Here is a 100,410-nt window from a genome sequence, read left to right on the forward strand (position 1 = left end):
AAGGTACTACGGGGCAGCGCCGAGCAGCTGTTGAGTTGGAAATGGACGCAGCTTAAATTACCCGGCAAAGTGTCTTGACTGATGGGTCCACTTTAATCAGCAAACCAATTCCAGTTGCAGATGAAATCGCTAGTAGGTGACTCAATGCAAACGTCAAGAAGAATCCGCATGCCGTCGAGTTGGTCACTAGTTGCCGCCTTGATCAATCCAGTCAAGAAACCCTCGAACAACTGCGCAAAATGTCCCGACTTCCACGTTCATGCTTTCTAAAGCATCATCATCGCCTGTCTTAAAAAGCAATCGTACACTGTCCCCGTCTCGAACTATGAAGGATTTCGAATTGTCGAACGACTCACCGCCGTTGGTCAGAAAGTCGTATCGGAAAAAGCGCTTTGAATCCGCGACAATTTCTTCTGTAGAGCGGTCATCGTCAAGGTATAGCGCATTGTCGATGATGTCCCATGCGAGCGCATCGCTCTGCCCCTGGAAAATGGCACCATCCATCTGTGGAATACGCTCCAGGATTGCCTGAAGGTGGCTCGCAGTCACGTTCAGCATGCAGGCCGGTTCGTCAAAATCGCCTAGTACCTTATCGCCTGCGCGAATACACATTCTGCCAAACACGTGGTGTGGCTCACTTCCAAACGGATCATGAGCGCAAACAATGGCGAATTGCGCCAAGTCCCCAAAGTGCCTATAAATCGAAACTTCTGAAGTCATTCGTTCGTCGTATTTTAAAAACTCGGAAACCAGATGCGAGCGGCGGCTGATGGCCGATTGTACTCGGCCACATGACTGGAGTTTACATTTGGTGAATCCATTCGACTTCACGACTCAGAAGCAGCACCCATACGCGCACGTCAGGAGTAAAGTGGACCCATCAGTCAAGACACTTTGCCGCTTAGTTTAAGCTGTGCCCATTTCCAACTCCACAGCTGCACGGCGCTGCCCCGTCATTCCAGCATTTTTCTGCTCGCCGTCATCGTCGCCAAATTTATCGATGATCAGTGCGCCGCCACCGATCCCCGACCTGTAGACGCGATCCGGCGTTTCATAACCCAGTGCCTGATGCGGGCGCTCTGCGTTGTAGAACGCAAAATACTGCGCCAGTCCCACCATCAGCTCTGCCATGTTGGCATACCCTTTCAAGTACACGTCCTCGTACTTCACATTGCGCCACAGGCGCTCCACGAAGATGTTGTCCAGTGCCCGCCCGCGGCCGTCCATGCTGATCGCTACGCCTTCGCGTTTCAGCACAGCAGTAAAGGCCGTGCTGGTAAATTGCGAGCCCTGGTCGCTGTTAAACACTTCCGGCCTGCCATGGTGGCGCAGCGCATCCTCCAGGCAGTCCACGCAGAACGACGCGTCCATGCTATTGCTGATGCGCCAGGACAGCACCTTGCGGCTATACCAGTCAATCACCGCCACCAGGTAGGCGAAGCCCCGCGCCAGCCTGATATACGTCAGGTCTGTGCTCCACACCTGGTTTGGCCGCGTGACCGCCACACCCCGCAGCAGATACGGGTAGACCTTGTGCTCTGGGTGCGGCTTGCTCGTCGCCGGCCCCGGCGCCATGCCTGCCAAACCCATCTCGCGCATCAGGCGCTGAACACGCTTGCGATTGATGCAGTAACCACGCCTTCGTAGGAACACCACCATGCGCCGGCTGCCATAGAACGGCCGATTCGTGTACTCCTCGTCGATGAGCGCGCGCAGTTGGCAATCCTCTTCGGTCAGACATTGCTCACGCACCGCAGCTTCCATCCGTCGATAGACCGAAGAGCGCGGAATGCTTGCCAGCTCGCACTGCATCGTCAGCGGCATATCGTCGTCCCGCTCGATCCACCGTGCTCGCTCCGCCGGACTCATTCCCCTAGCTTTTTTTTAAGCCAATCCACCTGCATCTTCAGCTTGCCGATCTCGCTATACAGCTTATCCTCGGGGCTGCTTTCATCGACCGGTTTGGGGCCGCGCTTGACGTCGAACAGGGTGCCGGCATTCTCCAAGATCTCTTTCTTCCACTGACCGACAAGCACCGGATGCACACCGTACTCCTGCGCGATTTCCGTGACCGTCTTCACCCCGCGCACAGCCTCCAGAGCCACCTTGGCCTTGAATTCTGCCGTATGCACCCTGCGTTTTTTGCCTTCACTCATTTGCTATCATCCTTTCGCGGACGACAGCTTAAACCACCGTCTCAATTTCGGGGGCCACTATAGAGGGTCGACTGTGGCCACAGACGGGTCGCTTGTCTCTGGAATGGAAAAAACTGCCTCCCATCGTGCATTTTCTTTTCTTTGAATTCGTCCAGGTCGTGTATGTGCAATGGTACGCGACGACAAATAGTCTTCAGCAATCCTCAAGCACTCTTCTTCCGTCATTTTCATCCTCAAGTGATTGCGTAGGTCGGCTTTTGGCCGTCGACGGCCAACGCATCATCGCAGCTCAAGGGTATTCGGGATGCTCATATTTCGTGCAGTCGACCACGGTACTTGTAACGTTTCGGCATTTCGGCCGCAAGTTTACCAAATCAGGGTTAGCGTTGATGAATTTTGAAACCGATGGAATACTAATTGTGGTGGCTCCATAGCAGCCATTTTCGCCCCTCTTGGTGCATGCATAGGTGATCGATATGGCTACATCAGATACCTTGTGATTGTACGAGGCGACGACTGTCTTAAATCGGTTATCGGAAATCCAGTTAGTAGACTCTGCGATCACTTCTCCAGCGGAGTCTTTCACGACAATTTCGGTAATATAAGGCGCTAAAGCGAATTGGCCGGCGCGCACATTTTCAGGGAAGTGCAAATCGATCGTCGAATTGACCTCGCCCTTCCGAATTTTATATTTGAAACCAAGTTCCCTCAATTCCGCCCTTGTGGGCTCTTTGAGATCAGGCGGAACGGACGCGAATGCATGCAGCGCTGCAAAGTGCGTCAGGGCAAACAACAAGAGATACTTGGGACATTGGTGCATGCAAATCTACCCTCAACAATTTTGTGTCTCTACCTGCAGCTGGCTAATGACTGCTCGTGGCCGCTCACTGACGATTGTACTCGACGGTCAACTGCCACCTGCAGAACAGATCGCTGTCTCCCTAAGCCGACCTCCCATACATGGCCTCAAACTCGCGAACATAGTGTTCGGTTGGAAGAGCGGTTCCTGCTTCCTTGATCTCACCAGTCAACTTGCTCACCATGATTGGCGCATTGCCTCCTAACGCGTAGATGTAGTCACCTGTCGCGAGGAATTCCGGCGTGTTATAGAAATAAGCGAAAGTGGCTGATGTCTCAAATGGAGAAGGCAGCAGCACTGACTCTTCTCCCCACTGTTGGGCTAACCGAAGCAGATACTCCTCGGCAAGTGTACGGCACTCTACAGCGCTAAGCATTTTGGGGCTCCTTCGGGACGACTGCTATTGGCCGTTTGCGTACTCGGCCAGAATCCAAAAAAAAAGTTGGGCTGGCATAAGATTCAAAGTGGAGAATCTGTCGTGCCCGGTAGACATAGTTCCTCCAAATTAATGCCGAACTGCTGGAACAGTGTGGTCTCTAAGTCATCAATGGTATTGCATGTGCTCCAGACCTGTTCAAGAAGGAAATGGTCCCAATCATCTTCGCAGGCTTCCCATCCTGGGCGCAACGAGCAACGTCGAATCCTGTATTCTCGAATCACATCCTCATTGGCAACTCTTCGCACCAATTGCGGTTCGGCTCCCGGTCCTGCCATTTGAAGAGTGCCACGGTCCTCATCAACGATGGGCCTCACCTCAATAAAAGTCCTAACTCCAATGCAATCATTGTGAAGCTCAGCCTCCACATTTCTTCCGAGTTTCAATCGCTCGATGACTTGCGTTCGGTTCACTAAAATATCGTCCTGATAACTTATAAGAGAAATGACTTTTTCGGAATGTCTGCTGCTGGCCGATTTCAGTCCATTCTTCCGACAGCCAAGCGCCATACGCCAAGCACCAGCACATTTGCGCTAATTGAATAGATCATGCAGGAAAATCAAGTTTTCTGGATTCAGAGGTGTTGAGAGGCCATGTTTTACGTAGTGAAGTTCGAAGGAACCCTTGTCGCCACAGTCCTCCACCGCACGCACCCCGTCTATCACACACAGTAACCCAAAAATTGCGCTGTCCACGCCCTCTTCAACGAGTTTAAGAACCTGCTCTCTGTCATGATGGCTTAGAGACTTCAGCCATTGAGCGCGAGCTTTCGCCTCGGTGGTAACGCCACGTCCTGGGGGATTCTCAGCCATCGACAAAACGCCTTCCGCCGCGCCATCCCGGACAACCAGTTTTACCGCTTCAATAAAATCTTGTGCATTCATCTCTATTCTCGGTTTCCGCTATTGGCCGCCAATAGCCGATCATTGTACTCGACCGATGGCTTATTACGTCCATCTCCGAGTATCCGCCGCGAGAAGTTCTCGCTGGCCGGCGCCCATTGAACACAGGAAGTCTGTAGCGCGCCGTCGGCCGCGCTGATCGAGAACCCTGGCTATTACGGCAAGCGGTACATGGGCTCTGCTCATATAGAAGGCAGCTTGCCTACGCGGCATGAGAAGTGCCAATTCAATGGCGGCTGATGTGGCGAAATCTGGTCGATCACTCATGGCGTCCTCCTGATCCAACAATTTCATTGAATCGCCAAGTGCGTGTTGATTCAGCTCAGCTACGACTGAAAAATAATCACCGATGTGCCGTAAGCGCGCAAATGAAAAAAGCCGACCTAGAGGCCGGCTTAATCATTCACTATATTGGAAAATTCCGCATTGCCTTGGAAATTTCACTTCGTGAAATAAATCAATCTCCGTAAGATTTTGATTTACTTGGAATTTTTGGGGTGGCTGATGGGGCTCGAACCCACGACAACAGGAATCACAATCCTGGACTCTACCAACTGAGCTACAGCCACCACTGAAACTGCTTTCTATCGCCCCGTAGCGCGACAGAGCCGAGATTATATAGGGACTCCGATAATCTGGCAAATATATTTCAAACGACCACGGATTTGACCTCGGGATGCAGGCCGAGCAGATTGGCAAACTGCTGCTGCAAGGCTGCCGCGTTGCCGCTGGTGTAGCCGTGCAGGTGGGCTGGCGTGCCACCGGGGCGCAGCAGGCCGGCGCCTTCCAGCAGGCGTGCCAGTTGGCGGGCCACGGCGTCGCCGGTGTCGATCAGGGTGACCGGCGTGGCATCGCCGCGCTCCGCAACCATCTGCGCGATGGCTTCCCGCACAAACGGGTAGTGGGTGCAGCCGAGGACCAGCGTATCCGCGCCTTGTTCCAGCAGCGGCTCCACATAGCCCTTCAGCATAGCCGCCGTTTCTGCGCCGGTCAGGTCGCCCTGTTCGATGCGTTCCACCAGGCCGACGCATGGCTGCAGCAGGAAGCGCGTGCCGTTGGTGCCGGAGATCTGCTCGCGCAGCGCCAGGAACTTCTCGCCGCGCAGCGTGCTTGCCGTTGCCAGCACGGCGACGGTGCCATTACGGGTAGCCGCAGCGCCAGGCTTCAGGCCCGGTTCCACGCCAACCACCGGCAGGGAAGGGTAGGCGGTGCGCACTGCCTTGATGGCAGCCACGGTCGCGGTATTGCAGGCCACCACCAGCGCCTTCGCGCCCTGATCGAGCAGGAAGGCCGTCACCGCAATCGCGCGCTGCACCAGCCATTCGTCCGTCTTTGCACCGTAGGGCGCAAAGGCGGAGTCGGCGAAGTACATCACGTGCTCGTGCGGCAGCTGCGCGTGGATATGGCGCAGCACGGAGAGCCCTCCGACGCCGGAATCAAAAACGCCGATCGGCGCGTCGGCGGAGGAGGGGATCGGATGGACCATTTATGCCGGCTGCGCCGCTTTCAGGGACTCGATCTTCACCTGCCACTCTTTCGGGCCGGTGTTGTGAACGGAAGTGCCGGTGGAATCGACCGCAACGGTGACAGGCATGTCGACCACGTCGAATTCATAGATCGCTTCCATGCCCAGGTCTTCAAAGCCGACTACCTTGGCGCCCTTGATCGCTTTCGACACCAGGTAAGCAGCGCCGCCAACGGCCATCAGGTAAGCCGACTTGTGCTTCTGGATCGATTCGATCGCGGTCGGGCCGCGTTCAGCCTTGCCGACCATGGAGATCAGGCCGGTTTTTTCCAGCATCATGTCGGTGAACTTGTCCATGCGGGTCGCGGTGGTCGGGCCGGCTGGGCCGACGACTTCTTCGCCGACCGGGTCGACCGGGCCGACGTAGTAAATCACGCGGTTGGTAAAGTCCACCGGCAGTTGCTCGCCCTTGGCCAGCATGTCCTGGATGCGCTTGTGGGCGGCATCGCGGCCGGTCAGCATCTTGCCGTTCAGGAGCAGGGTTTGGCCCGGCTTCCAGGACGCCACTTCTTCCTTGGTCAGGGTGTTCAGGTCGACGCGCTTGGATTTCTCGGTGTCGGCAGCCCAGGTGACATCGGGCCAGTCGGACAGCTTCGGCGGCTCGATGTAGGATGGGCCGGAACCATCCAGCACGAAGTGGGCGTGGCGGGTGGCCGCGCAGTTCGGGATCATGGCGACCGGCTTGGATGCGGCGTGGGTCGGGTACATATTGATCTTCACGTCCAGCACAGTAGTCAGGCCGCCCAGGCCTTGCGCGCCGATGCCCAGGGCATTGATCTTGTCGCACAGTTCAATACGCAGTTCTTCCAGCTTGTTCTGCGGACCGCGCTTCTTCAACTCGAACATGTCGATGTCTTCCATCAGCGACTCTTTGGCCAGCAGCATGGCTTTCTCGGCGGAGCCGCCGATACCGATGCCCAGCATGCCAGGCGGGCACCAGCCGGCGCCCATCAGCGGCACGGTCTTCAGCACCCAGTCAACCAGCGAGTCGGATGGATTCAGCATCACGAACTTGGTCTTGTTCTCAGAGCCGCCGCCTTTGGCTGCCACGGCTACTTCCACGGTGTTGCCTTCCACAAGTTCCATGTGGACCACGGCCGGGGTGTTGTCCTTGGTGTTCTTGCGCTCGAAGTGCGGGTCGGCCACGATGGAGGCGCGCAGCTTGTTGTCGGCGAAGTTGTACGCGCGGCGCACGCCTTCGTTGACGGCGTCGGTCACGGTGCCCTTGAAGCCTTCAAAGCGCACGCCCATGCCGATCTTCAGGAAGACGTTCACCATGCCGGTGTCCTGGCAGATCGGACGCTTGCCTTCCGCGCACATGCGGGAGTTGGTCAGGATCTGGGCGATCGCATCTTTCGCGGCCGGGCTTTGCTCGGCTTCGTACGCGCGTGCCAGGTGCTGGATGTAGTCGGCTGGGTGGTAGTAGCTGATGTACTGCAGCGCGGCGGCAACAGATTCGATCAGGTCGTCTTGCTTGATGATGGTCATGATTGGCTCGTTGGCTAATTAGTGTTGCTTGGAATCGTGGTGCGTCAGGGTGGTGATGCGATCGGTGTAGGCAATCGCGATCGCCGACATCAGGAATACACAATGGATCAGGGTTTGCGCGATCAGGGTTTTTTCGTCGTACAGCTGCGCGTTGATAAATGTCTTCAACAGGTGGATCGACGAAATGCCGATGATGGCGGTGGCCAGTTTGGTCTTCAACACGGAAGCGTTCACGTGCGACAGCCACTCCGGCTGGTCCGGATGGCCTTCCAGGTGCATACGCGAGACAAAGGTCTCGTAGCCGCCGACGATCACCATGATCAGCAGGTTGGAAATCATGACCACGTCGATCAGGCCCAGGACCACCAGCATGATGGTGGTTTCGGTCAGCTTCTTCGGCGCTTCGGCGCCCGGCACCGTGATCGCCTGCAGGATGTGCTGCAGCGACGCTTCGTTACCCAGCGCGGCGCCGATCAGGTCTTTCAGTTCGACCCAGAAATGGAACACATAGACGCACTGCGCCAGGATCAGGCCCAGGTACAGCGGAAGCTGTAGCCAGCGGGACATGAAGATGAAGGCGGGAATAGGGCTAAGGCGTTTGCCGTTGGAGTTCAGTGGTTCAGTCATCTTCGGTTATCGATCAAGCGTTTGAAAAACAGCCGATATTCTACACGCGCAAGGGCACCACTGTAGCGACCGGGCTGTGCTACATTGCCAGTTTGTCTAATTTGTTTAAAGAATATGAAGCTCGATTGGGTGCAGGGCCTGCGCGGGATCGCCGTGCTGCTGGTGGTCCTGACACATGGCCGGTTTTTCCTGGACGGCACGCCGGATGAAGGCTTGGCCACAGCGTTGTTCCTGCCAGGGGCGATGGGCGTGGACCTGTTCTTCCTGGTCAGCGGCTTTATCATGGTGTACACCACTCGCGACGCTGGCGGGCCGCGCGATGCGGCGCTGTTCGCGGTCAAGCGCTTTGCGCGCATCTGGCCTGCCTACGTCGTGGTGACGCTGGCGTGGATCTTCATCAAGCGCGACGGCCTGTGGTTCTTCGACGATCCCGAGCGCCTGCAGGCGCTGTTCCGTTCCCTGACCATGCGCCCGGTGACGCTGCAGGATGCACCGTTCTTTGGCCTGGTGTTCCCGCTGGCGTGGACGCTGGCATTCGAGATGTACTTCTACCTGGTGTTCGGCATCAGCATGCTTGCTGGCCGCTTGCGCTGGCTGGTGTTGGCGAGCTGGCTGGCGGTGACGCTTGTCGTGCTTCCGATGACGGCGGGCGGGCCAACGCTGGACGTGCGCCAGTACCTGATGTTCGATACGCCTTACCTGCACCTGATGACCAACCCGATCATCTGGGAATTCGTGGCCGGCATGGCGATCGGGCTGCTTTACCTGAACCCGAGCATCCGCTTTCCCAATGCGGCGCTGGCCTGGCAGGCAGTGTTTTGCAGTACAGGCTTCGTGCTGTGGTGGGGCTGGTCCGGCGCGGGCGGCTTCCACGGGCCGGCAGGGTGGGGCTGGCCGTTGGCGCTGATGTTGCTGGCGCTGGCCATCGCCAGCAAAACGGTCAAGCTGCGCATGCCGCATTCGCTGCAATGGGTCGGCAACGTTTCCTACTCGATGTACCTCACACATTTTCTTGGCCAAGTGGTCTTGACCCGCTGGCTGGATCAGCACTACCTGCACACGCGAAGCTGGAATGAGGTCTATCTCGCGCTGTTGCTGGCGATCCCGCTTGCATCGGCTTCGCATTGGCTGCTGGAGCGCGGCCTGGGAGGATGGACGCGCCGCAAACTGGTATTGCTGGTCGACCGCGTGCTGCCCGCCCCGCCTGTACCAGAGGGCCAGGAAGTGATTAAAATGGCAAAAGTAGCGCCTTGAATAATGTAAGGGCGCAGTAAGCGACAAGCTCTATTGTTGCAAGCAAACCATCACTAACCGGAGACAAGCATGACCAACCAGGGCGCCGACCAACAGGGACCAATGGAATCGCGGATTTTTGCGCCGCCAGCCGCATTCGTCGAAAATGCCGCAGTATCGGGCATGGCCGCCTACAAAGCACTGTGCGACGAAGCGGAACGCGACTATGAAGGCTTCTGGGCACGCCTGGCGCGCGAGCACGTGGAATGGCAAACTCCCTTCACCCGCACGCTGAACGAAGACAATGCGCCGTTCTACAAATGGTTCGAAGACGGCAAGCTGAACGTCTCCTACAACTGCCTGGACCGCAATATCAAGAACGGCCTGGGCGACAAGACCGCGATCATCTTCGAAGCCGACGACGGCCAGGTGACCCGCGTCAGCTACCAGCAACTGCACGACAAGACCTGCAAGATCGCCAACGGCCTGAAGGCGCGCGGCATCAAGAAGGGCGACCGCGTCGTCATCTACATGTCGATGTCCGTTGAAGGCGTGGCCGCCATGCAGGCCTGCGCCCGTATCGGCGCCACCCACTCCGTGGTGTTCGGCGGCTTCTCTGCCAAGTCGCTGCAGGAGCGCATCATCGACGCCGGCGCTGTCGCCGTGCTGACCTGCGACGAGCAACTGCGCGGCGGCAAGCAACTGCCGCTGAAAGCCATCGTCGACGAAGCCCTGGCCATGGGCGGCTGCGACACCATCAAGAACGTGGTGGTGTACAAGCGCACCGGCGGCAATGTCGCCTGGACCGAAGGCCGCGACATCTGGCTGCACGACCTGGTCGAAGGCCAGGCCGCGACTTGCGAGCCTGAATGGGTGGACGCGGAGCACCCGCTGTTCATCCTCTACACCTCGGGATCCACCGGCACCCCGAAAGGCGTGCAGCATTCAACCGGGGGATACCTGCTGTGGGCTGCGCTGACCATGAAGTGGTCCTTCGACCTCAAGCCGGAAGACGTGTACTGGTGTACCGCCGATATCGGCTGGGTCACCGGCCATACCTATATCGCATACGGCCCGACCGCCGCCGGTGCGACCCAGGTAGTATTCGAAGGCATCCCGACCTTCCCGCACGCCGGCCGCTTCTGGGAAACCATCGCCAAGCACAAGGTCAATATTTTCTACACCGCACCGACCGCGATCCGCTCGCTGATCAAGGCATCCGACGTGGACCCGAAAGCCCACCCGAAGAACTTCGACACCTCCTCGTTGCGCCTGCTGGGCACCGTAGGTGAGCCGATCAATCCGGAAGCCTGGATGTGGTACTACAAGAACGTCGGCGGCGAGAAGTGCCCGATCGTCGACACCTTCTGGCAGACCGAAACCGGCGGCCACATGATCACCCCGCTGCCAGGCGCCACCCCGATGGTTCCAGGCTCCTGCACCTTGCCGCTGCCAGGCATCATGGCCGCCATCGTGGACGAAGCAGGGCATGACGTACCGAACGGCAGCGGCGGCATCCTGGTCGTCAAGCGCCCATGGCCTTCGATGATCCGCACCATCTGGGGCAATCCGGACCGCTTCAAGTCCGGCTACTTCCCGGAAGAACTGGGCGGCAAATACTACCTGGCCGGCGACGGCGCGATCCGCAACGCCGAAACCGGCTACTTCACCATCACCGGCCGTATCGACGACGTGCTGAACGTGTCCGGCCACCGCATGGGCACGATGGAAATCGAATCCGCGCTGGTCGCCAACCCGCTGGTGGCGGAAGCTGCCGTTGTCGGCAAGCCGGACGAAACCACCGGCGAATCGATCTGCGCCTTCGTGGTGCTGAAACGCGCTCGCCCGACCGGCGACGAAGCCAAGCAGATCGCCGCCGAACTGCGCAACTGGGTAGGCAAGGAGATCGGCCCGATCGCCAAGCCGAAAGAGATCCGCTTCGGCGACAACCTGCCGAAGACCCGCTCCGGCAAGATCATGCGCCGCCTGTTGCGAGTCTTGGCCAAAGGCGAAACGATCACCCAGGACGTCTCCACCTTGGAAAATCCAGCCATCCTCGAGCAACTGAAAGAAACCTCGTAACTATGAGTAGACGGTGCCTGACCCGGCGGGTCAGGCGGGCGGCCATCCGACCGGTTTACCGGTCGTGCGGTTTTAATCAGAAAGTCTTTGCACTCCCCGCGAACCCTGCTATAATTCGGGCCTCTCGCGATGAGTGAGAGCTTGGAGAGGTGGATGAGTGGTTGAAGTCGCACGCCTGGAAAGCGTGTATAGGTTCATAGCCTATCGGGGGTTCGAATCCCCCTCTCTCCGCCAAGAATTCAAAGAAGCGCCCCAGTTATGGGGCGTTTTTTTTTGCGGTTATATTTCGATCCTCTCGATCCTGCGTCCTGTAGACTTCTGAAGTTTTGTGGAGTTGGAAATTGTCCGAAAAAAGACTACATTTTTCGGACGGCGCAAGAGTTGGTCTGTCCGGAAAATGTATATAATTATCGGACAGGAGGCCCGAATGTCCGAGCTCAAATCTGCGATATTCGCTTTGATAAGCAAAGCAAGCCCAGGTCACGTCTGGGTGCCAAACGATTTCGCTCATCTTGGCGGCCGTGATGCCATCGACAAGACCTTGCAACGGATGGTGCAAGCAGGGGATCTGCGGCGGATTGATAGGGGCTTATACGACCGCCCTAAAGTCAACCGCTTGACCAAGCGATTGGCGTCTCCTGACTACCGTGCGGTTGCAGAAGCTATCGCACGGCAAAACCAAGCTCGTCTCCTTGTAGACGGTATGACTGCTGCTAACGACCTTGGCTTGACTGATGCCGTACCAGCGCGCGTGACCATCCACACGGATTCACGCCGTCGATCCATTCAATTGGAAAAGTTGGTCATCGAATTTAAACTAACGGCGCCTAGCCGTCTTTATTGGGCGGGACGGCCTGCCATGCGCGTCGTACAGGCGCTGCACTGGCTGAAGGACATGCTCCCCACCGAACGGCAAAAGATCCTTGCGAAGCTCGGCAAGATTTTGAAAGATCCAGCTCATGGCGATGCAATCCGTCACGATTTGCACGAAGGATTTAGCGTGTTGCCAGGCTGGATGCAAAATCTGCTTCGCGAAATCCCAGAGTTCGATTCGCATATTGCGGCAACTGGAAGCCGGCCTGCCAGTGATAAGCAGGGAGAGGCAATTTGAACTCGGCGTTCAATGAGGTTATCACTGCGAGCGATAACGATCGGCGAGAATTGTTTCTTGGAGCGGCTGCGCGACTTGGCACAGCCGTACAAAATGTCGAAAAGGACTTCTGGGTTTCCTGGACATTGGACGCGCTTTTCAACGGCCTCAGTAAGGAGGGGCCACGCCTGTTATTCAAAGGCGGAACCTCACTTTCGAAAGCGTTCGGCTTGATATCGCGATTTTCCGAGGATATCGACATCACGGTGTTTCGTGACGACTTGGGGCAGCCTGCCTAAGTCGCAGACCTCGATGCTTTAAGTGGAAAGCAGCGCCGCATGCGCCTTGCCGCAATTAGGCAAGCGTGCCAGGCATTCATTGCGGGGCCGATGGCGGAGCAACTCAACCAAATTGCTGCGAACGTAATGCCGCAAGATCGCTTCCAGGTCGAGCTTGACCAGGACGACCCTGACGGACAGACTTTATTATTATGGTATCCGCCTGTTGCAAACGATGGTGGGGACTATATTCGTTCCGCCGTAAAAATTGAGGCAGGTGCAAAGTCAGCACTTGATCCTCATACCGCAGCTACGGTAACTCCATATGTGAACGAAGATCTTTCCGATATCGAGCTAGCCGTATCGAAGGTCATTACTGTAAAGCCTGAACGAACCTTCTGGGATAAAGTAATGATCCTTCATGGCTTGCGGCAGTGGCACGACCGACGCGGGGAACTCAGGCAAGGAGGCCAGCGCGTATCGCGACACTACTACGATGTGCATCAACTAATGCAGGCCAACTTGAAAGATGACTGGCAGGCCGATCATGCGTTGGCGGCTGATTGTGCATCGCATGCAAGGCTCTTCTTCGGAAGTGCGGATCTTGGATTGGATAGCGCCGCGCCAGGCACGTTTACCTTGGTCCCAAGTGCAGCGATGCGAGATGAATTGCACCGCGATTATGCCGCTATGGCAGGAATGATATTTGGGGCAGTTCCGTCGTTTGCTGACGTGCTACAAAGTGCGGAGCAATTTGAGCGGATCGTAAATGCAGGGAACTCCCTCGCATCTACCTGATCAGTCCTCCCGGACCAAACATTCGCCATGTTCAATCTATTCAAGAAAAAGCCGCCGATAACGACTCTTCGGCTTTACGCGCTTCAAAAGCAGGGCGACGACTACATCCAACGCCCGCAACTGCTCAAAGGTGTCTTTGCCGCTTGGAAAAGCGTGACAGGAACTTTGCCCGAAGACTTCGATATTGATGGCCCTTACGGAATAGCGAAAGGTCGCACTGTAGGCCTGAAGTCCTTTCTATCGAAACTCCAAAAAAAGGGGCATTCGGCATACCACGGTTATACCGGAGTCCACGAGGACCATGGCGGATTGCACGTGAGCTTTTTTGAGGCCCCACCGTATAGCGCTGCCTTTGTCGAGATTGTGCTGTGGTTGTATGAGCCGAACGCTGTGGATGCTGCTGTTGAAATGGTTAGGCAGCTATTGGCGATGCACAAAATTGATTACGGTTACCTAATCGAACTTCCGCATGACCATGACCCAGTTAGCGAGCCGCGAATCAAACGTGGCATCTTGGGCACGAGCATATCTGTGGGGAACAATTCGCTGAACAAGTGGCATCGACAAGTGCAGACACTGCAAGACGGACTCGTACGAGATATATATTCGCTCAACTTCCTGAATGCCAAACAGGTCGAGCAAATAACTCACCTCTAAATCCTGGATTCGGTGGACATTGCTGGTGATCTGGTCGTTCTGAGGTTTGATGACCCGTTAGAAAGACGCAGAGTTAGGGAATTGCAGTCCTGCTCGATCGCAAACTGATTACGGCGCGAACTGCCTGACGTCAAGGCCCCCGTTCCGTGGGCTTATTTGTGGGCTAAAGTATGGGAAGTAAGGGGAATATCCAGGGGGGGGCGAATCCCCCTCTCTCCGCCACAGATGTTATAAGGGCCGCGTTCGAGCGGCCCTTTTCATTTGTATTATTCCCGTACCTGCGCCAGCAAGTTTAACCACGCGGTATATTGGCGAGTCGATCGCACTGGGCCAGCATCCCGGAGAGAATGCTATCTGCAACGTCTCCTGGGTACCCTGGAGGGAGCATGTCCCAAACTGCTTCAGCAACTACGGGCGCGTGGACCAAGACCTCCTCAATGAGCTCCTCAGCGACGCGGGCGCCAAGCCCCACCTGTCGGGCCATAGCGGACCAGTGGCGACGCATGATTCGATCAATGAAGTAGTAATTCTCACTGCCGCGGATTGCCATTGCGAGCTTGGCTTCTTGGCGCGCGAGGGAGAGCAGAAGTTGGGATGCTGTATCCGCCAAAGGATTTTACAAAGGCCGCTTTCAAGCGGCATATTTCATTTACACTATCCCGGCCATTCAAGCTTCCCGAATGTTCGGGCCCAGGCATTTCTGTTGTCGACGCCAATAAATAGCAGCGGGGCCTGCGCAATTAATAAACCAACATGAACAGCGAATACCAAGCGATCATCACGTTCCTTCTCGCGGGAGCTGCGCTAATTCACCTGGTAACGAAACGCTCTGGAAGCGGTAAATCGAACATGGGCTGGATTGCCTTCTTTGTTCTTGGCGTACCGATTGTGGGTATGGGTGTGGCGAGTATCACGGGAAGCGAGAGGCTTGTTTGGATCTTTGGCCTGTTGCTCATGCTCGCGGCACCGTTGTGGTTCTTCATTGCCATCATTGCCAAGATTGTCCGCCACCTGAAAAAATAACATTCGACCTTCTGGTTGAACCCCTTTCTCTCTGCCGGAAACGTTGCACGATGAAGGTAGGCCGCCCGACGGAAGGCCTTTTCCTTCTTACACCAGGTTGATGGTCACATCGATATTCCCGCGCGACATTTTCGAGTACGGGCAAATCTGGTGCGCAGTCTCAATCAGCTCTTGCGCGACTTCTCGGGCCAGGCCGGGCAGGCATACATTGAGGCGCGCTTGCAATTGGAAGCCGCCCTCATTGGTGCCCAGGTCGACCTCGGCGTCGACAGCTATATCGGCGGGCAACAGCACGCGCTTGTCTTTTGCCGCGCGCCCCAGGGCGCCGATAAAGCAGGCCGACCAGCCGGCTGCGAACAACTGTTCCGGATTGGTGCCAAGCCCGTTGGAGCCAGGTGGCGACAGTTTGATGTCGAGGCGGCCATCGTCGCTGCGGGCAGCGCCATCGCGGCCGCCGGTGGTGCGGGTCTTGCCGGTATAGAGGACGTTTTCAACTTTGCTCATGGTGCATTCCTTTCGGTTGGTTGGGTAGGAATCAAAGGTGGTCGACTGCGATCACGGCGTCGGCAAAGGCGCGCGGCGCTTCCTGCGGCAGGTTGTGGCCGACGCCGCCCGAGATCAGTTGGTGTTTGTACTTGCCGGTGAATCGCTTCGCATAGCTCGCTGGATCAGGATGCGGGGCGCCGTTGGCGTCGCCTTCCATGGTGATGGTCGGCACTGTGATGGCTGGAAAGGTTGCGAGGCGCGCTTCCAGGCCCTCATACTGTGCTTCGCCCTGGGCCAGGCCGAGGCGCCAGCGGTAGTTGTGGACGGTGATTGCAGCATGGTCCGGGTTTTCCAGCGCGGCGGCACTGCGGTCGAAAGTCTTGTCATCGAAGCGCCATTGTGGCGACGCGGTCTGCCAGATCAATTTGGCGAAATCGCGGTGGTTCTTTTCGTAGCCGATGCGGCCGCGCTCCGTGGCGAAGTAGAACTGGTACCACCATTGCTGTTCTGCGTTCGGGGGAAGGGGATTCTTGCCTGCTTCCTGGCTGCCGATCAAATATCCGCTAACCGAGACCAGGCCTTTCACGCGCTGCGGCCACAATGCGGCGACGATGTCGGCGGTACGCGCGCCCCAGTCATAGCCGGCCAGGATGGCTTTGTCGATCTTCAGCGCGTCCATCAGTGCCACGGTATCGGCGGCCAGCGCGGCAGGTTCGCCATTGCGCACGGCGTTCGGATCGCGGAAGCGCGTCGAGCCATAACCGCGCAGGTGCGGAACGATCACGCGGTAGCCGGCTTTGGTCAGCATCGGCACGACATCGACGTAGCTGTGGATGTCGTAGGGCCAGCCGTGCAGCAGGATCACGACCGGGCCAGTGGCAGGGCCTTCATCGACGTAGCCGACATTTAACGGGCCGGCGTCAATTTGCTTGATCGACTGGAAGGTAGCGAGTTCCGCTTCTGCTGCATGGGACTGGGCTGCAAAGGCAAACACGAGGGCGGCGAGGATCAGTTTTTTCATTTAGTGCTCCAATTTGGTTATCGAGATAATGATTTGCGAGGTAACTATATCCCGGTCCACGCCGCTTTTCAAGTACGATAATAATTATTTTGATAATTAATTTCGGTGAGGATGTCAGATGAGCAATAAAACCGACGCGCGCAGGGCCCGCCTTGGCGACTTCATGTGCTTTGCTATTTACTCGACCAACCTGGCCTATTCGCGTGTGTACAAGCCCGTGCTGGAGCAGCTCGGGCTGACCTACCCGCAATACGTCACCATCATCTGCCTGTGGGAGGAAGACCAGCAGACGGTGAAGGGCTTGAGCGAAAAGCTGTTCCTGGAACCGAGCACCATGACCCCCATGCTGAAGCGCCTGGAAGCGATGGGCTATGTGACCCGGGAACGGGACAGCGAAGATGAGCGCAGTGTGCGCGTGTCGTTGACCGATGCCGGCCGCGATCTGCGTGAAAAGGCCTTCGCTTATCGCGAGATTACCGCCAAGGCGGCCGGGCTGTCGCCGGAGGAGTTTGGCGTGCTGCAAAAAGCGATCGTCAACCTGCGCACCAATTTGATAAACGCTTCCGCTTAACGCTGCACAACGGCGGGTTGTCTGTGGCGTGCCCGGTTCGCCGATTCTTGTATGATGGCCCGAGCTACCGTTCCTTACCGGGCCAAGTTCCATGGTGGAGTTAAACGAAGCATTGGTGGAGTTGATTCCTTGCGCTGCGCTGCTGTACTCCAGCGCGGGAAAGATTCTTTCCGCCAACCAGATGTTTTGCGAACTGGTCGGCTATACGCCGAATGAGCTGGCAGACCGCCAGATTGCCGATCTGGCAGCCGGCGACGAGCGGCAGATCGAGACTGCCGTCTGGCTCACCGAACTTGCCACCAAAAGCGGCGCAACCGTCCAGTGCGAGGTGGCGCGCAAATGCCTGAACGGCGAACGGGCAGAGCAATGCCTGGCGCTAATGCGCAAGTTCAATCCGCACAGCGATAGCGAACTGATCCTTCATGCAATCGATGAAGGCTTCGTTCTGCTCGACCGCAACTTCCGCATCCTGCGCATCAACGATGAAGCGCTGCGTATCGATGGCAGGCCGCGTGGTGAACTCATCGGAAGAATGCATTGGGAAGCCTGGCCGGGTTCGGAGCAACTGCCGATTGCCGAAGCTTACCGAAAGGCGATGCGCGAACGCAGCACGGCAACGGTCGAACAACTGGTCCATCGCGATGGATCGGACATATGGATTGAAGCGCGGGTATTTCCGGTGGAGGATGGACTCGCTGTGTTCTTTCGCGATATCACGGTGCGCAAGCTGGCCGAGCGAACGGTACGCGATAGTGAAGAGCGTTTCCGTTCGATCGCAGATGCGATTCCACAGATCGTGTGGTCGGCACGCCCGGATGGATTTCTTGACTATTTCAACCACCAGTTGACCGACTACGTAGGCTTGGACCAGGACCAGTTCCGGGGCGATGCCTGGGTTACCTTGCTGCATCCGGATGACGTGCCTGGAATGACTGCAAGCTGGCAGCAAAGCCTGGCAACGGGGGAACCTTACCAGGCCGAGTATCGCCTGCGCCATCGCTCCGGCGAGTATCGCTGGACGCTTGCACGTGCCCGGCCGGTGCGCGATGAGAAGGGCAATGTCGTGCGCTGGATGGGCACGTCCACCGACATCAACGACAGCATGGGCATGCGGGTAGCGTTGCGCGACACCCAGTCCCGTCTTGAAGCCGCGCTGACCGCTGCCGAAATCGGCACCTGGACCTGGGACATCCAGCCCGACCGCGTGCACGCGGATGCGAACCTGGCGGCCATGATCGGCGTCACGCCGGAGATTGCGGATGGCGGGCCGATCGATGCCTACTATGCGGTTGTGCATCCCGAGGATGTTGACGCGGTGCGGGCTGGGATCGATCGGTCCGTGGCCACCAGCCTGCCGTATGACGAGAGCTTCCGCGTCCGCACCCCTGGTGGCGAGGTTCGTTTCATGCATGCCAGGGGCGTGGTGACAACTGACGAAGAAGGCAAGCCGCGGCGCATGTCGGGCGCGGTGGTGGATGTCACGCGCCAGCAGGTTGCGGAAGAGGCGTTGCGATCCAGCGAGCTGACTTTCCGCACGCTGGCCGACAATATCTCGCAACTGGCCTGGATGGCTGATAGCGACGGCTACATCTTCTGGTACAACAATCGATGGTTCGACTACACCGGAACCACGCTGGACGAGATGAAGGGCTGGGGATGGTCGAAAGTACATCATCCGGACCATGTGGAACGCGTCGTTGACTATTTCCGCAAGCGGATCGTGGAGCAGCAGGAAGACTGGGAGGATACCTTTCCTTTGCGTGGCGCCGATGGCCAGTACCGCTGGTTCCTTTCGCGCGCGCTGCCGATCCGGGATGAACATGGCCATGTGGTGCGCTGGCTGGGCACCAACACCGATATCACCTTGCAGCGCGAGGCCGACCAGCGCAAGGACGATTTCCTTGCATTGCTGGCGCACGAGTTGCGCAGTCCGTTGGCGCCTATCAGTACGGCGGCGCAGCTGTTGAAGATGGGCGGGCGCAATCCGGAATACGTCCAGCGCTCCACCGCAATCATCGATCGCCAGGTCAAGCATATGTCGGAGCTGGTCGACGATTTGATGGACGTGTCACGCGTGACGCGCGGACTGGTGTCGATCGAGAAGGAAGAGGTGGCGGTGTCGGACGTGGTCGCCAGGGCGGTGGAGCAATCGCGTCCACTGATCGAGTCGCGCAAGCAGCAGTTGGTGCTGGACGCTCCTGACGATGGCACGTGCGTGCTGGGCGACGATACGCGTCTGGTGCAAGTGCTGGCCAACCTGTTGAACAATTCGGCCAAATACACGCAGCAGGGCGGACGCATCGTGCTGAGGGTGGAGACGCGCGACGGGCACGTCATCATCAGCGTTGCCGACAACGGCATGGGCATGGATGCCGACTTGCTGCCGCGCGTTTTCGACCTGTTTGCGCAGGCGGAGCTCACGCCTGACCGCCGCGGCGGCGGGCTGGGACTCGGGCTGGCGCTGGTAAAAAGTATCGTGGCGCTGCACGGCGGACAGATGAATGCTCTCAGTGCTGGGCGCGGCAAGGGAAGTACCTTCACTGTCACCTTGCCGCTGCCGCATACCGTCAGCGTGGCACGGCCTTTGAACATCCTGCTCGTGGACCGCACGGACGATGGCGATGAGGCACTGCCAGCTGCACTGGAGGCGGAAGGCCATATGGTTGCCTTGTGCCCGGACGAGGCATCAGCCCTGGCCGCTGCGCGCGACTTGCATCCGGACGCGGTCCTGATCAGGACCGATCTGCCAGGTGTCGAGGGGTATGACCTGGCGCGGCAGCTGCGTGCGATGCACCCCGACGAGCAGGCTACCTACGTCGCCTTGAGCGACTCGGACCAGTCGCACGACAAGGTGATCGCGCGCGGCGCCGGTTTCGACCATCTGCTGGAACGTCCTGTCGCCATTGGTTTGCTGCGCAAGATCCTGCCGATGGCAAACAACTAGGCGGCAAGGCGATCGACGCTGCGCCCGGCATTTTCCTGTAGCCGCACCTGTGCGCCGGTACGGGCGGCCGCCTCGCGTAGGGCGGGAGTGTCGTCCTTGACGAGGATGTCGACGTTCAGCGCGGCGGCCTGCGCCAGCACGTTCGTCAGATCGGCGGCAGTGGCGCCGTGCAGGCTGGCGATGCGCACCGAATCTACGCGGGCGTGGCCGAAAACGGACGGCAGCTGGAGTGCGGTGGCGACTTTCACCGAGATCCGGAAGCCGTTGCGGCGGTAGTTGTCAGCCACGTAGTTCAGCATCCAGTTCTGGCGCGCGTTTACTGCGGGAAGTTGCAACACGATCCGGTCGAGCGGCAGGCCAAGCGAGTCGAGGATGCGGCGGAAGGCCATGCCGTGATTGCTGCTGACGGCGCTAAGCAGGCGGTCGTGCACGTTCAGGTGCAGGGTGTGGGCACCCTGGCCAGCGTTGCGGAAGAAGTTGATGGCGTGCAGCGTGCGGCACAGGCGGTCCAGCGCCACGGATTCGTCGTCGCTGGCCGCGCCATCGAGGTACGTCCAGATGGGCAAGCCGCGGTCTTCTTCCGCCACGCCGCGCACCCGGCCCGCATAGCCGCTGATTTCACCGCTGCCAAGCTCGCGGATCGGGTGGAAGGCGCTACCCAGCCAGCAGTTGAAGATGTGGCCCTGCACTTCGCCATCGCCGCTTAGGCGCAGGCTGCTGGAAGGCGCCTCGCCGGTCGCAAGACGCTCCAGGTAGGCATTCAAGGCTGGGTAGCTCATTTCGGGCTCCTCGGAGTGACGTGGGAGGCCAGTCTACGCCGCGGCGAGTGTCGAAGTGAACGAAGCTTTCGACATATCCAATTGCGTAATACTCAGATGGCCGCGGAAGCCGCCGCTGCTGTGCGCAGTGCCGTTTGCTTCGATGTCCAGGGCGAAGCGCACTGCCGGGTCTTGCGCCAGCTTGCGCATATAGCGCGCCAGGTTGGGATAGCCTTCTTCCAGCGTCAACACTTTGTGATACTCGGCCCAGCGGCCAATTGCGAACAGGTAGGCATCCGCGACGGTCGGCCTGGTACCGCCCAGCAGCCAATTGCGGCCATCGAGCAACTGGTCGAGGTAGGCATATTCCGCGCGCACGCTGTCCTCGCCGTATTTGCGCAGTACCGGCTTGACCGCGGGATCGTCAATGCCGGCGTCATACAGTTTCCACAGGGGCGCGAAGGCTGCAAACAAGTCGGTCACCAGGTAGGACAGCATCGACGCGAGGCGGTCGGCATCGGGCGTGCCGGGGGCGAAGCCAAGTCCCGTCGCCGCGCCGCGCTGGCCGATGTGCTGCAGGATCGCCAGGCTTTCGGTCAGGCTGTCGCCATGCGCGGTCAGCATGGCCGGGGTTTTCATGCGTGGGTTCACCTGTGCGAATTGCTGCGGCCATTTGTCCATCATTTCGATGCGGACCAGGTGGTAAGGCTGGCCAAGCCATTCCGATGCGATGACCGATGCCAGGGAGCAGCCACTCGGTACGCCGTAAAAAATGATTGGTTCCATTCGTTTTCTCCATGTGATTGATTGGTAGGGAAAATATACGGGCGTGAACGATGGTGGAAAAGATGGTCTAATGTGGATTCAAAGTCTCCATTTGTGGACGGTTCATGCGGAACTTGAACGATTATTATTTTTTTGTGCAGGTGGTGGAGCAGGGCGGCTTTGCCCAGGCGGCGCGCCACACGGGAGCTCCCAAATCAACCTTGGCCAAGCGCGTGGCGGCCCTGGAAGCGGAGCTGGGCGTGAGGCTGATCCAGCGCACTTCCCGCCGCTTCATGGTGACGGAGCTGGGGCAGCAGTTTTACCGGCACGCGGCTGCCATGCTGATTGAGGCAGATGCGGCTGAAGACGTGGTGAAGGGGCGGCTGGCCGAGCCTAGCGGCACGGTAAGGATTACCGCTTCGGTGCCGACGGCGCAGACCATACTGGCCAAGGCGCTGGTCGACCTTGCCGCGGCGTACCCGAAGATCCATGTGTCGCTGCACGTGACTGACCGCTTTGTCGACATGGTGCAGGAAGGCTTTGATATCGCGGTGCGCGACCATTTCGCTCCATTGCCGGATTCAGGGCTGGTGCAGCGGCGCGTCGCATGCGAGCCGGTTTGTCTTGTCGCATCGCCGGCATACCTGGCTGCGCGCGGCACGCCGCAATTGCCGCAAGAGCTGGAGCAGCACGCGGGGCTGATGAGCAGCATGGCCGGCGGCTCGTGGCGCTTGGAGAACGATCAAGGTGCATCGGTGGAAGTGACTTTGGTAGCGCGCATGCACGCGGATGAATCCACCGTGCTGCTGCGCGCGGCGCAGGAGGGACTGGGTATCGCTTGCCTGCCACTTCGGATGTGCGCGGAGGCGCTTGCCGCAGGCTTGGTGCAGCGCGTATTGCCGGAGTGGCGGGCCGGCACCGTGACCACCACGCTGCTGATGCCGCACCGTCGCGGTCAACTGCCTTCGGTGCGGCTGGTGGCGGATGCGATCGCGCAGCCGGGCGAGGATTTGGGTAGGGCCATGCATGTGGGACAATAGCGCCTGCAATGAAACAGAATCCCCTGACAGAAATCTATCGCGATGAATGCCTGCTGGCGGTGCACAAGCCGGCCGGCCTGCTGGTGCACCGCAGCCCGATCGATCCGCATGAAACCGAATTCGCCTTGCAGTATGCGCGCGAGATGAATGGCGGCGAGTATGTGTATGCCGTGCATAGGCTGGATCGGCCGACCTCCGGCCTGTTGGTCTTTGCGCGCGACCAGCAGACGGCAAGTGTGCTCGGCAAGGCCTTCATGGCCGGCGAAGTGAATAAGCGCTACCTGGCCATGGTGCGGGGATGGGCGCCGGAGGAAGGGTTTATCGACCATCCGCTGCGCGAAGAGCCTGAAGACCGCCGTTGCAAGGATGAAGAAGCGCCGATACGTGAGGCGGTGACGCGCTACCGCCGGCTGGCGGTGACCGAGATCCCGGTCGCCATCGAAGGCTATAGCAGCAGCCGTTATAGCCTGGTGGAGCTATTTCCGGAAACCGGCCGCCGCCACCAGTTGCGGCGCCATATGAAGCACATCAGCCATCCGATCATCGGCGATGCGAATCACGGGCGCGGGCGCCATAACCGGTATTTCGCGGAACGCTTCGGCTCTGGGCGGCTCATGCTGGCCGCTGTAGGCATGTCGTTCAGGCATCCGGTGACAGGCGCGCTGCTTGAGCTCAGCGCCGCTCCGGAAGCCAGTTTCCGGCAGGTGCTGTCAATTTTCCCCCGCGATAGCGGCATTCGCGATGCCGTAGGGGACGTGCCCGGTTGGGACGAACTCGCGCGCTGAATCGCAATGCATGGTCTGGTCGTCGAAAAAGATATCGGCGCCAAAGGCTTTGAGGAAAGCGCCTTTCGGCATCCCGCCGAGGAATAGCGCTTCGTCGATGCGGATGTCCCAGGCGCGCAGGGTGCGGATCACGCGTTCGTGCGCCGGTGCCGAACGGGCGGTGACTAAGGCGGTGCGGATCGGTGCATCATCGGTGTCGTGCGCTGCCTGGATCGCGTGCAGCGCGCCAAGGAAATTCTTGAACGGGCCTCCCGGCATTGGGTCGCGTGCGGCTTGCCTTTCATTACGGGCAAAGGCGTCCAGGCCAAGCTGCTTGTAAATGCGTTCGGAATCGTCGGAAAACAGCACTGCATCGCCGTCGAAGGCAATGCGCAACTGGCCACTGTCGTCTTCACGGTGGGAAGGCAGGATGGTTGCCGCCGCATAGCCTTGGGCCAGGGATCCGCGTACGTCGTCCGGATTGGTGGACAGGAATAGCTGCGCACCGAAGGCTTCGACATAGCGGTGGGTGCTGGCGCCGGAGCTGAAGGCGGCGCGCTTGATGTCGAGCTGGTAGTGCTCGATGGAGTTGAAAATGCGGATGCCGGTGTCGGCGCTGTTGCGCGACAGGAGCACCACCTCCACCAGCGGCGAGGCGGGCGCGCCCTTGTTCAGCGCCAGAAGCTTGCGCACCAGGTTGAAGGCGGGGCCGGGCTCCAACAGCACATGTTCGTTTTCGCGCTGGTGGGCACAATACGCTGCCACACCCTGCGATTCGAAGACGGCGTGGCTCTCGTCCAGCTGGAACAGGGCCCGCGATGAAATTGCGACGACTAGCTTCATGTTTCCTCCTTGTGTCTATTGTCTCAGACGCTGCGACAGATTGTGTCGCACGGCCTGCGACATATGCTGTCGCAACGGTGGCCAATACTGCTGCATCTTCAGCATGTACAGGAGGCACGGTTTGGGCGAAGGAAAATTCACATTGAACGAAATCGCTGGAGCCATCGATTTCGTGCGCGGGCTGAATGCGGCGCGCGGCGGCTTGCTGGCTTGCCCGGTGTCGCGCTTGCAGGTTCAATACCGGCTAGGCTACCGGCGCGCCTGTGAACTGGCCGGGCGGCTGGAGGAGCTGGACGTGTGGGAGATTGTCGTCACGCCAAGCGGATTGCGGGGCGCACGCATTAAATAATTGCTACAATGAAATTTTTGATAACTTGGCATTAATCGGATGGCTTCCAAAGATTCGATGTTCCGACAGTGGAATATGCTGCGGCTGGTGCCGCGCGCGCCACTCAGCATTACGGCTGCGGAGATTACCGAGCGCCTGGCCCAGGCCGAATACCCGATCGACAAGCGCACGGTCGAACGCGACCTGAAGGCGCTGGAATCGGTGTTTCCCTTGATGGTCGATGAATCGGTCAAGCCATTCAAGTGGAGCTGGCGGCGCGATGGCGCGGTATTCAGCCTGCCCGGCATGTCGGTGCCGGAAGCGTTGACGCTGACGATGGCGGAGCAACAGCTGAAACGGCAGCTGCCGCCTTCGACCCTGGACGCGTTGCAGCCGCACTTTTCCGCTGCGGCCCAGACGCTGGCCGCCGTCGACGACCGTACGCAGACCAAGGCGTGGCTCGGCAAGGTGCGCAGCATTCCGTCCGCGCAACCCTTGCTGCCGGCCGAGGTGGACGAACCATGCCAGCGCACGGTTTATGATGCGCTGATGAAGGACCGCCAGCTCAAGCTGCATTACCAGAAGCGCGATGGTGCGCTGACCGTCTATGAATCGGTCCACCCGCTGGCCATCGTGCAGAAGGCGGGCACGGTCTACCTGGTCTGCCTGTTTTCCGACTATGAGGATGCGCGCACCATTGCGCTGCATCGTGTGAAGCAGGCGGAAATGCTTTATCTGGAAGCGCGCCGCAAAGAGGGCTTCGACATCGATGCCTTTATCGCAGAGGGGCAGTTCGGCATTGCGGACGGTGGCGAGATCCGGCTGCAGGCAGTGTTCGCCCGCGCGGCCGCCGAACACCTGGCTGAAACGCCGTTGAGCAAGGACCAGGTCCTGTACAGCGAGTCGGCAGATCACCTGCGGCTGATCGCCACGGTACCGCGCACCCGCGCCTTGACCTGGTGGCTGCTGGGCTTCGGCGATGGCGTGGTGGTCCACGAACCGGCCGAGCTGCGGGAAGAAATCAGGCAGACGGCCCAACGCATGGCAGCCGCATACCAGGATAAGTCATGAGCGGCGGTGGGGGCGCTTGCCTCGCAGCCGCCGCCACAGGCCGATCAGCCATTCGATGAAGGCGGCCATCGGCTTGCGCAGGAAAGGAACGTCGTAGGAAAGTAACAACAGGCCAAAGGGTATATCCTCCACACCCACGACCGGCAGATATGGGGCCACGATCCCCACTGCGATCAGCGTCAGCGCCAGGGGAATCCTGACCCAGCGCGCGCGGTCGGAGCGCGCCCACTCTATGAAGCGCTTGGCCTTGCCCGGCACTTCATGTTCAAGATCGTCGACCGCATGGTCGAGCTGACGTTTTCCATCCTTAGCCATGGGCCCATATTACTGCGGCTCGGCATTGCGGCGCGCCCGGCTCAAGGTATATCGTTTTGATCTAGAAATTGCGAAAGAATATATAGGTTCCGCATTTCGTTTTCCCTAGAATAGTTTTGGCTTCATTAATGATTGCTACGAAACCATGACATCTATTGCGAGGAAATGGAAGGCAGTGGCCGCGGCGATGTTCGCCGCGTTGTGCTTTCCGGCCGCGCAGGCAATCGAAGTCAGACAATCCATCATTGGCCCGGGTTGGGCCAATAATTCGGTCAATGTAACCGTCTTCCGCAAGAATTCCCTCGCCACGCATGAAGGCGTGCAATACGCCGCCTATTACGACGCCGAGCGTTATGTGGTGCTCGCCAAGCGCCGTGTGGGCAGCGGCGAGTGGACTGTCCAGCGTAGCCGGTACCAGGGCAGGGCGGAGGACGCGCATAACGGCATCAGCATCATGGTTGATGGAGCGGGCTACCTGCACGTGGCGTGGGACCACCACGACAGCTTGTTGCGCTATGCCCGCGGCACGGCGCCGGGCGGGCTGGCGCTAGGCGTGCAGCAGGCGATGGTGGGACGCGATGAAAAAGCGGTGAGCTATCCCGAATTCTATCGCCTGCCCGATGGCGACCTGCTGTTCCTGTATCGCGATGGCGCATCGGGGCGCGGCAACCTGGTGATGAACCGCTATCGCCACGCCAGCGCAAAGTGGGAACGCCTGCAGGACAAACTGATCGACGGCGAGGGACAGCGCAATGCTTATTGGCAGGCCCATGCCGATAGCCGTGGCGTGTTGCACCTGTCCTGGGTGTGGCGCGAGTCGCCGGACGTGGCGAGCAATCATGACCTGGCCTATGCCCGTTCGAGCGACAGCGGCAAGACCTGGGAACATGCAGATGGCACGCCCTACCAACTGCCCATTACCGCGGCCAGCGCGGAGTATGCATTCCGCATTCCGCAGCGCAGTGAGTTGATCAACCAGACTTCGATGGCCGCCGATAGCGAGGGCCATCCTTATATCGCAACGTACTGGCGTGACCAGGACGGCACGGTCCCTCAGTATCGCGTGGTCTTCCATACCGGGCAGCGTTGGGAAGCGCGCCCCTTGCCGCTGCACAGGACGGCATTCAGCCTGTCGGGTGGCGGTACCAAACACATTCCTTTGGCGCGGCCGCAACTACTGCTGACCGATAAGGGCGGCCTGCTGGTGTTTCGCGACGCGGAGCGCGGCAGCAAGGTGTCGGTCGCCGTCATCAAGGATTTCCAATCTTTCCAGTGGTCGGTGCATGACCTGTCTGAAGCCTCGGTCGGCGATTGGGAGCCGACCTTTGACAGCGAATTGTGGAAATCGCGCGGCATCCTGAGCTTGTTCGTCCAGAAGGTGGCGCAGGTGGATGCGGAGGGTATTGCGCAGCGGCCGGCCGAGCCGGTGCGTGTGCTGGACTGGGAGGTGTCAAGGCAGTTTCGTTAAATAAGAAGTTAAAACGGGAGACATATAACATGAGGAAGAAAGAACTGGCATCGCTGCTGCCGTTGGCATTGGCTGCCGCATATGGCCCAGGGGCCATGGCGCAGGAGGCTGCGGAGGCTGCGAACCTGGATCCGGCAAATACCGTGGTGGTGACGGGTTTCCGTTCCAGCCTGCAGAAAGCCCTGAACCTGAAGGCCCAGGCGATCGGCGTGCGCGATTCGATCGTGGCGGAAGACATCGGTAAGTTCCCCGAGTCGAACGTGGCGGAATCGCTGCAGCGTGTGCCTGGCATCATCCTGAACCGCGACGAAAGCTCGGCTGAGGGCCAGCGTATTTCGATCCGCGGCTTGCCGACCGAGTATTCCGTCACCACGCTGAATGGCGCGCCGGTGAATACCACCAGTACCGGTTCCATCGGCAACGCGGCGCGCGGCTTCAACTACGACGTGTTTGCGTCCGAACTGTTTGGCCGCGTGGATTTCTTCAAGTCCCCGCTGGCCGAGCTGCCGGAAGGGGGCATGGGTGGCGTAGTGGACCTGCAGTCTCCGCGTCCGTTCGACAATCCGAAAGGCGCGGTGCGCTATTCGGTGACTGCTGCCTACAACACCATGTCCGAAAAGAGCGACCCCGCCGCCTTTGGGCTGTTCTCAAAGACCTGGGGCAACTGGGGCTTCCTGATCGGCGGTGCGCATTCGAAAGCGATGAACAACCGTTCCGGCTTCGAGGCGACCGGCGGGTATAACAGTTCGGCACGCGGCAGTAAGACGCCGGTCCAGGGCAACTTCGCGATGCAGCTCGATTACGATGATCCGCGCGCCAACCTGTCCGGCTACACGCGCGACCAGGTGGATAATGCGTTCTTGCCGCGCATTTACCGCTTCTACGGTTCTTCCAATGACCGCAGCCGCGACGGCATGGTCTCTTCCTTGCAGTACAAGGACAGCACGCTGAACATCAGCCTGGATACCATGTACTCCAAGCTGAAAAACTCGCGCGACGAGCTGTATTACGGCATCCTGATCCGCAACAGCAAAACCACCAATCCGGGCGCGCCGCCGGGCACCGCCGGCCACAATGGGCTGGTGCCGATCAACGTCCACATCGATCCTGGATCGAACCTGTTGACCGGCACCTTCGGCAATACTTCGTACAGCAGCGGCGTCACCTATAGCGAGGACGAGACGAAGTTCAGTTACGCCTCCCTGAACGCGAACTGGAAGGCTTCCGACAGGCTGGCGCTGACCGCCCAGTTGAGCACCAACAGCAGCAAGGCGCAAAGCTACCAGGACACCTTGTCCGGCCAGATCTTCGGCATCACCTCGACCATCGATTACGGCAGCGACCACGTTTATCCATCGTTGTCTTCGACCAGCGACTACCTGAATCCGGCAAATTATTCCGGTTTCGGCATCGGCACCGGCCTGACGCGCGAAACCGACCGTGGCCGGCAGGGCCGTGTCATCGCGGATTGGGACTACAACTTGTGGGGCGATTGGACCGGCCACCTGAAAACAGGCCTGGTCTATGTGGAAACCGAAAAGGGTGTCCACAAGCGCAATGCCACTTCCGACATGACGACCAAGCTGAATGGCATGGGCAACGCCGGCCTGCGCCAGGGCATGGTATTCGACCTGCCGATCGGTAAGCTGGACATGGGCGACGGCTGGCCGCACCAATTCGGCACCTTCACGCGCGATTACACTTACTCGACCTTCGATCCGCTGGCTTACAACACCGGGTCGACCTTTACGCCAGCGCAAAGCTTCACCGCCACCGAGAAGGTGACGTCGGGCTTTGTGCAATCCGACTTCAAGGGTGAAGTGCTGGGTCATGGGCTGCGCTTGAACGCCGGCGTGCGCTATTCGCGTACCGAGCTGGATATCGACAATTTCAAGAAGACCGGCGCAGGCGGTGCTTACGAGCCTAACCAGGAGAGCGGCTCTTACAGTAATGTGCTGCCGGCCGTCAGCGCTGCGTTTGACGTGACGGAAGACCTGATGTGGCGCGCTTCCTTCGGCAAGACCATCTCGCGTGCTTCGCTGTCGATTATCGCCGCGCAGACCGTGGTGCCGAACCCGTTCGACAACTCGGCCACGGCGGGCAACCCGAACCTGCGTCCGCAGCAGTCGAAGAATATGGACACCAGCCTGGAATGGTACTTCCGCAAAGGCAGCCTGTTGTCGGCTGCCTACTTCCGCAAGGTGCTGACCGATGCGACCGTGTCGAGCACGACCCAGACCACGTTCGGCACATTGGGCTTGCCGGATACCGCGATGGGCGCGATCTTCTATGGCCCGGATGGCCGCGTGGATCCGAACCTGCCGATGACACTGCGGACCTACAGCAACGCCGGCCGCCAGGTACTGAAGGGCTACGAGCTGTCGTACCAGCAGGACTTTGATTTCCTGCCCGCGCCATACAAGGGCTTCGGCATGCTGGCCAGCTTTACGCATATCGACCCGTTCAACAGCCAGAAGTGGATTACCAATGCGGGCAAGGAGATCGAGGTCAACTCGGTGCCGAAGTACGCCTACAGCACCACCGCCTATTACGAGAACGGGCCGCTGGCGATTCGTTTCTCCTACAACTACAAGGGACGCAGCCTGCACGGCGACAATCCGAAGAATAACGGCGATGACCTGATCCGCTGGCGCGCGGCACGCGGCTACCTGGACGGCAATATCAGCTACAAGATCAACGACAACCTGGAACTGCGACTGGACGCTCTGAACCTGTCGAACACGCTGTCGTATGACTATTTCGAGGATGCCACCGGCCAGTACGGCAGCGGCAAGAAGACGCGCATGGACTACGCGAAGTACGATGGCCGGACCATCAAGATCGGCCTGCGCGGCAAGCTGTAACGGAGTCCAGGACATGAAGCTTATATTGATTCTCCTTTTGGCTGCGCTGGGAGGCTGCGCTTCCACGCCTCCTGCGCCGCAGCGGCAGGAGGTCGTCGCCGTCATCGACAAGGTCAACACCTACTGGCAAGCCACTACGCCGGCCAGGGAATGGGCGTTCTGGAACGTGGCGGCCTACCATACCGGCAATATGGAGGCGTACCGCATTACGGGCAGCCAGGCCTACCTGCAGTATTCGCTCGACTGGGCGAAGCATAACCAGTGGCAGGGCGCGAAATCGACCGACAAGAGCCAGTGGAAGCTGGCTTATGGCGAAACCGACGATCATGTGTTGTTCGGCGACTGGCAGATCTGCTTCCAGACGTACGCGGATCTTTATCAACTCGACAAGGATCCGGCCCGCATTGCCCGCGCCCGCGAGGTGATGGAGTACCAGATGTCCACCGCGCGCAACGATTACTGGTGGTGGGCGGACGGGCTGTACATGGTGATGCCGGCGATGGCCAAGTTGTACAACATTACCGGCAATCCGCAGTACTTGGAAAAGCTGCATGAGTATTTCCAGTACTCGAACAGCATCATGTACGACCGGGAGGAAAAGCTGTACTACCGCGACGCGCGCTACGTGTACCCGGGGCACAAGAGCGTCAATGGCCGCAAGGACTTCTGGGCGCGCGGGGATGGTTGGGTGTTTGCCGGGCTGGCGAAGGTGCTGCACGAATTGCCGAAGGATGCGCCGCATCGCGAGGAATACCTGCGCAAATTCCAGGGCATGGCGGCGGCGCTGAAAAAAGCCCAGCAGGATGAGGGCTACTGGACGCGCAGCCTGCTCGATCCGCAGCACGCGCCGGGGCCGGAGACCAGCGGGACTGCGTTCTTCACCTACGGCTACCTGTGGGGCATCAATCACGGCTTGCTGGACCGGGCCGAGTATGCGCCGGTCGCGTTGAAGGGCTGGAGCTACCTGACCCGCACAGCCCTGCAGCCGGACGGCAAGATCGGCTATGTGCAGCCGATTGGCGATCGTGCCATTCCAGGTCAGGTGGTGGACAGGAATTCGACCTCGCATTTCGGCGTGGGGGCGTACCTGTTGGCTGCGGCCGAGATGGTGCGCTACATTGATAACAGCAAATAGAGGGGGCGGGACGATGGAGCGAAGGAATTTCATGCGCGGTGTGCTGGCGGGAGGCGCGGCTGCTGCCGGTACTGTGCCTGCGGTAGCGTTGGCCGCAGGTGCGGTTGCGGCGACGCCGGGCGGCGACCGGGCCTATATGGTCGGCTTGCTGCAAAAGATGGCTGACCCGGTGCTGGCCAATATGGCAAAAGGCGAGTTGAAAAAGAAGTTCGCACTCGAGCTGAGTCCAACCTGGGATGGCCGCGATCCGGGCGTGGCTTATCTCGAATGCTTCGGGCGCCTGATCGCCGGCCTGGCGCCCTGGCTGGCCCTATCCGATGACGCCAGCGCCGAAGGCCGCACGCGCAAGCGCCTGCGCGAACAGGCACTGCAAAGCTACACCAACTCGGTCGATCCGAAGTCGCCGGACTACCTGCTATGGAAAGGCCCGGGCCAGACGCTGGTGGACTCCGCCTATTTCACCAATGCCCTGATGCGTGCGCCCAAAGCGCTGTGGGAGCCGCTGGACGCCGCCACCAAGCAGCGCATCATCGACGAAATCAAGAGCCTGCGCCGCATCGAACCACCCTACATTAACTGGATGCTGTTCGCGGCCATGAATGAAGCCTTCCTGCTTTCCATCGGCGAGCAGTACGACCCGATGCGCATGAACGTCGCGATCCGCAAGGTCAACGAGTGGTATGTGGGCGATGGATGGATCAAGGACGGCGAGGCTTTTCACTTCGACTACTACAATTCCTTCGTGATGTACCCGATGCTGGTCGAGATACTGGAAGTCCTGGCCAAAGCCAATGGCCCGTTCTGGAATGGCAAGCCGGCTGACCTGCTGGCGCAGGCGCAGAAGCGCATGCAGCGCTACGGCGAGCACCTGGAACGCTTCATCTCGCCGCAGGGCACCTTTCCGCCGATCGGCCGTTCGCTCACCTATCGCACCGCGGCATTCCAGCCGCTGGCATTGCTGGCCTGGCGCAAGCAATTGCCGGCGAGCCTGCCGGAAGGACAGGTGCGCGCCGCGCTGGCGAGCGTGCACAAGGCCATCTGGTCGGAGCCGGGCAATTTCACCAAGGATGGCTACCTGACCATCGGCTTTGCAGGCCATCAGCCGGAGCTGGGAGACTGGTATTCGAACAATGGCAGCATGTATATCGCCGCGTCGAGCTTCCTGGCGCTAGGGCTGCCTGCTGACGATTCCTATTGGACTGCACCGGCACAGGACTGGACGCAGAAGAAGGCCTTCAGCGGCAGGAAATTCCCGAAGGACTACCACGTCAGTTATTGAGGAAGGCAGCTTAACGCCGGTAGCGTGCCTGTGCCGCATCGCGCAGCGCTACCAGCATGGCTTCCGCGCCCGGCGACAGGCGATGGCGCTTGCGGGTGACGATGCCGTACATGTCCATGCGCAGGCCCAGGTCCCAGGGCAGCACGGCCAGCAGGCCGGCATCGAGGTAAGGGCGCACGGTTTCTTCCGGCATGGCCGCGATCATGCGGCTGCCCGGCAGCAGGTTGACCACCACCGGCATGGCCAGCGTTTCCACCACTTCGGTCGGCGGTTCCAGGCCCTGTGACAGGAACATCGATGTCAGGCGGTCGCGCAGGATGCTGCCGGCCGGCGGCAGTACCCAGGGTTCGCGTGCCAGCTCGGCCAATTGCAGCTCCTGGCGGCCCACAAAAGGATGGTCGGCGGCGGCGATCAGGCTGTGCGGCTCGTCGGTAAGCGGTTCGAAATTGAATTCGGCGGCGACGTTGGAGTCGAGCAGGCGTCCGATCACGAGGTCGAATTCGCCGGCGCGCATGCGCTCCACCAGGATCTTGGAAGTGTCCACCGTGATCGACACCTGCACCTTGGCGGTGCGGTGTTTCAGCAGTTTGACGGCGTCGGTGACCAGGCCCGCGGAAGGCGTCAGCACGGTGCCGATGGAAACGCGGCCTGAAAGGCCCGACACCAGCTCCATCACCTCCTGGTGCGCGGCATCCATCTCGGCCAGTGCCGTGCCGGCGCGCCGTATCATCACTTCGCCGTACCACGTTGGGACCACGCCGCGCGGCAGGCGTTCAAACAACTGGACGTTCAGTGCGTGTTCGATCTCGCCCAGCAGCTTCGATGCCGCGGGCTGGGTGAGGTTTGCCGCCTGTGCCGCATGCAGGATCGAGCGGTGCCGGCCCAATTCGACCAATAACACCAGGTGGCGCGTTTTCAGGTGGGACCTTACGAATCGGTCCGAGCGTGGATCTGACATGCGGACAATAATAGGGCCGCTCCCCTGCAGCGTCAATCAGCGGCGTCGTCAAACAGGGCTGGGGCCAAGCCCTGCACGCCGGGTATCTCCATCGTGTGCAAGCCGCCATCAAGGGCGCCTGCAGCCAGTTGTTCCAGATGCGCTCCGCCGAAGGCCGGCCGCGACGGTTGCACCGCCGACAACGGCAGGTCGCGCACCAGCGAGCCGCCAGCCGCAAACTGCGCCAGGCGGCCGCGCCTTCCTTCTTCGCGCAGCGCGATCCATAGATTGCCGCCGGCATCCGCCGTGAGGCCGCCAATCCGTGCGTTTCCAAAGCCGGCGAACCGTTTGATTCTACCCACTTCAGCGCGGCCCGGGTCGTAAGTAGTTTCCAGTAGTTCGCGGCCGTCGCTGCTGGCGAAGTACAGCGTGCCGCCATCGGCGCTGAAGCCAATGCCGTGGGCGGCGGCGACTGTCGGCAATGCCAGGCGGCGCAAGCCGAAACGTTGCGAGAATTGGTAAAAGCTGCCGATGGGCGGCGAGCCGGGACTCAGGTTGGCGGTGCCAAGGACGAAATTGCCGTGGCGGTCGGCACAGCCATCGCTGATGCGGGTGCGCGCTTCGGCGGGATCGACGGCGGCGATGGCGAGCGGCAGGCGGCGCGCAAGTTTCAGCGCCCCCGGCGGAGTGCGTTCGGCCAGGTATAGCCATTTGTCGAGGCCGAGCAGCAGCTTGCCGCTACGGCAGACGGCGAATGCCGCAAGATGTTCGGGCAAGCGGCTGCTCTCCGGCAGGCCCTTGCCGCGCCAGGCCTTCAAGGCCGGTGCGGCGGTGTCGCTCCACCACCAGCAACCGTCATGCCAGAGCAGGGCGCCCATCTGGGCACCGGGGAGCATCGTTTCAGGCTGGACTTGCTGTTCCATCCTGCCTCCAGGCGGTGACGAAGGCGCGCGCGCGCTCGGCGACGGCGGCGGCGTCCAGGCCCGGCTGGTAGAGCGCCGAGCCGAGGCCAAAGCCGGTCGCACCGGCGGCGCGCCAGGTGGCCATGCTGCCAGGGGTGACGCCGCCGACCGGCAGCAACGGCAAGGCCGGCGGCAGCACCGCGCGCATGGCACGCATGACGGTTGGCGTCACCAGTTCGGCCGGGAACAGCTTGAGCGCATCGGCACCGGCATGGGCGGCGGCAAAGGCTTCCGTCGGGGTGGCGGCACCAGGCACGCAGGCCATGCCGGCAGCCCTGGCGGCACGGATGACGGCGCTGTCGGAATGCGGCATCACAACCAGCGCGCCGCCGGCGTCGCGCACCTGCTGCACTGCTGCGGTGCTCAGGACCGTGCCGGCGCCCAGCACGGCGTCGGCCGGCAGGCTGCGCGCCAGGCACGAGATGGAATCGAACGGCAGCGGGGAATTGAGCGGAACTTCGATCAAGCGGAAGCCGGCTTCGTACAAAGCGGCGCCGATGGCCTCCACCTCGTGGGGCTGGACACCGCGCAGGATGGCCACCAGCGGCAGGGTCCTGAAGGCGGATTCGAAGGGGGAAGTGGATGTGGCGTTCATTTCAATCCTTGAGCATGCCGGCGGCGTGCGCCAGGTGGTACAGGCCGGCGGGCGCCGTGTTATTGAGCAGTAGCGGCGGCGCCGCGTGGAAACGTTGCAGGGCGAGCGCATAGCGCTGGCACAGCACCTGGCTGCCGACCAGCGCCAGCGGCGCGCTAGCCAGGCCGGCGGCATCGCGCCAGGCCAGGCCGGCGCGCAGCTCATGGCCGACCAATAGGCCGGACAAGTAGTCGGCCAGGTCGCTGGCCGGGGCGCGGCCGGTGACGCCCAGGCTGCGCGCCGCGAAAACCTGGTGGCTCATGCCGAGGTGGCCGTGATCGCGCGCGGCGTCGACGCCTGCAACGAAGGCAGGTTCGGCGAATGCGCCACTATCGCCCATCAGGCGGCCCAGCACGGAATGGGTGCGCAGCACGGCGAACAGTTCGCCTGTCATATGGGTTGCGAAGCGCGTCAGGCGGCCATCGTTCACCTGCGCCCATTTGGAATGGGTACCGGGAAGGACGATGCAGGAAGCATCGCGCAGGGCGGGTTGCAACTGCAGCGCGCCCACCACCTGGGTTTCTTCGCCGCGCATCAGGTCGGGTGGCAAGGCCCCGTCGTCATACAGCATGCCGGGCACGATGGAGATTTCCGCGCCGGGGCTGGGCAGCATGCCGGCGGCCAGCGCTGCGGCGTTGGCCGGGCAGGCGGTGTAAGGAACGTCGCGCCAGCCGTGCTGGCTGCCGACCATGCCGCAGGCCAGGATCGGCATGCGCGCATGCGCGGCCCGCCAGTCGCCGGCGATGCCGTCCAGCGCGGCGGCGAAGGCCGGCACGCCGGACAAGGTGGACGCGCCGTTGCCGTTGCTGCGTTCCGCCAGCACCTTGCCGCCGGGGCCGAGCAGGAATGCGCGCAGGCTGGTGCTGCCCCAGTCAAGACCGAGCAGGCTGGCGGTGGCGTTGCTTACCATTCCGCGACGCTTCCGTCAGGGTGGCGCCACAGCGGGTTGCTCCAGTCGGGCGCATTGCGGCTGGCCTCGATCACGCGCTGTTCATCGACCACCACGCCCAGGCCGGGTTTCGGCAGCGGCTTGATAAAGCCGTTCTCGATCTTGAAGTCTTCCTTGTTCACCACGTAGTCGAGCAGCTCGCCGCCCTTGTTGTAGTGGATGCCCATGCTCTGTTCCTGCAGCACGGCGTTGTACGAAACGAAATCGACTTGCAGGCAGGCCGCCAGCGCCACCGGGCCAAGCGGGCAATGCGGGGCCAGGGCGATGTCGTAGGCTTCCGCCATGCCTGCGATCTTCAGGCATTCGGAGATGCCGCCGGCATGCGACAGGTCGGGCTGCACGATAGAAATGCCGCCGGCCTGGAACACGTTCTTGAATTCGAAGCGCGAGAACATGCGTTCACCGGCTGCCAGCGGGATCGAGGTGGATTCGGCCAGGCGCGGGTAGTACTCGGCCTGCTCCGCCAGCACCGGTTCTTCGACGAACAGTGGGCGGTACGGTTCGAGTTCGCGCAGCAGCACCTTGGCCATCGGCGCGGCGACGCGGCCGTGGAAGTCGATGCCGAATTCGATCTGGTTGCCGAAGGCTTCGCGGATTTCCGCGATACGTGCCACGGCGGCATCCACCGCAGCGGAGCTTTCGATGATGCCGAATTCCTCGGTGCCGTTCATCTTGAAGGTATCGAAGCCGGCTTCGCGCAAGGTCTTGATGCCGGCGATGACATCGGCCGGGCGGTCGCCGCCTACCCAGCTATAGGTTTTCATGCGGTCACGTACCAGGCCGCCCAGCAGCTGGTACACCGGCACGCCAAGCGCCTTGCCCTTGATGTCCCACAGCGCCTGGTCGATACCGGCGATGGCGCTCATCAGGATGGCGCCGCCGCGGTAAAAACCGCCGCGGTACATGACTTGCCAAAGGTCGTTGATGCGCCGCGGATCCTGGCCGACCAGGTATTGCGAAAACTCGTGGACTGCGGTTTCCACGGTGCGTGCCTTGCCTTCGATGACCGGTTCGCCCCAACCGACGACGCCTTCGTCGGTTTCAATCTTGAGCAGCATCCAGCGCGGTGGAATGCGGTAGGTGGTCAGTTTTGTGATCTTCATTTTTGTTCGTTAGTGAAGTGGTAAGGCAAGTCTATCTTGGCGAGCTAGTTCAGAAATATGAGAAATTTATCGGGATGTATATCGATTGGGCATAGCGCTATATCACTCGCTCACTCGCCGGGATCCACCAATTGCGCGCCGACGTAGGCATTGAAACGGCGGATGCGGCCCGTTACCTTGTCGTCCCCCTGGCGTGGCGTATAGCGGATGCCGGCCACTTCGACAGGCTTTTCAAGGTCGATCACCAGTCGGTGCGGGTGCGTTGGCGCGGCGATCTTGCCGTTCCCGCTGCCGGCGAAGGCGGTGTGCCAGAAGTCGCTGGCCTGGCCGTTGATGGCGTTCAGGGCCTGGCCGTCTTCGCGCCGGCCTTCTTCGCTGCTCACGTAGGCGATGGTCCAGGACGACTGGTTGATCGGCTGCCCTTTGGCGTCCAGCAGCGAGATCTCGGCTACGGCTGCGTATTGCTTGCCGTCGAAGGCGTCCAGCGACTCCAGGCAGAACTGGCGCCCGCTGACCGGGGCGGCGAAGCGCACGTCCTGGGTGGCGCTGCCGGGCTGGAACTGGCCGCTATAGGCTGGGGGGACGCCTTCCAGCTTCGGCTTCGCCTTGTTTGGTGGGCGCGGCAGGTCGCGTTCAGGCTGCAGGCGGTCGAGGATCGGGCTTTCCAGGCCGCGCAGTTCGGCGCGCCGCGGGCCGGTCAGGTCCAGCACCACCACCTCATTGCGGCCGCGTTTCAGCCACGGTCCGGGCAGGTACATGGTTTGCGTCGGGCCGATGCTCCAGTAGCGGCCCAGGCAGCGGCCGTTGATCCAGGCCACGCCCTGGCCCCAGGCCGACATGTCGAGGAAGGTGTCGGCGGTTTGCCTGGCGTCGAAGCTGCCGCGCCAGAACGCGGGGCCGCGTGCGCGTTGCCGTTTCCATTCCAGCGGCGGCAGTACGCCGTCGGCGTCGAAATCGATGGCGCGGATTTCCCAGTTTTCCAGCGCGAGCGGGTTGCCGCCTTTCGGCTGGAAATGCACGGGACCGTGCAAGCCCTTGCGATCGTGCACTTCGGGGCCGAAATTGACGCGGGCGATCGTGTACAGCAGGATTTCCATCGTGGCCGGCTTGTCGCGCGCCGGCAGTTCGATGCTGAAGCGGCGGTGGCGCGTGTCGAAAGTGCCAACCAGCTTGCCGTCGACGTGAACCCAAGCCAGGTCGCGCACTTTGGCGGCGGACAGCTTGCCTGCCGGGCCGGCGGGCAGCGTGACGCGGTAGGAAATCAGGCCGCGGCTGATGTCGTAGTGTTCGATCGGTTGCGGCGATACATCGCGTATCGCTTCTTGCGGCAGGCTGGCGAAGACTGGCGCCGATTCCTTGAGCGTGAAGGCTGGAATCGCCATCACTGGCTGGCGTGCCGGTGGCGGCGGCAGGGTTTCGCCCGGCTGCAGGAAGGGTTCGATGCCTTTTCGGTAGGCCTGGAATTTCTCTCCGATCCAGCCGGCTTCGCCGATCGGCGCGTCATAGTCGTAGCTGCTGGTGTCGGGCCGGAACGGTCGGTCGCAGCCACCCCATAGGCCGAAAGTGGTGCCGCCGTGCGCCATGTACAGGCTGAACGAACCGCCGACCTTCAGCATCTGCTGGAGGTCGGCGACGGCCTTGGTGGCGGCACCGCGGCGGTGCGGGTTGCCCCAGGTGTCGAACCATCCGGAATAGTATTCGCCGCACATCAGGGGACCTTGCTGCACGGCTTTCAGGGCCTTGAAGCCGGCATCGGGGTCGGTGCCGAAGTTCGCCACCGAGAACAGCTCCGGGATGTGGGTGCGCGAGACCGCGTTGGTGGGATTGCATTGGAACAGGGGCACGTCGAAATGCGCGTCGAGCAGGGCCTGGCGCATGGCGCGCATGTATTCCAGGTCGTCGCTGAAGAAGCCGTATTCGTTTTCCACCTGGACCATCAGGATCGGGCCGCCGCGCGTGATTTGCTGGGAGGCCAGCACGCGGCCGACCTCCGCCAGCCAGCGCCGGGCCGGCTTCATGAACGCTTCGTCGCGGGTGCGCAGGAAGGCGTCGCTGCCGCTCTTCTTCAGCAGCCACCATGGCAGGCCGCCCATCTCCCATTCGGCGCAGGCGTAAGGGCCGGGGCGCAGGATGACCCACAGGCCTTCCTGCTGCGCCAGGCGGCAGAATTCGGCGGCGTCGCGCTGGCCGGCCCAGTCGTAGCGGCCCTCGCGCCATTCGTGGTAGTTCCAGAACAGATAGGCGCAGACCGTGTTCAGGCCCATGGCCTTGATGGCCTTCAGCCGGTGCTGCCAGTACTCGCGCGGCACGCGGGCGAAGTGCATTTCGCCGCAGCGGATCTGCAGCGCTTTCCCGTCGAGCAGGAAATCGTCCTTGCCGATGCTGAAGCGCGCGCTGGTTGCGGAGTGTACGGTGGCGGATATCGGCAGCAGGGCCGCGCCGGCGGTGGCCGCCGCTGCACCGGCCAGCACGCGGCGGCGGGAATGGTTGGTCATTGCGCGGCTCCTTGCGGTGCGATGGTGAACTGGTAGGTGGTTGGTTCCAGCTTGATGCGGTATTGCCCATGCGGACGGCCGACCTGGCTCCAGCCGGTGTCGCCGCCTACGCCTGACTGCACTGCGTCGACCAGCAGAGAACCTTCGCCGTGCGGGCGGATATCGGAGCTGTGCCAGCTGCCGCGTGGACGCGGGTACAGGTCTTCATAGGGGAAGGGCAGGGCGTTGACCGACAGTGCCTGCGTGCCGCGCAGTTGCAGGCCGGCGCCGGCGCCTTTCAGCGTCAGCCAGCGTACGCCGGTCTTGTTGCCGCTTTCCTGTGGACGGACGTAGTTGTGGTACTGGTCGGCCAGCTTGCCGCTGTAGCGGCCGAGCGGCGCGCCCGTGATGCGGTCGCTGTAGGATTCCTGCGGGCCGCGGCCGTACCATTCGATGGTGTCGAGCGACGGATTGCTGTCGAAGCGCATGCCGATGCGAAGCGGGTCGGGCAGGTCGCCGCGCAACGGAGCGAAGGTGGCGGTGACTTGCACCGCGCCTTTGCCGTCCATGCGGTAGGTCGCGTCCCAGCGCGCGGAGCCGGCGCCAAAGATGTACTCGACGTGCACTCCGTCTTGCAGGACGTCGAAGGCGCGGAGATTGCGCTGTTCGCTGAATTGCTTCCAGATGGTGTGGGTTTTGTTGAGGCCCGTTCCGAGGTCGTTTTCGGTCAGCGCGCGCCAGAAGTTGGGCATGCCGCCGCTGAGCAGCTGTTTGCCGCCGGCCGAGTAGGCGAGCTTGCCGCTTGCTGTGTCGACCGCGAGCACGGCGCCGGCTGCACGCAATTCAACTCCTCCCCCTGCGCGCACCGGTGTGACCCAGCCGCCGGGGGCAGCCACGGCAGCAGCGGATGGCGACTGCAGCACGAACTGGCTGAAGCCAAGCACCATGCCGGCCGGCACGCCGCGAATGGCGCCCGCGCGGGCTTTGGCGCGCAGCGTCAGCACGTATTCGTAGCGCGCATCGCGCGCCATTTCCGGCAGGGCCAAGGCCACGTCCGCCGACGACTGTGCGGCCGCATTGACGCCGGCCAGCGGGCCACCCGCAAGCTGCGTACCGTCGCGCGTGAGCGACCAGTCAAAATCAAATCCGGACAGGTCGGCGAAGTCATAGCGGTTGACGACCCGCAGCCGGCCGGCGGCCGGATCGCCCTCAAACACCACCGGCGAGTAAACCTTCCGTACTTCGTAATACTCCGGGTCGGGCGTGCGGTCGGCCTGGATCAAGCCATCGCCAACCTCCGACATATCCTTGCGCGGATTCGGGCCATAATCCTCGCCCTGTGCCCAATAGCTGCGCCCCTGCTTATCCTTCAGCAGCATGGCCTGGTCGACCCAGTCCCAGATAAAGCCGCCCTGCAGCTTGCGATGCGAGCGGATCGCCTGCCAGTAGTCCTCCAGATTGCCGACGCTGTTGCCCATGGCATGCGCGTACTCGCACTGGATCATTGGCTGCTTATAGCGCGCATCCCGGGCGTAATCGATCATCTTTTCTATCGGGTCATACATCGGCGCATAGATGTCGACGTAATCGTTTGGCAAGTGCTCCTCGCCGATGGTGCCGTGGCCAAGGTAGCTGATCAGCCGTTCGGGGTCCTGCTCGCGTACCCATTTGGCCGCGCGCTCGAAGTTCGGCCCGGTGCCGGCCTCATTTCCCAGCGACCACATGATCACGCTTGGATGGTTGCGGTCGCGCTGCACCATGCGGCTGACGCGGTCCAGGTGGGCGACCGCCCAATGCGGCTGGTAGCCCAGCTGGATCTTTTCGCGTTCGCCAGGAATGTTCCGCACGCGATCACCCATGCCCATGTACTCGTGGGATTCGATGTTCGCCTCGTCCATCACATACATGCCGTATTCGTCCGCCAGGTCGTACCAGCGCGGATCGTTCGGATAGTGCGAGGTGCGAACGGCATTGATATTGGCCTGCTTCATCAGCTCCATATCCTTGCGCATCGATTCTTCCGACATCACATGGAAGGTGTGGGGATCGTGCTCGTGGCGGTTGACGCCCTTGATCATTATGCGCTTGCCGTTGACGCGTACCTCGCCGTCTTTCACTTCCACGGTGCGGAAGCCGACCAGGCGGGAGGTGGAGGAGACCAGCGCGCCTTTGGCATCATGGAACTCGAGCAGCAGGCGGTACAGGTTGGGTGCCTCGGCAGACCATTGGCGCACGCCCGGCACAGTACCGCGCAGCGGCGCGGCCTTGCCGTCGCTGACGGCGCTTTCCAGCGACAGTACGGCCGTGTCGCCATCCAGCAGGATGGCGGTCAGCTTGCCTTGTGCCGCGCCTGTAAATTCAGGCTGCAGTGTGAACTCGCCGTCGCGGTAGCCGGCTTTATCGAGGGTTGCGCGCACGACGTAGTCGCGCAAGTGCGCCTTCTGCTCGGCATACAGGTAGACGCTGCGCTCGATGCCGGAGACGCGCCAGAAGTCCTGGTCTTCGAGGTAGGAGCCATCGGCGAAGCGGTACAACTCGATGGCGATGACGTTGCTGCCCGGACGAAGGAAGCGCGTCAGCTTGAATTCGGACGGCAGCTTGGAGTCTTCCGAATAGCCGACCCGCTGGCCATTGACCCAGATGTAGTATGCCGCACCGGCCGCGCCGATATGCAGGAAAACGTCGCGTCCATCCCAGTTCGCCGGCAGGTCGAAATTGCGGCGGTACGAGCCCACCTCATTCATGCTGTGCTGGATGTAGGGCTGGTTGGGCGGGAATGGATAGTCGCTGTTGTTGAAAAACGGCTGGCCGTAGCCCTGCGCCTGCATCATGCCCGGAACCTGGATGGTTTTCCACCGGCTAACGTCGAAGCCCGGCTTGTAGAAGCTGGCCGGCCGCGATTCCGGCGTGCGCGAGTAAGCGAACGACCAGGTGCCGTCCAGCGAGAGGAAATACTGCGAAGCCGCCTTGTCGCCTTTCAGCGCGAGGTCGCGCCGTTCGAAGTTGAAGAAGGTGGTTTTCATCGGCTCGCGGTTCACTTGAACCACTTCCGGTTGCTCCCATTCGGCATGCTTGGTAGCGGGAGCTGCGCTGGCGGCCAGGGGGAAGGCTGCCGCCAGCGCGCTGGCCAAGGCCAGCAGGGCGGGGGATCGCGGTGTCGTCATCGGTGCTTGTCTCGTAGTTTTGTGTGTTGGACGGTATCCGGCAGCACAATCCTACGGTCGGCAGCAATAGCTTACCAATGGCTTATTTCGCGGCTCCTATATCGGTTTCATATACCGATTTCCTATAGCTTGAAAGTCAGCCCGGCATACAGCGAACGCCCCACTCCCCGCACCCCGGTCCCATAGGGAACGCCGTTCAGCGCCATGGTCATGCCCTGGCCGACATACGCGCCGCCCAAGGGCAGTTCGTAACGCCGGTCGAACAGGTTTTCCACGCCGAAGTCGAGCTGCACCTTGTTCCAGGCATAGCTGGTGCGCAGGGCCGCCAATGCGTAGCCGCCGGTAGTCAACTCATTGTGCAGCTTCGAGACGCGGTCCTTCGCGGCGACGGCCTGCAGTTCCAACGCGTTGCTCCAGTCGCCTAGACGATGGTTCAATGCCAGGCGGGTGTTCAGCGGCATCATGTTGTACAGCTTGTCGCCGGTGCTGCGGTTCTCGCCGCGTACGTAGTTGACCAGCATATCGCCCGACAGCGTGCCGTACCCGCCCGACGCAAGCGCTGCATGCGCCGATACTTCGGTGCCGTACAGGCGCGCATCCACGTTGGCAAAGCGCAGGTTGACGAAGACTCCGGGCTTGCAGGTGGCGAGGCAGCGCGCATCGATGTAGTCGTTGACCTTGGTGTAGAAAGGCGAGATGGCGAACGACCACTTCTCCTGCGCCTGGTCATGCCATTCGATGCTGCCGGTGGCCATGTGCGCCACCTCCGGCCGCAGCGAAGGGTCGCCGACATAGCCGTTGCCGTCGCCGGCGATATTCACCATCGCCATTGCCATGCCACCGGTCGACCAGGTGTAGCGCTCGTACAGGTTGGGCGAGCGGGTCTTGCGGGCGTAGCCGAACTTGACGGTCATGTCCTGCGATGGAACGTAGCGCGCCTGGGTGGTCAGGTCCAGGTTATGGTCGTCGCGCTTGCGGTCCAGGGCATTGAAGGCGGATGCATCCTTGCTGTAGCCGGCGTTATAGCCTTGCACGGTACTGGTATCGCTGGTGACTACTTCAGCGCGGACGCCGAACTGGGTGAACCAGGCCGGGCTCCAGCGGCGGTCCCATTCCGCAAACGCGCCCAGGCGGTCGCGCCGGCCGTCGCGGATATTCCAGAAGGTGTCCGGCGCCATGCCGCCGCCGGACGGATCCCACCAGTCGTCCAGCCGATAGCGGCGGTAGTCGGCGCCGACGCGCAGGGTGTCGGGCTGCGACAGGGGGATGGTGGCCTTGACAGAAAGGCCGGTGTTCCTGCCTTCGGTATCCATCGGCATGCCCGGAATGTTTTTCTTCGCACCGTACCAGAACTGCTTGTCCGGGCCGAAGTTCATGGCGTGGCGCGTGTGTTCGTGGTATGCGCGGCCCTCCAGCGTACCCCAGCCGAAGCGTTCAAGATAGCGCAGGTTGGCTTGCTCGCTGTCGTTGCGGGTCAGGTCCATGCGCTGGTTGGGGAAGCCCTGGTAGGGCATGCGCTGCAGGCCGAGCTTGAGCTCCAGCAGGCGCGCTTCGGAGCGCATGGCCAGCGTCAGCGAGTGGTTGCGGGATTCATAGGCGGAAGAGCCGATTTCCTGGCTGCCCCCGTCTTCATAATTGTGTGCCTTGATCGCGGCGCCGCGGTAGCTGGCCGAGAAGGTATCGCTGGCCATGGTCGCGGCCAGGCTGGCGTCGCGCACATTGCCGTTGCTGCGATAGACGAAGGTGGCCTGGCCTTCGAGCAGTTGCGCACCGGCTTGCGCGAATTTCGGGTCGGCGGAGCGCACGCGGATGGTGCCGCCGATGCTGTCGCCGCCGGCGCTGACGGGCGTAATGCCGGGCAGGACCTGGATCGATTCGACTTGGGATGGCGCGATGTACGACAGCGCGGGATTCATGTGGTTGGCGCAGGCCGAGACCAGGTCCATGCCGTCGACCTGGATGCGCAGGCGGTCGTCCGCCAGGCCGCGGATCGATGGCAGGCCGGATACGCCGCCGCCGCTGACCATGCTGACGCCGGCCACGGATTGCAGCAGGTTTGCGGTATCGCTGGGGAAGCCTTTCTTGCTGACGTCTACCTGCATGACGTCGGGATTGGTGCCGGTGATAATGACGCTGGGGAGGGTGGTTTGCGCGTAGCAGGGCAGGGCGGTGGCAACAGACATTGCAAGCAGGTGCTTGCGTAACTGCGGTTTCATTTTTATTCTCCGGTGTGACGTGTCGTGCGCCACCGGGGGCGGCGGCGCATTTGGAATAAGAGCAGGTGTCACACTGCGGAAGGCGGTCCTCGTGCCTGGTGCGGCAGATGGGATTCGCCATCGTACTGCGCCGCGATGATGGCGATCCGAGGACCTGTGAGGTCATGCGGTGTGGGGGCGGAGGGCTTGCTGTAGCCGGGTGCCACGGCCAGTGCCCCGCACAGCGTGCACTGGGTGAAGCAGTCCGCCATCCCATGTTGGTCGTGGCCTTGCTGATGTTCCGCGCATGCTGCGTGATCCATCATCGGCATCGCAACCTGCGCTGCGGCTGCGTAGCCTTGCAGTGCCACATACAGCAGCAACAGCAGGGTGACGAGGCGGCGGGTGGCGCGGTGCGAAAACATGTGCCCATCGTAGCGATTGGGCTGTTGCCGAACCATGAACTCGGTCAAGTTTTTCGCGCTTAACTCATCTTCTAACACTGTGGTGTTTGCCCAACGCCTGGATGTAGCCCAGATAGAGCTGGTCTTGCGGCCCGAAGGCGATCTTGGGGCGCGTTTCGCCGTTCGCTTCGACCGCTTCCGGCTTGGGCAGGACCTGGCGTGGCGGCGTCCAGCTGTGGCCCTCATCGGCGCTCGAATGCAGCGCGATGCCGTCGTCGCCGGCATGTGCCACCCACAAGCGGCCCTGCTGGTCAAAGGCCCCGGAGGTTCCAAGGGTGGAGGCAGCCAGGGGCGCCAGGAGTGGCGGGTTCATGACGGGACGGGGCAGGGTGGTAACTGCCAGTCATAATCCTGCATTCCGTTACCTCTTTCCATAACCCAGATCCACCGGGGCCTGATATCGAATTCGGTATCAAACTTTGAAAAAAATTGATTAGTTTGTTCTCAATGATTTACCTAAGATGAGTTTCAGGACCTAGTAACTTACAAAAACTATAGTCAGGAGACTTAATGAAACGCCAAGCATTCATGCCTGGGCTGGCTGCGCCTCGCCGCCCTATTGCACTCAAGGTATCCGTCGCGGCACTGGCCGGCATCGGCCTTTTCAGCACCATCCCCTCCATCGCGCAGCAGGCTGCCGAAGACGATGTCGCGGTCGTGCGGGTGAGCGGCGTGCGCGCCGCAGCTCAAAGCTCCCTCGATATCAAGCAGAAGGCAGACAATGTGGTCGATTCCATCGTCGCTGACGACATCGGCAAATTCCCGGACACGAACGTGGCGCAAACCCTGGCCCGCATCCCCGGCATCCAGGTCCGCCGCGACGCAGGCGAGGCCAATTCGATCCTGATCCGCGGCCTGCCCGGCATCGCCACCATGCTCAATGGCCGCGAAATGTTCACCACTACCGGCCGTTACATCCAGCTGGCCGACATCCCGTCGACCATGCTGCAGCGCGTCGATGTGTACAAATCCCAAAGCCCGGAGCTGGTCGAAGGTGGCATTGCCGGCGTGATCGACGTGCGCACCAACCGTCCCTTCGACTTCAAAGGCTTCACCTTGAGCGCCAACGGCGGCGTGAAAAACCAGGACAAGGCGCACAAGACGGACCCTGAAGCCAATGGCCTGATTTCGAACCGCTGGAAGACCGAATACGGCGAAATCGGCGCCCTGTTCGGCGTATCTTATGTGCGCAACAACTTCCACGAAGAGCGCAGCTTCAATACCTTCCCGGTCGAGAAGAGCTGGCTGCTGCCGAACCTGACCGCCCCGGACCTGGTCGGCCTGCAAGGTGTCTATGGAGAACGCAAACGCACGGCGGAGAACTTCGCCCTGCAATGGCGCCCGAACAAGGACACCGAAATTTACGCCGAAGGCCTCTACTCGCGCTACAAGAACCAGGACGAAACCGACTTCTTCGTCGGCCTGCCTTGGTGGGCGGATGGTGCCGGTATCAGCGGCACCAAGATTCCCGGCACCGACCAGCTGGACGAGCTGAACTCGCACAACGCCAACACCATCCTGTCGACCCAGGCCCGCGCATCGCAGAACACCACCTGGCAGACCGCTATCGGCGCCAAGTGGCACGCTGCACCGGGCCTGCGCCTGAGCACCGAACTGGCGCGCACCAAGTCGAAGTATGACTGGCGCAACCCGATTCTCGACACGATCGTTACCGTACCCGATGTCTTCCTGAAGACCAATCTTAACGGCGGGGCCTTCATGCGTTACGGAGGCATCGACATGACCGATCCGAAGAACGTCTACCTGTTCCAGCTGTTCGACCGCTACGGCAACGACAAAGGCGCATCCACCGACTGGCGCGCTGATGCCACCTACACGCCGGACGGCAACGGCATTTTCCAGGAATTCAGCGCCGGCGTGCGCTTCAACAAGCGCAGCGCGGAATCGATCAAGTCGATCGAAGGCAGCATGGGTGCGCCGGATGCGTTCAATGCCGCGACCCGCGTTTCCGCAGCGACCCTGCCAGGCATGGCTTGCACCAACCGCGAGCTGTCGGAAGACTATGGCACGCCTTACTGGTATACGCCATGCGCCAGCTTCCTGCTGAATAATACCGGCGACGTGCGCAAGGCGGTCACCGGCTCTGCCGCCGCCAAGGCACTGGACCAAGGCTCCTTCTTCTCCGTCAACGAGAAAAACTACGCCTTCTACGGCAAAGCGCGCCTTGGTTGGGAGTGGGCCGGCATTCCGGTCGACGGCGTGGTTGGCGTGCGCGTTTCCAAGACCGATTCCGACCTGCTGGGCTACAGCATGGTGAACGGTGTTCCGGTAGCGACTCCGAAGGAGAGTTCCGGCACAGATACCCTGCCTAGTGCCAGCTTCAAGGCCACGCTGCGCAAGGACCTGTTCGCGCGCCTGGCATACGCCAAGACATTGAGCCGGCCGGACTTCGCGCAGTTGAACCCGGGCACCGCTTACGTGAACTCGAACGGCAATACCGTCCAGGCCTCGGCATCGGGCGGCAACCCTGACCTGAAGCCTGTCACGGGCCAAAACCTCGATGCGGCGCTGGAGTGGTACTTCGCCCCGGCGGCAATGGTCAGCGGCACCGTGTTCCGCCACAACTTCGACGGCTACATCGTCAGCCGTGCGCAGCCCGAGGTGTACCAGGGCGTGACCTACCAGACGAGCCGTCCGTTCAACACCGACAAGGGGCACCTGCAGGGCGTCGAGCTGTCCTACCAGCAGTTCTACGACAAGCTGCCTGGCTGGCTCAGTGGTTTCGGCACCCAGTTGAACTACACTTATATGGAAGGCGGCGTGACGTCGTCGTCCATCGGCCCGGGCGACCTGCCTTTCCCCGGCATGTCGAAGAACTCGTATAACATCGTGCTGTTGTATGAGAAGTACGGGATCTCCGGCCGCCTGGCGTATAACTGGCGTTCGAAGTTCACGCAGATTTATGGCGACGGTTCGGCCATCCAGGGTGCTGCGCCTAGCCGCAACCTGGTTGCCGGTGCGACCAGCAGCATGGATGGCTCGCTCAGCTACAAGTTCAACCAGAACCTGTCCGTGACGCTGACAGGTACCAACCTGCTGAACTTCAAATACAAGGACTACTGGACCGATGCGAACGTTTATCCACGCGATATCCGCCGCTACGACCGTACTGTCGGCCTGATGCTGAACTGGAAGAACTGATTTACCATGCAAAACCAAAAGATGTCGGTGCTCGAAAAAGCGGGCTTCGGGGCGGGGGATGCGGCACTCAATGTCGTGATTTCCTCGATGATGCTGATCATTACCTTCTTCTACACCGACATCTATGGCTTGCGCACGCAAGACCTGGCGCTGTTATTCGTGCTGGTGAAGGTGGTAGGCGCGGTGGCCGACCTGACCATGGGCCAGATCACCGACCGCTTCACGAGCCGGTTCGGGCGCTACCGACCTTACCTGCTGTGGCTCGCGGTCCCTTATGGCGTGAGTATCCTGTTCGTGTTCTCCACGCCGGACTGGGGCTATGACGCCAAGCTGGTATGGGCATATTCCACCTACATCGTCATGACCGTGATGACGGCAGGTGTCGGCATTCCCTATATTTCCCTGCCAAGTGCGCTGACCAGCGATCCGAAGGAGAGCCTGTCGGCCAATGGCTACCGGCTGTTCTTCGCCAAGATCGGCGCCTTCCTGGTGACCATCGTGGTGCCGCTGTTGTCGGAACGCTGGGGCGAGGGCAACGCGGCCCATGGTTACCAGATGGCGATGGCGGTGATGGCGGCGCTGGGCGTGGCGCTGTTCCTGTTCTGCTTCTTCACCACTACCGAGCGCGTACATCATGTCGTGGTGCGCCAGTCGCTGGGCGAACAACTGAACGTGCTGATGAAGAATGACCAGTGGTTGATCCTGTGCGGCGTTTGCGTGACCGGCACCATCGGCTACGTGGTGCGCGGTTCGGTGGCGATCTATTACGCCAAATATTACCTGGGCCTCAACACGGCGCAGGTGTCGGCCTTCCTGTCCACCGGGGTGGTTGCCGCTATATTGTCCATGGTGGCCTCGACCTGGATCACCAAGGTGTATTGCAAGGTCAAGCTTTTCCGCTGGACGCAGTTGATCGTGGCTGGCATCAGCGTGGCGATCTACCTGTGCGTCAAGCCGGGCGACGTGATGTTGGCCTTCGTGCTGTTTTTCGCGCTGTCGTTCATCGTCGACCTGCATGCCCCAGTGTTCTGGTCCGCCATCGGCGAGACTATCGACTATGGCCAGGTCAAGACCGGCAAGCGTGTGTCCGGCTTTGCTTTCGGTGGCATCTCGGTCTGCCAGAAGGCGGGCATGGCGATCGCCGGCGGCCTGGTAGGCATCTTGCTGACCTATTTCAATTATGTGCCTAACCAGGCGCAATCCGAATTTGCACTGAACGGCATCGCCCTGATGCTGTCGGTGATTCCGGGCTTCTTCCACTTGCTTATGGGGTTGTTGATGTTCGCCTATCGCATCAGCGACGAATACTACGGCACTGTGAAAGAGAGCATGAAGTCCCATGGCTACGTAAGCGCTTGACTATGCAAAAACTGTCCCCCCTGATCGAGCAGCGCGCCGATCCTTATATCGTTCGCCATAGCGACGGCTATTATTACTTCACCGCCTCGGTGCCGCAGTACGATCGCATCGAGCTGCGCCGCGCAAGCAGCATCGAAGGTTTACGCGATGCGCAGCCCGTGGACGTCTGGCACAAGCCGGACACGGGCGCTTACAGTGAATTGATCTGGGCGCCTGAGCTGCACTACAACCAAGGCGCCTGGTATGTCTATTTCGCCGCCGCGCCCAGCCGCGACATCAAATACAAGCTGTTCCAGCACCGCATGTACGCGATCCGCAACCAGAACGCCAATCCGCTGGAAGGCGAGTGGGAATTCATGGGGCAGGTCGATTCCGGCATCGATACCTTCTGCCTTGACGCGACCACCTTCACCCACCAAGGCAAGCTGTATTACCTGTGGGCGCAGAAGGACAATGAAATCGAGGGCAATTCCAATCTCTACATCGCGGAGATGGAAACCCCCTGGCAGATCAAGGGCAGGCCGGTGATGCTGACCAAGCCGGAGTTCGACTGGGAGATCCGCGGCTTCTGGGTGAATGAAGGCCCGTCTGTCCTGCAACGCAACGGCAAGGTGTTCATCAGCTATTCCGCCAGTGCCACCGACGAGAACTACGCCATGGGCCTGCTGTGGGCCGACGCCGATGCGGACTTGCTGGACCCGGCCGCGTGGAGCAAGGCCAAGGAGCCGGTGCTGCAAACCTGCTTCGAACACGGCATTTACGGACCAGGCCATAACAGCTTCACCGTGGACGCGGATGGAAATGTACTGCTGGTGTACCATGCCCGCACATACACGGAAATCGTGGGCGATCCGCTGTGGAACCCGGACCGCCATACATTCGTCAAGCCGCTGCGCTGGGATGCGCAAGGCATGCCTGTCTTCGGACGACCATCTGTTATCGAGTAAGCACACATGATCCAGAGCGCGCCATTCGGCCACGCACCGGACGGCACGCCGCTGTCCCTGTACACCCTGACCAATGCCCAGGGCATGGAGGTCAGGATCACCAATTACGGCGGGATCGTCACCCACATCCTTGTCCCGGACCGCGACGGCCGGTTGGGCAATGTCACCCTGGGCTTCGACACGGCGGCGGAATATTTCGGCCGCTCGCCTTACTTTGGCGCCTTGATCGGGCGCTGCGCCAATCGCATCGCGCAGGGCCGTTTCACGCTGGATGGCGTCGCGCACCAGCTATCGGTCAACGATGGCGCCAATCATCTGCATGGCGGGGCCCAAGGCTTCGACAAGGTTGTATGGGAAGCTTCAATGGAAGGCGAGGCCCTGGTGCTGCGCTACCGCAGCGTAGACGGGGAGCAGGGCTATCCCGGCAATCTTGACGTCCAGGCGACTTACACGCTGGACGACGATGGCGCGCTGACGGTGGACCTGCGTGCCACCACCGACCGTGCCACGCCGGTCAACCTGACCCACCACGCGTATTTCAACCTGGCCGATAGCAGCACCATCGGCACCATCGGCACCATCAACCATCACGAAATGTGGATCGATGCGCCCCATTACACGCCGGTCGACGAAGGTTTGATACCAACCGGCGATCTGGCGCCGGTGGCGGGAACACCGTTCGACTTCCGCGAGCCGCGTGCCATCGGCGAGGCGGTGTACGACCATAACTTTGCGCTGGCGCCTGCGGACGGCATGCGCTGCGCGGTGCGGGTGCGCGAACCACGCAGCGGGCGCCAGTTGGAAGTGCTCACTCACCAGCCGGGAATCCAGTTCTACAGCGGGAATTTCCTCGATGGTTCGCTGGGTTTCCCGCAGCGTGGCGGCTTTTGCCTGGAGCCGCAGCACTTCCCGGATGCGCCCAACCAACCGCACTTCCCAAGCGTGATCCTGCGGCCTGGAGAGGAGTACCGCAACATGCTGTCCTTCCGCTGTTCGCGATACTGATTTTGATATTGGTATCGACAAATAAGTCATTAGAAATATATTACTCTCAGCCGTAACATTTCCTCCATCGATAAGCGGAGGAATCCATGTCAGAGACAAAGAAAACGATAAAACTGCGCTCGGCCGAATGGTTCGGGACGCAGGACAAGAACGGCTTCATGTACCGGAGCTGGATGAAGAACCAGGGCATCCCTGACCACGAATTCCGCGGCAAGCCGATCATCGGCATCTGCAATACCTGGTCCGAACTAACCCCGTGTAACGCCCACTTCCGCCAACTCGCGGAGCACGTCAAGAAAGGCATCCTGGAGGCGGGCGGCTACCCGGTTGAATTCCCGGTGTTCTCCAGCGGCGAGTCCAACTTGCGCCCGACCGCCATGCTGACCCGCAACCTGGCCAGCATGGACGTGGAGGAATCCATCCGCGGCAATCCGATGGACGCCGTGGTCCTGCTGGTGGGCTGCGACAAGACCACCCCGGCGCTGCTGATGGGTGCTGCTTCCGTCGACCTGCCGACCATTGTCGTAACGGGCGGCCCAATGTTGAACGGTAAATTGAACGGCAAGGACATCGGCTCCGGCACCGCCGTGTGGCAGCTGCACGAGCAGGTCAAGGCCGGCGAAATCACCATGCACCAGTTCATGTCGGCAGAGGCGGGCATGTCGCGTTCCGCCGGTACCTGCAACACCATGGGTACGGCTTCCACCATGGCCTGCATGGCCGAATCGCTGGGCACTTCGCTGCCGCACAATGCCGCGATTCCCGCGGTTGATGCGCGCCGCTATGTGCTGGCGCATATGTCCGGCATCCGTATCGTGGAGATGGTGTGGGAAGACCTGCGCCTGTCCAAGATCCTCAAGCGCGAAAACTTCGAAAACGCGATCCGCGTCAACGCCGCCATCGGTGGCTCGACCAATGCCGTGATCCACCTGAAAGCGATCGCCGGACGTATCGGCGTGCCGCTGGAATTGGAAGACTGGACCAAGGTGGGTAAGGGCATGCCGACCATCGTCGACCTGATGCCGTCCGGCCGCTACCTGATGGAAGAGTTCTACTACGCCGGCGGCCTGCCGGGCGTGATCCGCCGCATGGGCGAAGCGAGCCTGCTGCCGCATCCGCAAGCACTGACCGTGAATGGCAAGACCATCGGCGAGAACTGCTCCGATGCGCCGGTCTACAACGATGAAGTAATCCGCCAGATCGACAACCCGCTGATCGCCGATGGCGGCATCTGCATCCTGCGCGGCAACCTGGCGCCGCGCGGCGCCGTGCTGAAGCCGTCGGCCGCCTCGCCGCACCTGATGCAGCATCGCGGCAAGGCGGTGGTGTTCGAGAACTTCGATCACTACAAGGAACGCATCATCGATCCGGACCTGGATGTAGACGAGAACTCGATCCTGGTGATGAAGAACTGCGGCCCGAAAGGTTATCCGGGCATGGCGGAAGTGGGCAATATGGGCCTGCCGCCGAAGCTGCTGGCCAAAGGCATCAAGGACATGGTGCGCATTTCCGACGCGCGCATGAGTGGTACTGCTTACGGCACGGTGGTGCTGCACGTGGCGCCGGAGGCGATGGCCGGTGGCCCGCTCGGCGCCGTCAAGGATGGCGACTGGATCGAACTCGATTGCGCCAACAACAAGCTGCAGCTCGACATCAGCGACGAGGAAATGAAGGCACGCCTCGCCGAACGCGCCGCGCAGCAGGAGCCGCCGAAGTCCGGTTACCAGCAACTGTATATCGACCACGTGTTGCAGGCCGACGAAGGCTGCGACTTCGACTTCCTCGTCGGCTGCCGCGGTTCCGCCGTGCCGCGCCACTCGCACTAAGGAGAACCTATGCTGCTCGTACAATTCACCAACGAAGGCGGGTCCCGCCGCGTGGCGTCCCTCGACGGCGATACGCTGCGCGTTCTGGACGGCGTCTATACCACATACGAACTGGCGCAACGCGCCATCAGCCGAGGCAAAGGCCTGGCCGAAGCGGCGCAAGCTGCCATCGGCACCACCATCGCCAGCTATGAGGCGGTGGCCACTGCCGGCCGCATCCTGCCGCCGCTGGACCACGTCGACCCGGCCCACTGTTATGTGACCGGCACCGGCCTGACCCACCTTGGCAGCGCCGATGCGCGCGATGCGATGCACCGCAAGATCGGCGGCGACGTCGAGTCGCTGAGCGATTCGATGAAGATGTTCCGCCTTGGCGTGGAAGGCGGCAAGCCGGCCGAAGGCCAGCGCGGCGTGCAGCCGGAATGGTTCTACAAGGGCGACGGTTCGATTGTCGCCGCCACAGGCCAGGCGCTGGCCATGCCCGAGTTTTCGCTCGACGGAGGCGAAGAACCTGAAATCGCCGGCCTGTATGTGATCGGCGAAGACGGCCAGCCGTACCGCCTCGGTTTCGCCATCGGCAATGAATTCTCCGACCACGTGACCGAGCGCCAGAACTACCTCTACCTGGCGCATTCCAAGCTGCGCAACTGCGGCCTGGGCCCGGCGCTGCGCATCGGCGAGCTGCCGCGGCATATCGACGGCGCCTCGCGCATCGTCGGCAAGGATGGCGCTGTGCGCTGGCAGAAAGCTTTCGTCAGCGGCGAAAATAATATGTCGCACACCATCGCCAACCTGGAATACCACCACTTCAAGTATGGCCTGTTCTGCCGCCCGGGCGACGTGCACATCCACTTCTTCGGTACCGCCACCTTGAGCTTCGCGGACGGCATCTCCGTGCAGGCCGGCGAAACCTTTGAAGTCGAAGCGCCGGCCTTCGGCCCGGCCCTGCGCAATCCGCTGCGCATCCAGGAATCCCGCTACAGGAAAGTGAACCAACTATGACCATCACCGGCGAAGCACTCATTAGCGGGGTTGCCCTGCGCGGGGAGGGGACCGCACAGCGCGCCTTCAACCCTGGCCTGGAGCAGCAGTTCGGCGAAGAATTCAACGCGGTCAGTGTCGAGCAGGTGAATGAGGCCTGCCTGCTGGCTGGCGCCGCATTCGATACCTTCCGTTCCACCAGCGACGCCGCGCGCGCGGAATTGCTGGACGCCATTGCGCGAAACATCCTCGACCTCGGCGTGGAGCTGATCGAGCGCGCCATGGCCGAAACCGGCCTGCCGCAAGCCCGCCTGGAAGGCGAGCGCGCCCGCACCTGCAACCAGCTCAAGATGTTCGCGGCCCTGCTGCGCGAAGGCTCATGGTGCGACCCGCGCATCGACGTCGCCTTGCCAACCCGCACGCCGCCGCGCGCCGACCTGCGCTACCGCTTGATCGGCGTCGGCCCGGTGGCAGTCTTCGGCGCTTCCAACTTCCCGCTGGCGTTCTCCGTCGCCGGCGGCGATACCGCTTCCGCGCTCGCCGCTGGCTGCCCGGTGGTGGTCAAGGCGCACTCCGCCCACCCAGGCACCTCGGAACTGGTGGGCCGCGCGGTGGTTGCCGCGGTAGCCCAATGCGGCTTGCCGGCTGGCGTGTTCGCCCTGCTGACCGGTAGTGGCAGCCATATCGGCCAGACGCTTGTGGCGCATCCTGCCATCCAGGCGGTCGGCTTTACCGGTTCGCGCAGCGGCGGTACCGCGCTGATGGCCACCGCCGCGGCGCGCAAGCAGCCGATTCCCGTGTACGCGGAGATGAGCAGTATCAATCCGGTATTCCTGTTGCCGGAAGCGCTAGCCGGTCGGCCGGACAGCATCGCCGCTGGTTTCGCGGCCTCGCTGACGCTGGGCGTCGGCCAATTCTGTACCAATCCCGGCCTGGTGCTCGGCATCGAAGGTCCAGGCCTGGAGCGCTTCTGCGCCAGTGCGGCCCAGGCGCTCGGCGGTGTGGCACCGGCAACCATGCTGAGCGCAGGCATCGCCGGCGCCTACCAGCGCGGCGTGCAGGCGCTGGCATCGCACGCCGAGGTAGCCACTGTTACCGCCATCGCGCACAGCGGCTGCAAAGGCGGCGCCGCGCTGTTCCGCACCACCGCGCAGGCATTCCTGTCGCAGCACGCACTGTCGGATGAGGTATTCGGCCCCGCTTCGCTGGTGATCGCCTGCCGCGACATCGACCAGATGATCGCCGTGGCGGAACATCTGGAAGGCCAACTGACAGCAACTTTGCAGATGGCGGACGGCGACGCCGAGACCGCGCGCAAGCTGCTGCCTGTGCTGGAGCGCAAGGCCGGCCGCATCCTGGCCAACGGCTACCCGACCGGCGTTGAAGTGACCAGTGCCATGGTGCACGGCGGCCCGTTCCCTTCCACCTCGGACGGGCGCAGCACCTCGGTCGGCACGGCGGCAATCTACCGCTTCCTGCGCGCCGTGTGTTACCAGGACTTGCCTGCCACGCTGCTGCCGCCGGTGCTGCAGGATGCAAACCAGGGCAATACATGGCGGCGCCGCGACGGCGTGCTCGGGCAGCACTAAAACAATACAGTAAAAATACGGAGACACCATGACCCAAGCAGCAAACTACCCGAGCCTCCAGGGAAAACGGGTATTTGTCACCGGCGGCGGCACCGGCATCGGCGCCAGTATCGTCGAGGCCTTTGCAAAGCAGGGCGCCAGCGTGGCGTTCGTCGACATTGCGCAAGCGGATAGCGAAACGCTGTGCGACGCCATTGCCGCCAGCGGCGCCGGGCGGCCACTGTTCCGCGCCTGCGACATCACCGACATTGCGGCGCTGCAGCACACGATGAAGGAGTTGGCAGCGGAGCTGGGCGATTTTGACGTGCTGGTCAACAATGCTGCCAACGACCAGCGTCATAGTGTCGAAGATGTGACTCCGGAGTACTGGGACCAGCGCATCGCGATCAATCAACGCCCCTTGTTCTTCACTTGCCAGGCAGTGCTGCCGGGCATGAAGGCCAAGGGCGGCGGCTCCATCATCAATATCGGTTCGATCTCCTGGATCGCCAAAGGCGCCGGCTATCCCGTGTACGCGACTGCCAAAGCCGCGACCCACGGGCTGACGCGCGGCATGGCGCGCGACCTCGGCAAGCACAACGTGCGTGTCAATACGGTCACGCCGGGCTGGGTCATGACCCAGCGCCAGGTGGACCTGTGGGTCGACGCCGCGGCGGAAGAGGAAATCGCCCGCAGCCAGTGCCTGCCGGGCAAGCTGCTGCCGCAACATATCGCTGCCATGTGCCTGTTCCTGGGCGCCGATGACAGCGCCATGTGCACGGCGCAGGATTTTATCGTCGATGCAGGCTGGGTTTAACAGGAGGCAGCCATGCTGAAGCTCGCCCTCCCGGTGTTGCTGCTGGCCGCCCAGGCATGCGCCGTCGCGCACGACATCGCCAGCCCTGACAAGCAAATCAAGGTGCAGTTTGAACTGTCGCCGCGCGGCGAGCCGACCTACGCGGTCGCACGCGCCGGCCAGCCGGTGCTGCTGGCTTCCCGCCTCGGCCTGCAACTGCAGTCGACCGACCTGACGCGCAGCCTGCGCCTGGCTTCGGCCGGCGCGGTGCAGCGCATTTCCGAAAACTACACGCTGGCCACAGGCAAGCGCCGCAATAACCATTACGAAGCCAACGAACGCCGCTTCTCCTTGCGCGATAGGCGGGGGCGCATGCTCGATATCGTGTTCCGCGTTTCCAACGACGGTGTGGCGTTCCGCTACGAGACTGCCGGTGGCACGGTACGCAGCGAGGCCACCAGTTTCGCCTTCCCCGGTGCTGCCCGTGCGTGGCTGCAGCCGATGTCGGTGGCGCAGACCGGCTGGGCCAATACCAACCCCTCATACGAAGAGTACTACCAGGCCGATATCCCGGTCGGCACCGCGTCCCCGCTGCCATCGGGCTGGGTCTTCCCGGCGCTGTTCCGCAGCGGCGACAACTGGGTGGCGCTGACCGAGGCCGGCATGGACGGCAGCTGGCACGCCTCGCGCCTGCAGGACAAGTCGCCGGGCGGCGTATACCGCATCGGCGGCCCGAGCGCGCCGGAAGTGTTCCCCGGCGGCGCCCTGATGGGCAGCGGTGCCATCTCGCCATGGCGCGTGCTGGCCCTGGGGCCGTTGGCCACCGTCATGCAGTCGACGCTGGGTACCGACCTTGCCGCACCAGCGATTCCTTTCGACGCAAGCCTGGTGCGGCCGGGGCACGCTTCGTGGAGCTGGGCCATCCTGAAAGACGATGCCACCGTATTCGATGTGCAGAAGAAGTTCATCGACTATGCGGTGCAGATGAAGTGGGATTACACCCTGGTCGACGCCGACTGGGACCGCAAGATCGGCTACGACAAGATGCGTGAGCTGGCGCGCTACGCGGCGGGGAAGGGCGTCGGCCTGCTGGCCTGGTACAACTCCTCCGGCAGCTGGAACAAGACGGAGTATTCGCCCAAGGGCAAGTTGCTGACGCGCGAGGCGCGCCGTGCGGAATTTACGCGCCTGCGTGAAATGGGCATACAAGGCGTGAAAATCGACTTCTTCGGCGGCGACGGCCAGTCATTTATCGCTTACTACGTCGACATCCTGAAGGATGCGGCGGAAGCCGGCCTGCTGGTCAACTTCCATGGCGCCACGCTGCCCCGCGGCTGGAGCCGCACCTATCCCAACCTGATGACGGCCGAAGCGGTGCGCGGCTTCGAGTTCTCGACATTCGAACAGGGCTGGCAGGACAAGGTGGCCGCGCACGCCGCCATGGTGCCGTTCGCACGCAACCTGTTCGACCCGATGGACTTCACACCAATGGCTTTCGGTGACATTCCCAACATCAGGCGCGCTACCCGCAACGGCTTTGAGCTGGCGGAAGCGGTACTGTTCACTTCCGGCATCCAGCACTTCGCTGAAATCCCCGAGGGCATGGCGACCGCCCCGGCCTATGTGCAGGACCTGCTGCGCAACCTGCCGCGTAGCTGGGACGATGTACGCTTTGTCGACGGTGTGCCGGCGCGCTACGTCGTGCTGGCGCGCCGGGCAGGCGATACCTGGTATGTGGCAGGTTTCAACGCGCAGGACAGCGCGCAGGAGGTGTCGGTGGATCTTGGCGCAGGCACCCTGGTGACCGATGGCGCCGGCGAGCGCGAATTCAGCCAGCGCCCCACCGCCGCGGGCAGGCAGCAAATCACGATGCAGCCACGCGGCGGCTTCGTTGCGGTATTCAAACAATAAACAAGGAGATGCTATGAAGAAGACGATGATCGCTTTGGCCATGCTCACCGCAGGCCTTGCGCAAGCTGCCACCACAGTAACGGTCGACACTGCCAAACCCGGCCCGGTGATCAACAAGGACGTCTATGGCCAGTTCGCCGAACACCTCGGCACCGGCATCTACGGCGGCATGTGGGTGGGCCCGAAATCGAAGATTCCCAACACGCGCGGCTGGCGCAATGACGTGATCGGCGCCCTGAAAAAACTGCACGTGCCGCTGGTACGCTGGCCGGGCGGCTGCTTCGCCGATGAATATCACTGGCGCGAAGGCATCGGCCCGCGCAACAAGCGTCCGGTCAAGATCAATACCATGTGGGGCGGCGTCGACGAGGACAATGCCGTCGGCACCCATGAATTCTTCGACCTGGTCGAACAACTGGGCGCGGACGCCTACGTGAACGGCAACCTGGGTACCGGCTCGCCGCAGGAAATGGCGGAATGGCTGGAATATATGACGTCCGATAACAAGTCCACCCTGCCGGAATTGCGCCGCAAGAATGGCCGCGACAAGCCATTCAAGGTGGCCTACTTCGCCGTCGGTAACGAAGCCTGGGGCTGCGGCGGCAATATGAAGCCGGATTATTACGCGAACCTGTACCGCCAGAGCGCCACCTTCCTCAAGACCCCACCGGCGGGACGCCCGAAATTAGTCGCCAGCGGCGGCAACGATAACGACACCACCTGGACGGAGGAGTTGAGCAAGTCGGCCAAGAACATGACGGACGGTATCAGCTTCCACTACTACACCATCCCGACCGGAAAATGGGAAGTGAAGGGGGCCGCGACCGGCTTCCCGGCCAACGAATGGTTCTCCACCCTGAACGCGACCATGCGCATGGAAGACCATATCCGCAACAACGTGGCGGTCCTGGACAGGAACGACCCTGAGAAGAAGCTGGGCTTCTACGTCGACGAATGGGGTACCTGGTACGACGTCGAGAAGGGCACCAACGCCGGCTTCCTGTACCAGCAGAATACCCTGCGCGATGCGGTGGTGGCGGCGCTGAACTTCAACATCTTCCACGACCACGCCGACCGCGTGCGCATGACCAATATTGCGCAGATGGTCAATGTGCTGCAAGCCATGGTGTTGACCGATAACGAGAAGATGCTGCTGACTCCGACCTACCACGCCTACGAAATGTACGTGCCGTTCCAGGGCGCGACCACGCTGCCGCTGGCACTGGAAGGTAACCGCAAGTACGCCTCCGGAGACAAGAGTATTGCGCAGGTGAGCGCTTCGGCTGCACGCGGCAAGGATGGCAAGGTTTACGTGGCGCTGGTGAATACCCACCCGAGCGATGCGGAAGAAGTAAACATCGCTGGAGTAGGCGACCGCAAGGCCAGCGCGCGCGTGCTGACTGCCAACGAGATGGATGCGCATAACACCTTCGCGAAGCCGGATGCGGTGAAACCGGCGCCCATCGCCGTTCAGGCCAGCGGCGGCAAGCTGACGGTGAAGATGCCTGCCAAGTCTGTCGTGGTGGTGGCAATCGGGGGCTGAGATGGAGAATATTTCTGTTCAGCGCCGCATGCTGCTGCGCACGGCGGCAGCCGGCGCGGTGCTGGCAACGGTCGGCGGTTGCGGCGGCGGTAGCGGAGCTTCCACGACCGCCTCCGCGCCAGTGGCAACGCCGCCGGTGGTGCCTCCGGTGGTGCCGCCCGCCGCCACGGTCGCCTTCACCAATGTATCGGTGCATGATCCGTCTGTGATCAAGGCCGCCGATACCTACTATGTGTTCGGGTCCCACCTGGCGGCGGCCAAGACCGTAGACTGGATGAACTGGACCAAGATTGCCGATGGCGTGAATGCCGGCAACCCATTGTTCAACAACGTCACCGTGGCCCTGGCCGAGACATTAAGCTGGGCGCAGACCGATACGCTGTGGGCTCCGGACGTGGCCAGGCTGGATGATGGCAAGTTCTACATGTACTACTGCGCTTGCAAAGGCGATTCGCCACGCTCCGCCCTTGGGGTTGCGGTGGCGGACAAGGTGGAAGGCCCTTACGTCAACAAACAGCTGTTGCTGAAGTCCGGCATGTGGGGTGAAGCCAGCCCCGATGGCACCATCTACGATGCGGCCAAACATCCGAACGTGGTCGACCCGAACGTCTTCCGCGATAGCGGCGGCAAGCTATGGATGGTGTACGGCTCATATTCGGGCGGCATCTTCATCATGGAGATGGACCCGGTCACCGGCCTGCCCAAGCCGGGCCAGGGTTACGGCAAGCACCTAATGGGCGGCAACCATGCGCGCATCGAAGGCGCGTATGTGTTGTATAGCCCCGACAGCAAGTACTACTACCTGTTCGTGTCGTTCGGCGGCCTGGATGCCAACGGCGGCTACAACATGCGCGTCGCCCGGTCCCTGAATCCGGACGGTCCTTACGTGGATGGGGCAGGCACCGACATGGCGGCCGTCAAGGCCAATCCGGCATTGCCGCTGTTCGACGACGCCAGCATCGCTCCGCACGGCCAGAAGCTGATGGGCAACCACCAGTTCATCCTGGCGAGCGGCGAGAGCGGTACTGCACTGGGCTATGTGTCGCCGGGCCATAACTCGGCTTACTACGACGCTGCAACAGGCAAGTACTTCCTGGTTTTCCATACCCGCTTCCCGGGGCAAGGAGAGGCGCACGAAGTGCGCGTGCACGAAATGTTCATCAATGCCGATGGCTGGCCGGTCGTCGCGCCCTTCCGCTACGTACCATCTTCGGCGGGGGTGACGGCCGCCGATGCCGCCGGCACGTATAAGGTGATCAACCACGGCAAGGACATTTCTGCGGCCATCAAGCAATCGCAGGCCGTTGTCCTGGCTGCAGGCGGTACCGTCAGCGGGGCGATGTCGGGTACCTGGGCGCACCAGGGCGGCAATCAGCTCAGCATCACGCTGTCTGACGGGACGACCTACAATGGGGTATTGTCGCGCCAGTGGAATGCCAATGCCGATGCCTTCGCGGTGACCTTCACTGTGCAGTCAAAGGCAGGCGTTTCGCTTTGGGGCGCGAGGACGGGGAGCTGAGTATGAGCAGATGGATCTTGGGTGCCGGTTTTCTGCTGGCGCTGCTGGCGCAGTTGGCGCAGGCGGGCCAGGTGAGCGTGCACGATCCGGTGATGGCGAAGCAGGGCGATACCTATTACCTGTATTCGACCGGGCCTGGCATCGCTTTCTACAGCTCGAAGGACATGCGGCACTGGAGGCCGGAAGGCCGCGTCTTCCCCGGCCATCCCGCCGCTGCCGCCAAGGCGGCGCCGGGCTTCGACGACCATGTGTGGGCGCCGGATATCCAGCATCACGACGGCAAGTACCTGCTGTATTACTCCGTCTCCGCATTCGGCAAGAATACTTCGGCTATCGGTGTGACCGTCAACAAGACGCTGGACCCTCGTTCGCCCGACTACAAATGGGAAGACCAGGGCATCGTCGTGCAATCGGTGCCGGGCCGCGACATCTGGAATGCGATCGATTCCAATGTGGTGGAAGACGAAAAAGGCAGCGGGTGGATGGCGTTCGGCTCGTTCTGGGGCGGCATCAAGCTGGTCAAGCTGAATGAAGCCTGGACGCGCCCGGCAGAGCCGCAAGTCTGGAGCACCATCGCAGCGCGGGAACGCCCGGCCTTTGTAAAGGATGACAGCGGCGGGCCGGCGGAAATCGAGGCGCCGTTCATCTTCCGCAAGAGCGGCTGGTATTACCTGTTCGTCTCATGGGGCCTCTGCTGCCAGAAGGAGAAGAGTACTTATCACGTCGTCGTCGGCCGCTCGCGCGCTGTCACCGGGCCATATCTGGACAAAGATGGCAAGGATCTGGCGCTCGGCGGCGGCTCGCTGGTAGTGCAGGGGAACGCGAAGTGGAAGGCGCTCGGCCACAACAGCGCATACACCTTCGACGGCAAGGACGTGATGGTGTTGCATGCTTACGAAACAGCCGACAAATACCTGCAGAAGCTGAAGGTCATGGAGATGCACTGGGATGGCGCCGGCTGGCCGATGGTCGACGCAGCGGAACTGGACAGCTACCGAAGCGTGCAACAATGAGACGGGGCCTTGTCGCGCTGCTGGCGGCTGGCGTCCCGTTCGCCGCGAGCGCCGCCGAACTGTTCCCGCTGCAGGACGTTCGTCTTCTTCCAAGCCCTTTCCTGCAAGCCCAGGAAACAAACCGCGGCTACCTGCTGGCGCTCGACGCGGATAGGTTGCTGGCGCCATTCCGCCGCGAGGCCGGCCTGCCGTTGCGGAAACCATCCTACGGCAACTGGGAATCCAGCGGCCTCGATGGCCATATGGGCGGCCACTACCTGTCGGCCCTGTCACTGATGTGGGCTGCGACGGGCGATGGCAGCGTGCGCGAACGCCTCGACTACTTCGTACAGGAGCTGAAGAAGGCACAGGCGCCGGGCGGCTACCTTGGCGGCATTCCCGGCGGACGGGAGGCATGGAACGACATCGCCCAAGGCAAGCTCCATGCCGACAATTTCTCGGTCAATGGCAGGTGGGTGCCCTGGTACAACCTGCACAAGATCGCTGCCGGCCTGCGCGACGCATGGCGCTACGCCGGCAACGAGGAAGCACGGCATATGCTGGTCAAATTCGCCGACTGGACGGTGTCCATGACCGATGCGCTGAGCGACGAGCAAATGCAGGCCATGCTGCGCGCCGAACATGGCGGCATGAACGAGGTGCTGGCCGACGTTTACCAACTGACCGGCGAGCAGCGCTATCTCGCCGCTGCCAAGCGCTTTTCCCACCAGGCGATCCTGCAGCCGCTCGCGGCGGGCCGCGACGAGCTGACCGGCCTGCACGCCAACACCCAGATCCCGAAAGTGATCGGCTTCGAACGCATCGCCGAACTGACCGGCGACCGGCAATGGCATGACGCCGCCAGCTTTTTCTGGCGCACCGTGCGCGAACGCCGTACTGTCGCCATTGGCGGCAACAGCGTCAAGGAGCACTTCCACGACGACAAGGACTTCTCTTCGATGAGCAGCGAGGTGGAGGGGCCGGAAACCTGCAACACCTACAATATGCTCAAGCTCACCGAACTGCTGTTCCAGCGCGATCCGGGTGCGGCATACGGCGACTACTACGAGCGCGCGCTATACAACCATATCCTGTCCTCACAGCATCCCGGGAGCGGCGGTCTGGTCTACTTTACGCCGATGCGCCCCAACCACTACCGCGTCTATTCGGAAGTGGACAAGGGTATGTGGTGCTGCGTCGGCTCAGGCATCGAGAGCCACGCAAAGTACGGTGAGTTCATCTATGCCCATGACGGCGACGCATTGCTGGTCAACCTGTTCATTCCCTCGCGCCTCGATTGGCGAGGGAAGGGCGTTATCCTGACCCAGTCCAACAGGTTCCCCGATCAGGCAAGCACCCGGCTGACGATCGACAGCGGCGGCAGGTTCACCCTGAAAGTCCGTTACCCCGGCTGGGTGGCGAAAGGCGCGCTGGCGGTACGCTTGAACGGCAAGGCGGTAGCGGTGCATGCGGCACCCGGCGGCTATGTCGAACTGGCGCGCGAATGGCGCAAGGGCGACACGGTTGACGTGCGCCTGCCGATGCGCACCACGCTGGAGCAAATGCCCGACAAGTCGAACTACTACGCCGTGCTGCACGGCCCCATCTTAATGGCGGCAAAGACTTCGCCTTTCCCCGGCGAGCGCCTGAACTTCATGGCCGACGACTCCCGCATGGGCCATATAGCGCAGGGCAAGGTCTGCCCGCAGGAGGCGGCGCCGGTGTTCGTCAGCGATCGCAAGGACTTCCTCGACAAATTCAAGGCGGTGCCGGGGCAGCCGCTGACGTTCACAGCGCCGGGACTGGTGCAGGGGGCGGGAGCGAATGCTGTGCGTTTCATTCCCTTCTTCCGCCTGCACGATTCCCGCTACATGATCTACTGGCAGCAAACCACGCCGGCCGAACTGGCCGGCATGCGCTCGAAGGCGGCCACCGCCGAAGCCGAACGCCTGGCGCTGGACGCCCGTACCATTGACCAAGTGGCACCCGGCGAGCAACAGCCTGAATCGGACCACTTCTTCAAAGGAGAGGGCGCCGACGCGGGACTGAACGGCACACGGCACTGGCGGCACGCCAGCGGGTGGTTCAGCTATCAACTGAAGGACCGCGAGGGAGCTGCGCGTATGCTGCGCCTGACCTTTTCCTCGGGCGATGCGGGCCGCAAGTTTGACGTGTTACTGAACGGCAGCCTGCTGCAGGAGGTCGCCATTGAGCGCAAGGGGGAGGCGTTCTACTCGCTGGACCTGCCGGTGCCGGCCGGCGCGGCCAGCGACGGCACGCTGGAAGTGAAGTTCGTCGCCCGTCCAGGTTCGGTGGCCGGTGGCCTGTATGGCCTGCGCCTGCTGCGATAATAAAATCGATATGGATCCTGCAAAAAAATGAATTAGATCGGCATGATGGATTCTCCTAATATTGACTTACTATAATTCAGGAGACCGGCATGACTGTCACCCGCAGGACTATTCTCGGCGGCGCGTTCGCCTTTGCTTTTGCTGCTTCGGGCAGCGTATTGGCGGCCAAGCCGCTGGTGATGGGCTTCTCCCAGGTGGGTGCGGAAAGCGAATGGCGCAGCGCCAACACCGCTTCCATCAAGGACGCCGCCAAGCAGGCCGGAGTTACCCTCAAGTTCGCAGACGCCCAGCAAAAGCAGGAAAACCAGGTCAAGGCGATCCGCTCCTTCATCGCCCAGCGCGTGGACGTGATTGCGTTTTCGCCGGTGGTGGAAACCGGCTGGGAAACCGTGCTGCGCGAAGCCAAGGCAGCCAGGATCCCGGTCATCCTGACCGACCGCGCCGTGAAGGTGGCGGACAAGTCTCTGTATGTGACCCTGATCGGTTCCGATTTCGTGGAAGAAGGCCGTCGTGCCGGCCGTTGGCTGGCCGATTACGCCGCCACGTCGAACAAGGCGGTATTGAACGTTGTCGAACTGCAGGGCACTGTCGGTTCGGCGCCGGCGCTAGACCGCAAGGCCGGCTTTGAGGAAGCCATCAAAGGCAACGCCAAGCTGAAGGTGATCCGCACCCAGACCGGTGAATTCACCCGCGCCAAGGGCAAGGAGGTGATGGAAGCCTTCCTTAAAGCCCACGGCAAGGACATCAACGTGCTGTATGCGCACAACGACGATATGGCGATCGGCGCCATCCAGGCCATCGAGGAAGCGGGCCTGAAACCAGGCAAGGACATCATCATCGTTTCCATCGACGGTGTGAAGGGCGCCTTCCAGGCCATGATCGCCGGTAAGTTGAATGTATCGGTTGAATGCAGTCCCCTGCTTGGTCCGCAGTTGATGAAGGCGGCGCAGGACGTCGTCGCCGGCAAGCCTGTGGCGCCACGCATCGTGACCGAGGAGCGCGTATTCCCGGCGGAAGTGGCGGCAAAAGAACTCCCTAACCGGAAATACTGATGGCCAGCGCAGCGGCGGCGCCGGTGCTTGAGCTATCCGGCATCCATAAGGCGTTCCCGGGCGTGAAGGCGCTGAGCGGGGCGGGGCTACGGCTCTACCCTGGCGAGGTGCATACGCTGATGGGGCAGAATGGGGCGGGCAAGTCGACCCTGATCAAGGTATTGACCGGCGTGCATGCGCCGGACCAGGGCAGCATCTCGCTTGATGGCCGGACGATACGTCCCCGATCCACGCTGGATGCGCAGGAGCTGGGTATCTCCACGGTCTACCAGGAAGTGAACCTGTGCCCGAATTTGTCGGTGGCCGAGAATATTTTCATCGGCCGCTATCCGCGCAAATGGGGCATGGTCGATTGGAGCGGCATGCGGGCGCGCGCTGCTGCCTTGCTGCGCGAGCTGGAGATCGACATCGACGTGGGTGCGCCATTGTCGCGCTACCCGTTGGCGATCCAACAGATGGTGGCTATCTCACGGGCCTTGAATATTTCGTCGCGCGTGCTGGTGCTCGACGAGCCTACCTCGAGCCTCGACGAAGCGGAGGTACAGCTGCTGTTCCGCGTGCTGCGCCGCCTGCGCGGGCAGGGCATGGCGATCTTGTTCGTTACGCACTTCCTTGACCAGACCTATGCGATTTCGGACCGCATCACGGTGATGCGCAACGGTGAGCGGGAGGGGGAGTATGCCGCCGCCGGGCTGTCGCGCCTGGCACTGGTAAACAAGATGATCGGCAAGCCAACGGATGCCGTCGACGCGGCCGGGGGCGGCGACGTGGCGGCGGCGCGCGGGGAGGGCCCGAATGGCCCGAATGACCCGAATGTCCCGAATGGCGCTGCGGCGGCGCGCGTGGTCCTGGAGACGCGCGCACTCGGCCGCAAGGGTGTCCTGCAGCCGGTGGACATGCAAGTGCGCGAGGGCGAGGTGCTTGGCCTGGCGGGCCTGCTTGGTGCCGGCCGCACCGAGCTGGCACGGCTGCTGTTCGGCGCGGACCGCGCGGACAAAGGCGATGTCGCGATTGGCGACAAGGCATACGGTACGTTTGCAAACCCGCGCCAGGCGATTGCCGCCGGCATCGGCTTCTGCTCGGAAGACCGCAAGCTGGAAGGCGCGATCCTGTCGCTCTCCTTGCGCGAAAACCTGGTACTGGCGCTGCAAGCGCGCCAGGGGATGTTGCGCGCCATCCCGATGCAGCGCCAGCGCGAGCTGGCGGATGAATACGTCAAGGCGCTCGGCATTCGTACCGCCAGCATCGAGACGCCGATTGGAACGCTCTCGGGCGGCAACCAGCAGAAGGTATTGCTGGCACGCTGGCTGGCGACCGATCCGCGCTTGATGATCCTGGACGAACCAACGCGCGGCATCGATGTGCGCGCCAAGCAGGAAATCATGGATTACGTCACGACACTTTGCAAGCGCGGCATGTCGCTGCTGTTTATCTCGTCCGAGCTGCCCGAAGTGCTGCGCTGCAGCGACCGCATGATCGTCATGCGCGACCGCGCGGCGTGCGGCGAGTACCGGCGCGGCGAGCTCGATGAAACCACGGTGCTGCGCGCCATCGCAGGGGAGGGCGCATGACGCATAACGCTGCCACTCCCGCCGCGGTCCACGCCTCCGCCACAGCATCCGCAAGCTCGGCCGCGCAGGGCATGGCGGCGCGTCTATCGGCCCACCCTCTGGCGCGTCCTCTCGGTGCGCTGCTCGTGCTGCTGCTGGTTAATCTGTTCGCCGTTCCCGGCTTCTTCCACCTGGAAGTGAAAGACGGCCATTTGTATGGCGCCGTGGTCGACATCCTGAACCGGGCAGCGCCCTTGATGCTGGCCGCGACAGGCATGACCATCGTTATCGCCATGCGCGGCATCGACATCTCGGTCGGCGCCGTGGTGGCGCTGGCAGCGGCCGTGGCCTGCACCATGGTAGCCGCCGAGCAGCCGCTATGGCTGGCCTTCGCCGCCGCACTGGGCGCCGCCCTGCTATGCGGTATCTGGAATGGCCTGCTGGTGGCCGGCCTTGGCCTGCAACCCATCGTCGCCACCCTGGTCCTGATGGTGGCCGGGCGGGGGCTGGCGCAACTGGTCACCGACGGCCAGATCATCACCGTCTACCGCGATGATTTCTTTGTGCTGGGCAGCGGCTACCTGCTCGGACTGCCGGTCGCGCTGTACGTCGCGCTGACGGTGGTGGCTGGCGCCGCGCTGGCCATGCGCAAGACGGCCCTGGGCCTGTTCACGCAAGCGGTCGGCATCAATCCGGTCGCGGCGCGCCTGGCCGGCGTGCGCGCCGGCGCCCTGGTCTTCGCCAGCTACGCCTGCTGCGCCGTATGCGCCGGCCTGGCAGGGCTGATCATCAGCTCCAACATCAAGAGCGCCGATGCCAATAACGCCGGCCTGCTGCTGGAACTGGACGCCATCCTCGCCGTCACGCTGGGCGGCACCTCGCTGGCCGGCGGTAAATTCAACCTGGTGGGCAGCGTGATCGGCGCGCTGATCATCCAGACCCTTACCTATACCGTTTATTCCCTCGGCGTGCCGCCGGAAGTCAACCTCGTCGTCAAGTCGGCGGTGGTGTTCGCGGTCTGCCTGTCGCAAAGGAGCAAGGCATGACGCGCGCCCCGTACTTCACATCCCTGGTCACGGTCGGCCTGCTGCTGGTCTTGCTGGTGGCGGGCGGTATCGCCTATCCGGGCTTCCTGTCTTTGCAGGTGATGCTCAATCTTCTGATCGACAACGCCTTCCTGCTGGTGATCGCCATCGGCATGAGCTTCGTCATCCTCTCCGGCGGCATCGACTTGTCGGTCGGCTCCGTGCTGGCGCTCAGCACCATGGTTGCCGCCTGGCTTTTGCACGCCGCGCATTGGCCGCCTGCGGCCGTCATGGTGGCGGTGCTGTTGATGGGTGTCGTGTTCGGTGCCGGCATGGGCGCGTTGATCCACTTCTTCCGCCTGCAGCCTTTCATCGTAACCCTGGGCGGCATGTTCCTGGCGCGCGGACTGTGCTACCTGATCAGCGTGAACTCGATTCCCATCGAAGACCCGGCCTTCGTCGCCATTTCACAGGCGCAGGTCGGCATCTTTGACGGCTTCGTTTCGCCCGGTGTGGTGATCGCGCTGGTGTTGCTGGCCGTGGCGATGGTGGTGGCGCATATGACGCCTTTTGGCCGCGCCGTCTACGCGGTCGGCGGCAACGAACAATCGGCGCAGATGATGGGATTGCCGGTGGGGGCCACCAAGGTTGCCGTGTACGCCATCAGCGGCGGTTGCGCTGCGCTGGCGGGACTGCTGTTCGCGTTCTACATGTTGTCCGGCTACGGCCAGCACGCGCAAGGCACCGAGCTGGATGCGATTGCGGCCGTGGTGATCGGCGGCACGCTGCTGACCGCCGGCTATGGCTACGTGGCGGGCGCGCTCACCGGCGTGCTGGTACTGGGCGCGATCCAGACCCTGATCGTATTCGACGGCACGCTCAGTTCATGGTGGACCAAGATCGTGATCGGCGTGTTGCTGTTTGCATTCTGCGCGCTGCAACGGCTGCTGGCCTGGAAACAGAAAAACTAAAAGGAGACTACGTGTTCAAAAAATCAGCCCTCGCCTCAGCACTGGCGACGATGTGTACCCTGGCGCAGCCGGCCAATCCGCTTGTAACGAACATCTTCACCGCCGATCCGGCCGCGCTGGTCGACGGCAATCGCGTCTACCTGTACGTCGGCCACGACGAAGCCGCGCCCGACGGCAAGGATTACCTGATGCGGGAATGGCGCGTGCTGTCGTCCTGCGACATGAAAAACTGGACCGACATGGGTTCGCCGCTGAACGTGAAGACCTTCAAGTGGGCCAAGGCCGATGCCTGGGCTGCCGATATCGCCAAGCGCAACGGCAAGTACTATTTCTACGCGCCGGTCGAACACGACGCGAGCAAGCCGGGCAAGGCGATCGGCGTGGCGGTGTCGGATAAGCCGACCGGCCCCTTCGTCGATGCGCGCGGCAGCGCCCTGGTGAGCAACGACATGACCAGGGAAAGCGATATTCCGTGGGACGACATCGATCCAGCGGTGTTCATCGACAAGGACGGGCAGGCTTACCTCTACTGGGGCAACCGCGTGCTGAAGTACGCCAAGCTGAAACCGAACATGATCGAGCTCGATGGCCCGATCCACACCGTGGGCATCGACAACTTCACGGAAGCGGCCTACCTGCACCGCCGCGACAAGACCTACTACCTGACGTACTCGCGCAATTTTCCCGAGGAGACCGCCTACGCGACAGGTCCAAGCGCCACCGGCCCCTGGACTTTCCGCGGCAAGATCATGGACATGAACAAGGTGGTCAAGACCATCCACCAGGCGGTGATCGACTTCAACGGCAAGTCCTACATCTTCTACCACAACGACAAGCTGCCGGGCGGCGGCGAATTCCGCCGTTCGGTGGCGGTGGAAGAACTGCGTTACAACCCGGACGGCACCATTGCCTTCATCCCGCAAACGGTGGCAGGACCTGCCGCCAATCCTGCGCCGGGCTGCCAATGAAGCGCGACTTATTGGTCGATAACGGCGGTGGTATCATGCCCCGCATGACTACCCCGAATCCGAACTGGTTCCTGAAGGCGAGGTTGAAAACCCGTCAACTGTTGCTGATGATCGCGCTGGATGAGCACCGCAACATTCACCGCGCGGCGGAGGAACTGCACATGACGCAGCCCGCCGCATCAAAGCAGCTCAAGGACCTGGAGGACATGCTGGACGTGAAGCTGTTCGAGCGCCTGCCGCGCGGAATGGAGCCGACGCTATACGGTGAAACCATGATCCGCCATGCCCGCATGGCCCTCACCAGCCTGGCCCTGGCGCACGACGATATCGTGACGCTGAAGGCCGGCCTGTCCGGCCAGGTGGAAGTGGGTGTGATCATGACGCCGGCGATGAACCTGCTGCCCAACGCCATCACCCGCGTGAAAAAGGAAGCGCCGCTGCTGCGCATAGGCGTGCAGGTGGAGGCCAGTAATGTGTTGATGGAGCTGCTCCAGCGCGGTACGCTGGATTTCATGATCGGCCGCATCCTGGAAAAGGAAAGCACGGCGGGGCTGGTGTATGAAGAATTGACCGAGGAACCGGCATGCGCCGTGGTGCGGACAGGGCACCCGCTGCTGGAGCGCGAGAAGCTGCAGTTGAAGGATATCGCCGACCGGCCGTGGATATTGCCGCCGCAGGGCAGCATCCTGCGCCACCGCTGCGACATGATGTTCCGCCGCGCCGGCCTGGAGCCGCCGGTTGACGTGGTGGACACCACCTCCCAATTGCTGATCACGGCGCTGCTGCAAAAGACCGATGCCCTGCACGTGATGCCGGTGGAAGTGGCGCGTTACTACGCCGACCTGAATGTGCTGTCGATCCTGCCGCTGGAGCTGCCGTTCCGCATGGATGCCTTCGGCATCATCACCAAGGCCGACCACCTGATGTCGCCTGGCGCCAACCTGCTGTTGCAAGCCGTGCGCAGCGCGGCGAAAGAGCTGTACTGAGTCAGCCGAAGGCGTTGGCCGGCAATCCCGGCACGTCGATGCGGGCGCTGAACAGGGCGCCCGCCAGCGGTTCCTGCGCCAGCTGCTCGACGGACAGGCCTTCGCGCGCGGTGGTGATGTACAGCGTGCGCAGGTCTTTGCCGCCGAAGGCCAGCGAGGCGGGATGCGATGTCGGTAACGGCACTTCCGCCAGCAGTTCGCCCTCCGGGCTGAAGCGGCAGACGCGTTTTCCGCCCCAGGTCGCAACCCAGATGCAGCCTTCGCTGTCCGCCTGCATGCCGTCCGGCGAGCCGCCGCCGGTATGGCGGCGCCAGGTTTCGCGCGCGCCCAGGCTGCCGTCCGCGGCCAGCGGATAGCGGTAGGTCAGGTCGAGGAAACTGTCCGAGTGGTACAGGGCGCTGCCATCCGGTGCGAAAGTCGGGCCGTTGCAGATGTGGTAGCCCTGGTCGGCCACGTGCAGGCTGTGGTCCTGGTCAAGGCGGAACAGTTTGCCGACCGGTTGCCGGTAATCGGTATTGTGCATGGATCCCAGCCACAAGCGGCCGTGCGGATCGACCTTGGCGTCGTTCAGGCGCTGGCCCGCGGCGCCGTCGACCACCTGCACCACCGGCTCGATGCGCAGCTCCGGCTCCAGCCAAAGGCGCACCACGCTATCGTGCAAGCCAGCCATGAAGCCATCGCCGTCGCGGCGCGCTACCAGCCAGCAGATATAGTCAGGCAGCAGCCAGCTACGGTGCTCGTGGGCGGCGGCATCCCACGCATGCAGGATGCAACGCTTAAGGTCGACAAACAGCAGGCGCTCTTGCGCCGGCAGGTAAAGCGGACCTTCGCCCAGCTCGGCGGCGAGGGGCAGGACGCATTGGGCGGGATAGGATTTCATCCTTGCATTCTATGCGGCAGTGGCGGGATGGCGCGATGCATTTTTTCAGCCCAGCTATAACAAATTTGGCATGGGTGACGATTGGAGAGAATCAAACGCGTTTTCGCGCACTAGAATGGAATCACCCAACCAAAGTGTTTAGCCCGCCCCTGGCGGGCTCTTTTTTTGCCGGCGCGGCTTAGTGGCGAACGTTAAGGCCGGTGTAGGCGGACAGCATCACGTGCTGGCTGTCGCCGCTGTCCGCAGGCGCGGGCGCGGCAGCGGCCGGCGTTTGCCCGGCGGGTGCTTTATTGATCTCGTCGATAATGTGCTGCATGTCCGCGTTGAGCGCCGGATTGTCCTTATTCAGCGTAATGCCGCGCTGGAGATGCTCCAGTGCCGCGGATAGCTCATCCTTGACCAGGCTGCGCAAGCCGCGGCCGAAATGATGCAGCGCGTTGTCGTGGTCCAGGTCCTCCAGCGGCTGCATGGTTTCCGCCGCACGCGCACCATTCCCGGTCGAGAGGTACAGCATGCCAAGCTGGAAGCGCGCAATGGCCAGCTGCGGGTCGGCCACCAGCGCCATTTCCAGGGCCTGGATGGCGCGCTCGTGCAGTTGCAGCGAGGCGTAATGTGCACCGAGCAGCAGCAGCACCGGCGCGCTGGCGTCGGGGCGGCCGCCTGCTTCTTTCAGGTAGGCCAGCGCGGAGCCGGAATCGTTGTTGCGGTCGGCCTCCAGCGCCAGCTGCATCAGTTCGGTTTGATCCAGGATGGACAGGACAGGGTTGTTCATGACGGGTTTCCAGTCGAATCGATTAACGGCGCGGCGCTGCCCGATGGCGCGCCATGAAGGTGGACAGGTATTGTTTCAGGCTTGGCCCACCTTCCGCGGGCTGCTGCTCCAGGATGCCTTGCATCAGGCTCGCGGCTTGTTGGCCCTGGCCTGCCATGCGCAGCATGTGCGCCTTGGCGAAGCCTGCCCCGAAGTCCTGCGGGTTCAGCCTTTCGGCAGCCGCCAGCGCCAGGCGCGCTTCGTCCAGGCGGTTCTCAAGCACCAGCAGGGCAGCCAGCCCGCCATGCGCGTCGGCATACTCGCTGTCCACCGCGCCGGCGCGACGGAAGCTGCGTTCGGCCTCCAGCGGCTGGCCGGCAATCAGTTGCACCCAGCCCAGCGCGAGCAAGGTCGCCGGATGGTCGGGCATGTTGTCAGCGGCGCGCTGCAAGCAATCTAGCGCGGCACCCACATCCTGCTGGTACAAATGGGCCAAGCCCTTGCCGAGCCAGGCACGGCCATAGTCCTGACGTTGCGCCAGCACCTGGTCGAAGCTGGCCAGCGCCGTTTCGATGTCCAACTGTTCCAGGGCCAGGCTGCCGCGCACGGTATGCCCATCGACATTGTCCGGCTTGTCGGCCAATGCAGCTTCGGCGTTGGCGCGCGCCTGGTCGGCGGCTCCCAGGTCGAGGTAGAGCAGGGACAGATAGGCTTGGCCGTCGGCGTCGTCGCCGGCGGCGTCCCATTGCTCGGCCACTGTCACCGCCTGCTCCAGGTCGCCGAGTTGGTGGTAGCAGTTGGCCAGGTAACGCACGTTGGCCGGACCGGACAGGCCCGCCGCCGCGGCGGAACGGAATTGGGCTGCCGCCGCTTCATACCGGCCTTGGTAAAACAGGGCAAGACCGCAATTGTGCTGCCATGCCGCCGAAACCGCGCCGCCCGCCAGCAGGCGCTGGTATGCGTGCGCCGCGTCGGCGAAGCGATGCTGCGCCAGATAGACAGCGGCGATGCGCGACTGCAGCTCGGCGCTGTCCGGCGCCAGCGATGCCGCGTGCTGGAAGCTGGCCAGCGCATCGTCGAACCGGCCAGCCTGCTGCTGCAGGTCGCCGAGGTCGGTCAGCAAGGGAATATTGTTCGGGTCGGCTTGCAGGTAGCCGGTGAAGCGCGCCAATTTGGCGGAGAGTTCCTGTGGGGTCAACATGACAACCGCTTACAAACTAAAGGGATAGTCGGCAATTCTACAACATCGCCCATATCAAATCAGTAATTTCCGTTGGCTGGACCAAGCGCTTCTTCATTGGGAGAGCGTTGTTCCGGATGAAAGATTCAAAGGTAAACTCTATTTCAATGCATAAACTTTCTTTCCGCTCGTGCTATGATCTTGCGCTTTATGTAACGTGAATTCGTCGTTGGAGCGTGCGCAGTGGATGTGAATGCAGTGGCTGGGGTCGGTCTGCAGAATGACCTGAAGCAGATGGAGAGCATCAGCCAGAACCTGGCCAATGCGGTGACTCCGGGGTACAAGAAACAGGTGGTGACAGGCACGTCGTTCCAGGTCCAGCTCACCCAGCTGGCGCAAGGCGGGCAGTTGTCCTTGTCGCTGCCGCAGCTGAACCAGGTGGCGATCGATGCCAGTGCCGGGCGCTTGCGCGCAACGCGCGACGAGCACGATGTGGCGATCGAGGGCGTCAGCTTCTTCGAACTGTCGACGCCGGATGGTGCGGCCTATACCCGCCAGGGCAAGCTGCGGGTGGACGTCAACGGCCGCCTGGTCGGCGACCAGGGCCTGCCTTTGGTCGGCAGCGGCGGCCCGGTCATGCTGAGCAATTCCCCCTTCACCATCGAGGCCAATGGCGATGTGCGCCAGGACGGCCGCGTGGTCAGCCGCCTGAAGCGGGTGCGCTTTGAGCAGGCCGCGCAGCTGCAAGCACTGGGGCAGGGCATGTATGGGGCCGGCGCCGCCCGCATCGCCGATGCGAACAGTTCCGAGCCGCTGAAACTGGGCTTCCAGGAAGCCTCCAATGTCGATTCGGCGCGCGAAATGGTGCGCCTGAACGAAACCGTGCGCCATTTCGAGGCCATGACCCGTGTGGTGCAAGGCTACGACGACATGCTCGAAAAAACCATCCGTAAGCTGGGAGATTTCTAAGTCATGAACGATTCGATGTACATCGCCGCCACCGGCATGCAGATGCAGCAGGCCAGTGTGGACACCATTGCCAACAACCTGGCCAACGTCAGCACGCCGGGCTTCAAGAAGGCGCGCGTCAGCTTCCAGGACCTGGTCTACCGCGACCTGGGGGCGGCACGCAGCACGGAAGCCAATGCGCCTGCCTTGTGGCAGGGCAGCGGTGTCGGCATGGCCGGCATCGTCAAGAGTTTTGCCGGCGGCGAGCTGAAGCCGACCGGCCAGGCGCTGGATTTCGCCATCCGCGGCGATGGCTTCTTCGAGGTGACGGCGGCCGATGGCAGCCCGGCATTTACCCGCGGTGGTTCCCTGGTGGTGGACCGCGAGGGCTACCTCGCCACCAGCGACGGCTACCAGCTGCGCCCGGCCATCCAGGTTGGCAGCGATGCGCGCGACCTGTCCGTGTCGGCGGCCGGCATCGTGACCGCGCGCCTGGCCGGGCAGGCCGCCCCGAGCGAACTGGGACGGCTGGAACTGGCGCGCTTCGCCGATGCCTCGGGCCTGGTGGCCATGGGCGGCAACCTGTACCGCCCGAGCGAAGCGTCGGGCGATGCGATGTACGGCGCTGCGGGCGAAGGCGGCCTGGGCACCGTGGCACAGGGTTTCCTGGAAGGTTCCAACGTCAGCCTGGTGGACGAGATGGTGAGCCTGATGGTGGCCCAGCGCGCTTACGAAAGCAGCGTCAAGGTGATCCAGGCGTCGGACGAAATGCTCGCCATGAGCAACAACCTGCGCAAGTAAGCCATGCGCGCCCTGCTGTGCGCGGCCGTGCTGGCCTGGCCCGGCCTGGCGGCTGCGGCCGTGCTGGAGCTGCACGAGCAGGTGCTGGTGTCGCAGCCGCGCGTACGGCTGGCCGACCTGGCGGACATCGCAGGCGAGGATGCGGGCCGCTTGCGGCAGCTCGATCTTGGCGCTGCGCCGCGGATCGGCTATGTGCAGCGCTGGACGCGCAACGCGCTGGCGGAAATGATCCGGCGCCGCGCCGGCGCGGCCGTTGAATGGCGCGGCGCGCAGCAGGTGCAGTTGCGCACCGCGGCGCGGCTGGTCGATGCCGACGCCATGCTGGCGCTGGCGATGCAGGTCATGGATGAGGCGTACGGCGCCGCTGGCGCTTTGCAGCTGGCACCGCAGGCGCGTCCGGTTGAAGTGGAAGCGCCGCGCGATGCGCAGCTGGTGGCGCGGCCCCTGGCGGGGCGCCAGCTGGCGCCGCGCATGGAAGTATGGCTGGACCTGGTATGGCAGGGAACGGTGTACCGCTCGATGCGGGTGCCGCTGTCGGTACAGGCGCCGCGCGAACTGCTGGTGGCGCGCCGCGACCTGGCGGCGGGCGAGACGGTGCAGGCTGCGGATTTTGTGCGGCAAACGGCGGACGCCGCGCTGCTGGGTGGTCCGGCGGCGCAGGCGCTGCCGGCAAGCTGGCGCATGCGCCAGGCTTTGCGCGCGGGACAGGCGCTGGCGGCCAGCCAGCTGCTGGCCCCGCACGCGGTGCGGCGCGGCGAACAGGTGCAGGTGCTGTGGCAGGAGGGCGTTTTGCGCATCGAGCGGGCCGGCACGGCCTTGGCCGATGCGGCGCCGGGCGAACGGTTGGCGGTAAGGATGGCAGGCGGTGCGGAGTTTTCCGGCCGCGTGGAACTGGATGGAACGGTGCGGGTTGACCGCAATTGAAGGAGATTGTGTTGCGAGCAGTTTTGAAGGGAATGCTGTTGCTGGTGCTGCTGGCAGGCGCGCCGGCACGGGCCGACAGCCTGTACCAGCCGCAAAGCTACCAGCCGCTGACGTCGGATCTGCGCCAGCGCAGGGTGGGCGACCTGGTCACGGTGATGGTGTACGAGAACGCCAGTGCCAGCAGCAGCGCGAACACGCGCGCCGGCCGCAATGCGCAGGCCAGCCTCGACGCGCAAGTGCCCAACGGCCGCGCATATGGCGCCGGCATCCAGGCCAACAACGAGATGGACGGCCATGGCACGACGCAGCGCGCCGGCAAGGTGCTGGCGCAGTTGACCGTCAGCGTGCGCGAGATCGCGCCGAACGGCGACTTGCTGGTCAGCGGAACCCAGCTGCTCGACATCAATAACGAGCGCCAGACCATCACGCTGGAAGGCCGCGTGCGTCCGCAGGACATCTCGGACACCAATGTCGTGCTGTCGACCCGCGTGGCCGATGCGCGCATCAGCTATGCCGGCCAGGGCGACCTGGCGGACCGCCAGCGCCCGGCCTGGTGGCAGCGCCTGCTGAACCTGTTCGGAGTGTAAGCATGCGGGTCAAACATTGGATCTGGCTGCCGCTGGCGGCGCTGGCGCTGGCCCTGCCGGCGCACGCCGACCAGGTACGCATCAAGGACCTGGGCAAGATGGAAGGCTGGCGCGAGAACGCCTTGTCCGGCTACGGCCTGGTGACCGGCCTGGCCGGCACCGGCGATTCGCCGCGCAACAAGGCCACCCGCCAGTCGATCGCCAATATGCTGGCGCGCTTCGACCTGCAGGTGGCCGCCGACGACGTCCAAAGCCGCAACGTGGCGGCGGTGATGGTCACCGCTTCGCTGTCGCCGTTCGGCCGTCCCGGCGACACGCTGGACATCACCGTCACCTCGCTGGGCGATGCGCGCAGCCTGGTGGGCGGCACGCTGATGCTGGCCCCGCTGAAGGGCGCCGACGGCCGCATTTACGCGCTGGCGCAGGGCGCGCTGACGGTGGGCGGCTACAAGTACGACATGAACGGCAACGTGATCCAGAAGAACCACCCGACCGTCGCTTCGGTGCCGGGCGGCGCCACCATCGAGGCCGGCGTGCGCAGCCAGATGATGAGCGAGCGCAACACGGTGACCTTCGTGCTGGCCGAATCGGACTACACCACGGCCACCCGCGTGGCGGACGCGATCAACGCGCGCCTGGGGGCGGGCCTGGCGCAGGCGCAGGATGCGGCCGGGGTCGAAGTCACGGTGCCGGCCGGCCGCCGTGCGCGCCTGGCGGACTTCATGGCGGCATTGGAGAACGTGACCGTGGAGCCGGACCGCCGCGCGCGCGTGGTCATCAACGAACGCACCGGCACCGTGGTGGCGGGCGGCGACGTACAGATCGCCAAGGTGGCGGTATCGCAGGGCGACCTGAAGGTATCGATCAGCACCGACAACACGGTATCGCAGCCGCTGCTGGTCAGCCGCGCCGGTCCCGGCGTGCAGACCATGGCCGTGGCCAACAGCCGGGTCGAGGTGACCGAGCAAGGCGGCGCCGGCTATGTGGCTCCGCGCGCCACCACCGTGGCCGAACTGGTGGAGGCGCTGGCACGGGCCCGCACCAATGCGCGCGACATCATTTCCATCCTGCGCGCCGTGAAGGCGGCAGGTGCCCTGCACGCCGACCTGGTGGTGCAGTAAGCCGTACAACAAAGGAGTCAACGTGGTTTCCAACATCGACAGTACCACCGGCCTGCTCAGCATGGCGCTGGATGCCGCCGTTTTGCGCCAGCAAGCCATTGCGCAGAATATCGCCAACGCCAACACGCCGGGCTACCAGCGCATCGGCGTCAGTTTCGAAAGCCGCATGGCGGCGCTGGCCGACGGCCATGGCCAGGTGCGCGCGCCGTCGCTATCCGAGCTGGCCGCCTATCGTCCGCGCCTGGAAGTGGCGGCGCCGGGCGGCAGCGGGCAGGCCGTCTCGCTGGACGAAGAAATGGCGCAGCTGTCGCAAACCACGCTGCACCACCAGGCCTTGCTGAAAGCCCTGGACAAGCACATGGCCCTGATTTCCATGGCCGTCAACGAAGGGAAACGATAATGGCTGATTACCAGTCGGCGTTCCAGATCAGCGCCAGCGGCATGGCGGTGGAAAAGCTCAGGCTCGACATCACCGCGGCCAACCTGGCGAACATGAATTCGGCGGCGCCCAGCGCGGCGGCGGCCTACCAGCCGCTGCGCGTGGTGAGCCAGGCGCGCCCGCTGGAGTTCGCCCGCCAGTACGGGCTGGCGCTGGCCGGCGGCGGTGCCGGCGTGCAGGCCGTGGTGCCGCAAGCGGTGGCGCCGCGCCTGGTGTACGAGCCGGGCCACCCGTATGCCGATGCCAAAGGCATGGTGGCCTACGCCGGCGTCAACCACACCGCGGAGATGCTGAACCTGAACACGGCGCTGCGCGCCTACGAAGCCAATATGGCGGCCTTCTCCGCGGCCCGCACCATGGCGGCGCGCACGCTGGAACTGGGAGGCAAGTGATGAGCGCAGAGGCAATTGCAGCCATCGGCGCGGTAGAGCCATCGGTGGCGCTGGCCGCGCCCCAGCCCGCCGGCAGCGGCGCGCTGGCGGCGCCGGGCTTCGGCGACTGGCTGGCGCACGAGGCGGCCCAGGTCAACGCCAGCCTGGCGCTCGCCGAGAACGACGTGCGCCGCCTGGCGAGCGGGCAAGTGCAGAACCTGCACGAAGTGATGATCCATCTTGAAGAAGCCAAGCTATCCTTCCAGCTGCTGGCCCAGGTGCGCAACCGCGTGCTGGAGGCTTACCAGGAAGTGATGCGCATGCAGGTCTAGGAGTAATGAGTTGAACGCATTGAAGGATAACTGGCGCAGCCTGGGCGCCGGCGCACGCACCGGCGTGCTGGCAGGCATGTTGTTGATCGTGCTGCTGGTGGGCAGCCTGGCGTGGTGGGTCTACCGGACCGACTACCAGGTGCTGTTTGCCGACCTGGCGCCGGCCGACGCCGCCGCCATGACGGCCGAACTGGACAAGCTGAAGACGCCCTACCAGCTGGGCGGCGAAGGCCGCACCATCCTGGTGCCGCACGATATGGTGTACAAGACCCGCCTCAAGCTGATGGGCAAGGAGCTGCCGCTGCGCGGCTCGGTCGGTTTCGAAGTCTTCAACAATGCCGACTTCGGCATGACCGACTTCGTGCAGAAGGTGAACTACCAGCGCGCGGTCCAGGGCGAACTGCAGCGCACCATCCTGGCCATCGACGACATCCAGTCGGCGCGCGTGCACCTGGCGGTGCCGGAGCAGGGCCTGTTCAAGCGCAGCGCAACGCGCGCCAAGGCTTCCGTCACGCTGGGCATGAAGGAGGGCCGCCGCCTGGGCGAAGAACAGGTGGCCGGCATCCAGCGCCTGGTGGCCGCTTCGGTGGCCGACCTGACCGTGGCCGACGTCACCGTGCTGGACCAGCATGGCGTGGCGCTGACGCGCGTGGCCGGCGGCGATGCGGCCGAAGCGGCTGCCAGCGGCCAGCTGGACGCCAAGCGCGGCAACGAAGACTACCTGCTGAAGAAGGTCAACCGCGTGCTGGAACAGACCTTCGGCCCCGGCGCGGCCGTGGCCAGCATCGACCTGGCGCTGAACATGGACCAGAGCAAGGTGACCATGGAGCAGGTGCTGCCGGGCCAGGGCGCCAATGCCGGCCTGATGGTGCGCGAGCGGCGCGTCAGCAGCGAAGGCGAGGGCGGCCAGAATGGCGCGGCCAAGGCGCCTGGCACCAATACCACCGAAGCCGACTACCAGGTCGGGCGCCGGGTCGAGCAGCTGAACGTGGCCAGCGGCGGCGTGCGCCGCATGACGGTGGCGGTGCTGGTGCGCCAGTCGCTGAACGAGGACCAGGTCGAAAAACTGAAGGAAGTGGTGGCCCTGGCCGTCGGCCTGAACCGCGAACGCGGCGATGCGCTGGTGCTGTATTCGATGCAGCAGTTCGGCAGCCTGCCCGACAGCCTGCCGACGCCGGTGGCGGCGAGCGCCTTGCCGGCCGCGGCCGGCGCGCCGGCCGACGCGGCGCCGCGGGCCGCGCAAGCTGCGGGCATGCCAGTGAAGTGGGTGCTGGCCGCCTTGGCAGCCGGCGTGCTGCTGGTGGGCGCAGTGCTGCTGGCGGGGCGCCGCCGCAGCGCCGCCGGCGCACCGGCGCAGCTTGACGCCGCCGCGCGCGAGCGCCTGCTGCTGGATATCCGCCACTGGATCGACACGCCGGCCGCCACCTCCGTGGAGCGCCAATGAACGGGCATAAGCAAGCGGCCGCCGCGCTGCACGGCTTGAGCACGGCGGACCGCGAAACCATGCTGGCCGAGCTGCCTGGCGCCGACCAGGACATCCTGCGCGGCTACCTGGCGGAACTGGCGGAACTGGGCTTTGCTGCGGCGCCGCTGCGCGCTGCCGCGGCAACGCCGGCCGACCAGGTGCGCGCTGCCGATGCCGCCACGCTGTACGCCCTGCTGGGACAGCAGCCGGCCGGGCTGGTGGCGCAATTCCTGCGCCTCGATGCCTGGCCGGCCGGCGCCGCGCTGCTGGCGCTGTTTCCGGCGCCGCAGCGCGAGCAGATCGTTGCGCTGCGGGAGCAGGGCGGCCCGGTGCCGCCGGCGCTGGCGCGCGCCCTGGTCGAACAACTGGCGGGCAGCCTGCCCGCCGCCGCCGCATTGCCATGGTGGCGCGGCGCCTGGCAGAAAGCCAAGGCATGGACAGCATAATCCGCGCCCCTGCCGTGGCCGGCAAGCCGCGCCGCCTGCATGCGCCGGGCACGCCGCACCTGGTCGACAGCAAGGTGCCGGCTGCGGCCGAGGCTCAGGCGCCGGCGCCTACGCCGCTGCCTTTAGCGCCGGCAGCGGCGCCGGCGGCCGTACTGGCGGCAGCCGCCATCGCCGAGGCGAGCGCGCGCCTGGAAGCGGAGCGGCAGGCCTGGAAGGCGCAGGCCGAACAGGAGCAACGCAGCTGGCTGGCCGAGGCGACGCAGCAGCGCGCCGCCCAGCAGCGCCAGGATGAAGCACAGCGCGCGGCCTGGCTGGAGCAAGCGGAACAGGAGCGCCAGGCGGCCCTCGAGGCGGCCGCCCAGGAAGGGCGCCAGGCCGGCCAGGAGCTGGCGCGGCAGGATGCGCAACAGGCCGTGCAGGCGCAGCTGGCGCGCCTGCAGGCCGCCGCCGGCGAATTGGCGCAAGCCCGGGAGACGCTGCAAGGCGCGGCCGAGGAGGATGCGGTGGAGCTGGCATTTGCCATGCTGTGCCGGGTGCTGGGCGAGCGTGCCGCCACGCGCGAGGGCATCGCCGCCATGGTGCAGGCGCAGTGCGCGGCGCTGCGCGACGACAGGCAGCTGACGGTGTACCTGCATCCCGACGACTGCGGCGCGATGGACGGCGGCGCGCAAGGCGCGCTGCGCTACGCCGCCGATCCCGGCATCGCGCTGGGCGGCTGCCGCATCGAGAGCGCCGCCGGCACGCTCGATGCGCGCCTGGAGCGCCAGCTGGAGCAGTTGCGCCTGGCGTTGCTGCAGGCGCGCAGGGAGCGTGGCTGATGCGGCAGCATTACCTCGACGCCGTGCAGCGCGCGCCGCTGGTGGAGCGCCAGGGGAAAGTCGCGGCCATTGCCGGCTATAGCGTGGAAGCCATCGGCCCCGATGTCACGCTGGGCGAGGTATGCGAGATCGTGCCGCTGGATGCGCCGCCGTTGCCGGCCGAGGCAGTGGGCCTGCATGGCGGCCGCGTGGTACTGATGCCGTATGGCGAATTGCGCGGTGTCGGCATCGGCGACCGCGTGCGCGCCACCGGCCGCCAGGCCGGCATGCCGGTCGGGCCGGCCCTGCTGGGCCGGGTGATCGACGCCTTCGGCCAGCCGCTGGACGGCGGCCCGCCGCCGCAGGCGGCCGAGCACCGCCCCTTGCAGGCGCCGCCGATCAACCCGCTGACGCGCCCGCGCATCGGAGAGGTACTGCCGACCGGGGTGCGCGCCATCGACACCCTGCTGCCGCTCGGCCGCGGCCAGCGTATCGGCATTTTCGCCGGCAGCGGCGTCGGCAAGAGCACCTTGCTGGGCATGCTGGCGCGCGATGTGCAGGCCGATATCAACGTGATCGCCCTGATCGGCGAGCGTGGCCGCGAAGTGCGCGAATTCGTGGAAAAGCACCTGGGCCCGGAAGGCTTGCAGCGCAGCGTGGTGGTGGTGGCGACGTCCGACCAGCCGGCGCTGGCGCGCACCCGCGCCACCCAGGCCGCCACCGTGATCGCCGAATATTTCCGCGACCAGGGCCGCCAGGTGCTGCTGATGATGGATTCGATCACCCGCTTCGCCATGGCGCGGCGCGAGATCGGGCTGGCCGCCGGCGAACCGCCGACGGCACGCGGCTACACGCCGTCGGTGTTCGCCGACATCCCGGCGCTGTGCGAACGCTGCGGCACTGCCGAATCGGGCGGCTCGATCACGGCGCTGTATACCGTGCTGGTGGAAGGCGACGACTTCAACGAGCCGATCTCGGACATCGTGCGCGCCACCCTGGACGGCCACGTGATGCTGTCGCGCGAACTGGCGCACGAAGGCCATTTCCCGGCCATCGACGTATTGCAAAGCACCAGCCGCCTGGCAGGCGACCTGGCCAGCGCCGAGGAACTGGCCGTGATGGGCAGCGCGGTCGAACAGCTGGCCACCTACCAGCGCAACCGCCAGATGGTGGACATGGGCGCCTACCGCGCCGGCAGCAATCCGGCGATCGACCGCGCCATGCAGGTCTATCCGGGGCTGCGCGCGGTGCTGTGCCAGAGCGTGCACGAATCGACGCCGCGCGCGGAAGCCATGGCGCGCCTGCAACGCGCGCTGGGTGAGGCGCCATGAGTGCGGCCAAGCGTTTCGTCTATCCGCTGGAGCCGCTGCGCCTGACGCGCGAGTGGGCGCTGGATGCGGCGCGCCAGGCGCTGGCGCGGCAGAACGCGGTGCTGGCCGAGGCGGGGCAGGCGATGGACCGGGCGCGCCGCCAGGAAAGCATGGCGCAGCAGCAGGCCCGTGCGCTGGGCGCCGGCGGCAGCGCGCTGCCGCTGCAGCAATTGCTGCAGCATGGGCGCTACCTCGATTGGCTGGGGCAGGCGGCGCAGGCAGCGGCGCAACAGCTGGACGAGGCGGGACAGGAACGCGACGCGCTGGCCGGGCAACTGGCCGTGGCGCAGCGCGCATTGGATGGTGTGGAACGCCACCGCAAGCAGGTACGGCAAGCCTTCCAGCGCGCGCAGGCGCAGGAGGAGGCGCGCCAGGCCGACGATTTGTGGGGCGTGCTGCAGGCAGCAAGGAGCAGGCATGGCAATTAATCTCGATACACAGGCGGCATCCGCCGCAGCGCCGGAGCGCCTGAACCGGCACAACGCGCAAGCGCGCCAGGAACGCTGGATGGCGCAACTGCAGGACGCGCTGTTCGTGCACGCCGCGCCGGCACCGGCGGGCGCCGCAGCGCGGCCCGGGGCACAGGCCCAGGACGGGCAGCCGGCGCGCCAGCACAGCAGGCAGGGCAGCGGCGGCGCGGCGCGGCCGGACCGCCCGGCCGGCGCCGCCGGCGCGGCAACCCGGCAGGCGGCACCGGCGCAAGCAGGCTTGGCCGGTGCGGCGCGCGCCGTGCAGGCCGGCAGCGCGGCGGCGCCAGGGCCGGGGTGCGGCTTGCACCTGCGCTGGATCACGCCTGCCTTGCCGGCGCAAGCGCAGCAGGAGGCCAGCGGCCCGGCCGCGGCGCCGCTGCGCGCCGGCGCCGGCCGCGCCCTGGGCGCCGCTGTTCCGCTCGCCGGGCAGGAGCCGGCGCCGGCTGAAGCAGCCGCGTTGGCGCAAGACGCCGGCGCCGGCGCCGCCGCCGAGCAGGACGCGCAGTATGCGCGCCGCCTGCTGCATGTGTACCAGGACCAGGACGGCGTCCAGGCCTGGCTGCGCGACGCGGCATTGACGCCGGGCCAGGCCGCCGCGGTGGCCGCCGCGCTGGCGGGCGAACTGGCCGGCGAGGGCCAGACGCTGGCGGCGCTGACCATCAACGGAAAACGCATGGAAGCCGGCGCCTTGCGCCGTGCGGCCGACGCTGCAAACAGTGCAGCGCATGACGAATCAATTGCGGAAGGCAGCCAGCTGCCGGCGCATCAACCGGGAAAGGTGTAAAGCATGACCATCAGTACCACATCGGCCATCGGGGGCGCGCGCGGACCGTCGCAGCCTTCCAACGTCAGCATCGAGGACTTCCTGAAAATCCTGAGCGCGCAGCTGAATGCGCAGGACCCGCTGAAGCCGGTGGAGAACCAGGACTTCGTGGCCCAGATCGCGCAATTCGCCAGCCTGCAGCAGACCTCCCAGCTCAACGAAAAGCTGGAGTCGATGCTGACGGTGCAGTCGTCGACCCAGTCGCTCGGCATGCTGGGCAAGACGGTGGACGTGGACATGAACGGCAGCGTGCTGACCGGCACCGTGTCGGCGCTGTCGCTGGCGTCGGGCCAGCCGCTGCTGACCGTGACGTCGGGCGGCCGCCAGCAGCCGGAAATCAAGCTGTCGCAAATCATCAATATCCGCTGAGGAGCGCGCCATGTTCGAGACGATTTCCATCGGTACTTCCGGCCTGCTGAGCAGCGAAAAGGGCTTGCGCGTGGTCGGCAACAACCTGGCCAACGTCAACACCACCGGCTTCAAGTCGTCGCAAGTGGGCTTTGCCTCGATGTTCGACCAGCAGTCCAACGGCAGCGGCACCGGCCAGGGCGAAGGCAGCGGCGTCAGCACCCGCGGCACCACCATCAATTTCCTGGCGGGCCTGGACCAGAGCACCGGCAGCGCGACCGACGTGAAAATCAACGGCAACGGTTTCTTCGTCGTCAAGCGCGGCAACGAGTACCTGTATACGCGCGCCGGCGACTTCCAGTTCAACGACCAGGGCGTGATGGTGAACGCAGCCGGCGACAAAGTGCAGGCGCTGGACGACGGCGGCAAGCTGGTGGACCTGGCGGTGGCGCGCTACAGCACCAATCCGCCCAAGGCCACCAGTACCGTCAGGTTCTCCGGCAACCTGGCCGCCTACAACGGCAATATCGCGCCGGCCGACCAGACGCTGTCCAACATCACGGTGGTCGACGGCAACGGCGGCAGCCATAACCTGACCCTGGTGTTCAAGGCGACGGCGCCCAGCCAGTTCACCGCCACCGTGACCGAAGGTTCGACCACGCTTGGCAGCGGCACCGTCAAGTTCGCCGGCGGCGCGCCGGTGGCGGGCTTCAACAACCTGGCGGTGATGTATGCGCCGGCCGGAACTTCCGCCATCAGCCTGAAATTCGATTTCTCCAGCGACGTGTTCTCGCAGATCGGCTCGTCCAGCATTGCTTTCGCCGGGCAGGACGGCTACGTCGCCGGCGCCAAGTCCGACCAGGCCATCGGCAGCGACGGTGTGGTGAGCGTCAAGTACAGCAACGGCCAGAGCACGCCGGGCCCGCGCCTGGCGCTGGCCGACTTCGGCTCGCCGCAGGACCTGGCGGAAGCCGGCCAGAGCGCTTTCCGCCGCAGTGCCACCGCCGTGGCCACCTATGGACGGGCCGGCGAGAACGGCCTGGGCACGCTGTTGTCCGGGCACCGCGAAGGCTCCAACGTCGACCTGGCCGAGGAGTTCTCCAACCTGATCCTGATGCAGCGCGGCTACCAGGCGGCGTCGCACGTGGTCAGCACCGCCAATGAAATGATCCAGCAGCTGTTCGACATGAAGGGAGGCCGCTGATGCTGGCCAGGCCTTATATCCTGCTGTCGGGCACGCGCCTGGCGCAGATCGAGCGCCGGCTGGCCGATGCGCTGCAGCGCTGGCAGGAACAGTGGGGCGACGCCGGCCTGCACGTCGCATGCACGGCGGCTGGCCGCGCCGATGCCGCCGGCTTTGCCGCGCGCGCCGCCTGGCAAGGCAGCGGCCAGGCGTGGATGGCCTGGCACGATGAATTCGGCGCCGCCGTCGAACGGGGCCTGTTCGGCGGCGTCGCCGCCGGCCTGGCGCACACGCTGGCCGCGCGCGCGCAGCAAGCCTTGCTGGCCGGCCTGGCCGAGGCGGCCATGCCCGGCGCGCTACGCCAGGGCGAACCCGGCGCGGTGGCGCCGGCCAACTGGCAGCCCGGCGCGGGCGCCGTGTTGGCGCGCGTGCACTGCGGCCGCCACACGCTGCAGCTGTTGCTGGAGCGGGAGGCCGTGGCGGCCCTGGCGCCGGCTGCGCCGCTGCGGCCGCCGGCGTTGGCGCCGTGCCGGCTGCCAGGCCTGGCCGGCAGCGCCAGCGTGGCGCTGCCGGTGCGCCTGGGCGCGGTGCAGCTGGACCTGGCCGCGCTGATGAGCGTCCAGGTCGGCGATGTGATCCGGCTCGATGCCGCGGCCGACCAGCCGTTGCCGGTGCTGGCGCCGGACGGCGGCCAGCCTTTGTTTTACGGCCACCTCGGCCGCGCCGGCAAGCTGCTGGCGCTCGAAGTCGGCCCCTTCTTACCTTCTGGGAGTAGTCAATGAGCAGTAATGCAAGCGGCCTGGCCGCAACCGTGGACCTGGCCGAACGCGTCGAGCTGGCTGACTTGCGCGGCCGCGCCGACGGCCAGCCCGTGGCGCTGGGGCATGGCGCCTTGCTGGGCGGGGTGCAGGTCGGCCTGTCCGTGATGGTCGGGCAGGCCCAGGCCAGCCTGGCCGCGCTGCTGGAGCTGAAAAGCGGCACCGTGCTGCCGCTGGACCGCCAGGTCGACAGCCCGCTCGACCTGATCGTCAACGGCCTGCTGGTCGGGCGCGGCGAGCTGGTGGTGGTGGGCGACCAGTTCGGCGTGCGCGTGACCGAAGTCGCGCCGCTGGCCAAGGACTGAGATGACGCAGCCGTCCGTTTCCGCCGCCAGCGCCAGTGCCGGCGCCAGCATTGGCGTGGCGCCGATCCCGTTCAAGCAGGAGGCGCCGCTGGCCGCCTCGCCGCTGGGCGGTGGCGCCGTGCTGGTGCTGCTGGTGTCGCTGCTGGTGATCGGCGTGGTGCTGTACCTGCGCCGCCGCCTGAACCTGGCGCCTGCCGCCGCCGCCGGCGCGCCGCGCCTGCTGCGCGTGCTCGAGCGCCAGCCGCTGGGACCGCGTGCGGTGCTGCTGGTGGTGGAATTCGACGGCGAGCGGCTGCTGCTGGCGCATACCGAACACGGTGTGACGCGCCTGGCGCAGGGCAAGGAGGCGCCATGAAGCGGCGCTCCGCCCTGCAAGCCTGCGCGCTGCTGGCGCTTGGCCTGTTGTGTGCAGGCGCCGCCTGGGCTGCCGCCCCGGCCGGCAGCGTGCCGGCCATCCAGCTGAACCTGGCGGGCGCCGGCCGCGGCGAAGTCTCGTCCGCGCTGCGCATCCTGCTCGGCCTGACGGTGCTGTCGCTGGCGCCGGCCATCCTGATGTCGATGACGTCCTTCGTGCGCATCGTGATCGTGCTGTCCATGCTGCGCCACGCGATGGGCATGCAGGAAACGCCGCCCAATACCGTCATCATCAGCCTGTCGCTGTTCCTGACCATGTTCACCATGGCGCCCGCGCTGCAGCAGGCCAATACCCAGGCCCTGCAGCCTTATATGGCGGGCAAGATGACGCCGGAAAAGGCGGCGCCGGCGGCCTTGGCGCCGCTGCGCGAATTCATGGTGCGCCAGACGCGCGAGCAGGACCTGGCGCTGATGGTGGAGCTGGCGCATGCCGAACGTCCGGCCAGCATCGACGATATCAGCATGCTGCAGCTGATCCCGGCCTTCATGCTGTCCGAGCTGCGCTCGGCGTTCCAGATCGGCTTCGTGATCTTCCTGCCCTTCCTGCTGGTCGACCTGATCGTGTCGTCGGCGCTGATGGCGCTGGGCATGATGATGGTGCCGCCCGCCTCGATCTCGCTGCCGCTGAAGATCCTGCTGTTCGTACTGATGGACGGCTGGAACCTGGTGGTGCGGGCCTTGCTGGGCACCTTTGCCTGAGGTGCGCCGGTGCTGGTCGACGAGTTCAAAGCCGGTGCCGCCGGCACAGCCGCCGCAGTGCTGTGGGAGCGCCTGGCCGCCGGCGACGCCGCGGCGCGCGCCGAGCTGGTGCGCGCTTATGAGCCGTACGCGCGCATGCACGCGGCCCGCCTGTTCGGGCGCCGCGTGCTGCATGACCTCGAGTTCGGCGACTACCTGCAATACGCGCATGTCGGGTTGCTGGAAGCGATCGACCGCTACCGGGTCGGCGAGGGCGCCAAGTTCGAGACCTTTGCCTCGGCCCGCGTCAGCGGCGCGATCCTGAACGGCATCGCCTCGGCCAGCGAAATCCGCGAGCAGGTGGCTGCGCGCAAGCGCATCGTTGCGCAGCGCGTTTCGGCGCTGGGCGAACCCGGGCCGGCCGACGTGTTCGGGCAGCTGGCCGAGATGGCCATCGGGCTGGCGATCGGTTTCGTGCTGGAAGACACCGGCATGCACAGCGCGCCGGACGCCGGCTACGCCGACAACAGCTACCAGGGCGCGGCGGTGGGCCAGCTGCGGCGCACGCTGGACGCGGCCCTTGGGCAACTGCCGCCGCTGCAGCGCCGCGTGGTGCAGGGACATTACCTGCATGGGCAACCGTTCGGCGAGATCGCCTTGGCGCACCAGTTGTCGGCCGGGCGCGTGGCGCAGTTGCACAAGGAAGCCATGGCCAGGCTGCGCACCCTGCTGCGCGAGCGCAATGTAGTGGATATCAGTTTTTGAGCCCGGATCACGGGGGAGGCAAGTATGGTGACATCGATAGGCGGAGTGCGGGACCTGGTCAGCTTGATTCGCGGCCAACTGGCGCCGCGCATGCAGAAAGCGGCGCAGGCTCCGGCGCGCGCGCGGGCTGCGCAGGCGCAGCGGCAAGACGATGTGCTGGCCGGCCTGATCGAGACGCGCGTGCGCGCCATCCGCCGCGACGATCCGCAGCGCGGGCGCAAGGCGTTCCGCGTCTTCCTGGAGGCCTTGCTGCTGTCCGAACTGGGCGAGGGCCTGCTGGCCGATCCGCGCTTTTTCCAGTTGCTGGACGACGTGCAGGCGGCGCTGGAGGCCGATGAAGGCAGCCGCGCCTTGGTGGAACAGGCGATCGGCCAGCTGCTGGCGACGGGAGCGGGCGATGTCGTCTGACCTGGCGCTGCGCATGTTGGCCGACCTGCTGTGGAACGGCCTGTTGATTTCGGCTCCGCTGCTGGCGGTGACGCTGGTGGTGGGCCTGCTGGTGAGCGTGGTGCAGGTGGTGACCCAGATCCAGGAATCGTCGCTCAGCTTCGTGCCCAAGCTGGTGGCGGCGGTGGTGGTGCTGGTGCTGTGCGGCCCCTGGATGCTGAAGCGGCTGGTGGCGTTTTCGGCCGGCCTGATCGCCGGCATTCCCAACCAGTTCTAGCGCGCCATGCAGATTTCGATCGACGCCGGCTGGGCCGTTGCCGTGTTCCTCGTTTCACTGAGGCTCAGTTTCCTGTTCCTGCTGTCGCCCGTCTTCAGCGGCCTGGCCGCGCCGGTGGCGCCGCGCGTGCTGCTGACGCTGGCCCTGGCGGCCTTGCTGGTGGCCGGCGGCGCGCTGCGGCCGGCCTTGCCCGACTACACCCTGGGCAGCCTGGTGCAGGGCGCGCTGGGCGAGGCGGTGGTCGGCATCACGCTCTCCTTCGGGGTGTTTGCCGCCTTTGGCGCCTTTTCCATGGCCGGCAAGCTGCTTGACATCCAGAGCGGTTTCGGCATCGGCAGCGTGTACGATCCGGTGACCCGCAGCGGGGCGCCGATGTTTGCCGCCATCCTGAACCTGGTGGCGGTGGCGCTGTTCTTCGCGCTCGATGCCCACCATGCCCTGATGCGCGGCATCGCTTTCTCGCTGCAGCAAGTGCCGCCCGGCGCCGGCCTGGCCCTGCCGCTGGAGGCGGTGCTGGCCCAGTTCGGACTGGTGTTTTCGATGGGGCTGGCGCTGGTCATCCCGGTGATGCTGTGCCTGCTGCTGATTGAAATCGGGCTGGCGGTCGTGTCGCGCGCGCTGCCGCAGATGAACGTGTTCGTGATCAGCATCCCGGTCAAGCTGGTGGCCGGGGTGTCGATCTTCGCGCTGTGCGCACCGGCGCTGGAACCGGCCATGGGCCGGGTCTACGCGTCCATCTTCACGTTCTGGGAAAGGGCGCTGCACTGATGTCGGACGACGCAGACCGCTCGGAACAGGCGACACCGCACCGGCTGGAACAAGCCCGCAAGAAGGGCCAGGTGGCGCGCAGCAACGACTTGCTGGCGTTTGCCAGCATCGCGGTGCTGGCCATCTGCGTGCACGCCAGCGCCTGGGATGGCCTGGGCCAGGTGCTGCAATTGCAGCGCCGTATCCTGGCGCGCGCCACGCAGCTGGACTGGAGCATCAACGGCATGGCGCAGTGGAGCGGCGAACTGCTGGTGGCCATGCTGGCGCTGCTGGGCCCCTTGCTGCTGGCCCTGGTGATCGCCGGGGTGCTGGCCAACCTGCTGCAAACCGGGCCGGTGTTCAGCACCGATCCGCTGGGGCCGGATTTTACCCGCCTGAACCCGGCGCAGGGCTTGCAGCGGATCCTGTCGATGCGCACCTTGTTCGAGGCCGCCAAGAGCCTGCTCAAGCTGGCGGTGCTGGTGTACGTCGGCTGGCTGGTGGTGCGCGACGCGATCCCGGGCATGCTGGGCTTGCCGCTGGCCCAGCCCCAGGCCTACCCGCGCATCCTGCTGGGGCTGGCCGGCGCGCTGCTGGCCAAGCTGGCGCTGGCCATGCTGCTGATCGCGCTGGTCGACGTCGGCTTCACGCGCTGGGACTTTGCCAAGCGCATGCGCATGAGCAAGCGCGATATCAAGGATGAGCACAAGAACCGCGAAGGCGATCCGCGCATCCGTTCCCGCATCCGCGAGCTGCGCAAGGAATTGCTGAAGCGCAGCCAGTCGGCGCGCAAGGTGGCCAGTGCCGACGTGCTGGTCACCAACCCGACCCACCTGGCCGTCGCCCTCAGCTACCAGCACGGCACGGCCGGCGCGCCCAAGGTGGTGGCCAAGGGGGCCGGGGACCTGGCGCGCCGCATGCGCGAGGTGGCGTACCGCAAGAATATCCCGATCGTGCAGAACCGGCCGCTGGCGCGCACCCTGTTCCGCGAGGTCGACTTCGAGGGCTATGTGCCCGAGAAGCTGTATCCGCAAATTGCAAAAATCATGGTGTGGGTCTACGCGATGCGCGAGGCCCGCCAAAAGCCTGGAAGGGGCATCTGATGTTAAGTCGTTTCTTCGGCAGGAATGCCGACCTGGTGATGGTGCTGCTGGTGGTGGGCATCCTGACGGTATTGTTCGTGCCGATCGCCTCGGGCGTCCTGGATTTCCTGATCCTGACCAATATCAGCTTTGCGCTGACCATCCTGCTGCTGACGTTCTACATTCCGCGGCCGGTGGAGTTTTCCACTTTCCCCTCGCTGCTGCTGATCGCCACCCTGTTCCGCCTCTCGCTCAACGTGGCGGCCACCCGCCTGATCCTGTCCGACGCCGATGCCGGCCATGTGATCGGCGCCATCGGGTCCTATGTGGTGGGCGGCAATTACGTGATCGGCCTGATCGTGTTCCTGATCCTGGTGGTGGTGCAGTTCGTGGTGGTGACCAACGGCGCCCAGCGCGTGTCCGAGGTGGCAGCCCGCTTCACGCTGGACAGCATGCCGGGCCAGCAGATGAGCATTGACGCCGACCTGAACATGGGTTTCATCGACCAGGAAGAAGCCAAGGCGCGCCGCAAGATGCTGGAGAAAGAGTCCGGCTTCTACGGGGCGATGGACGGCGCCAGCAAGTTCGTCAAGGGCGACGCGGTGGCCGGCATCATCATCATGCTGATCAATATCATTGGCGGCCTGGTGATCGGCATCATGCAGATGGGCATGCGCTGGGACCAGGCCTTGCAGACGTTTACCCTGCTGACCGTGGGCGACGGCATCGTGACCCAGGTGCCGGCGCTGGTGATCGCGGTGGGCACCGGCATTATCGTGACGCGTTCCGCTTCGGACGGCAACCTGAGCACGCAGGTGCTGCGCCAGCTGACCTCCTTCCCCAAGACGCTGTTCATCGTGGCCGGCGCGCTGGGCGCGCTGTTCTTCCTGCCCGGCATCCCGGCCCTGCCGGTGCTGCTGGTGGGCGGCTTCCTGTTCGGCCTGGGCCTGCTGCTGCAGCGCCGCGGCGCGGAATCGGCTGCGGCGCCCGACAGCGCGGATGCGGCGGCGCCGAAACAGGAAGAAGATGCCTACGATTTGCTGAAAGTGGAACCGATCGAAGTCCACGTCGGCACCGCGCTGCTGCCGCTGGTGGGCGGCGAGCAGGGCTTGCTGACGGAGCGCATCGGCGCCATCCGCAAGCAATTCGCGCTGGAGTCGGGCATGGTGCTGCCGCGCGTGCGCTTCCGCGACGCGCCGCACCTTGGCAGCACGGCCTACGAGTTGCGGGTGTTCGGCGTGCTGGCCGGGCGCGGCGACATCATGCTGGACCGTACGCTGGCGATCCATAACGGCGGCGAGCAGCGTCCGCTGAAAGGCGTCGAGACGCGCGAGCCGACCTATGGCTTGCCGGCGGTATGGATCGAAGACAGCGAGCGCGAAATCGCGCGTGCGGCGCGCTACACGCTGGTCGATGCCAGCACGGTGTTCATCACCCACCTGTCGGAAGTGCTGAAACAGCAGTCGGCCATGCTGCTGACGCGCACCGAGACCGACAAGCTGCTGCAGCGCATCCGCGACGCGCAGCCGGGCCTGGTGGAAGAGCTGGTGCCGACCGTGATGTCGATCAGCGACGTGCAGAAGGTCTTGCAGAACCTGCTGCGTGAAAAAGTCTCGGTGCGCCACCTGGAAGCCATCCTGGAAACCCTGGCGGACGTCGGGCGTGCCAGCAAGGACCATGGCTACCTGACCGAAATGGTGCGCCAGAAACTGGGCACCGCGATCTGCCAGGACCTGCTGGGCGGGCAGGGCGCGCTGCACGTGCTGACGCTGGACCCGGCGGTCGAACAGGTGCTGATGCAAAGCCTGCGCCAGGCCGACGGCGGCAATATCGTGGTCGAACCGCGCTTTGCCGACCAACTGCTGGCGCGCATGGCGTCCCAGTCCGAGCGCATGATGAAGGCCAATATGATGCCGGTGCTGCTGTGCGCGCCGGACTTGCGGCGCCACGTGCGCGCACTGTGCGAGCGTGTGCTGCCGCACTTGCGCGTGCTGTCCATGGCGGAAGTGCCGAACAGCGTCAATTTAAAGGCCTACGCCGCGATCAGCGTGTAATTTCCGGCCCGGCAGCGGGGCCGCGGCGCACGCCAGCAGCGCCAGGGTCAGCCAGCCAATGCCGGCCATGGCCAGCCATGGCAGCTGCGGGGCGCGCATGGCGCGGCTCCAGTCCAGCAGCCAGCCGCCGGCGGTGTAGCCGAACAGCCCGCCCAGCGCCAGCCCGAATCGGCTGAGGCCCATATAGCTGGCGCGCGCGGCGGGCCGGGCATAGCGCGATACCAGCGATTCGCGCGCCGGTTCGGCGACCAGCGAGCCGGTATGGAACACGGCGATGCAAACGAACATCGGCACCAGGGCGCGCGCCGCCGACATGGCCAGCACGGCGCAGCTCATGATGCCGATGCCGGCCAGCAGGCGGGCCTCCAGCGACAGGTAACGCTCGCCAAGGCGCGCCATCGGATACAACAACGTCAGTGCCAGGAGCGCGTCCATCGCATACATCCAGGCCACGCTGCGCGGCGTGCCGGACAGCCCGGCCAACGTGACCGGCACCAGCATCATGAGCTGCACGGTCATGATGTAATAGCCGCTCAGCGCCAGCACCAGCATCAGGAATGGCTTGTCGCGCAAGGGAATCCGCATGGCCCGGGCCGCCGAAGTGCCCGGCGTGGCGACACGGTAGGCCGGCAGCAGCCAGGCATTGGCCAGCGCCGCCAGCACGAAGACAGCGCAGCCGCCCAGGCCGACCCAGCGGAAATCGGCCGCCAGCAGCAAGGTGCCCAGCAGGGCGCCCGTCATGGCCGACACGCTTTCCTGCATCATCAATGCTGAATAGAAGCGCGGCCGCTCGGCCGGGCGCGTCAGCTTGACCCCCAGCGCGCCGCGCGCCGGCTCGAACAGGCTGCCGCCGAGGCCGGACATCACGCAGGACAGCAGCAGCCAAGCCGGGTTGGCGGCGAAGCCCATCAACGCAAAGCCGCTGGCGCGCAGCAGCATTCCGCCGACGATCATGGGCTTGGCGCCGAAGCGGTCCGACAGGGAGCCGCCGAACAGGGCCAGGCCTTGCTGCGCCACCTGCCGCGCGCCGAGCGCCAGGCCCACCGCAGCGGCGGCCCATCCCAGTTGGCCGACGAAGTGCAGGCCGACGATGGGGAACACCAGGTAAAAGCCGCCCACCACCAGCATGTGGTCGATCATCAGAAACCGCTTGCCCAGCCGCCTTGCCCTTTGTGCACCCGTCATCGGATTCCTCCTGTTCAGATGCCGACATCTTAGGCAGCGTTGAGACATAATAGAAGCCGTTATCCCGTCATATTTTGTATTGGATTTTATTATGTCTCTTGCCTTTGACGACCTGGCCCTGCTGGTGGAGATCGTGGAGTGCGGAAGTTTCAGCCAGGCTGCCGCGCGGCGCCGCTGGTCGCAGCCGCAAGTGAGCCAGCGCGTCGCTGCGCTGGAGCAGCAATTGGCGGTGCAGCTGTTCACGCGGCACCGGCGCGGCGCCACGCCGACGCCGGCCTGCCTGACTTTCCTGCCTGCGGCGCAGCAGGCGCTGGCGGCCCTGGAAGCGGGGCGCCAGGCCGTGCAAGGGGCGCCGGCGCTGCCGCAGGTCACGCTGTCCTGCGTGCCCTCGCTGGCCGCCTTGCTGTTCGGCCCTATCTTGCTCAAGCTGGCCGATGCGCCGCTGGAAATCCGCTGCAGCACCGACCATTCGCCGGTCATCATGGAACAGCTGTTGACCGGGCGCGTGCAACTGGGGCTGGTACTGAAATGCCCCGCCATCGCAGGCATTCACCTGGAGCGGCTGTCGGTATCGCCCATCGTTGCGGTGGTAGGGCGCGGCCATCCGCTGACGCGGCGCGGCCCGCTGCAACTTGCCGACGTGGCCAATGCGCGCCTGGCGCCCCAGTATTGGGGCGAGGAGTGCGATGAACTGGTCCGGATGCTCCGTGTCCACCGCCGCAGCGACAGCCCGATCCATGCCATCCAGCCTTCCGCGGCGTCCATCCTGCTGGCGCAAGAGCACGGCTTTTTGACCTTCATGCCGGAGATGGCGGCGGCGCGCCAGCTCAAGCTGGGCAACCTGGTGAAACTGGAGATTGGCGATCTGCCGCGTTGGGAATGGGAGGCGATGGTGGCCTGGCGCAGCGGCAAGCGGCCGGATGCGGCCAAGCTGCGCGTGCTGCAGGCCGTGCGCGAGTTAGCGCTCTAAGCTAGTGCACTAAGCTAGTGCACTGAAGCGCTGCAGTTGCGGCGCTGTTCAGGATAGGCCAGCACGCGCAGGATCACGCTGCGCGGCACATGCATGCTTTGCATGTAAATCCAGGCATTGGCGGCGCCCAGCTGCGTATGCAGCTCGATGCCTTTCTCCACCTGGATTGCCATTTGCTGGTCATAGCGTGTATCGCTCATGATGCTCGGTTCCATCCGATCATTATCGGCCCATTATCGAACAATGGGATCAGGCGGGCAAGCGCTGGTTTTCGAGGAAGCCGAGCAGCACCTGGTTGATGTCGGCCGCGTGGGTGATCGGCGCCATATGGCCGCCGGGCGTCAGCGTGAATTGTGCTTGCGGCAGCGCTGCGGCCAGGGTTTCCGCGACACGGCGGGTGGATGCCGGGCCTTTGGCGCCGGCCATCACCAGCGCCGGGACGTCCAGTTGCGCCATGTCCGGCACGCGAGCCGGCTCGCCCAGCAGGGCCACGAAGTCCAGCTTGACCTTGGCGATGCCGCTGGTGAAGCGCTGCCGTTGCACTTCCGGCAGGGCGTCGAAGGCGCCTGCGCGGTTCCAGTAATCGATGAAGGCGCGGGTCGCATCGTCGGCGCTCGTTGCCGCATTGATGTCGGCCACCACCGCCTCGATTTCCCGGCGGCCGGCATCGCTGGCCGGCAGCAGGTGGAAGGCGACCGGTTCGAACACGGACAAGGACAGCACGCGCTCGCGCATCTGGCGCGCCAGGCGCAATGCGGTGGCGCCGCCGTACGAGTGGCCAACCAGATGGAATTGCTCGCCGGCATCAAGGTGGGAAGCCAGGGCAGCGGCCACGGCATCGGCTTCATACGCCAGGGTATAACCGGCGGCTGCCGCCTCGGTCGGGAAGGCGGATTTGCCATAGCCCAATAGATCAATCGCGATAAAGCGGTAACTGGCTTCTTGTTCGGCCATCAGGGTGGTCCACTGGCTGCGCGAGCTGAGCGAACTGTGCAGCAGTACAACGGCGGGGCGGGTGTCTGGCGTAGTGTGCATCTTCTTCTCTGAAAACCGATATCCAAAAGACAAGCCGGCTATTATACCGCGCCGCAGCATCCGCCCGCCGGCTTCAAGCGCTCGATGTCGAAATTCCTTACAGAAATCTATAAATTCCGCAACGCCTAGCCCGGTTCCCCTTGACACTTAAACGTGGCATGGAAACTGCTTTGTTACTCTCAGTGACGATGGAGGCCAACGTGATCATGGAACGCTCTGCCTTGCCCGCGCTGCTGCTGACGCTATTGCTCGGGTTGCTTATGCAAGGGATGCTGGCGGGGTTGCACTTTGCAACCGCCCGCTCCGAGTGGGTGTGCCGCACCCTTTACCTGGCGGCACTGCTGTTGAATTTGCTGGCGGTGCGCCGCCTGAATCCTGCCCATCTGTCGGCAGCGGTGTTGCCGCTGGCGCCCATCGTGATGGCGGTGGCCGTCACATACTTCACCGTCAGCGATCCGGAAGCGCCGGCCCAGGTCACCTTGCTGCTGTTGCCGATCGTGCATGGCGCAGCGGCGGGCTGCATGCTGCTGCTGCCGCTGGAAGACGGGGACGGCCCGCGGTAGGCCCGAAGCTAGCGCGCGCTGGCGACCTTGTCGCGCAGATCGAGGGCTTGGCGCGCCATGCGCAGGGTCTGCACATCGATTTTCGGCGGCACCTGGGCCGGTGGTTTGTTGACCCACCGGCTACGTGCCTGTTCGGACGCCGGCAGCACGAAGTGCTCCTTCTCCATGACGGAACGGGCTCCATTGGGCAGGCTCTCGCAAGGACGGTCGGTCAGCATGACCACGCCCTGGCCGTCGATACAGCGGAAAAAGCTGTCCTCGGCGGTTGCCGGCAGCGCCATTGCGCACAAGGCGCAAGAGATCAGTAAGTGACGCATGGCCCACCTCCTTTCGCTTGGTGGGGCCAGTATGCGGCGGCGCTTGCTTAAGGTCTGTGCGGCGCCTCACCGTGGGCGCGCAGCAGCGCATCCCATGCCGGTACGGCGGCGCGCCAGAAGGCGCCGACACTGTCGGCCTTGACTTCGAGCCCAAGGAAGCGGGCGGCAGGCAGCAAGGCGCTGCCGAGCAGGCTTTCGGCCGGCGCGCCGGTGTCGAAGGCTTGCGCGCCGGTTTGCTTGGACAGTTTCTCGCCGTCCGCATTCACCACAAGTGGCACATGCAGGTAACGCGGTGGCGGCAAGCCGAGCAAGCGCTGCAGGAAAATCTGGCGCGGCGTGGAGTCGAGCAGGTCGGCCCCGCGCACGATGTCAGTGATGCCTTGCGCGCCATCGTCCACCACCACGGCCAGTTGGTAGGCCCAGAAACCGTCGGCCCGGCGCAGCACGAAGTCGCCGACTTCGTCCGTAATGTCCTGGCTGATGTCACCGGCGAACCGGTCATGGAAATGGATCACGCAAGGCGGTTCCTGCGGTGTGCGCAAGCGCAGGGCGCGTGCCGTGCGGCCGGGGGCCAGGCCGGTGCGGCAGGTGCCGGGATAGACCAGGTTCGGGTTGCCGGCCACACCCAGGCGCAGTTGGGAATCCGCGATCTCCTTGCGCGAGCAGCCGCAAGGGTAAATGTTGTCGCCCAGTTGACGCAGCGCCGCTTCGTACAAGTCTTCGCGTTGGGTTTGCCAGGTTACCTCGCCATCCCATTGCATGCCGCAGCGTTGCAGCGAGGCGAGGATGTGCTGGTCGGCGCCTGCCACATTGCGGTCGCGGTCGACATCCTCCACGCGCACCAGCCATTGGCCCTGATGGACCTTGGCGTCGAGGTAGCTGGCCATGGCCGCTACCAGGGAGCCAAGGTGCAATGGTCCGGTCGGGGAGGGCGCAAAGCGGCCGATATAAGGCGTGTATTTCATACGGGCCGTAGCATACCACCCCGCATCCGGCGGTGGCCGGATCGCCCCCGGCCCGCCCGGCAGCAAAAAAATCTTACTACATCCCTAAACTTTTTTTAAATGCAGTGGATATATTGCTTGAGGACATGCGAAACGCTGCCTCGGCGGTTGTTTATTTGCCAATATAGGAAAAGTCATGGTAGCGAATATTAGCGGTAGTGGTCTGGGTCTGAATCTGGTGTCGGCGTCGACCCTGGGTGGTGGAGTTGCTGGAAATGCCACGTTGGGCAACAGCGGCGAAAAGGCCTATGTCAATACCGCCACCGGTAATCTGGTCCTGCAAGACCGCGACGACCTGCTGGCCGGCCAGGGTTTCGATATCGCCACCGTGCGCACCTACAACAGCCAGGGCACGCTGGATGCCGCCAACGGC

96 protein-coding genes, 2 tRNA genes and 1 pseudogene are annotated in these 100,410 nt (G+C 63.6%); 65 read left to right on the forward strand and 34 right to left on the reverse strand.

Annotated elements, in window-relative coordinates; translation table 11 throughout:
• Nucleotides 1-186 precede the first annotated feature (186 nt).
• The 10 genes from BM269_RS25585 to BM269_RS25625 all read right to left on the reverse strand — a co-directional run bounded on the left by BM269_RS25585 (nt 187) and on the right by BM269_RS25625 (nt 7,993).
• A complete protein-coding gene (locus tag BM269_RS25585) occupies nt 187-720 on the reverse strand; it encodes an Imm42 family immunity protein (protein ID WP_139232870.1) in 534 nt (177 codons plus the stop codon).
• Nucleotides 721-906: 186 nt separating this feature from the next.
• Nucleotides 907-2,156, reverse strand: a protein-coding gene (locus tag BM269_RS25590) for an IS3 family transposase (RefSeq protein ID WP_229204801.1) whose coding sequence is annotated in 2 segments (ribosomal slippage) — nt 907-1,871 and nt 1,871-2,156 — 1,251 coding nt in all. Because the reading frame shifts where the segments join, the coding sequence is not laid out codon by codon here.
• 289 nt (nt 2,157-2,445) lie between these two features.
• The gene (locus BM269_RS29250; protein WP_139232871.1) at nt 2,446-2,949 is read right to left on the reverse strand and encodes a hypothetical protein; all 504 of its coding nucleotides are present in this window, start codon (nt 2,947-2,949) and stop codon (nt 2,446-2,448) included.
• A 148-nt stretch (nt 2,950-3,097) separates the two neighbouring features.
• Nucleotides 3,098-3,391, reverse strand: coding sequence for a hypothetical protein (locus tag BM269_RS25595; RefSeq protein ID WP_090444173.1), 294 nt, complete (start codon nt 3,389-3,391; stop codon nt 3,098-3,100).
• Between the two features lie 83 nt (nt 3,392-3,474).
• On the reverse strand, nt 3,475-3,960 hold the full coding sequence (locus BM269_RS29555; protein WP_170860485.1) for a hypothetical protein: 486 nt from the start codon (nt 3,958-3,960) through the stop codon (nt 3,475-3,477).
• A gap of 24 nt (nt 3,961-3,984) precedes the next feature.
• Nucleotides 3,985-4,335, reverse strand: a complete 351-nt coding sequence (locus BM269_RS25600; protein WP_090444178.1) for a hypothetical protein — start codon at nt 4,333-4,335, stop codon at nt 3,985-3,987.
• A gap of 511 nt (nt 4,336-4,846) precedes the next feature.
• Nucleotides 4,847-4,922: transfer RNA gene (locus BM269_RS25610), tRNA-His, on the reverse strand.
• Nucleotides 4,923-5,002: 80 nt separating this feature from the next.
• Nucleotides 5,003-5,839 carry a glutamate racemase gene (gene murI, locus BM269_RS25615; RefSeq protein ID WP_090444184.1) on the reverse strand — a complete coding sequence of 279 codons (837 nt, stop codon included), beginning with the start codon at nt 5,837-5,839 and terminating at the stop codon, nt 5,003-5,005.
• On the reverse strand, nt 5,840-7,366 hold the full coding sequence (locus BM269_RS25620) for a fumarate hydratase (RefSeq protein WP_090444187.1): 1,527 nt from the start codon (nt 7,364-7,366) through the stop codon (nt 5,840-5,842).
• Nucleotides 7,367-7,384: 18 nt separating this feature from the next.
• Nucleotides 7,385-7,993, reverse strand: coding sequence for a TIGR00645 family protein (locus tag BM269_RS25625; RefSeq protein WP_090444190.1), 609 nt, complete (start codon nt 7,991-7,993; stop codon nt 7,385-7,387).
• A gap of 114 nt (nt 7,994-8,107) precedes the next feature.
• Between BM269_RS25625 and BM269_RS25630 the strand changes: the two genes are divergently transcribed.
• The 7 genes and pseudogenes from BM269_RS25630 (at nt 8,108) to BM269_RS25665 (ending at nt 15,154) form a co-directional block, all read left to right on the forward strand.
• Nucleotides 8,108-9,247 carry an acyltransferase family protein gene (locus BM269_RS25630; protein WP_090444192.1) on the forward strand — a complete coding sequence of 380 codons (1,140 nt, stop codon included), beginning with the start codon at nt 8,108-8,110 and terminating at the stop codon, nt 9,245-9,247.
• 69 nt (nt 9,248-9,316) lie between these two features.
• Nucleotides 9,317-11,308: an acetate--CoA ligase gene (gene acs / locus BM269_RS25635; RefSeq protein ID WP_090444196.1), complete on the forward strand. Its 1,992-nt coding sequence runs from the start codon at nt 9,317-9,319 to the stop codon at nt 11,306-11,308.
• Nucleotides 11,309-11,451: 143 nt separating this feature from the next.
• Nucleotides 11,452-11,542 (forward strand) — tRNA-Ser (locus tag BM269_RS25640).
• A gap of 193 nt (nt 11,543-11,735) precedes the next feature.
• Nucleotides 11,736-12,419, forward strand: coding sequence for a DUF6088 family protein (locus BM269_RS25645; RefSeq protein WP_090444458.1), 684 nt, complete (start codon nt 11,736-11,738; stop codon nt 12,417-12,419).
• A gap of 125 nt (nt 12,420-12,544) precedes the next feature.
• Nucleotides 12,545-13,474, forward strand: a pseudogene (locus BM269_RS25650) (nucleotidyl transferase AbiEii/AbiGii toxin family protein).
• Nucleotides 13,475-13,501: 27 nt separating this feature from the next.
• Nucleotides 13,502-14,131 (forward strand): acyl-CoA-binding protein, encoded by a 630-nt coding sequence (locus tag BM269_RS25655; protein WP_090444199.1) that lies wholly within the window; start codon nt 13,502-13,504, stop codon nt 14,129-14,131.
• A gap of 753 nt (nt 14,132-14,884) precedes the next feature.
• The gene (locus tag BM269_RS25665; protein ID WP_090444204.1) at nt 14,885-15,154 is read left to right on the forward strand and encodes a hypothetical protein; all 270 of its coding nucleotides are present in this window, start codon (nt 14,885-14,887) and stop codon (nt 15,152-15,154) included.
• Nucleotides 15,155-15,241: 87 nt separating this feature from the next.
• Here the strand turns inward: BM269_RS25665 and BM269_RS25670 are convergent, their stop codons facing one another.
• Entirely contained in the window at nt 15,242-15,658 is a 417-nt protein-coding gene (locus BM269_RS25670) for an organic hydroperoxide resistance protein (protein WP_090444207.1), read from the reverse strand.
• Nucleotides 15,659-15,689: 31 nt separating this feature from the next.
• Nucleotides 15,690-16,661, reverse strand: a complete 972-nt coding sequence (locus BM269_RS25675) for an alpha/beta fold hydrolase (RefSeq protein ID WP_090444210.1) — start codon at nt 16,659-16,661, stop codon at nt 15,690-15,692.
• 118 nt (nt 16,662-16,779) lie between these two features.
• Here BM269_RS25675 and BM269_RS25680 point away from each other — a divergent pair, with 118 nt between their 5' ends.
• Both BM269_RS25680 and BM269_RS25685 read left to right on the forward strand, forming a co-directional pair.
• The gene (locus tag BM269_RS25680) at nt 16,780-17,232 is read left to right on the forward strand and encodes a MarR family winged helix-turn-helix transcriptional regulator (RefSeq protein ID WP_090444213.1); all 453 of its coding nucleotides are present in this window, start codon (nt 16,780-16,782) and stop codon (nt 17,230-17,232) included.
• A gap of 91 nt (nt 17,233-17,323) precedes the next feature.
• Nucleotides 17,324-20,176 carry a PAS domain-containing protein gene (locus BM269_RS25685; RefSeq protein WP_090444216.1) on the forward strand — a complete coding sequence of 951 codons (2,853 nt, stop codon included), beginning with the start codon at nt 17,324-17,326 and terminating at the stop codon, nt 20,174-20,176.
• Here the strand turns inward: BM269_RS25685 and BM269_RS25690 are convergent.
• Together BM269_RS25690 and BM269_RS25695 are read right to left on the reverse strand one after the other, a co-directional pair.
• Nucleotides 20,173-20,955 (reverse strand): EAL domain-containing protein, encoded by a 783-nt coding sequence (locus tag BM269_RS25690; protein WP_090444220.1) that lies wholly within the window; start codon nt 20,953-20,955, stop codon nt 20,173-20,175. The genes BM269_RS25685 and BM269_RS25690 overlap by 4 nt on opposite strands.
• A gap of 33 nt (nt 20,956-20,988) precedes the next feature.
• Entirely contained in the window at nt 20,989-21,720 is a 732-nt protein-coding gene (locus BM269_RS25695) for a glutathione S-transferase family protein (RefSeq protein WP_090444223.1), read from the reverse strand.
• Nucleotides 21,721-21,824: 104 nt separating this feature from the next.
• Here BM269_RS25695 and BM269_RS25700 point away from each other — a divergent pair, with 104 nt between their 5' ends.
• Entirely contained in the window at nt 21,825-22,739 is a 915-nt protein-coding gene (locus BM269_RS25700) for a LysR substrate-binding domain-containing protein (RefSeq protein WP_090444226.1), read from the forward strand.
• Between the two features lie 8 nt (nt 22,740-22,747).
• Nucleotides 22,748-23,524 (forward strand): pseudouridine synthase, encoded by a 777-nt coding sequence (locus BM269_RS25705; RefSeq protein ID WP_090444229.1) that lies wholly within the window; start codon nt 22,748-22,750, stop codon nt 23,522-23,524.
• Here the strand turns inward: BM269_RS25705 and BM269_RS25710 are convergent.
• Entirely contained in the window at nt 23,450-24,346 is an 897-nt protein-coding gene (locus tag BM269_RS25710) for a 5'-nucleotidase (RefSeq protein ID WP_090444232.1), read from the reverse strand. The two genes, BM269_RS25705 and BM269_RS25710, sit on opposite strands and share 75 nt — an antisense overlap.
• A gap of 142 nt (nt 24,347-24,488) precedes the next feature.
• Between BM269_RS25710 and BM269_RS25715 the strand changes: the two genes are divergently transcribed.
• Together BM269_RS25715 and BM269_RS25720 are read left to right on the forward strand one after the other, a co-directional pair.
• On the forward strand, nt 24,489-24,695 hold the full coding sequence (locus BM269_RS25715; RefSeq protein WP_139232872.1) for a hypothetical protein: 207 nt from the start codon (nt 24,489-24,491) through the stop codon (nt 24,693-24,695).
• Nucleotides 24,696-24,734: 39 nt separating this feature from the next.
• On the forward strand, nt 24,735-25,745 hold the full coding sequence (locus tag BM269_RS25720) for a helix-turn-helix transcriptional regulator (protein WP_090444237.1): 1,011 nt from the start codon (nt 24,735-24,737) through the stop codon (nt 25,743-25,745).
• Here the strand turns inward: BM269_RS25720 and BM269_RS25725 are convergent.
• Entirely contained in the window at nt 25,740-26,060 is a 321-nt protein-coding gene (locus BM269_RS25725; RefSeq protein ID WP_090444241.1) for a hypothetical protein, read from the reverse strand. The two genes, BM269_RS25720 and BM269_RS25725, sit on opposite strands and share 6 nt — an antisense overlap.
• Before the next feature lie 145 nt (nt 26,061-26,205).
• On the opposite strand from BM269_RS25725, the gene BM269_RS25730 reads away from it, so the two are divergent.
• From BM269_RS25730 to BM269_RS25745, 4 genes are read left to right on the forward strand one after another with little or no spacing between them, the layout of a single operon-like run.
• Nucleotides 26,206-27,528, forward strand: coding sequence for a BNR repeat-containing protein (locus tag BM269_RS25730; RefSeq protein ID WP_090444244.1), 1,323 nt, complete (start codon nt 26,206-26,208; stop codon nt 27,526-27,528).
• Nucleotides 27,529-27,557: 29 nt separating this feature from the next.
• On the forward strand, nt 27,558-30,392 hold the full coding sequence (locus BM269_RS25735; RefSeq protein WP_090444247.1) for a TonB-dependent receptor: 2,835 nt from the start codon (nt 27,558-27,560) through the stop codon (nt 30,390-30,392).
• Nucleotides 30,393-30,405: 13 nt separating this feature from the next.
• The gene (locus BM269_RS25740) at nt 30,406-31,527 is read left to right on the forward strand and encodes a glycoside hydrolase family 88/105 protein (RefSeq protein ID WP_090444250.1); all 1,122 of its coding nucleotides are present in this window, start codon (nt 30,406-30,408) and stop codon (nt 31,525-31,527) included.
• Nucleotides 31,528-31,540: 13 nt separating this feature from the next.
• Complete coding sequence (locus tag BM269_RS25745; RefSeq protein ID WP_090444253.1) at nt 31,541-32,806, forward strand: DUF2264 domain-containing protein; 1,266 nt, start codon at nt 31,541-31,543, stop codon at nt 32,804-32,806.
• A gap of 10 nt (nt 32,807-32,816) precedes the next feature.
• On the opposite strand, the gene BM269_RS25750 is transcribed toward BM269_RS25745, so the two are convergent.
• The 10 genes from BM269_RS25750 to BM269_RS25795 all read right to left on the reverse strand — a co-directional run bounded on the left by BM269_RS25750 (nt 32,817) and on the right by BM269_RS25795 (nt 46,001).
• The gene (locus BM269_RS25750; protein WP_090444256.1) at nt 32,817-33,764 is read right to left on the reverse strand and encodes a LysR substrate-binding domain-containing protein; all 948 of its coding nucleotides are present in this window, start codon (nt 33,762-33,764) and stop codon (nt 32,817-32,819) included.
• Nucleotides 33,765-33,796: 32 nt separating this feature from the next.
• Nucleotides 33,797-34,666 carry an SMP-30/gluconolactonase/LRE family protein gene (locus tag BM269_RS25755; protein ID WP_090444259.1) on the reverse strand — a complete coding sequence of 290 codons (870 nt, stop codon included), beginning with the start codon at nt 34,664-34,666 and terminating at the stop codon, nt 33,797-33,799.
• A complete protein-coding gene (locus BM269_RS25760) occupies nt 34,644-35,300 on the reverse strand; it encodes a 2-dehydro-3-deoxy-6-phosphogalactonate aldolase (RefSeq protein WP_090444262.1) in 657 nt (218 codons plus the stop codon). Before BM269_RS25760 ends, BM269_RS25755 begins: the two co-directional genes overlap by 23 nt.
• A gap of 1 nt (nt 35,301) precedes the next feature.
• Nucleotides 35,302-36,249, reverse strand: a complete 948-nt coding sequence (locus BM269_RS25765; protein ID WP_090444265.1) for a 2-dehydro-3-deoxygalactonokinase — start codon at nt 36,247-36,249, stop codon at nt 35,302-35,304.
• Complete coding sequence (gene dgoD / locus BM269_RS25770; RefSeq protein ID WP_090444269.1) at nt 36,243-37,391, reverse strand: galactonate dehydratase; 1,149 nt, start codon at nt 37,389-37,391, stop codon at nt 36,243-36,245. Before dgoD ends, BM269_RS25765 begins: the two co-directional genes overlap by 7 nt.
• 110 nt (nt 37,392-37,501) lie before the next feature.
• Nucleotides 37,502-39,886: a beta-galactosidase gene (locus tag BM269_RS25775; protein WP_090444273.1), complete on the reverse strand. Its 2,385-nt coding sequence runs from the start codon at nt 39,884-39,886 to the stop codon at nt 37,502-37,504.
• Nucleotides 39,883-43,029, reverse strand: coding sequence for a glycoside hydrolase family 2 TIM barrel-domain containing protein (locus tag BM269_RS25780; RefSeq protein ID WP_090444277.1), 3,147 nt, complete (start codon nt 43,027-43,029; stop codon nt 39,883-39,885). Before BM269_RS25780 ends, BM269_RS25775 begins: the two co-directional genes overlap by 4 nt.
• A gap of 122 nt (nt 43,030-43,151) precedes the next feature.
• Entirely contained in the window at nt 43,152-45,245 is a 2,094-nt protein-coding gene (locus tag BM269_RS25785) for a TonB-dependent receptor plug domain-containing protein (RefSeq protein ID WP_090444280.1), read from the reverse strand.
• Between the two features lie 68 nt (nt 45,246-45,313).
• Nucleotides 45,314-45,649, reverse strand: a complete 336-nt coding sequence (locus BM269_RS25790; RefSeq protein WP_090444283.1) for a hypothetical protein — start codon at nt 45,647-45,649, stop codon at nt 45,314-45,316.
• A 64-nt stretch (nt 45,650-45,713) separates the two neighbouring features.
• Nucleotides 45,714-46,001, reverse strand: a complete 288-nt coding sequence (locus BM269_RS25795) for a hypothetical protein (protein WP_090444286.1) — start codon at nt 45,999-46,001, stop codon at nt 45,714-45,716.
• A 197-nt stretch (nt 46,002-46,198) separates the two neighbouring features.
• On the opposite strand from BM269_RS25795, the gene BM269_RS25800 reads away from it, so the two are divergent.
• From BM269_RS25800 to BM269_RS25890, 19 genes are all read left to right on the forward strand, one after another.
• A complete protein-coding gene (locus BM269_RS25800) occupies nt 46,199-48,850 on the forward strand; it encodes a TonB-dependent receptor (RefSeq protein ID WP_090444289.1) in 2,652 nt (883 codons plus the stop codon).
• 6 nt (nt 48,851-48,856) lie between these two features.
• Nucleotides 48,857-50,209, forward strand: coding sequence for an MFS transporter (locus BM269_RS25805; RefSeq protein WP_090444293.1), 1,353 nt, complete (start codon nt 48,857-48,859; stop codon nt 50,207-50,209).
• 2 nt (nt 50,210-50,211) lie between these two features.
• Nucleotides 50,212-51,156, forward strand: a complete 945-nt coding sequence (locus BM269_RS25810; RefSeq protein ID WP_090444296.1) for a glycoside hydrolase family 43 protein — start codon at nt 50,212-50,214, stop codon at nt 51,154-51,156.
• A 6-nt stretch (nt 51,157-51,162) separates the two neighbouring features.
• On the forward strand, nt 51,163-52,161 hold the full coding sequence (locus tag BM269_RS25815) for an aldose epimerase family protein (RefSeq protein ID WP_090444300.1): 999 nt from the start codon (nt 51,163-51,165) through the stop codon (nt 52,159-52,161).
• A gap of 86 nt (nt 52,162-52,247) precedes the next feature.
• Nucleotides 52,248-53,987 (forward strand): IlvD/Edd family dehydratase, encoded by a 1,740-nt coding sequence (locus tag BM269_RS25820; protein WP_090444303.1) that lies wholly within the window; start codon nt 52,248-52,250, stop codon nt 53,985-53,987.
• Nucleotides 53,988-53,996: 9 nt separating this feature from the next.
• Nucleotides 53,997-54,989, forward strand: a complete 993-nt coding sequence (gene araD1, locus BM269_RS25825; RefSeq protein WP_090444307.1) for an AraD1 family protein — start codon at nt 53,997-53,999, stop codon at nt 54,987-54,989.
• A complete protein-coding gene (locus tag BM269_RS25830) occupies nt 54,986-56,557 on the forward strand; it encodes an aldehyde dehydrogenase (NADP(+)) (protein ID WP_090444310.1) in 1,572 nt (523 codons plus the stop codon). The genes araD1 and BM269_RS25830 overlap by 4 nt, the downstream gene beginning before the upstream one ends.
• A gap of 28 nt (nt 56,558-56,585) precedes the next feature.
• Complete coding sequence (locus tag BM269_RS25835) at nt 56,586-57,353, forward strand: SDR family NAD(P)-dependent oxidoreductase (protein ID WP_090444313.1); 768 nt, start codon at nt 56,586-56,588, stop codon at nt 57,351-57,353.
• A 12-nt stretch (nt 57,354-57,365) separates the two neighbouring features.
• A complete protein-coding gene (locus tag BM269_RS25840; RefSeq protein ID WP_090444315.1) occupies nt 57,366-59,243 on the forward strand; it encodes a glycoside hydrolase family 97 protein in 1,878 nt (625 codons plus the stop codon).
• A 13-nt stretch (nt 59,244-59,256) separates the two neighbouring features.
• Nucleotides 59,257-60,786 carry an alpha-N-arabinofuranosidase gene (locus tag BM269_RS25845; protein ID WP_090444318.1) on the forward strand — a complete coding sequence of 510 codons (1,530 nt, stop codon included), beginning with the start codon at nt 59,257-59,259 and terminating at the stop codon, nt 60,784-60,786.
• Between the two features lies 1 nt (nt 60,787).
• Entirely contained in the window at nt 60,788-62,305 is a 1,518-nt protein-coding gene (locus BM269_RS25850) for a glycoside hydrolase family 43 protein (protein ID WP_304443174.1), read from the forward strand.
• 2 nt (nt 62,306-62,307) lie between these two features.
• Nucleotides 62,308-63,318, forward strand: coding sequence for an arabinan endo-1,5-alpha-L-arabinosidase (locus tag BM269_RS25855; protein WP_090444321.1), 1,011 nt, complete (start codon nt 62,308-62,310; stop codon nt 63,316-63,318).
• Nucleotides 63,315-65,648: a glycoside hydrolase family 127 protein gene (locus tag BM269_RS25860; protein WP_090444325.1), complete on the forward strand. Its 2,334-nt coding sequence runs from the start codon at nt 63,315-63,317 to the stop codon at nt 65,646-65,648. Before BM269_RS25855 ends, BM269_RS25860 begins: the two co-directional genes overlap by 4 nt.
• Nucleotides 65,649-65,737: 89 nt before the next feature.
• Complete coding sequence (locus BM269_RS25865) at nt 65,738-66,700, forward strand: ABC transporter substrate-binding protein (RefSeq protein ID WP_090444327.1); 963 nt, start codon at nt 65,738-65,740, stop codon at nt 66,698-66,700.
• Nucleotides 66,700-68,271 carry a sugar ABC transporter ATP-binding protein gene (locus BM269_RS25870; protein WP_090444330.1) on the forward strand — a complete coding sequence of 524 codons (1,572 nt, stop codon included), beginning with the start codon at nt 66,700-66,702 and terminating at the stop codon, nt 68,269-68,271. Before BM269_RS25865 ends, BM269_RS25870 begins: the two co-directional genes overlap by 1 nt.
• Complete coding sequence (locus tag BM269_RS25875; protein WP_090444334.1) at nt 68,268-69,296, forward strand: ABC transporter permease; 1,029 nt, start codon at nt 68,268-68,270, stop codon at nt 69,294-69,296. The genes BM269_RS25870 and BM269_RS25875 overlap by 4 nt, the downstream gene beginning before the upstream one ends.
• Nucleotides 69,293-70,246, forward strand: a complete 954-nt coding sequence (gene yjfF / locus BM269_RS25880; RefSeq protein ID WP_090444337.1) for a galactofuranose ABC transporter, permease protein YjfF — start codon at nt 69,293-69,295, stop codon at nt 70,244-70,246. Before BM269_RS25875 ends, yjfF begins: the two co-directional genes overlap by 4 nt.
• A gap of 50 nt (nt 70,247-70,296) precedes the next feature.
• Complete coding sequence (locus tag BM269_RS25885) at nt 70,297-71,214, forward strand: glycoside hydrolase family 43 protein (RefSeq protein WP_090444340.1); 918 nt, start codon at nt 70,297-70,299, stop codon at nt 71,212-71,214.
• Between the two features lie 44 nt (nt 71,215-71,258).
• Nucleotides 71,259-72,200: a LysR family transcriptional regulator gene (locus BM269_RS25890; protein WP_090444464.1), complete on the forward strand. Its 942-nt coding sequence runs from the start codon at nt 71,259-71,261 to the stop codon at nt 72,198-72,200.
• Nucleotide 72,201: 1 nt separating this feature from the next.
• Here the strand turns inward: BM269_RS25890 and BM269_RS25895 are convergent, their stop codons facing one another.
• The 3 genes from BM269_RS25895 to BM269_RS25905 form a co-directional block, all read right to left on the reverse strand.
• Nucleotides 72,202-73,080, reverse strand: a complete 879-nt coding sequence (locus tag BM269_RS25895) for an SMP-30/gluconolactonase/LRE family protein (RefSeq protein WP_090444342.1) — start codon at nt 73,078-73,080, stop codon at nt 72,202-72,204.
• A gap of 178 nt (nt 73,081-73,258) precedes the next feature.
• Nucleotides 73,259-73,852, reverse strand: coding sequence for a tetratricopeptide repeat protein (locus tag BM269_RS25900; RefSeq protein WP_090444345.1), 594 nt, complete (start codon nt 73,850-73,852; stop codon nt 73,259-73,261).
• 22 nt (nt 73,853-73,874) lie between these two features.
• The gene (locus tag BM269_RS25905) at nt 73,875-75,032 is read right to left on the reverse strand and encodes a tetratricopeptide repeat protein (protein WP_090444348.1); all 1,158 of its coding nucleotides are present in this window, start codon (nt 75,030-75,032) and stop codon (nt 73,875-73,877) included.
• 222 nt (nt 75,033-75,254) lie between these two features.
• On the opposite strand from BM269_RS25905, the gene BM269_RS25910 reads away from it, so the two are divergent.
• From BM269_RS25910 to flhA, 26 genes are read left to right on the forward strand one after another with little or no spacing between them, the layout of a single operon-like run.
• Nucleotides 75,255-75,980: a flagellar hook-basal body protein gene (locus BM269_RS25910; protein ID WP_090444351.1), complete on the forward strand. Its 726-nt coding sequence runs from the start codon at nt 75,255-75,257 to the stop codon at nt 75,978-75,980.
• A gap of 3 nt (nt 75,981-75,983) precedes the next feature.
• The gene (gene flgG, locus BM269_RS25915) at nt 75,984-76,760 is read left to right on the forward strand and encodes a flagellar basal-body rod protein FlgG (protein ID WP_090444354.1); all 777 of its coding nucleotides are present in this window, start codon (nt 75,984-75,986) and stop codon (nt 76,758-76,760) included.
• 3 nt (nt 76,761-76,763) lie between these two features.
• The gene (gene flgA / locus BM269_RS25920) at nt 76,764-77,684 is read left to right on the forward strand and encodes a flagellar basal body P-ring formation chaperone FlgA (protein ID WP_090444361.1); all 921 of its coding nucleotides are present in this window, start codon (nt 76,764-76,766) and stop codon (nt 77,682-77,684) included.
• Nucleotides 77,685-77,695: 11 nt separating this feature from the next.
• On the forward strand, nt 77,696-78,271 hold the full coding sequence (locus BM269_RS25925) for a flagellar basal body L-ring protein FlgH (RefSeq protein WP_229204802.1): 576 nt from the start codon (nt 77,696-77,698) through the stop codon (nt 78,269-78,271).
• Nucleotides 78,272-78,273: 2 nt separating this feature from the next.
• Nucleotides 78,274-79,392, forward strand: a complete 1,119-nt coding sequence (locus BM269_RS25930) for a flagellar basal body P-ring protein FlgI (protein ID WP_090444367.1) — start codon at nt 78,274-78,276, stop codon at nt 79,390-79,392.
• 22 nt (nt 79,393-79,414) lie between these two features.
• Entirely contained in the window at nt 79,415-79,792 is a 378-nt protein-coding gene (gene flgB, locus BM269_RS25935) for a flagellar basal body rod protein FlgB (protein ID WP_090444370.1), read from the forward strand.
• A complete protein-coding gene (flgC, locus tag BM269_RS25940; RefSeq protein WP_090444373.1) occupies nt 79,792-80,223 on the forward strand; it encodes a flagellar basal body rod protein FlgC in 432 nt (143 codons plus the stop codon). Before flgB ends, flgC begins: the two co-directional genes overlap by 1 nt.
• Nucleotides 80,223-80,534: a flagellar hook-basal body complex protein FliE gene (gene fliE, locus BM269_RS25945; RefSeq protein ID WP_090444376.1), complete on the forward strand. Its 312-nt coding sequence runs from the start codon at nt 80,223-80,225 to the stop codon at nt 80,532-80,534. The genes flgC and fliE overlap by 1 nt, the downstream gene beginning before the upstream one ends.
• Nucleotides 80,535-80,544: 10 nt before the next feature.
• Nucleotides 80,545-81,978, forward strand: a complete 1,434-nt coding sequence (gene fliF, locus BM269_RS25950) for a flagellar basal-body MS-ring/collar protein FliF (protein ID WP_090444380.1) — start codon at nt 80,545-80,547, stop codon at nt 81,976-81,978.
• A complete protein-coding gene (locus BM269_RS25955) occupies nt 81,975-82,445 on the forward strand; it encodes a hypothetical protein (RefSeq protein WP_090444383.1) in 471 nt (156 codons plus the stop codon). The genes fliF and BM269_RS25955 overlap by 4 nt, the downstream gene beginning before the upstream one ends.
• Nucleotides 82,433-83,263: a FliH/SctL family protein gene (locus BM269_RS25960; protein ID WP_139232873.1), complete on the forward strand. Its 831-nt coding sequence runs from the start codon at nt 82,433-82,435 to the stop codon at nt 83,261-83,263. The genes BM269_RS25955 and BM269_RS25960 overlap by 13 nt, the downstream gene beginning before the upstream one ends.
• Nucleotides 83,263-84,573 carry a FliI/YscN family ATPase gene (locus BM269_RS25965; protein WP_090444389.1) on the forward strand — a complete coding sequence of 437 codons (1,311 nt, stop codon included), beginning with the start codon at nt 83,263-83,265 and terminating at the stop codon, nt 84,571-84,573. The genes BM269_RS25960 and BM269_RS25965 overlap by 1 nt, the downstream gene beginning before the upstream one ends.
• Nucleotides 84,570-85,040, forward strand: coding sequence for a hypothetical protein (locus tag BM269_RS25970; RefSeq protein WP_090444393.1), 471 nt, complete (start codon nt 84,570-84,572; stop codon nt 85,038-85,040). The genes BM269_RS25965 and BM269_RS25970 overlap by 4 nt, the downstream gene beginning before the upstream one ends.
• A complete protein-coding gene (locus BM269_RS25975; protein WP_090444396.1) occupies nt 85,030-85,866 on the forward strand; it encodes a hypothetical protein in 837 nt (278 codons plus the stop codon). Before BM269_RS25970 ends, BM269_RS25975 begins: the two co-directional genes overlap by 11 nt.
• A 3-nt stretch (nt 85,867-85,869) precedes the next feature.
• Nucleotides 85,870-86,274: a flagellar hook assembly protein FlgD gene (locus tag BM269_RS25980; protein WP_090444399.1), complete on the forward strand. Its 405-nt coding sequence runs from the start codon at nt 85,870-85,872 to the stop codon at nt 86,272-86,274.
• A 10-nt stretch (nt 86,275-86,284) separates the two neighbouring features.
• A complete protein-coding gene (locus tag BM269_RS25985) occupies nt 86,285-87,457 on the forward strand; it encodes a flagellar hook protein FlgE (protein WP_090444402.1) in 1,173 nt (390 codons plus the stop codon).
• Entirely contained in the window at nt 87,457-88,218 is a 762-nt protein-coding gene (locus tag BM269_RS29560; protein WP_090444405.1) for a FliM/FliN family flagellar motor C-terminal domain-containing protein, read from the forward strand. The genes BM269_RS25985 and BM269_RS29560 overlap by 1 nt, the downstream gene beginning before the upstream one ends.
• Entirely contained in the window at nt 88,215-88,559 is a 345-nt protein-coding gene (locus BM269_RS25995; RefSeq protein WP_090444409.1) for a FliM/FliN family flagellar motor switch protein, read from the forward strand. The genes BM269_RS29560 and BM269_RS25995 overlap by 4 nt, the downstream gene beginning before the upstream one ends.
• Before the next feature lies 1 nt (nt 88,560).
• Nucleotides 88,561-88,914 (forward strand): flagellar biosynthetic protein FliO, encoded by a 354-nt coding sequence (locus BM269_RS26000; protein WP_090444412.1) that lies wholly within the window; start codon nt 88,561-88,563, stop codon nt 88,912-88,914.
• Entirely contained in the window at nt 88,911-89,672 is a 762-nt protein-coding gene (fliP, locus tag BM269_RS26005; protein WP_090444415.1) for a flagellar type III secretion system pore protein FliP, read from the forward strand. Before BM269_RS26000 ends, fliP begins: the two co-directional genes overlap by 4 nt.
• 9 nt (nt 89,673-89,681) lie before the next feature.
• Nucleotides 89,682-90,416, forward strand: a complete 735-nt coding sequence (locus BM269_RS26010; RefSeq protein WP_090444418.1) for a sigma-70 family RNA polymerase sigma factor — start codon at nt 89,682-89,684, stop codon at nt 90,414-90,416.
• Between the two features lie 24 nt (nt 90,417-90,440).
• A complete protein-coding gene (locus tag BM269_RS26015; RefSeq protein ID WP_139232874.1) occupies nt 90,441-90,824 on the forward strand; it encodes a hypothetical protein in 384 nt (127 codons plus the stop codon).
• Entirely contained in the window at nt 90,814-91,080 is a 267-nt protein-coding gene (gene fliQ / locus BM269_RS26020) for a flagellar biosynthesis protein FliQ (protein WP_090444424.1), read from the forward strand. Before BM269_RS26015 ends, fliQ begins: the two co-directional genes overlap by 11 nt.
• Before the next feature lie 6 nt (nt 91,081-91,086).
• Nucleotides 91,087-91,848 (forward strand): flagellar biosynthetic protein FliR, encoded by a 762-nt coding sequence (locus tag BM269_RS26025; protein WP_090444427.1) that lies wholly within the window; start codon nt 91,087-91,089, stop codon nt 91,846-91,848.
• Nucleotides 91,848-92,930 carry an EscU/YscU/HrcU family type III secretion system export apparatus switch protein gene (locus BM269_RS26030; protein ID WP_090444430.1) on the forward strand — a complete coding sequence of 361 codons (1,083 nt, stop codon included), beginning with the start codon at nt 91,848-91,850 and terminating at the stop codon, nt 92,928-92,930. Before BM269_RS26025 ends, BM269_RS26030 begins: the two co-directional genes overlap by 1 nt.
• Entirely contained in the window at nt 92,930-94,963 is a 2,034-nt protein-coding gene (gene flhA / locus BM269_RS26035; RefSeq protein WP_090444433.1) for a flagellar biosynthesis protein FlhA, read from the forward strand. The genes BM269_RS26030 and flhA overlap by 1 nt, the downstream gene beginning before the upstream one ends.
• Here the strand turns inward: flhA and BM269_RS26040 are convergent.
• Nucleotides 94,934-96,148, reverse strand: coding sequence for a multidrug efflux MFS transporter MdtH (locus tag BM269_RS26040; protein ID WP_090444436.1), 1,215 nt, complete (start codon nt 96,146-96,148; stop codon nt 94,934-94,936). The two genes, flhA and BM269_RS26040, sit on opposite strands and share 30 nt — an antisense overlap.
• 91 nt (nt 96,149-96,239) lie before the next feature.
• Here BM269_RS26040 and BM269_RS26045 point away from each other — a divergent pair, with 91 nt between their 5' ends.
• Entirely contained in the window at nt 96,240-97,118 is an 879-nt protein-coding gene (locus BM269_RS26045; protein ID WP_090444439.1) for a LysR family transcriptional regulator, read from the forward strand.
• Nucleotides 97,119-97,132: 14 nt separating this feature from the next.
• On the opposite strand, the gene BM269_RS26050 is transcribed toward BM269_RS26045, so the two are convergent.
• Together BM269_RS26050 and BM269_RS26055 are read right to left on the reverse strand one after the other, a co-directional pair.
• The gene (locus BM269_RS26050) at nt 97,133-97,318 is read right to left on the reverse strand and encodes a hypothetical protein (protein WP_090444442.1); all 186 of its coding nucleotides are present in this window, start codon (nt 97,316-97,318) and stop codon (nt 97,133-97,135) included.
• Between the two features lie 49 nt (nt 97,319-97,367).
• Nucleotides 97,368-98,153 (reverse strand): alpha/beta fold hydrolase, encoded by a 786-nt coding sequence (locus tag BM269_RS26055; RefSeq protein WP_090444446.1) that lies wholly within the window; start codon nt 98,151-98,153, stop codon nt 97,368-97,370.
• A 206-nt stretch (nt 98,154-98,359) separates the two neighbouring features.
• Here BM269_RS26055 and BM269_RS26060 point away from each other — a divergent pair, with 206 nt between their 5' ends.
• Complete coding sequence (locus BM269_RS26060) at nt 98,360-98,716, forward strand: hypothetical protein (protein ID WP_170860486.1); 357 nt, start codon at nt 98,360-98,362, stop codon at nt 98,714-98,716.
• 8 nt (nt 98,717-98,724) lie between these two features.
• Here BM269_RS26060 and BM269_RS26065 read toward each other — a convergent pair whose 3' ends face one another.
• Together BM269_RS26065 and gluQRS are read right to left on the reverse strand one after the other, a co-directional pair.
• A complete protein-coding gene (locus BM269_RS26065) occupies nt 98,725-99,033 on the reverse strand; it encodes a DUF4124 domain-containing protein (protein ID WP_139232876.1) in 309 nt (102 codons plus the stop codon).
• Between the two features lie 47 nt (nt 99,034-99,080).
• Nucleotides 99,081-99,998 carry a tRNA glutamyl-Q(34) synthetase GluQRS gene (gene gluQRS, locus BM269_RS26070; RefSeq protein ID WP_090444455.1) on the reverse strand — a complete coding sequence of 306 codons (918 nt, stop codon included), beginning with the start codon at nt 99,996-99,998 and terminating at the stop codon, nt 99,081-99,083.
• Nucleotides 99,999-100,173: 175 nt separating this feature from the next.
• On the opposite strand from gluQRS, the gene BM269_RS29260 reads away from it, so the two are divergent.
• Nucleotides 100,174-100,410 (forward strand): DUF6531 domain-containing protein (locus BM269_RS29260; RefSeq protein ID WP_211482749.1); only part of this gene is annotated, 237 nt, incomplete at its 3' end.

The sequence above is a fragment of the Duganella sp. CF458 genome, from assembly GCF_900113115.1.
In the GTDB taxonomy this organism is placed as follows: domain Bacteria; phylum Pseudomonadota; class Gammaproteobacteria; order Burkholderiales; family Burkholderiaceae_D; genus Rugamonas.

What these genes read in the sequence shown, in the direction of transcription:
- BM269_RS25850 (WP_304443174.1), top strand. Translation starts at nt 60,788, where the DNA reads ATGGAGAATATTTCTGTTCAGCGCCGCATGCTGCTGCGCACGGCGGCA.
- BM269_RS25975 (WP_090444396.1), top strand. Translation starts at nt 85,030, where the DNA reads ATGGCAATTAATCTCGATACACAGGCGGCATCCGCCGCAGCGCCGGAG.
- BM269_RS25760 (WP_090444262.1), bottom strand. Translation starts at nt 35,300, where the DNA reads ATGAACGCCACATCCACTTCCCCCTTCGAATCCGCCTTCAGGACCCTG.
- BM269_RS25680 (WP_090444213.1), top strand. Translation starts at nt 16,780, where the DNA reads ATGAGCAATAAAACCGACGCGCGCAGGGCCCGCCTTGGCGACTTCATG.
- BM269_RS25785 (WP_090444280.1), bottom strand. Translation starts at nt 45,245, where the DNA reads ATGAAACCGCAGTTACGCAAGCACCTGCTTGCAATGTCTGTTGCCACC.
- BM269_RS25980 (WP_090444399.1), top strand. Translation starts at nt 85,870, where the DNA reads ATGACCATCAGTACCACATCGGCCATCGGGGGCGCGCGCGGACCGTCG.
- BM269_RS26045 (WP_090444439.1), top strand. Translation starts at nt 96,240, where the DNA reads ATGTCTCTTGCCTTTGACGACCTGGCCCTGCTGGTGGAGATCGTGGAG.
- BM269_RS25775 (WP_090444273.1), bottom strand. Translation starts at nt 39,886, where the DNA reads ATGACCAACCATTCCCGCCGCCGCGTGCTGGCCGGTGCAGCGGCGGCC.
- dgoD (WP_090444269.1), bottom strand. Translation starts at nt 37,391, where the DNA reads ATGAAGATCACAAAACTGACCACCTACCGCATTCCACCGCGCTGGATG.
- BM269_RS25895 (WP_090444342.1), bottom strand. Translation starts at nt 73,080, where the DNA reads ATGAAATCCTATCCCGCCCAATGCGTCCTGCCCCTCGCCGCCGAGCTG.
- BM269_RS25835 (WP_090444313.1), top strand. Translation starts at nt 56,586, where the DNA reads ATGACCCAAGCAGCAAACTACCCGAGCCTCCAGGGAAAACGGGTATTT.
- BM269_RS25790 (WP_090444283.1), bottom strand. Translation starts at nt 45,649, where the DNA reads ATGTTTTCGCACCGCGCCACCCGCCGCCTCGTCACCCTGCTGTTGCTG.
- BM269_RS25750 (WP_090444256.1), bottom strand. Translation starts at nt 33,764, where the DNA reads ATGTCAGATCCACGCTCGGACCGATTCGTAAGGTCCCACCTGAAAACG.
- BM269_RS25630 (WP_090444192.1), top strand. Translation starts at nt 8,108, where the DNA reads ATGAAGCTCGATTGGGTGCAGGGCCTGCGCGGGATCGCCGTGCTGCTG.
- fliQ (WP_090444424.1), top strand. Translation starts at nt 90,814, where the DNA reads ATGTCGTCTGACCTGGCGCTGCGCATGTTGGCCGACCTGCTGTGGAAC.
- BM269_RS25860 (WP_090444325.1), top strand. Translation starts at nt 63,315, where the DNA reads ATGAGACGGGGCCTTGTCGCGCTGCTGGCGGCTGGCGTCCCGTTCGCC.
- BM269_RS25810 (WP_090444296.1), top strand. Translation starts at nt 50,212, where the DNA reads ATGCAAAAACTGTCCCCCCTGATCGAGCAGCGCGCCGATCCTTATATC.
- BM269_RS25820 (WP_090444303.1), top strand. Translation starts at nt 52,248, where the DNA reads ATGTCAGAGACAAAGAAAACGATAAAACTGCGCTCGGCCGAATGGTTC.
- BM269_RS26015 (WP_139232874.1), top strand. Translation starts at nt 90,441, where the DNA reads ATGGTGACATCGATAGGCGGAGTGCGGGACCTGGTCAGCTTGATTCGC.
- BM269_RS25805 (WP_090444293.1), top strand. Translation starts at nt 48,857, where the DNA reads ATGCAAAACCAAAAGATGTCGGTGCTCGAAAAAGCGGGCTTCGGGGCG.
- yjfF (WP_090444337.1), top strand. Translation starts at nt 69,293, where the DNA reads ATGACGCGCGCCCCGTACTTCACATCCCTGGTCACGGTCGGCCTGCTG.
- BM269_RS25765 (WP_090444265.1), bottom strand. Translation starts at nt 36,249, where the DNA reads ATGGTAAGCAACGCCACCGCCAGCCTGCTCGGTCTTGACTGGGGCAGC.
- BM269_RS25815 (WP_090444300.1), top strand. Translation starts at nt 51,163, where the DNA reads ATGATCCAGAGCGCGCCATTCGGCCACGCACCGGACGGCACGCCGCTG.
- BM269_RS29560 (WP_090444405.1), top strand. Translation starts at nt 87,457, where the DNA reads ATGCTGGCCAGGCCTTATATCCTGCTGTCGGGCACGCGCCTGGCGCAG.
- BM269_RS25745 (WP_090444253.1), top strand. Translation starts at nt 31,541, where the DNA reads ATGGAGCGAAGGAATTTCATGCGCGGTGTGCTGGCGGGAGGCGCGGCT.
- BM269_RS25795 (WP_090444286.1), bottom strand. Translation starts at nt 46,001, where the DNA reads ATGAACCCGCCACTCCTGGCGCCCCTGGCTGCCTCCACCCTTGGAACC.
- BM269_RS25730 (WP_090444244.1), top strand. Translation starts at nt 26,206, where the DNA reads ATGACATCTATTGCGAGGAAATGGAAGGCAGTGGCCGCGGCGATGTTC.
- BM269_RS25675 (WP_090444210.1), bottom strand. Translation starts at nt 16,661, where the DNA reads ATGAAAAAACTGATCCTCGCCGCCCTCGTGTTTGCCTTTGCAGCCCAG.
- gluQRS (WP_090444455.1), bottom strand. Translation starts at nt 99,998, where the DNA reads ATGAAATACACGCCTTATATCGGCCGCTTTGCGCCCTCCCCGACCGGA.
- BM269_RS25965 (WP_090444389.1), top strand. Translation starts at nt 83,263, where the DNA reads ATGCGGCAGCATTACCTCGACGCCGTGCAGCGCGCGCCGCTGGTGGAG.
- BM269_RS26025 (WP_090444427.1), top strand. Translation starts at nt 91,087, where the DNA reads ATGCAGATTTCGATCGACGCCGGCTGGGCCGTTGCCGTGTTCCTCGTT.
- BM269_RS25670 (WP_090444207.1), bottom strand. Translation starts at nt 15,658, where the DNA reads ATGAGCAAAGTTGAAAACGTCCTCTATACCGGCAAGACCCGCACCACC.
- fliE (WP_090444376.1), top strand. Translation starts at nt 80,223, where the DNA reads ATGAGCGCAGAGGCAATTGCAGCCATCGGCGCGGTAGAGCCATCGGTG.
- BM269_RS25900 (WP_090444345.1), bottom strand. Translation starts at nt 73,852, where the DNA reads ATGAACAACCCTGTCCTGTCCATCCTGGATCAAACCGAACTGATGCAG.
- BM269_RS25890 (WP_090444464.1), top strand. Translation starts at nt 71,259, where the DNA reads ATGACTACCCCGAATCCGAACTGGTTCCTGAAGGCGAGGTTGAAAACC.
- flgC (WP_090444373.1), top strand. Translation starts at nt 79,792, where the DNA reads ATGGCTGATTACCAGTCGGCGTTCCAGATCAGCGCCAGCGGCATGGCG.
- BM269_RS25595 (WP_090444173.1), bottom strand. Translation starts at nt 3,391, where the DNA reads ATGCTTAGCGCTGTAGAGTGCCGTACACTTGCCGAGGAGTATCTGCTT.
- BM269_RS25620 (WP_090444187.1), bottom strand. Translation starts at nt 7,366, where the DNA reads ATGACCATCATCAAGCAAGACGACCTGATCGAATCTGTTGCCGCCGCG.
- acs (WP_090444196.1), top strand. Translation starts at nt 9,317, where the DNA reads ATGACCAACCAGGGCGCCGACCAACAGGGACCAATGGAATCGCGGATT.
- BM269_RS25955 (WP_090444383.1), top strand. Translation starts at nt 81,975, where the DNA reads ATGAACGGGCATAAGCAAGCGGCCGCCGCGCTGCACGGCTTGAGCACG.
- flhA (WP_090444433.1), top strand. Translation starts at nt 92,930, where the DNA reads ATGTTAAGTCGTTTCTTCGGCAGGAATGCCGACCTGGTGATGGTGCTG.
- BM269_RS26060 (WP_170860486.1), top strand. Translation starts at nt 98,360, where the DNA reads ATGGAACGCTCTGCCTTGCCCGCGCTGCTGCTGACGCTATTGCTCGGG.
- BM269_RS25585 (WP_139232870.1), bottom strand. Translation starts at nt 720, where the DNA reads ATGACTTCAGAAGTTTCGATTTATAGGCACTTTGGGGACTTGGCGCAA.
- BM269_RS25845 (WP_090444318.1), top strand. Translation starts at nt 59,257, where the DNA reads ATGAAGAAGACGATGATCGCTTTGGCCATGCTCACCGCAGGCCTTGCG.
- BM269_RS25840 (WP_090444315.1), top strand. Translation starts at nt 57,366, where the DNA reads ATGCTGAAGCTCGCCCTCCCGGTGTTGCTGCTGGCCGCCCAGGCATGC.
- BM269_RS25695 (WP_090444223.1), bottom strand. Translation starts at nt 21,720, where the DNA reads ATGGAACCAATCATTTTTTACGGCGTACCGAGTGGCTGCTCCCTGGCA.
- BM269_RS25600 (WP_090444178.1), bottom strand. Translation starts at nt 4,335, where the DNA reads ATGAATGCACAAGATTTTATTGAAGCGGTAAAACTGGTTGTCCGGGAT.
- BM269_RS25970 (WP_090444393.1), top strand. Translation starts at nt 84,570, where the DNA reads ATGAGTGCGGCCAAGCGTTTCGTCTATCCGCTGGAGCCGCTGCGCCTG.
- BM269_RS25645 (WP_090444458.1), top strand. Translation starts at nt 11,736, where the DNA reads ATGTCCGAGCTCAAATCTGCGATATTCGCTTTGATAAGCAAAGCAAGC.
- BM269_RS25985 (WP_090444402.1), top strand. Translation starts at nt 86,285, where the DNA reads ATGTTCGAGACGATTTCCATCGGTACTTCCGGCCTGCTGAGCAGCGAA.
- BM269_RS26050 (WP_090444442.1), bottom strand. Translation starts at nt 97,318, where the DNA reads ATGAGCGATACACGCTATGACCAGCAAATGGCAATCCAGGTGGAGAAA.
- BM269_RS25655 (WP_090444199.1), top strand. Translation starts at nt 13,502, where the DNA reads ATGTTCAATCTATTCAAGAAAAAGCCGCCGATAACGACTCTTCGGCTT.
- BM269_RS25865 (WP_090444327.1), top strand. Translation starts at nt 65,738, where the DNA reads ATGACTGTCACCCGCAGGACTATTCTCGGCGGCGCGTTCGCCTTTGCT.
- BM269_RS25870 (WP_090444330.1), top strand. Translation starts at nt 66,700, where the DNA reads ATGGCCAGCGCAGCGGCGGCGCCGGTGCTTGAGCTATCCGGCATCCAT.
- BM269_RS25625 (WP_090444190.1), bottom strand. Translation starts at nt 7,993, where the DNA reads ATGACTGAACCACTGAACTCCAACGGCAAACGCCTTAGCCCTATTCCC.
- BM269_RS25665 (WP_090444204.1), top strand. Translation starts at nt 14,885, where the DNA reads ATGAACAGCGAATACCAAGCGATCATCACGTTCCTTCTCGCGGGAGCT.
- BM269_RS25690 (WP_090444220.1), bottom strand. Translation starts at nt 20,955, where the DNA reads ATGAGCTACCCAGCCTTGAATGCCTACCTGGAGCGTCTTGCGACCGGC.
- BM269_RS25735 (WP_090444247.1), top strand. Translation starts at nt 27,558, where the DNA reads ATGAGGAAGAAAGAACTGGCATCGCTGCTGCCGTTGGCATTGGCTGCC.
- BM269_RS25960 (WP_139232873.1), top strand. Translation starts at nt 82,433, where the DNA reads ATGGACAGCATAATCCGCGCCCCTGCCGTGGCCGGCAAGCCGCGCCGC.
- BM269_RS25995 (WP_090444409.1), top strand. Translation starts at nt 88,215, where the DNA reads ATGAGCAGTAATGCAAGCGGCCTGGCCGCAACCGTGGACCTGGCCGAA.
- BM269_RS25710 (WP_090444232.1), bottom strand. Translation starts at nt 24,346, where the DNA reads ATGAAGCTAGTCGTCGCAATTTCATCGCGGGCCCTGTTCCAGCTGGAC.
- BM269_RS26055 (WP_090444446.1), bottom strand. Translation starts at nt 98,153, where the DNA reads ATGCACACTACGCCAGACACCCGCCCCGCCGTTGTACTGCTGCACAGT.
- BM269_RS25875 (WP_090444334.1), top strand. Translation starts at nt 68,268, where the DNA reads ATGACGCATAACGCTGCCACTCCCGCCGCGGTCCACGCCTCCGCCACA.
- BM269_RS25720 (WP_090444237.1), top strand. Translation starts at nt 24,735, where the DNA reads ATGGCTTCCAAAGATTCGATGTTCCGACAGTGGAATATGCTGCGGCTG.
- flgA (WP_090444361.1), top strand. Translation starts at nt 76,764, where the DNA reads ATGCGCGCCCTGCTGTGCGCGGCCGTGCTGGCCTGGCCCGGCCTGGCG.
- BM269_RS26030 (WP_090444430.1), top strand. Translation starts at nt 91,848, where the DNA reads ATGTCGGACGACGCAGACCGCTCGGAACAGGCGACACCGCACCGGCTG.
- BM269_RS25930 (WP_090444367.1), top strand. Translation starts at nt 78,274, where the DNA reads ATGCGGGTCAAACATTGGATCTGGCTGCCGCTGGCGGCGCTGGCGCTG.
- BM269_RS25885 (WP_090444340.1), top strand. Translation starts at nt 70,297, where the DNA reads ATGTGTACCCTGGCGCAGCCGGCCAATCCGCTTGTAACGAACATCTTC.
- BM269_RS25905 (WP_090444348.1), bottom strand. Translation starts at nt 75,032, where the DNA reads ATGTTGACCCCACAGGAACTCTCCGCCAAATTGGCGCGCTTCACCGGC.
- BM269_RS26065 (WP_139232876.1), bottom strand. Translation starts at nt 99,033, where the DNA reads ATGCGTCACTTACTGATCTCTTGCGCCTTGTGCGCAATGGCGCTGCCG.
- flgG (WP_090444354.1), top strand. Translation starts at nt 75,984, where the DNA reads ATGAACGATTCGATGTACATCGCCGCCACCGGCATGCAGATGCAGCAG.
- BM269_RS25755 (WP_090444259.1), bottom strand. Translation starts at nt 34,666, where the DNA reads ATGGAACAGCAAGTCCAGCCTGAAACGATGCTCCCCGGTGCCCAGATG.
- BM269_RS25740 (WP_090444250.1), top strand. Translation starts at nt 30,406, where the DNA reads ATGAAGCTTATATTGATTCTCCTTTTGGCTGCGCTGGGAGGCTGCGCT.
- BM269_RS25705 (WP_090444229.1), top strand. Translation starts at nt 22,748, where the DNA reads ATGAAACAGAATCCCCTGACAGAAATCTATCGCGATGAATGCCTGCTG.
- araD1 (WP_090444307.1), top strand. Translation starts at nt 53,997, where the DNA reads ATGCTGCTCGTACAATTCACCAACGAAGGCGGGTCCCGCCGCGTGGCG.
- BM269_RS25780 (WP_090444277.1), bottom strand. Translation starts at nt 43,029, where the DNA reads ATGACGACACCGCGATCCCCCGCCCTGCTGGCCTTGGCCAGCGCGCTG.
- BM269_RS25700 (WP_090444226.1), top strand. Translation starts at nt 21,825, where the DNA reads ATGCGGAACTTGAACGATTATTATTTTTTTGTGCAGGTGGTGGAGCAG.
- BM269_RS25800 (WP_090444289.1), top strand. Translation starts at nt 46,199, where the DNA reads ATGAAACGCCAAGCATTCATGCCTGGGCTGGCTGCGCCTCGCCGCCCT.
- BM269_RS25725 (WP_090444241.1), bottom strand. Translation starts at nt 26,060, where the DNA reads ATGGCTAAGGATGGAAAACGTCAGCTCGACCATGCGGTCGACGATCTT.
- BM269_RS29555 (WP_170860485.1), bottom strand. Translation starts at nt 3,960, where the DNA reads ATGGCGCTTGGCTGTCGGAAGAATGGACTGAAATCGGCCAGCAGCAGA.
- murI (WP_090444184.1), bottom strand. Translation starts at nt 5,839, where the DNA reads ATGGTCCATCCGATCCCCTCCTCCGCCGACGCGCCGATCGGCGTTTTT.
- BM269_RS26040 (WP_090444436.1), bottom strand. Translation starts at nt 96,148, where the DNA reads ATGACGGGTGCACAAAGGGCAAGGCGGCTGGGCAAGCGGTTTCTGATG.
- BM269_RS25685 (WP_090444216.1), top strand. Translation starts at nt 17,324, where the DNA reads ATGGTGGAGTTAAACGAAGCATTGGTGGAGTTGATTCCTTGCGCTGCG.
- fliP (WP_090444415.1), top strand. Translation starts at nt 88,911, where the DNA reads ATGAAGCGGCGCTCCGCCCTGCAAGCCTGCGCGCTGCTGGCGCTTGGC.
- BM269_RS25855 (WP_090444321.1), top strand. Translation starts at nt 62,308, where the DNA reads ATGAGCAGATGGATCTTGGGTGCCGGTTTTCTGCTGGCGCTGCTGGCG.
- BM269_RS25830 (WP_090444310.1), top strand. Translation starts at nt 54,986, where the DNA reads ATGACCATCACCGGCGAAGCACTCATTAGCGGGGTTGCCCTGCGCGGG.
- BM269_RS26000 (WP_090444412.1), top strand. Translation starts at nt 88,561, where the DNA reads ATGACGCAGCCGTCCGTTTCCGCCGCCAGCGCCAGTGCCGGCGCCAGC.